The organism is Methanomassiliicoccus sp., assembly GCA_033485155.1.
Lineage (GTDB): Archaea > Thermoplasmatota > Thermoplasmata > Methanomassiliicoccales > Methanomassiliicoccaceae > UBA6.
This window is the reverse complement of record JAWQJJ010000001.1, coordinates 171,633-285,129: the sequence shown is the minus strand read 5'-3', so window position 1 is coordinate 285,129 and position 113,497 is coordinate 171,633. Positions and strand designations below refer to the sequence as shown.

The window sequence follows — 113,497 nt, the reverse complement described above, 5'->3', positions numbered from 1 at the left end:
AACGAAGGCTGTCACCGCTGCGTGAGTGGTGTGGGGCGAGTGACTTGATGACCTAGGCCTTGACCGCTTCTTTGAAATGGCAGTGCGGCTCCATCCCGGAAGGGGGGCGCTGATTCCGCATCGCCGCAGCCAGTTCATCGACCAGCTTCGCATACCCGCTTAGCTGTTCCCATCCCGTTGTGTCCTCCAGCCTCAGCTTCTTACCGCTTGGTCGTATCGCATGCATGACCCCATTCTCGCTGCGGAGCTCGGGCATGAAATCCCAGGTAAGGCCTGAGATTTGGCATAATGCGTGGCCTTGCGGAACATCGCCAAGCTCGGTTCTTCGCACCGCCCATCCCACTTCCTCCCATTGCTGCCATTCCCGTCCATCGTACTCAAACGCCCAGCTCTCACCTTCAGGCCTTTCGGGCTCGGTGCCATCGTCCGCCCGACCATTTATGTTGCTGGATCCTCAGATGCCTGGAAGGACGTCGAACCGTCCAAAGGAGAACATAGAAAGATCGAAGGGCAATGAGAGTGCATGTCTGGTTCGGTCTTAGAGGTCTGTCATCGGAGGTATGCACCTGCTTGCAGGCACATACAGTTCGGAGCACATGGTCCTGAGCTGACCGTCCACCATCCTGGCGAAACCGGTATCCTCTTCCCAGTACAATGAATGGTCCAGCCTGATGGCGTCTCCGTCGGGCCGCACGGCGTAGACGTGCTCGTACAGCTCGATGATCCTGAGGCGGTACTGGGGAGCGAGACCTTTGGAGTCCATGTACTGGTTCGCCTCGCGTATCATCGCCTCGTTTACAGACAGACGCTTCGTTCCAAGGTTCCCTCTGACCATGTCCTTCACGAACAACCTGCCAGCCTCGGCGTCCTCAAGCCAGTCGCTGTCTATCGGGTGATCTGGATCATAGAAGCGATCTTCGAACCATGCGTCACCATCCTCGATCCTACCCCTTATACGTTCCTTGACGCAGTCAGCTCCTGCCTCTACACTCAGATTCCTCCTCGTGCCAAGCGTCGCCATGATGCCACCACAACTTTCCTGCATGACCATGTCGCGGCGGGCCATAGCGTTGTCCTAATTACATCAATGGTAAGAAATAATAAAATGGGACATACTGACTAGAATGTAGAACAAGTACTCCGTTAATTTATTAGAGATGATCATGTGGCTGCCGATCTGGCAGCGCCTTTTCTCAAGATCTGAGCTACTAACGACCATCGGCGAAGGGACGAGCGAGATGAGGATGCCTTGATCCTTTCCAGCGGTAACCAAGCGCGCCACGCCTTTTTCTCCATCAGCTCCGCAAATACGGTGGCGAGGGATCCATGAGGCTGGGGTCGGTCATCCCCTTTCGGACCCGCTCGCCACCCGTACAAGGTCAGCCCGGACCGTGAACGATGCGTGGGGCCATGGAATCAGCAGGTCGAATGGAGGATGGCGACGAACCTGCGTCCCTCGGCGTTCAACACCTCTATGGCCTGGGGGGTCGACAGCACCCTGTGCTCGTATCTCGCCAGTATGTCCTTGGCCTTCGGCGTCAGCGGCAGCATTCCCTTGAATCCTGCCCCGATGATCACGACCTCCGGTCTCTCGTCCTGGAGGAAATCAAGCTCCCACTCCGTCAGGGGCGCGTGGAAGAAGTCCTTGAGATATACATTGGAAAGTTGGCTCCGGAGCTCCGGTGAGCACCCGCAGTTCCTTTCGGAGATCGCACCGTCGATGTGAATGACGATGTCATGCTCGTATCTGGTCCCATCGACCATCAGCCAGCCATGCTGACCCTCGATCCTTGGCCGATCACGTTGTGCCACGATGATAGCAAACGGAGGACGAAATAAAAGGATACGTCTACATCGACCGATGATTTGCGATGCTGAACTTCAAAAAGGAGCGATCGACCTTCGACCAGTCACTTCGCTTGCGCAAGTGCCTGGTCCAAGTCCTCGATGAGGTCATCGACCGCCTCGATACCAACGGAGAGGCGAATCAGTCCGTCCCGGAGCCCCGACCTCCGTCTCTCCTCCAGGGGGATGGAGGCATGGGACATGAGGCTGGGATACTCTATTAGCGATTCTACCCCGCCCAGGCTCTCGGCCAGCGAAAAGACCTTGGTCGCCTCCACGACTCTGCGGGGGTCCAGTCCCTCCTTCAACTCGAAGGATACCATGCCTGAGAAGCCGCTCATCTGTCTCCGGGCAAGCTCGTGCTGGGGATGGCTTTCCAGCCCCGGATAGTTGACCTTTTCCACGAGCTCGTGCTCTTCCAGGAACCTCGCCACGGCCATGGCGTTCTCCGCGTGGCTCCTCATCCTGAGGTGAAGGGTCTTAATCCCCCGGAGCGTGAGGAAGCATTCCTGGGGGCCGGGCACCGCGCCGATAGACTTTTGGTAGAACCTCAGCTTTTCCACCAGCTCGGGGTCCCGCCCCACCAGGCAGCCTCCGATGACGTCGGAGTGCCCTCCGATGTACTTGGTGGTGGAGTGGACCACCAGGTCTGCCCCCAGCTCCAGCGGTCGCTGGAAGTAGGGGCTGGCAAAGGTGTTGTCCACGACCACCAGGGATTCGGGGTTGGCCTCATGGGCCTTCCGAGCTAGCGCCCTTATGTCGTAGACCTTCAACAGGGGATTGGTCGGGCTCTCGATCCACAGCATCGATGTCCTCTCCTCGAGGGCCGAGTCCACCAGACCTGGATCGGAAAGATCGACGAAGTCGAAGCCCATGCCAAAGTTGGAAAAACACTGTCGGAACAGCCGGAAGGTACCCCCGTAGATGTCGTCGCATGCTACCGTGCGGTCCCCCGGCCGCAGCAGGAACATGATCATGGCCTCGGCCGCCAGACCCGAAGCGAAAGCCAGCGCCCCGGCCCCGTCCTCGATAGCAGCTAAACGGTTCTCGAGCGCGCTCCTAGTCGGATTAGCGGCGCGGGAATACTCGTATCCGTTGGGAGGGTCGCTCACCTTGTTGCGAGCGAAGGTGGAGCTCATGTGGATGGGGGCGACCACATCCCCGTTGGCATGTCTCTCGGGCTCCTCTCCGGCGTGCACTGCCCTGGTCTCGAACCTCATCTTATCTCCCTCCGTCCAAGAACCCGTTCGTCTTCATCCACTTGTCGTTGTAGATACCAGTCCTGCTACCAGTCCTGCACCTCCCTCAACCGTTGGGTAGGGCGGTAACGACATGGTCGGTCCTCGGTCTCCTGCGATCCGTCCAATCTCGTTACTCTCTATTCGTAACTCTCCTGATGCCGTTCCGCATCTAATATGGTACTGACCCGTATGAGAGGAGGCAACCACGCACATTCGATGACGGACGGAACGCCCAGCGAGCCGAAGGCGACCATGATTTCGGACACCTCTCCCCAAATGTTTTGATTACCTGAAGATTATACTAATTTCGAGGACTATGATCGAGGTCAAGGTGATGATGACGATGCCTCAAGCGGCCATCGCCATCCGGGAGAAGGTGAAGACAGATGAGATACCGCAGGCGTTCGGGAGGATGTTTCAGGAGCTAGCGCCGGTCCTGCAGAAAGAGGTGCGGTGCGTCGGACCGCCGTTCGCCTACTACCATTCGTGGTCGGAAGAGGGAACGGACATGGAGGTCGGGTTCCCCATAGCCGGGGAGGGCATTACCAAGGGGCGCATACAGCCGTTCCAGCTGCCGGCGGTCCAGGCGGCGACGGCCGTGCACATCGGCCCATATGATAAGCTGATGGAATCGTACAACGCGGTCCTGGAGTGGATGAAGGCCAACGGCAGGAAGCCAGCGAGCTACATGTGGGAGGAATATCTCAACAGCCCGGACGAGGTACCGCCGGAGAAGTTGATGACCAGGCTCGTCTGGCCGTTGGAGTAATGTCCGCTGGAGCCTTGCCCTCACAGGCCTAGGCTCTCCTCATTTTTTATCAGCTCTTTAATACCGGTTATTGACCTCTTTTCTTCATGCGCACAATTGCTGGAGAACTAAGGACGGTAAAGCTGGTCCGCCGAGCCAGGCCCACTGTGGAGGGCGCCGGCGTTAACTTGGTGAGGGCGTTCCACGCCCAGGAGCTACCTGGACTGGACCCCTTCCTCATGCTCGATGACTTCCATTCCAACGACCCAGCCGACTACCGGGCCGGTTTTCCGTCCCACCCCCACCGGGGGATGGAGACGGTCACCTACATGATAAGGGGATCGGCGGACCACCAGGACAGCTTGGGAAACCGAGGCACCATCGGCCCGGGGGAGGTGCAGTGGATGACTGCCGGGAGCGGCATCATCCATGGGGAGATGCCCCACGGTGATGGCGGAGCGATGCAAGGGTTCCAGCTATGGATCAACCTCCCGCGGTCGAAGAAGATGATGCGGCCTCGCTACCAGGACATACGCCGGGAGATGATCCCGATAGCCAAGCCCTCCGATGAGGTCGAGGTGAGGGTCATCGCCGGCTCGTTCAACGGAGTGGAGGGCCCGGTCCGGGAGCTGGTGGTGCCGGTCGAGTACCTGGATATCAAAATCGAACCGGGCGGTGGATTGGAGCATGCCATCCCCGAAGGCCGCTCGGCGTTCGCCTATGTGTTCCAGGGACGGGGGTCGTTCAGCGAGGGCGGAGGTATAGCCGGATCGGAGAACCTGGTGGTCTACGGCGACGGGGGGCAGGTCCGGATCACCGCCTCCGACCAGGGGGTCCGTTTCCTCCTGGTGTCGGGTGAGCCGATCAAGGAGCCCATCGCCTGGAGGGGGCCGGTGGTCATGAACAACGAGGATGAGCTGCGGCAGGCGTTCAACGAACTGGAGGCAGGTACCTTCGTCAAGGACTGAGCAATCGGGGCCTATTTTATGAGCCCGGCGGTCGGATAGCATTCCGATCACCATGTCGAAGAACCTTAAGGTCGGGACCGCCGCCCCGGTGTTCACCCTCCGGGACCAGAACGGAAAGGAAATCGACGTCGGAGCACTGATCGGCAGGAAGGCCCTGGTGGTGTACTTCTATCCCAAGGACTTCACCGCCGGCTGCACCATGGAAGCCCATGAGTTCCGAGAGATGCACGAGCAGTTCCTGAAGAACGGAGCGGAGGTCATCGGGATCTCCGCGGACCCGGTGGAGTCGCATAAGAAGTTCGCCGAGGAGCATGATCTGCCCTTCACCCTGCTCAGCGATCCCGAGGACAAAGTAAGGGATATGTATGGGGCGTGGGGGGCTGCTAGAACGCCCGGCCGGGTCACTTACCTGATCGACAAGCAGGGCATCATCCGGATGGTTTTTTCGTCCCAGATGCAGCCCCGGAAGCACATCTCCGAGGCCCTCAGGGTCCTTCGTGAGATCAACGAACAAACGGTCCTCGATCGCTAGTAGATGCGCAACATTCAATAGCTACTACGCAATATAATAGCTGAACAAGATGTGCGCCAAGGAGAAATGCATCCTCCCCCAGTACAGCCTGGAAGGGATAAGCACCGATTCCTTCCTGGGGCCTCTGGAGTCCAAGATACTGGACACCATTTGGTCATCGGGCAAGCGACCCCTCACTGTCAGAGAGGTACACCAATCAATGGGCAAGGACAGCAACCTTGCGTATACCACCATCATGACCACCATGAACCGCCTCTACGAGAAGGGACTGCTGGACCGTGAGGTGAAGAGCGGCAAGGGTGGACTACACTACGCCTACTGGCCGAAGCTGGAGAAGGAGGCCTTCGAACGGACCGCCATCCAAGGGGTCCTGGACAGCCTGATCGACAAGTTCGGGGAGAAGGTGACCGACTGCTTCGTGGAGAGGGTCTCGATGGATAAAGAGGGACTCAAGCGGTTGAAGAGAGAGTTGGGCAGGATCGAGGAAGAGCGATGAGGTGATTGCCTGGAGTTGGTGGACCAGATTGTTCTGCAGCTGATGCAACCGTCCTTCTACTACTCCACGGCCATGATGGCCATAGTCATGGTCATCTCGGTCCTACTGATAAGGATCAACGGAACGTGGGGAGCGGGGCGGAAGAGCGTTCTCCTGGTCGCGCCCATGGGCGCCGCCCTCCTGACCCTGCTTCTCTTTCCTCCTTCGATCACCGTACCGTCAGCGATGGAGTTCCTGCCCCATCAGCTGGTCGACGCACAGGCTCCGCCGGGCGTGGCGTTCGTCCCCGCCACCGGGACGGCGGTGCGTAGCGTCCTCTCGATCACCGGGACATTGGGGGTCGTGGGCCTGATCCTTGGGGCGCTCTCCGTGGCGGTCTCCCTCACTTTCTCCGCCCGTCTGACTCGAAGACTGCTTCAGGTCGTGGACCTGCAGCGGACGGATTTTCCCGAGCTCACCTCGGACGTGGAGGAGATCGCAGGACGGCTGGGTGTTCCCGTACCGCGGATCGGACTGGTAGAGGACCTCCGCCCTAATGCCTTCACCTTCGGCACCGGAAGGGGGGCCACTGTGGTATTCTCTCTGGGCGTGCTCACCGTGCTCGATCGGCTGGAGCTCCAAGCGGTAGCCGCCCACGAGCTAGCGCACATCAAGAACCGCGACCTGTGGTTCAAGGCGTCGACCAAAGCGCTGGCCTGGATGTTCTTCTTCCATCCCGCAGCCCACCTGGCGGCCAGGGCCGCTCATCGGGAACGGGAGCGTCTGGCGGACGAGACCGCGGGATCAGTCATGGGAGAGAGGGCATCGCTGATACGGGCAATCGAAAAGGTGACTACGATATGCGAGCGGGACACCTCCCGACCGTCGCTGGCTTCCCGGTTCGGCCTGAGCATGACCCTATCGCTCCTGGAGCGGGGATCCCTGATGTCCGACCATCCCTCCCTCGCCGACCGCACCAGGCAGTTCAGCGATGAGTGCATCCGCCGAAGGCTCGGTCCCACCGCCTGCCTACTCCTTTCCCTGGCGGTTGTCCTGGCAGGGATCGCCCTTGTTGTCAGCATGGGAGAGGTCAGGGCAGACATACTTGACAGCGTGCTATCTCCCCATGTCCCGACCGAGGTCCTGCCGGACCTGGGACCCCGGGAGTTGGCATACCATGCATCGTGGGACGAGGGAGGCCATCACCCCCTGATCCATGGCGATCGTCCACACTTCGACCAATGGGCCCGGCAAAATACCACTATTTGTCATAGTAGTTACTATCACTCGAAGTAATATTTTTATACGCCCGCACCCATCGATGAAACGGAGACCTTCGGCCTCTCCATTTGTTTCCCCCACCCAGTCCGAACAGCTTGGGGCGGAGGTCTCCTCTATATGCTACTATCTCTAATAGTAACATTATTATAGGCTCGTAGTAATTGGTGGAATGCATGGGCCGATGAGGCCCTTTGCGAGGTGCATCACTTTGGGAATAGCCAGCAGGGCCGTGAGGAACATCGCGCGCCGGAAGGTACGCGTCCTCCTCGCTGTTGTGGCCATCAGCGTCTCGATGGCCATCATGGTGTCCATACCGGCGGGCTTGAACGCGAGCCAGTCGGCGGTGGAGCAGTTGAACGATCAGATGGGAGTGGATTACGCCACGCAGGCCGCGGAGATAGAGAACACATCGTCCCTTATCGAGGTCGGCAACACCGGCAGCTCGACCAGTCAGCAGGGCGGGGAGATGTCGCGGTCCAGTTCCGGGAGCTCTTCGGAGATCAACGAGACGGTCATGGAGACCGTAGAAGCGCTGGACGGGGTGGAGTCGGTCATTCCCTACGTCAGCATGACCGAGGGCATGCCGTCCAGGGACGACTTCTTCGGAGGCGGTAACGGCACCATGCCGAGCGGAGGCGTTCCCCCATCAGGCATGAACGGCACCATGCCGGACATGACCAGCATGAGAAACATGCTGTCCGACGTGGTCAAGGTGCTGGGCGTGACCCTCACCGAGAACGCCATCAGTAACTACAGCGTGCTGCCCACCACCATCCTGGAGGGAAGGAACCTCTATGCCAACGAGACCGGGTCGGTCCTCCTGACCGAGAACCTGACCGCCTACTACGATACCGAGCTGGGCGGCACCGTTACTATCCAGAACCAGACCTTCACCGTGGTCGGCATCTACCAGAACACCTCCACCATGGGCAACCGCACCGTATTCATGAGCATCGCCGATGCCCAAGAGATCTACGCAATGGGCACATCGGTCTCCTACCTGTACGTGTATGCGGAGAACAGCGATGATGTGAGCACCATCGCCTCGGCCATCAAGCTGGCCTACAGCGATGTGACCGTCTCCACCATGGCCGATAGGCTGGCCCAGCTCACCGCGCTCCAAGAGATGAGCGAGAAGACCCTGAGCAACGCTGAGACGACATTGCAGCAGACCCAGAACACCGCGACCCAGCTGATGATCATCGCCGTGGTCGCCACCGGGCTCATCATCCTGTTCGTCATGCTGTACACTGTCAAGGAACGGACCAAGGAGATCGGGGTCCTCAAGACCTTGGGGTTCAGCAAGAGAGCGGTGATCGCCCAGTTCGTGCTCGAGGGGACAATCGTGGCGGCCATTGCCGGGGCGGTGGGAGCGGCAATTGGATGGATCAGCTCATCCACTCTCTCCTCCCTCCTCCTGCCCTCGTCCACGACCGAACAGGCGGGGCGCGGCGTGCAGCAGGCCTCCAGCCTGGCCATTCAACCGGATCTCACGTGGGTGGCCATCGCCTTCCTGCTGGTGGTGGCCATGGGAGCGGTGGGGAGCATGTATCCCGCCTGGAGGGCGTCCAGAACCAGACCTGTGGAGGCGCTTAAGAATGAGTGAGAACGTGCTGAAGGCCGATAGCCTGACCAGGGTGTTCGAGATGGGAGAGCGCAACGTCATCGGGATCAGGGGGGTGAACCTCGAGGTCGAGAGGGGCGAATCCATCGCCATCAAGGGCCCCTCCGGTTCCGGCAAGACTACGCTCCTTACCATCCTGGGATGCCTGGATCGACCGACCGAGGGCCGGCTGGCCATAGACGGCCTGGACGTCACCGACCTATCCGAGGGGCAGTTGTCGGAGATCCGGAGCAAGAAGATCGGCTTCGTGTTCCAGAGCTTCAACCTAATGCCATTCCTGAACGCCCAGGAGAACGTCGAGCTCCCCATGGAGCTGACCGGTCTGACCAAGCAGGAACGGCGGGATAAGGCCAAGGCGCTGCTGGCAACGGTAGGCCTGGCCGACCGCGGCGAGCACCGGCCGAACAAGCTCAGCGCCGGGGAACAGCAGCGGGTGGCCATCGCCCGGGCCCTGGCCAACGACCCGGCGATCCTCCTGGCGGACGAGCCAACCGGAAACCTGGACTCGAAGAACAAGATGGAAATCGTCCGCCTCCTGCGTAAACTGAATCAGGAGCACGGGATGACCACCATCATGGTCACCCACGACAATCGGGTGGCCTCGATGATGGGGCGGGTGGTGTTCATCAAGGATGGCACCGTGCGGTCGAACAAGAAGCAGTCTGTGCAGACCCTCCCCGGACCGGAGGACGAGGAGGATGAGGAGTAATCTAGCGATGACCTAGCAAAGCGAAACCGACACCCGTAAACCGCTTCCAAACCCTTTCCCCGGGGGCGACCCCGGGTCCCTCAGAGAAGTGTTCGGAGCTACAGATTGACCCTTTTTTTCAAGTCCTCCCATTGGTGGGCGGCAACCTGATCAGGGACGGTTTCCTACAATCATATGGGTCACATTTATCCTGGACTCGGGAGGGGAATATGTAGCAGAAGGTCAGTGATGCGGCTAGGGCCCCGAGGATCTCAGCGATTATGAAGAACACCGCGCTCTGCGGGGCGATCCCACAGATAGCATACGTGAACATGCGATTGAAGGTAACCATGGGGTTGGCGAACATAGTACTGGAAGTCGTTACCAGCAGTCCGCCGACCAGGAAAGCCACGGCCAGGGATGTCTTGCTGGAGCCACCACGGACACATCCGATAATGACTCCGACCAGCATGAAGGTTCCCACGAACTCTGAGAAGAAAGTGGCCGGGCTCTTTACGTTGTCCGACAGGACCAGGAGAGTACTCGTGGTATCGTAGAACATGAGGTGGGCGGTGAGAAGCCCGATAAAGCCTCCCGCGAACTGGGCCGCGATGTAACACGCGGCCACACGAGGCCGCACGTCCTTGGAGACGAGGAGAGCGATGGTGACAGCAGGGTTGAAATGTGCACCAGAGATGGAGGCAAAAGTCTCGATCAATGCGAATAAGACTAGTGCTACAGCGAAGGCATTGACGAATACTGATAGGGCCATGTCGCCGCCCAGGACGTTGAAGGGCAGGATTGTGGACGCAATGGCCACAACGACCAGGAACAGCGATCCGATGAACTCGGCTAGTAGGTTCTGCTTCAGCGTGGGCATTTGACCTTCACCTAGCCAGGACCCAATGTGTTTGAATTATTAATAATTGATTCAATACTCAAATAATTAGATCACCGACATCCTCAGCCTAGCCGCTCCAGCTCCGCCAGGTACTCCTTGGCCTGGTCGATTCCCTTCTGCCAGAACTCCTCCTGACCGATGTCGAACCCGAGCTCGGAGGCGAGCTGGAGGGGCGACTGGCTGGACCCGGCGGAGAGCAGGGCCTTGAACTTCGGCACGAATGCCGCCCCCTGCTCCCGATACAGCCGGAACAGGGCGAACACGAACAGCTGGGCGAAGACGTAGGGATATTCGTAGAATCGGATGTCGGCGAAGTAGTGATGGGGGAATCTGGCCCAGTCCCACCGCGTCTCCGGCAGGTACTCGATGTCACCGTACAGGGACCTTTGAGCCTTCATCCACAGGTCGGCTATGGCATCCCCGTCGAGGAACCTGCCCTCCGCGACCGCCTTGGCCATATCCATCTCGAAGAAGTACCGGAAGCCTTCCTGATACACGGTCTGGGCGAAGCTGTTCATCACCCTCACCAGTACAGAGCGCTTCTCCTCATCCGATGCCGCCTCGGCCAGCAGGCGCTCGGTCAGGAGCAGTTCCCCGAACATGCTGCCGCACTCGGCCACGCACAGGCTGACGCTGCAGTTGCTCGGGTTCTGCTCCCTGGTATAGAGATATGCGTGCACCGCGTGCCCCAGCTCGTGGGCGAGGGTGTACATGTCGTTCACCCGGCCGTTGTAGCTCGACAGAATGAATGCCGATTTGCCGCCCACCCAGGTGTCGCAGAACGCTCCGGTCCTCTTCCCTTTACGGACCTGACCGTCAAGACGGCGACGGTCGAACATATCCTCGACCCACTCTCCGAACTGGGGATCGAAGTGCGCATATACTGCGATCAACAGCTCCCGGGCCTCCTCCCAGGTCCTCTCGGCGTCCACCATGCCGGGGAGGGGGGCGCGCAGGTCCCAGTTGCCCAGTCGATCCAGGCCGAGCAGACCCGCCTTGATCGCGAAGTACCGCTGGCACACCGGGGCGTTCTTCCTCACTACCTCCATCAGGGTGGTGATGGTCCTCTCCTCGACATCGTTGGCAATGAGACTGGAGGTGAGGGGCGAAGGGTACGATCGCAGCTTCCCCATCTCGATGTGATCGGTCCAGATGGCGGCGAGGGCATCGGACCACAGCAGACGGTCCTCGCTCAAGGTGGTTCCCATGGCCAGATAGGCGGCCTTCCTGGTCTCGCGATCCGGGTCGTAGATGTAGGGCACCATCTCCCCCATGGACAGGACCTTCTCCTCCCCCTTGATCGTCATGCGGAATCGGCGGGAGCTGAGCCATTTGCTCTGCAGTTTCGACCATGCGGATACGCCCGTGCGGTCCTTGGCCGAGACCAGCTTCTCCTCCTGCTCCGACAGCAGGTGCGGCGCGATGCGGAGGTAGCGCTCGAGGTAGTGACGATGGTCTCGCAGGGAAGGTTCGTCGATCAGCTGGGGGCGGGCGGCCAGCAGGCGGCCCAGCTCCACCGACAGGAAAGCGGTGTGCTGGTCGGCCTCGGTCGCCGCCCGGGAGCTGGCATGATTGAGGGCGTTGGCCACCGGGTCGGACTGGTCGGCGGTGAAGGTCAGCATGCAATAGGTCATGACGCCCTCGTGCCTTAGGAAGAGTTCGTCCTTGGCCCTGAGCATCTCCGCCAGGCCCACAGGATTCAACTCCTCGATCCGGCCACGGTAACTATGGGCGAACCGCGCGTAGTCCGCGACCATCGCCGCGAGCAATTCCCTGATCCGCTCCGGCTGAGTGCTCTCGACCAGCACCGACAGGTCCCAATTCATCTCCGACATCTCGATCGAACGAGGGATGGTCGGGCCCGATAAAAAACCTGGGCATGGGCTGCCCTGACCTGGGCCGGCGGACGTCACCATAAGGACGTCGCTCACATCAGGAGGACAAACTATTATCGTTGATGATTCCAGTCTCCAAGAACTTATGAACTGATCGGCGCTGCTCGAATACATGAGCAACAACACCATCCCTCGATCAGGGGATGATGTACCATCGAACATACGGCCTTACGGGCCTAGCGTGACTGGAGGCCTTTGACATGGGCTTGTTCTCCGGCGTCAGCGAGAGCATCGTGTCAGGGATCCTCTGCAACTATCTGGAAAAATACTCTGGACCGCAATGCAACAACCTGCGCGAGGCCATCGCCAACAACATCGACCTGTACCACCTGTGGACGGAGAACGCCGCGAGCGAGGGGGTCCGCGGTCCCCGGGAGGTCCGCCAGTGGACCAGGATGTTTCCCAAGGTCCAGCGCATGATGACCCCCCAGAATGTCAAGCGATGGCTCCGTGAGCAGGGTCTCGACGACATCGCCGCCACGGTAGAGAGGACCGAGGGAGGCGAAGCTTGGCTGGCCTGGCAGGTCGAGCGCTTCCGCACCGGCCTCTGGGGCCAGTGAACTTTTTTTACTATTCAGAACCGTTGACGGGCTCACCGCTCGTCAATGGGCACCCACTCCCGCTCACACGGGCCGACATAGGTGCTCTCCGGGCGGTAGAGGGTGGGCTTCACCGGCCGGTGGGGGAACTTTTCCTCAAGGATGTGGGCGCACCATCCGGCCGAGCGAGACATGGCGAAGACCGCGGGGAAGAACTCGTGGTGGATGCCCATGGCGTGGTATACCGAAGCGCTGTATAGATCGACGTTGGGGTAGATCTCCTTGCCCTTCTTCTTCCTGAGGACGTCCTGAGTGGCCAGGGCCATCCGCTCGGTCATCTCGTACCACCGGTACTCGGGGTGGTCCTTGACCACTGACTGGGCCATGTTCTGGAGGATCCTGGCCCGGGGATCGATGGTCTTGTACACCGCGTGCCCCATACCCGAGACCCTCTTCCCTCGCTTGAACTGGTCCTCAACCCAGGCCTCCACGTTCTCTGGGTCCTTTGTATCCAGCAGGTTCCTCATGACCTGGGCGTTGGCCCCGCCGTGCAACGGGCCCGAGAGCGCCCCTATGCCCGCGGCCAGCGAGGCGTACATGTCCGCCCCGGTGGACGCGACCACCCTCGCGGTGAAGGTGGAGGCATTGAAAGTGTGCTCGGCGTGCAAGATCATGGACACGTCCATGAACCGGGCCATCTCCTCCGACGGCCTGCGGCCCTTGATCATGTGCAGGAAGTTAGTGGCATGGGGAAGAGACTCGTCTGGCTCCACCGAGCCCTGGTTGTTCTTCAGCCGCTTCCACGCGGCGATGATGGTGGGCATCAGTCCGATGACCCGCATGGCCTTCCGTTGGTTGGCCTCCATCGACTCATCGTAGATGTCCGGGTCATAGCCGGCGAGGAGCGATACCCCAGCCTGCAATATGGCCATCGGCGGGGTGTTCATCGGCAACATGTCCAGGGAGGCGATGAAGGCGCTGGGGAGCTTTCGGTGTGCGGCAAGGTCGCGAGAGAAATCCGCTAGCTGGTCGGCTGTAGGGAGGGTGCCGTGGATGAGGAGATAGGCCACCTCCTCGAACGTGGACTCCCGGGCCAGGTCCTCTATGCTGTAGCCTCGATAGGTCAACTTGCCTGCCGCACCATCCACGTTGCTGATGTGGGTGGTGGCGGCCACTATCCCCCTGAGGCCCTTGTTCTCGGTAGCGACCATCTGTGCACCTGCTCTCCAAACTACTCAACTTAATTGCGACGTGATATAGAAATTTAGTCCTGGAAACGTATAATCATATGCTGCTCGAGGGCATCATTTTCCAGGATCGTAGACAGTTGCTCTGCCTTCTCACGTAAGCCTAGACGGGGTGACCTCAGGAAACGATGGTCTCCAGGACAAGGGGTTCCGACACCGCCTGGCCGTTCTTGGTCAGGGTGAACATGAAGATGTAGTGGCCGGTCTGGTGGAAGGTTACGTCCCCGTCCCCATATGGCTCCCAGGTCCCGTCCGCCCACGCCGCCTGGGTACCCCCCTGGTACAGCTCCTTGGTGGTGGGAGTAGTCACCGCGCTGCCCTCCATCCTTGCGCCATGGGTGTGGTCCCATATCACATGCAAGGGGCTCCCTACGCCCCAGCTCCATGTCGAATCGACCGAGGTGTTTATCAGGTTAGCGGGGTCCAAAGTCGGATTGCCAGCATTGTACTCGGAGAGGTTATCGTAGGCGATCATGCCGTCGGGGTTTATCACCGTGACCGTCCAGTTGTACATCGCCGGATAGACCTCGGTGCTCTTCCACAGAGGAGTAGTGTTGGAAGCGACGGTGAAGGACATTGATGAGCCGTTGCTCATCCGAAGGCTCCACTCACTCATGTATCCGGGGGACACCGAGGGGCGGTCGAAAAGGTACGAGGCCGCGGCGCCCTGGACCACGATGCTCATGGTCACCGGAGGGGCCAGCGAGGTACCGTTGACCGCGTCGGTGGCGTTCACGCTGACGGTGTACGTTCCGGGAACGCCGATGGTGATCATCATCAGAGTGGTGACGTTGCCAACTATCGGGAAGTATATGCCCTCGGCGCGGGTGAGAGCTCCCTCCACCCCGTCGGTGGCGTTGACCGGCGACCACGAAGTCGTGGTGCTCCCGGCCTCGAAGGTCCGCACATCGACATCTCCCAGCACCCCGCCCGTCACCTTCACGACCTCGGTGGCGACGACGGAGCCGTTTCCTGGATCGATGGAGTCCCTGAGCTGCAGGAAGAACGGGCGATCGGAGACGATTACGCTGCCGCTCAGATCGGTGCGAAGCGTCATGACCTGGCGTATCGCACCAGCACTGGTCGCCTTGGTATCATTGTCGGCGAGGTGGTCGTCTCCCGATCCATCCTGGGCCGCGGACAGCCGGGGACCCCCCGACCCATAGGACGAAGCGACGATAACGGCGACTACGATGATAGCCGATACAATCCCGATGCCGATTAGACTTCCCTTTCTCAAGCCGACCCCCGGCTTGGCTAACCAGCTCCGTACTAGATAAGGTTGCTGTTCGATACTGGCCATTTTTATCGTCAGCTGACGAAGTTGATTTTCGCTCTCGAACCGAGGCTTATCGCAGAAGAACCTCGAGGTTGCGGGGGAAGAGCGCCGGATCCAATCCCATGCCTCTGAGCTTCTCGTCGAGCGCGAACGCGGACTCGCCCTCCCTCTTCCCGCTCAGCAGCAGAGCGGTCTCCTCCTCGGAGAGTTCACCGCGGGCCGCGACGAAGTCCAGGGCCGCCTTGTTGTATGGGCACAGCCGTTGACAGCGCATGCACCCCACCAGGGCGTTATGCGCCTGGGGATCGACCCAGGAGGGGAACGGAACGCTGGTGTCTTTCTCGTTCATGTAGGTCAGGCACCTCTCCGCGCGGACGAGGAAGCGGTCCTCGGGTATCGCACCGGTGGGGCATCCCCGCATGCAGGCATAGCATCCCTCGCAGCCCGGAAGCACCTCAGGGTCCTGCCACTGGTCCTCGGTGCACGGGAGGTCACTGTAGAACGCAGTCAGGCGGTGGAAGCTCCCGAACCTAGGGATGTAGGTGATGTTGTTCCGGCCATACTTGGCCAACCCGCTCCTGGCGGCCAGAGCCTTGAGGGGGAGCCGAGCCTTGATGAAGCGATAGGTCTGGGGGCTGAGCGCGGCGTTGAGCGCTTCCACCGCATCCTCGTCCGCCTTTGACGCATCGGCGTAGGTCGGCGGGATGGTGAGGGGCCACATCTGTCCGTCGTGCCTGAGGGTTACCATAAGCGAGGGTTGGGGCCTGGCCAGCACAATCAAGCTCTGGGCATCCGGCATGCTCCTCGGCAGCTCAAAATGGAAGGCGGGGATGTACTCCTCGTAGAACAAAGGGTCCATGCTCTCCCTTAATGTCTCGATGTCCTTGCGGAGGTCCTCAAGATGGTCCACCGAGACCGTGCGGGCCTGGAACCCCGACCTCTCCATCTGCTGCGTTAGCGTCAGGCGCATCATGCTCATCACTCACATCCCCTGCGGTCGCGGGGCATGCGTGTGGTCATCGACCGCATCGGTGATAATCCCTGCGGTGGAAGCCTCCGATGACCCGGCGGTTCTCCGTCTGGGACCTAATCCACAGGATTGAGGGCGGTCGATGGGGGTGGACCGATGATGCCACCAAAAACATCAATAGCGTTCCGCTCCAGTAGAATCCTCGGTGGAACCGATGGAGAACTACAATCTGCTTGTTACCTTCCACCCCAACCAATCGGGGTTGGCCGAAAGGGAGGTACGGGGACGGATCGAAGAGGTCGGCGGGAAGGTGGAGGATATCGAGCGCTCGAACGTCGATGGGGTGTTCTGCGTCAAAGTGAGCGGGAACGCCAAGGAGACGGTGGCGGACATCAGGAAAGAACTCCACGATTACCCCGAAATGCTGAGCCATACCTATCACTGGGTACCGGTGGACGTGTGGGTCGAGGCCGACGAGGACAAGATGATCGACGCGGTCAACGAAGCGGCTGAAAGCATAGGGGAGAACGAGAGCTGGATGATGCACGTGCACAAGCGTCACCACCCCAAGCACTCCGAGGAGCTCATGCTGACCCTCACCGATAGCATCCAGAAGGGAAGGGTCGATCTGAAGCATCCTCAGAAGGTCATTGCCGTCGAGGTACTGGGGAGCATGGCGGCGATCTCCGTGCTCAACAGGGATGAGATCATCGACGCCAACAAGATACGGCTGGAGGCAGGCCTAACCCAGATGGCCTGATCATCGTCTCGCCTACACCTCGATCGTCCCGTGCATCGGGTGATCCAGCCACGCTTAGAGCGGGCTTCACCTCTCAGGCCTGGCCTCCGGTGAGCATGGCCTTCAGGTCTTCCACACCGGGCACCACTCCCACGCACTTGACCTCTCCGTCGATGAACAGGACGGGCGCCCTCATCACGCCCCGCCGCTTGATCTCCTCGATATCCTCGAGCCTGACGATCTCATCCTCCCTGCCCAGCTCGCGCAGGGCCTGCTCGAGGTTGCGCTCAAGCCGTTTGCACTTGGCGCAGCCGATGACATAGACCTCGATCTTCATCTTGTACCCCGTCCTCTGCGAGGCTGGAACTCCGACCTCGTTTATTCTCCTAATGCAGGCCCCTGGCAAATACTATTTGCCATAATGATCGGGGGTCAGGTATGCCTCCAGCATCGCACTAATATCCTCCGGTCCCTATCGCCAGGAGCATGGACGACATTAACCCTGCCCCGATCAAACCGACCATCAAGATAGACGTGCTCGACATGATCGACATCCGGATCGGGACGATCGAGGAGGTGCGGGACGTGGAGGGATCGGACAAGCTTATCCGGATGAGGGTCAACTTCGGCGACCATACCCGGACCATCTTCTCGGGGATGAAGAAAGAGCGCCAGGACTGCCAGGAGCTGGTGGGCAAGCAGACGCTGTTCGTGGTGAACCTCGCGCCGAGAAAGATGATGGGCGAGGCGTCGGAGGGCATGGTCTTCGATATCGGCTACTCTGACGGCATCCTTCCCGCCCTGGCCATCCCCGAGCGTACGATGCCCAACGGGGCGCGACTGGGCTGAACCGCCGAGAGAGTTCCAGAAGGCAACCGTGAACGGGATATAGGCCCTGTCGCCCTCTCGGTACCATGGCCGCCGCAGACCTCGCTTCGTACCGCCTGTGCGCGCAGGGGGTCGTCTGTAACTACCTTGATCCCCACGAGACGGTCGCCGGCCTGACGGCGATCCAGGCCCAGGACCGGACCAGCGCGCTGTGGGCCATCGGGCTCCGTTCGGTGGGTTCGACGATCCAGGAGGTCGAGAGGACGGTGGAGGCGAAGCGCATAGTCCGCACCTGGCTGATGCGAGGCACACTGCACTTTACCGCGGCCGAGGACGTGCGGTGGATGCTGGCTCTGGTGGGTCCCAAGATCATTTCCGGCAGTAAAAGAAGGGACGCCGAACTCCATCTCGACGAGGAGGTCTACGGACGGAGCAGGGAGGTCCTTACCCGGACGCTCGAAGCCGGGCCGCTGGCTCGCAGCAAGGTGATGAGCACGCTGGAGAGCGCCGGCATATCGATCGCCGGGCAGCGCGGTTATCACATCCTGCGGCGCCTCGCCCTCGAGGGGCTCATCTGCTTCGGCCCCATGATAGGCAAGGAGGCTAGCATCGTCCTCCTCGACGAATGGGTCCCGCGGACCGAGGTTATGTCGCGCGAGGAGACGCTGACCGAGCTGGCGCGACGCTATTTCACGGGTCACGGGCCGGCCACCGTCCAGGACCTGGTATGGTGGGCGGGCATCACCGTCACCGAGGCAAGGAGGGCGCTGGAGAGCGCACGGCCCCAGCTTGACGAGGCGGTGGTCGGCGGGGTTAGCTACTGGTCCGCTCCCTATGGTCGAGGAGGACGGGAGGGGAGGGCTCACCTGCTGCCGGCCTTCGATGAATACATCATTGGCTACCGGGACCGCGGGGCGGTGCTGGACGGCAGGCACACCGCTAAGGTGCTGTCGAGCAATGGCATCTTCTATCCCTCCATCGTCATCGATGGACAGGCCCGCGGCACGTGGAAAGGTACAAGGAGCAGGGGTATGAGGGTCGAGGCCCGGCCGTTCTCCCCGGTGAGCGGCGAGGAATTGAAGTTAGTGAAAGAGGCCGCGGAGCGCTACGCGAGGTTCCTCGGACAGCGGGTCGAACTGTCGGTGCGATAGGGCCTTAACCTGCACCGAAGAACAGATGGTCTAAAAGAATGCGCAGGCCGATGAGGATCAGGATTGCGCCGCCGACGATCCGGACTCGCTTCCCGAACAATTCACCCAGGCGGGAGCCGAACTCGAAGCCGATTAGCGATAGGACGAAGGTCACGACCCCGATGATCACGACCGGGACCACGATGGAGGTCTCCAGGAAAGCGAACCCCAGACCGACCATGAGGGCGTCGATGCTCGTTGCCACTGCCAGCACGAGGGCCATGGCCAACGTTACCTCGTCTCCCTCGGCCCCCTCCTCGCTCTTCGCCGCATCATAGATCATCTTCCCACCGATGAACGCCAGCAGGCCGAAGGCGATCCAGTGGTCCACATCCCTGATGATGTCCTGGAACCCGACCCCAGCGAGGAAGCCGATCACCGGCATGAGGGCCTGGAATATGCCGAAAAGCGATGCCAGCATTATCGCCGTCCTCCGCCGATCATGATCGACGGAGATGCCCTTGGCTATCGACACGGCGAACGCGTCCATGGCCAGGCCGACGGCGATGAGGAGGGTCGTGATCAGGTCCATTATCTCACGCAGAGGAGTGCCCCAAGCCATCTGCCGTTAAAGAGATTATCCTAGGTCCACTATCCTCGCGAGAGATCGCTCCTGGACGGCCGTTCCTTTCTCAGCTCGGCATCGTACGATATATTGTCACGGGGGCAGGTTTAAATAAGAGGATAACGAACACGGTCCGAAATCGAATTCGTCTGCGATCGGCAGATCGTTTTTCTTTTCAGTATCGAGTGATCATCATGATAGCATTCACTGACCTACACATCTCCAAGGACATCATCAGGGCGATGAACGACATGGGGTGGAGCGAGCCCACGCCCGTTCAGATAGCGGCGATACCGGTCGGCCTGAAGGGTGCCGACATGTTCGCCCAGGCCCAGACCGGGACGGGGAAGACCGGCACCTACGGAACAATAATCCTGGAGAGGATCGGGCCGAGGGCGAAGGCCGCCTCCGCGCTGGTCCTCGTTCCCACGAGGGAGCTGGCCAACCAGGTCTCGGAGGAGCTGAACAAGCTTTCCAGGTTCACCGGCCATACTTGTGTTCCTATCTACGGGGGGGTGGGCATGGGGCCCCAGGTGGACAAGCTCAGGGCTGGCGCGGACATCGTGGTGGCGACGCCGGGTAGGGCCAAGGACCTCCTGGGCAGGAACGATCTCAACCTCTCGAAGATATCGATCGTGGTGCTGGACGAGGCGGACCGAATGCTGGACATGGGCTTCGCCAAGGACCTTAATTACATATTGTCGAAGGTGCCCAAGAAGCGGCAGTCGCTGCTCTTCTCCGCCACCATGTCCCAGGACATCAAGCAGCTGGCCATGCGTCAGATGGTCGACCCCCAGGAGATCCTGGTGTCCAAGGACGAACCGGTCCTGGACCTGACCAAGCAGCACTATGTCGTAGCTGAGAGGGAGGCCAAGCACGATGCCCTCTGTACCCTCCTCGACAAGTTCGACCGGAAGACCATCGTGTTCTGCCACACCAGGCACCGGGCCGACCGGCTGGCCAAGAGGCTGGCGAGGTACGATTATCATGCCGCGGCCATCCATGGCGATGTACCGCAGAACAAGAGGGAGAAGGTCATCGGCGGCTTCAAGGAGGGCTCCATCAAGATCCTGGTGGCCACGGACGTGGCGGCCAGGGGGCTGGATATCGATGGAGTGGACTGCGTGATCAACTTCGATCCTCCCAGCGACCCGGACACCTATGTCCACCGCATCGGAAGGACCGGACGGGCCGGCGAGAAGGGCACCGCGATCTCGCTGTTCATGCCCGAGGAGCGCAAATGGATCAGGGAGATAGAGTTCCGGACCGGCAAGCCCATAGAGCCGATGGACATCGAGATCGTGCCTCGGCCTCAGCCTGATGCCGAACGGGTCGCCGTTACCCACCATATGCCTCGGGATAGGGCGCCGACAAGGCCGCTGGTGAGAGCCAGCGGACCGGAAGACCACAAAGGGTCGATAGAGCTCAACTTCGGGAACGCTGACGGGATCAGCAAGGCCGAGGTCGCGCGGCTGATGAAGAACGGCACCGGGTTGTCCCCCCGAGATGTGGGAAAAATAACCTTGGGTGAGAAGCTCACCTACGTCGAGATCGTAGGTAAGGATGCTGGCAAGGTCACCAAGAACCTTTGCGGCCATACCTTTAGAGGCAAGGCCGTGAAGGCACGGGTGGTCTAGGCCAGACCTTGGCCGCCATGAACCTGCCCAACCACCGTCGATTCGTCAGGCAAGTTTTAAGAACAATAGCTATCGAGGCTGGAATGGCCTCTGGGACCAGTCTGCATGGTGGACGGCCTTGGCCGTTGTGCCGGACCGCCCATTGAACACCTGAAGTTCCGATAGGCCTGCGATGTACAGGTGGAGGGAAGATGGTAATGTACGGACCAATGCAATTCCTGGCCATTGGGTTTCCCGGGAACGAGTTCTCCGGGGAGATCATTCCGGCCTTGGAAGGCGCGCGGGACAAGGGCCTCATCCGTCTGATCGATTACGCGTTCGTAATGAAGGATGAGGACGGCAATATGATGTCGGTCGAAGGCTCCGACCTCGGACCGGCCCAGGTCGAACGGTTGGGAGCCGCCGTCGGCGCCCTGATCGGCCTCGGGGCTGGCGGAGAGAAGGGAGCTGAGAAAGGAGCCAGTATCGGTGCGGAGATCGCCAAAGAGGACGAGATGGAGGATCTGGAGAACGAGGTCACCTACGGCGTCTCGCAAGACGACATCGATGATGTCCTGGACTCGTTTCCCAGCAACAGCTCGGCCTTATTCGTCATCATCGAGCATCTCTGGGCCAAGGGCCTGAAGCAGGCGGTGCGGGATTCCGACGGCACGGTCCTAGCTCAAGGGCTTCTGACCCCAGAGCTGTTCGTCCAGATCGGTGAGGCGCTGTCCATGCCGACCATAAGGGGAAGCTAGACGAAGAAGCACCTCCGGCCCCACGCATGTCACTCACGGGCGGAGGAAAACCATTTCCTTTTTTCGCGAACGTTGTTCAATACATGGGACGAGCTGCGTTTTGAGTATTCGTCCTTGACGGAGTGTAACATCATGAGAATATCGCCCCGTCGACCGTTCGCCAGTAATCGCTGAACATTCTCGTCTCGGGATAGCTACCTAGATCGTCCCCCCCCCCCCCGAAACGATGTTCAAATAGTCTCTGGCCTCTCTGAACCCATGCCTGCTTCCCGAGGGTCCTTTGCCACCGCCCCATCAATCTCATTCGGATCGCAGCAGCCACATGCCGGCAGCTGTCGCACACTGTATCCAGAGATAGTGAAGACTGTGTTCATGCGATTTCGGATCGGGATCGGCTGACACAAATGCTTCATGGCTCGGTCGAGGCAATCGCTGCTCTCAATTCCGACCTGCCAGATACCGACATTCCTAATGGTCGAGACCAAGGCGCTGTCAATAAAGGACCTTCTGGGCCTGGGGCCCGGAAAAGTTCACATACACCTGGCCGTTCAGGTGTACTCCTCGCCATGCTTCTTACGCCACTCGGCGATAGGTACCGAGAACCTTTTCTCTATCTCGGTGCGGTAGGTCGGGCCACCGTTGTAGGCGCAGAAGGGGATAATGCGACCGTCTGGAGTGGAGTAATGGATGGCACAGCGCTTGACCCTCTCGATGTCATAGTTATAGTTATCCAGGAAATGCATACCGCCGATGAACATCATGCTCCAGGAGAATTTGGCCACACTCTCCTTCGAGGAATCATCGAACATCATGTCCATCATATGCAGGAACTTAGTGGTGGAAAGGCCATCCGGGACCTTATCCTTGATGATATGCTTCTTGAGGATATTGAGGGCTTTGACCTTGGACGGGAACTTGACCTTCGACCTCTCCGCCTTCACGCTCAGCTCGTACAGCTCCCTGAAGAGGGGTTCGACCTCGACGAACCGGGTGAGGGGTACCACGTTGTTTTCATCCTTGACAAACACATAGGTGGCCATGCCACAGTGAGGGTGCGCGGTTAAAGTGACCTTGCTTTGCTCCAGGAGGGTGGATATCAATGTGGAGATAGGTACTACCGCCGGGACAGGGTAGAAGTCGTCCCTGGTGATCTGGCCATCGGTTTGGCTCTCCAGGTCTTTTACTAGGTCGGGCAGGGTGTAGCGGTGCTTGCTTCGCTCCTCCTGGTCGATTCGGCCGGTGAAGGCCACGGGTTGGAAATTGATGCCCCGGACCACATCAACGTTCTTCAAAGCGTACTTGACTATCTCGCCCACCTGGTCATCGTTTATATTCTTGACCACGGTCGGAACGAGGACGATCGAGGGGGGCCTCTCATTTTTTCGAACGTTCTCCACGACCTTCAGTTTCGTTTCCAGGAGCGGCACCCCTCTCGACTCTTTATATATGTCATCGTGTAGACCATCGAACTGAAGGTAGATCGTGTTCATGCCTGCCTGCACCGCGGCTTTGAGGAACTCAGGGTCCTTGGCAAACTTGATGCCATTAGTAGCTGCCATGATCTGGGGGAACCCCATTTCCTTAGCTTTGGCTATTATATCAATGAAATTGGGGTAGATGGTCGGTTCCCCGCCTGAGAACTGGACCGCGGGGGATCGGACCGGCCTCTCGTCTCTCATCATCTGCAGCATCTTGACGACTTCATCGTAGGAGGGCTCGTAAACGTACCCCGCTGCGTTTGCATTCGCGAAGCATATGGGACACTTGAGGTTGCAGCGATTAGTTAAATCGAGCATGGTCAGGCAAGTATGTGTGAGGTGAAGTTGGCAGAGGCCGCATTCGTTGGGGCATACTGTGGCGTTGGGGATGGCCGGGTTATCGATTCCGGCACCATCATAAGCGAACCTCTCTGCCCTCAGATACATGTCCTTGTCCGACCAATAGACATCCACGATCTTACCATGGTCGGGGCAGTACTTCTCCATCATGACCTTGCCATCCTGCTCGAAAATAGTTGCCTGGATGATATTCAAACACTCGGGGCAGAGTGATTGGGTAGTCTTCGGGAGACCTGTCGGTAGAGAGCTTGGCTTGGCTAACATTTGGATATGCACCTGATGGATTCAAGTGGATGGCCAAATTTAATTATCTTTGTACTCGTGCTTGTTAGAATCGACCTCGATGAATCTTATCTACGATCTAGAGATTTCAGAACGCAGATGAGTGTGAACCAATGAATTTACTACTTATGAACAAATGTGCGGTGGGTGTATATTTGAACAATAATAGAACAAGTTGGACCCCCAACGTTCAATCCCGCTGATTGAGTAGAGAAATTGATTTACTGATGGGGAAATAATCACATTCCCCAGTGTGTGACCTCATCTGTAGCTAGAGAGGTCTCAATATTACCCATCACGGAGGGAGAAAAATTGGGCGCGGCGTCAGGCTCCCATGTCTTGCGCAGGGCTTCCAACGGGCAGATCGTTCAGCCCTGAACGGGACCGCTGGACGGGACCGTTGCGAGGTTCGCTGAACGGAGGACTCTGATCACCTTGTCGGCGAGCTCTTCCAAGGACAGATGGCTAGAATCAAGCCAGATCATGCTGTTCACCGACCGGGAGATCATCAGGTTGACTCCCTGATCCTCCAGCTGTCTCGGGTCGGTCCTTACCCCGATTATCGGCTTTTTCCTCGAGAACGCGTAACCGATCTCGAAGCTCGTCCCGGAATCTACGTCCGGCCCGTCCAGTATGGCCACGACCACGTCAGCTCTGTCGATAGAGCCCACGCAGAAGTCGAAGATGCGGGCACACGGGTCGCTTTCGGCCATCAACCTCTGGGTCTCGTCCTGAGGCAGGATGGCGCTGGCCCCCTCGAGGCCTTGGCACACGAGGCTCGATAGCCTCTGATTGAACTCCCTTTCCGCCAACGAGAACAACGGCCCGGCGAAGTAAATCTGCATTGCTAGGTCCTCCGAACGCTCATCGCTATAGATTCATGTTCTGATAACATCACCTTCGCCCCCGCTCTGTCAGATCCGCTTCTGCATCCACACGAGGTCGATATCCTGTCCGAACTTCCTGCCCACGCCGAGGAACCTGCCGCAGTCGATGAAGCCGTGTCTCTTGTGGAAGTTGATGCTCCCCTCGTTCCTTGAGGATATATTCGCCAGAAGGGTGTCGATGCCCATGCATTTGGCGTCCTCGGTCAAACGATCGAGGAGGAGACCTCCGATGCCCTGACCGGTCGAGCCGGGCTCCACGAAATACGAGACCTCGGCAGTCCGCTTGAACGTCGGGAACGGGTGGAACGGGCGGAGCATGCCGAAACCAAGGACCCGGTCGCCGTCGTGGACGGTGTAGGCGGGGTAGCCCTTCGAAGCGCCCAGGAGAAGGGGGATGAACCGGCCATCGACCTTGTTCTCAAGATAGGCGGCGTAGCTGTTCTCAATATAATGGTTGAATATGTCGACGATCTGTTTTCCGTCCTCTTCCTTGATGCTCTCTAGATGGACACTCATGGCTCTCCCGCCCTACCGAAGATTATTATCCATATTTCAAGATGACTGGTGGTCCGGGGTCGAGTTCGTTCCTTCTCCTTGGTGGATATTATGGGCACCCTGATCATGATGCCACTGATCGGCGAAAGATCGGGAGCACCGGCTTAGAGCCTCTCATCCTCCCAGGCCTATTATCGAGCGTAGTCTGAAAGCCCCTTTTTTCAATTGATGCCGCTCGGACCATTATTCACCCCATTTTCCATTCGCCGTTCATCCTTGAACTCAGCAGCTGATGAGAGAGAATCTTCCCTTTCCCTTAATTGATCCTGGCCGTACTTCTAACCCCGAGGTCGCTCAGGGCAATCGACTGTAGTCGGATAGGACGTACTCGTCCCAAAAAGTACGAAACTTACTTCCTGCCCCTCACACCGTTCTTTGGCCTTCACAGAACCTCTTGATATCATCGGCATAGCTGGCCATAGTGGACATGTCGGCACCAAGCTCTCTCCCCGTGTTCAGCAGATCGTAATAGAACGTACTTACCTCGCGAACGTTGTTCAATGCATGGGACGAGCTGCGTTTTGAGTATTCGTCATCGACAAAGCTGCTCATCATTGTGGATATCTCACCATCATCCATCACCATGTTTCCACCGAACATCTTGGTCTCGGGGTAGCCATCGAGATCGACCCCTCTCATCGAGACGACGTTCAAACATTCCTTGGCCCCTTTGAAAGCCTGCTTGCTTTCCGGGAGATCTTTCGTCACCGCTTCTATCGACCCCATTCTTACCACGGGCGGCCACATGCCCGCGGCCACCGCATACTGTATCCAGAGGTATTGAAGAATGTCCTCATGCGATTTTGGTTCCAGATCGGCTGAGGCGAATAGCTCTGTGGCCTTATCGAGGCAGTTGCTGCTTCCTTTGCCAACCCGCCCGATATCGACCGTCCTTATGGCTGTGACCAGCACATCGTTTATGAAGGACCCTCCGGCCTTGGCATCACCGAAAACGTACCGGTCCCTCGGAAGAATGTGGTCTATCTCCGACGTCCCATGCCAATTCTGAGTCAGCAATATGAAAAGGGACCCATTCAGGAAAGGAACGTATTGTTCCAGTGTCTCGATCAGGTCATAATGGTGCACGGGGACGATGACCATATCATAGTGGATCGATGAGTCCAGCTCATCGATCGCTCTAATCGCATAACGATCAATGATCCTCTTATCACGCCCTTGTCTTGTATCGAGCATGTCGATGGCGATCCCATTATCCAAACGACCTATCCGACCCTTTCGGACTATGTGCGTGATGTCATGGCCGGCCCTGTCCAACGCCCAGCCATATGTAATACCAATAATCCCTGCACCAACAATGAGGACCTTCATGAGATTGAATGATCTTATTATTAAATCATAATATTGTTTAAAAGGCAGATGTTGCCCATGAAGCCATGCTGCTGATTGTAGCTCATAGGCCTACCGATATAATCATCCTGGATCCAATTCAACGGATCATCTCTCACCAATGCAGTCCATGCATAGTACCTTATAATGTTGCCATTGAATAAGATCCATTGCAGCTCGCCTAGTGATCGAACCCTAATTTCGACCGTTCTTAGGAGGCTGTCCAGGTATCTCGGTATCAAGCCCATTTGACGATAAGCCGATATGGTGGCCGAAGAACGCTCACATTCCCCAGAACTTGTCGACCTTGCGCTTCACTTCCAACGTCTCCTCAAGCACCATGCGGTCATCTGGATTGAGGTCCATCTGGGCCATCTCCTTGACAACCATCTCCCGCAAATCCACGTACAGAATGTCCTCGACGTTGATCTGCCGTCCGACCGTCGGCCCCTCGATGGCCACCGCGACCTCCTGGCCCTGGATCGCCTCCCTCACCGCGTCCTCCCCGGTGCGGATGGAGCGTATCTTTCCCACGTCCACGCCCTCGGTGTTGAGCAGTGTCTGCCCCGGCCGGATGCGGCCGGCAAGCACGCGAACGCCTACAATGGCCGGCTTGGATGCCCGGAATACACAGTTGGGGAGCAACTTGATCTTCCCGGGGAAGGCGAACTCCGCCCGCTTCTCGATGTCCATCCGCCGCTTCTCCTCCTCCACCCATTTCTGATAGTCCTCGATGAGACGGTAGACCACATCGTTGGTGAAGACTTTCAGCGGGTAGTTGGGCAGCGCCTCTTTGGCCTCCGGCAGCAGGTCGACATTGAAGCCCAGGATCACGCGATGATATGTCTCGCCGTACGCCGCGGCGTCGATGATGTCCTTGCGCGAGATCATGCCGGTATCGTACTTGCGGATTGGGATGTCCGCGCCCTTGCACTCGAAGGCCAGCGCTTCCAGCGAGCCGATGGCGTCAGCCTTGATGTAGATCCCAGCCTCGATGGTCTCGATGTTGACCTTGGTCTCGTTGACGACCTCATCCATGGCCGCGTTGACGTTGCCGGTGGCGGCCCTCAGCGGTCCGCCGGCCACCACGCCGTCAATGTTCTGGCACATGAGCTTGACGCCGATGGCGGCCGAGACCTCCTTGACCGATTCGAAGCGGTCCTTGGGATCGCGGATCTCGTCCAGGGGCTTGGGCTTGAGGATGGCCTTGATCTTGGTGGTTATCGGCTTCCCCTTGGTTCCCAGGATGATGGTGTCGCCCTTGTGCAGGGTACCGGCGAAGATGATGACGTCGAGCGTGGAGCCCAAGCCCTTCTCCTCTTTGACCTCCAGGATGGTCCCCTGGGCCGGCCCCTCTTCGGTCTTGAGCTGCTGCTCCAGGAACCTCTGGGCCAGGCCGATAAGTATGAGCAGGAGGTCCGGCAAACCTTCTCCGTTGCGGGCCGAGATCGGCACGACCGCGATGGCCTTGGTGAAATCCTCGATGCGATCGTAGCGGTCGGCGGAGTAGCCGCGCTCGTATAGGTCGCCGATGATCTTGTACATCCTCTCGTCCAGTCGGGCCTTGACCTCTTCCGACTGGGCATTGTAGTTGAGGATGAAGGGCATGTTGGCCTTGGTCTCCCAGCCCTCGATGAGGTCGATCTTATTCATGGCGATGATGAACGGGGTCTTGAACCGCTTGAGGATCTGGATGGACTCGATGGTCTGCGGTTTAAGGCCCTCGTTGATGTCGATGACCAGGACTGCGAGGTCAGCCAGGGCGCCGCCCCTGGCCCGGAGCGAGGTGAAGGACTGATGCCCGGGGGTGTCGATGAACAGCAGACCGGGCACGTTGAACTTCTTGTTCCCGATCAGTGGCCGGCAGACCTTGTAGATGTGCTCGATGGGCACCTCGGTCGCGCCGATGTGCTGGGTGATGAGGCCGGCCTCCCGCTGAACAACGGCTGTTCCCCTTATGCGGTCGAGCAAGGAGGTCTTGCCATGGTCAACATGGCCTAGAACGCTGACAATCGGCTGCCTGGTGGCCATAGTGATGCGATAATGGACAGCCTATTAGAGCCTTTGCCAACTCACCTTCCAGCCGCCGGTCCGTCGCCTCTATGCCGTTTGCATGTCGGCGACGCTCCGGAGCGTGTAATTATTCTAATAACTAAGATTATCTAATAAGTAATATTGGGTCGGAGATAGGTCATGACCGTTCTAATAACTGGAGCGACCGGCTTCGTGGGGAGCCATCTTACCGAGGAGCTTCTGAAGAAGGGAGATAGCATCGATGCCCTGGTCCGTCGACCGGAGAGGGCAGAAGCTCTGAGCAAGCTTGGTATTGGGATAATCAAAGGGGATGTGACCGAGCCCGCTTCGTTCCGGGGGAAGCTCGGTAAGTACGACACCATCTACCATCTAGCTAACGTCTATGATTTCTGGCTGCCGGACAACTCCGTCCTTGATAAGGTCAACGTTCAGGGAACGAGGTCGCTGCTGGAAGAGGCCAAGGCAGCCGGCGTCGGTAAGATCATCTATACCAGCAGCACGGTGGCCATCGGAATAAAGAGCGGCGCCGTTGGAGATGAAGAGACCGAGCATTGTGGCTACTACCCGGCCGAATATAACCGCTCAAAATACCTTGGACTATGCGAGGTCGGGAAGATGGTGGCCGAAGGTGCTCCGGTGATCACGGTGTTGCCCAGCGCGATCATCGGACCAGGCGATACCAAGTCGACCGGGCAGTTCATCATCAACTATCTGAACGGAAAACTGCCAGGAATGATCTTTCCCGATTGCGTGATGGCCTATGCCTACGTGAAGGACGTGGCAAGAGGTCACGTTCTGGCGGCCGAGAAGGGAGAGATCGGACAGAGATACATACTGGCCAATGGCAACTACCAGCTACGGGACTTCTTCAATATGATCTCCGAGGTCTCGGGAGTGCCGCCCCTGAAAAAGACCGTTTCCCCGACGATGGTCGATATGCTTTCCAGCATGCAGATGATCAAGGCGTCCTGGACCAAGAGGCCGCCCCAGATCCCGAAGGACCTGGTCAGGGTGATGAGGGACGGCATGATGGTCGACAACTCCAAGGGGATAAGAGAGCTTGGAATGGCCTATACTCCCATCAAGGAGGCCCTGAGGGAAACGGTCGAGTGGTACAGGGCCAACGGCATGGCCCGGCCCCTCGGCCCATGATCGGCCAGTAGCGCCGAGGGATCCTTCCGACAAGTTGCGGGAAGGATACTAACGCTTAGGTGTGAGGGTGGCACAATCTTAATTAATGTGGAAAATATACCACATTTTGTGGTAAGAACATCACAAAAAGTGGATGCAACACCACATGAGGCTAAAGAATGAGCACAGCTGGATATCTCGATGCCAGGGTCTTGAACGAGCTGCCGGGGCGTTCCACCGGCCATTGTCCCGGGGTGATCCCATGAAGGCCATCGAGATCGATCACCTGCGCAAGGCCTTCGATGAGAGGGAGGTCCTTCACGACGTTTCCCTGCAGATCGAGAGGGGCGATCTGTTCGCCTTCCTCGGCCCCAACGGAGCCGGCAAGACCACCACCATGCGCATCGTCCTCGGCACGCTTGAGGCGAGCGGGGGAAGGGCCACGGTGATGGGAGAGGACCTCGCCACTTCCAGGGAGATGAGGTCTCGGGTGGGGGTGCTGTTCGAACGCCACGGCCTGTATGAGCGCCTCTCGGTCAGGGACAACCTGGACCACTACGCCCGGATGTTCTCACTGCGCGACCGGCGGGATCGCATCGACGATGTCCTGGAGGCCGTCGGACTGTCGGAGCGGGCCGATGATCGGGTGGCCGCCCTGTCCACCGGCCTGAAGAGGAGGGCCGGGCTGGCCCGGGCGCTGCTCAACGAGCCGGAGGTGCTGTTCCTGGACGAGCCGACCAGCAGCCTGGACCCTCAGGCCCAGAAGGACTTCCGGACCATCATCACCAGGCTTAGGGAGAGCAAGGGAATGACCGTATTCCTCAATACCCACAATCTCGACGAGGTCCAGAGGATCTGCACCAGGGTCGCCATCCTGGACCGGGGGAGGATCCTTCTGAGCGGCACCATGGATGAGGTCCGGGCGCCCGGCAGCGCCGAGGCCGAGGTCGTGCTGGCCTCCGATGCCGAAGCGGTGAAGGCCGAGGGGCTGTTCTCCGCCGACGGCCGGGTGAAGAGCGTCCAACGCCGGGGCTCTGTCCTGCAGGTCGTCCTGTCCGCTCCACTGAGCGTCCGGGAGGTGGTGGGTTGGGGCCTGGACGTTCATGAGTATCGCTCCAGCCGGAGGTCACTGGACGAGGTGTACTTCGACGTCCTGGGCAAGGGGGCGGCGGCATGAGCGTGGTTGCCAGCATGGCCAGGAAGGAGCTGCTGGAGCTGCGGTACAACAAAGGGGTGCTAATGTCGATCGCGGCGTTCACTATCGTGTTCTGCGTCATTTCGCCCTCCGGCAGTTCGGACCTCTCGATGATCCTCCTCTCCACCATGATGGGGATGTACGCGGCGTTCGGCATCTCCGGCCAGGCGTTCAACTCTGAGAAGCAGTCGGGCAGCCTGGAGACGACGTTCTGCGGGCCGGTGGAGCTCCGGGAGCTGTGGCTCGGCAAGATCATAGGCACGCTCGTCCCCGCCCTGGTGGTGGCATACGCGGCCGTGGGCATCGTCCTCGCGGAGGCGTTCGTTCGTTCCACTCCGATCGTCATCGGCCTGACGGTAGCCGTCTACTTAATCGCCATCCTGCCGGCCCTGGTGGCGGCGTTCATCGGCATCATGGGCTTCATCCAGCTGAACTTCGGCGCCCGACAGACCCGCCTGCTCAGCACAGCGGCCCTGGCCCTCATCATATCGCTGCTAACGGCCAGCCTTTCCCTGCCCCAGGAGGGCAACTTGATATCCTGGCAGGCGATTGCGATCATCGGTCTCGCCGCCGTCCTGCTGCTCACGTCGCCGGCCCTTCTGGTCAACCGTCTGAGCAAGGAGCGGATAGTGCTGACCAGCGAGGCGTGAACATGGATCGACTGACCAGAGCGACCTTGGGGGCAGGGATGGCCATCCTGATGCTGGCCATCGTCCTCATCGTCTCCGAGGCGACTGACGGCGAGGTGATCTCGATCGTGGTGGCGGTGGCATCGGGGCTGCTGTTCTTCTCCATCTTCCGGGCCTATCTGGTCCGGAAGGGTGAGATCTACAAGGACGAGCGGACGCAGAAGATTCACAACTCGGCGCTGGCGATATCCTGGTGGGCCGCCTACGTCGTGCTGGCAGCGGTGTACCTGCTCAGCCTGGGCAAGGTGTTCGAGATGGATCTCAGCGACTTCGTGCCCCTGATGTTCTTCCTCATGCTCGCCACATACTGGACGGCGAAGACCTACCTGTCACATAGAGGAGAGCCAAGATGAGGAACCGGATCAAGGAGTTCAGGGCCCGCTATGACATGACCCAGGAGCAGCTGGCCAAAAAGGTCGGCATCTGCCGGGAGACGGTGGTGTATCTCGAGAAGAACGCCTATAACCCGTCGCTCCAGCTGGCGCATGACATAGCGAAGGCCCTGGGCACCACGATCGAAGAGCTATTCCTGTTCGATGATTGATAAATAAAGGTAACGAGGGAGCGGAGCTCCCTAATGGGTTTACTCGAAGTACCAGGGGTCCGAGGTGCGTGCCCAGCTCAGGATCTCGTAGTCGTTGAAGAACAGCTCGATCTCCCGCTTGGCCGACTCGGGGCCGTCGGAGCCGTGGATGATGTTCCGGCCAGTCTGCTGCGCGAGGTCACCACGGATGGTGCCGACGGCGGCGTTCTGGGGGTTGGTGGCTCCCATCATCGCCCGCATCGAGGCGATGGCGTTCTCGCCCTCCCAGACCATCACGAGCACCGGACCGGAGGTCATGTACTCGATGAGGCCGGGGAAGAACGGCTTGCCCTTGTGCTCGGCATAGTGGCGCTCCGCCAGTTCCTTGGGTATGCGCATGAACTTCATGGCCACGGGCTTGTGGCCCTTGGCCTCGATGCGCCCCAGGATCTCGCCCATGAGGCCGCGCTGGACGGCATCGGGCTTGAGCATGACGAAGGTGCGCTCCATCATGCCGCTCACTCCGTCTTCTTGGGTGCCGGAGCCTTGCCCTTGCGGGCCTTGCTGGCGGTGACCTTCTTGATCTTCTCGTCGGCCGGGGTGGCGGCGACCTCTTCCTTGGGCGCAGCAGCGGCCTTGGCGATCTCCTTCTCACGCTTGGCCGCGCGGGTCCAGGTGGTCCTCCTCGGAATCCTACCCAGCTCGATCATGTTCTTGTAACACTTGTTGGTGTCGAACGTCAGCACGGTGCCGTCCTTCTTAACGAACAGCTTGCCGGTGCCCGGTTCCATCTCCGCTCCGCAGAAGGAGCAGACCCTTCTCTCGACCATTCAGATCACCGTATGGAAAGCTTGCGGGCCTCTCTAGAGGTCTCCCTAAGCATCAGTATGTCTCCCATGCGCACGGGGCCCATGATGTTGCGGGTGATGATGCGACCCTTGTCGCGGCCCTCGAGCACACGCACCTTGACCTGGGTGGCTTCGCCGGTCATACCAGTGCGACCGATGATCTCCACCACTTCCGAAGGTATGCTGCTCTCGTCCTCAGGCATGTCATTCCCTCCGCGCTCACTGCTTCAGCTTCTTCACCTGCTCGGCGAACCCGTCCAGCAGGGGCTTGGCCTTTCCAGCGTCCAGGATGGCGACCGAAGCGGTCGGCTTCTCCAGGCCCACGGCGTGTCCCAGTTCGGCCTTGGACGGTACGTAGGCGTAAATGACGTTGCGCTCCTCGCACAGGAGGGGCATGTGAGCGAGTATCTCTGGGGGCTGGACATCCTCGGCCATGACGACCATGACCGCGTCTCCCCGCTCGACCAGCTTGGTGACCTCGTTGGTCCCCTTGCGGATCTTTCCGGTGTCGCGGGCAGCCTCGACGATCTCGTAGGCCTTGTCCGATAGCTCCTTGGGCATCTCGAAACGAACGAACATTGCTTTAGCCATTGTTTCACCTCATTCGGATGTATACATCCTCATCATTCATCGGTTAAACGTGAATGCGAAAGGGACCAAAGTGATGGCCGTATATATCACTTGCGAGCAGGGAGGCATTCGGACCAGGCCCGGTGCGACGGCCCAGCGGTCTTGGTGGCGACGATGCTCACAACATGCCGCGCACGGCCTTCACTGACTCGCGGAGGGACGCCGCGGTCTTGACCTCCACCAGTACCCTGATCCCCCGCTTTCTGGCAAAGTCCAGCATCCCGGGGATATCGATCATGCCGGTGCCGGGGACCTGGTGATCGCTGCGACCGTTGTAATCGTGGAGGTGCATGTGGCGGATGCGGTCCTCGTGCCGGAGCAGCACTTCCCGCTCCCGGAACCCACTGCGGGCGTCATGGCCTACGTCCCAGGTCAGGTGGAACGAGTCCAGGTAGCACAGCTCATCGATGGCCTGAGCGATGAACGGCAGGTCGAAATTGTTGACGTTCTCGGTGCAGATGTCCACCCCTGATGCCGACGCCAAGGGGAGCATCTCCTTGTACGCCGTCCATAAGTTGGCGGTGAACTCGTCGAGGTACCGGTCGTATATCCACACCTTGCGGTCGGGGAGGGTGAAGTATATGCCCGGGCTGACGTGCATGTTGAGCACCTTGACCCCGGCCTGGGCGCACCACCCGAGGGCCTCCCGCATTCGGTCGAGATACCCCTGCCGCACCGTCGGGTGCAGCGAACCGAGGTCAAGCTCGTCCGGAGAGTGCAGGGTGAACTCGATGCCGGTACTCTTAGTGATGTCCCTTAGCTCCAGGGGGTCGAGCGCTTCCGGGCAGTTGTCCGGCATGTTCATGTTCAGCTCGATGAACGAAAGCTCCAGCTCCTGGCACAGGCCGACCAGGCGGGGCAGGTCGGGCATCTCGATGAGCGCAGGCATGCCGAATGCTAACTGGTCGTTCATTTGTCCATGAACCTCAGCATGGAGATTGTGTGCGAGTTAAAAAGGTTGGTTCTCTGGGCTCCGATCAGACAATCGACCTCAGGAGCGCTCAGCATAGGGCGGACCGACGAGGGTGCTAGGATTGGCCGATCATCTGTCGGTCGATTTGTGATGATCGCTCATAGTTCCCTGGACTTGACTTTTGGCCGTCCACCGCGCCCCTGATGGCCGCGTTGATGATCGATGGATACAATCTTGATCTTGGAGGTCACGAGTTCATAAGCCACGGTCTCGATCATTCCATTCACCTGGTTCCTTGCGTTTAGTTCCATGTTCGTTCCTCTCAATCCTCATGTCCGCCCGTCCATTCATAGCAACACTGTCCGTCCAGTGGTCGACATGACCGAGGCGGGGTTCCAGGACTGGAAGGGGTTACTCTCCTCCATCCCACCGGTCGGAACGACCTCCCTCGGTCTTCCCGAGCTCACGATCTTGCCCCTGTCCAACAGGCAGGCGGTGTCCCCCATCTCCACGGCATCCACCACATCATGGGTGACGATCATGCAAGGCGTGCCCGTGCCCCTTATCAGGTTCCTGATGTCCTTGCGCACCACATTCTGGGTCGCAGCGTCAAGAGCGCTCAAGGGCTCGTCGAGCAGGTAGATCCTCGGGCGCAGGATCAGGGTCCGCAACAACGCTACTCTCTGCCTCTGCCCCCCGGACAAGTTGGCCGCACGGACATCCCTCAGGTCCCACAGAGAGTATTCTTCCATCATCGGGCGGATGGTCTCCGTCGCTCCTCTCCTTTCCTTCCTGGTCACGTTCAGACCGAAGATTAGGTTCTCGAGGACGGTCATGTGCGGGAACACGGCATAGTTCTGGAACACGAACCCGGTCCTTCGTTCCTCGACCGGAAGGTCGATACCGGCCTCGGAGTCGAAGAAGACCTCGCCGTTGACCACGATCCGCCCGCTGTCGGGAGTCATAAGGCCAGCGATCATCCTGAGGATGGTGGTCTTACCTGAGCCGTTCCTTCCCACGAGCACATGGATTCCATCATCCCCTACGCTCATGTCGACATTCAGGACATAGTCTCGGAGCCTCCTGGTTATGCGAACCTCAACTGGCATTAGGCATCCTCCTTCCCAGAAATTTGACCGCTAGGATGACCCCGAAAGAAATTGCCACCAGGATTATGGATATCGACAGGGCGGGAGTTAAGTCCCCCTCGAGGGAGGTGTAGATCGCTAGAGGCATGGTCTGGGTCTTCCCGGGCATATTGCCGGCGAACATTATGGTGGCCCCGAACTCTCCCAGTGCCCTCGCCCAGGCCATTATGGCCCCGGACAACAGGCCGGCAGATGCCAATGGTAGGGAGATGCGGGAAAAGGTCCGCAACCTGGACGAGCCCATGGTGCGGGCGGCATCCTCGAACTGGGAGTCGACCGACTGGAAGCTTATGCGCGCCTGCCGAATGTAAAAGGGTGAGGCCACGAACACCTGAGCTAGCACCACAGCGGTGGTGGTGAATGCGATGTCGATCCCGAACAAGTGGAAGTATTGTCCTAGCACCCCTCGCCGGCCGAATGCCATCAGCAAAGCTAGACCCGCCACTGCCGGAGGGAGGACCGCTGGTATGTCGGTGATGGTGTCCACGATAGCCCGCCCCCAGTAGTTGTTATGGGCGTTAAGATATGCAATCGGCGTACCGAAAGCCAGGACTATGGCCGTGCTGGCCGTGGCGGTCAGAAGGCTCAGCCAAAGGGCGTCGATGACCGCCGGATCACTGAGTGAGGCTAGGAAGTCCTGGAGGTCGATCCTCAAAAATAAAGAGGCTATAGGAATGGAGATGAAGGCAATGGCCACGATGACCATGCCTCCTAGGGCGAAGCGCAGCGCATAGCGCTCCAGATCGTATCTCCACCCCTTGGCCTTGATCGTTCCCACGCGCTGATCGAACATTCTCCCGTTTCCTCCGACGGGATCAGATCACTGTTATGAAGCCATACTTGGACAGTATTGCTTGACCCTCAGTCGACAGCACGTACTCGATGAAGCTTATCGCCTCGGCAGAGTGGGTGGTAGACAGCAGCGCTCCGATGGGGTACACCGCAATCACGTTGTACTCGTCTGGTATGCTGATCAGGGACACGTTCGATCCGGCTCCAGCAGCGTCAGTGGTGTAAACAAATCCAGCATCAGCCTCCCCTAAGGCCACCTTGGTCACGACGTTGTTCACATTAGATTCCTGCGACACCACGTTGGCCATCACCTTGGCCTCGTAATCGGTGAACTCCGAGGAGCTGTTGTCAAGGTTCTTCAGGATGGTCCGGGTATAGTTTCCGATCGGCACGGTTGTATCGCCAATGACGATCTTTAACCCTGATTTGGTTAGGTCGGTTAGGCTGGTTATGCCAGCAGGATTGCCCGATGGAATGATGACTGTCACCTTGTTCTTAACGAACGTCTTGACCGTGGAATTGTCCATCAATCCGGCTATCTGGGTCAAGTTCATGTTCTTGTTATCTGCTGAGGCGAAAACGTCGGCGGTGGCTCCGTTGACGAGCTGCGTCTTCAGGTTCGCGGATCCGTCGAAGTTAAAGTTGATCTTTACACCACTGTGTTCCGCTTCGTACTGCTCACCGATTTCGGTGAATGCCTTGCTGAGCGATGCTGCGGCGAACACAGTTACTTCAGTGCTCGCCGCCGACGATTTACCGCCATTCATCGACACGGCCGCCACCGCCACCATGGCGACGACCAGCACGGCCGCGATGGCCACTATCATCTTCGTATTCTTCATTTTCTTCATTCTCCGTCTTTTATTCGGCCCGGCCTAACTCGGCCGATGCGTTGGTCCCTTTCTTCGTGGGAATTAGTTTTAGGTCTTGGTCAGCATCAGGTGGACCTCGCCCGGTCCGGTCTTCTTCGGATCCAAACGGAAACCGACCGTACGGGACTCCAGCTCGATCCACGGGGGGACATGATCACATACCACCTCCAGCGTGGCGAATTTACCCCTCCTGACGAAGGCCTGCAGTATCTGCTTGCTGCTGAATTCTGGTTGCTTGCTCTGGGCCTCTTTTATCGATATATAGTAATTACCAGGGGACCGTTCCAGGGGCACGGGCATAGTGGCGGGAGAAATAGTCTCATCGCAATCCTTCTCATCTTCTGACCATACTTGCTCAAGGAAATCGCTGGGGGTCCCTTTAATTTCGTAAACGTTCACGTGAGCCTTCTCCAGCTCGAAGAAGAGCACCCCGCTGGCATTCCGGGCCACGAAGATCTTGCATGATCCGAGGAATTTGATCAGCTCCGTGCACTTAGTCCTCATCTCCACCAGCCCCTTCCCTGAGTCGATCAGGAATGGCATCTCTCGGTCCTTCGTCCATTTCCCCCGAACCCTGCGATGCACCACGACTATGCCGGGCCAGTTCAACTGAACAGTGGAACCGTCACTCCCTGTTAGGGAGGCGACCTCTGGTATTGCTCTCTCGCACAAGGTGCCACCCGCTCACTTCAGGATGAGGCGTTCCACGACCTCGCCGCCCTCGATATGCTTTACCATGATTTCCTCCACATCATCGGCGGTCACCGAACCATACCATATGTTGTCAGGATACACCACTACGATGGGGCCCTTCTCGCAGATGCCGTAACAGCCAGTGTTGGAAACAAAGACCTCACCTCCGATCTCCCGGTCTGCGATCTCCTCGGTGAATTTAGCCAGGATTTCGACCCCGGCCTTGGTGTGACAGAAGCCTTTCTGCATTCCGTTCGGTCGCGAGCTTGTGCATACGAATATGTGTCGCTTGGGTTTCTGCATCAATCATCCTTCCATGCTGTAGAGCTCCTCTTTCTTCTTCTGGCGATAAGTGTTGTATTTTGATTCGAGTAGGGTGTTGGTATAGCGGTCCAAGAGGGCGAGAGAGCCGGTATACCCGACGGACATGACCCGCTGGCCGCCCATCCGGTCGTTGATGGGGTACCCGACCCGAATGACTGGGATTCCCCGTTTCTCAGTCAGGAACTTCCCGCCCGAATGCCCCAGGGCCACGTTGACCTTGGTTCTGGCGCAGGCGTTGTCTATGGCCGCGAAATCTGCATCACCTATCAGTACCGGCGTCTGTTCGGCGCTTTTCAACAGGGGCCCCACTAGTCCCCTCAGAACGTCCACCTGTGAGCCGGTGGCGATCACCAGCGGCGGTGACCCGTTCTCCGCACACATCGAAGTTAATGCCAGGACCAGTTCCGGCTCTCCATACACCGCCGGACGACCTTCGGCGTTGAACTTATGTGAGTCGGCCATGGCGTCGAGCAGCCAGCCTCTTTCCAGCTCCAGTTGCTCTGGAATATGTCCTCCGATCAGCTCCTGTATCGCCTGAATGAAGCGGTCGGTGTTAACCAGGCCGATCGGAAGCGGTAGATTGATCAGAGGCACACCATGCTCCTTCTCCAGAAAGTGACCTGGAGACAGCTCTTCGGGACAGGTAAGGCCGAACTGTATGGTGGCCCTGGCCCCGCCCATGAGGGCGAGGTTGGTTGTCGATGTCCCTCCCGGCGGGATTTTTTGATAACGGCCTCCGTAGGGGCGGTCCAGGGTTAGGGAGAAATCGGGTAGAAGAACATACCTGACGCCCATAAGGGCCAGGATGCGCTTTATCTCCCGCAGGTCGGCGGGGCTGATGTTAGGTACGATGATATTGATCCCATCGTGCTTATCGGCGGGGACGGCATAGTACTGCAGCAAGGCCCGGCAGGCCGCCCAGTATCCTTCGGCATGGCCCCCAGCGTAGGACGGTGTAGACACCGCAACCACGTCTACCTTCAGGCCCGGACGGTTGACCAGATACTTCTTTACCATCCCTCGGACATCATCGCCGATGGTTTCGGCCAAGCAGGTGGTGACCACTCCCAGCACATCGGGCCGATAGACACGTATGACGTTATCCATAGCTTTATGAAGGTTGGCCTCCCCGCCGTAGACCGTCTGCTTCTCGTTGAGCGACGAGGACGCGATGTCCACCGGCTCATTGAAGTGCTCGACATTGGCCAAGCGCATGTAGGTGCTGCAACCCTGGGAACCATGCACCAGCACCATCATTCCCTCGATGCCCTTGAGCGCGATCACGGCTCCCAGCGGCATGCACATATGACATTGGTTCTCGTTGACCTGCTTCGCCCTCGATGGCTCGCAATCGATCATACCAATTCCCTCGACGGCTTGGCCTCCCGGAGGTACATCCATACTGGGGAACATGTCGTGACATAGACCTCACGAGCGAACCGTAGAGCCCCCTCGTAACCGGCCAATGCATCCTTCCGGTCATGATTGTGATCAATGAAACCTATCCCCAGCTTATAGGCCAGCACCCGTTCTTTCACTCCCCCGGCCATGACATCGATCTTCTTCTCCAGGAGGAAGCGTTCGATCTCAGCTGGGTTGGTGTCATCCACGATGACCGTGCCTTCGTCGAGCAGGCCGCTGAGAGCCTCATATTCCTCCGGCCGTCCGGTCTGGGTGCCGGCAACGACGACCTCCACTCCCAACTCCTTCAACTGGCGGACTATGGCCATAGCCTTGAAAGCCCCCCCGACGTATATCGCTGCCCGCTTTCCCTGGAGCTTCTCCCGGTACCGTTCAATATGGGGCATGAGGCGGGCTGTCTCCCTCTCGATGAGAGCCTCGGCCTTCCGAGCTATCTCCGGATCGCCGTAGAAGGCGGCGATCCTGCGCAAGGAATCGGCGATGTTCTCGCTGCCGAAGAAGTTCACGTCTAGGAGCGGTGTGCCGAATTCCTTCTCCATCTGGGCGGCTAGCCAGTGCATTGAACCAGTGCACTGGACGAGGTTGAGCTTGGCTCCCGGAGCCCGCTTCAGGGCCTCCACCGATGAATCGCCGGTGAAGGCAACGTTGATCTCCACCCCAATCTCTCGGAGATACTTCTCTACGATCCATTTTTCCCCGCCCAGGTTGTACTCGCCCAGGAAGTTGACCTTGTTAGTCCTCTCTACCTCCTCTCCCTCCTTCGGACGGATGAGCCGAAGAAGGGCCTCGGCGGCGGCCCGGTAGCCGACGATCTTGTTGCCGGATATGAAGCCAGTGGATTCCACAGGAATGATGTCGATACCGTGCCTACTGGAGGCTTCCCGGCACACGGCGACGATATCATCACCTATGACTCCGACCACGCAGGTCGAGTAGACGAAGACCGCTGAGGGCCGATGTCTAGTCACGACCTCATCGATGCATTCGGCCAGTTTGGTCTCGCCGCCGAAGATTACATCCTTCTCCCTCATATCGGTAGAGAAGCTGTTACGATACATATCCGACCCGCTGGATAGGCTGCCCCGGATATCCCAGGTGTAGGTGGCACAGCCGATGGGGCCATGGACCAGGTGTACCGCATCGGTAACCGGGTTGAGCACTACCCGGGCCCCGCAGTACACGCAGGCCCGCTGCGATACAGCGCCAGCCAGACTGTCGTTGCCACAGCTCACCTTTGTTCTGCCCTTGCCCTTCACGACGATCGAGCCTTGGCGTTCCTCGATGGGGGCCGTTCGGTCCCCTGGCTCATAGTTGGTATACATATTCAGCTCGCCTTGTTCGTGACGATCACATCACTAGTTCGTAGTCCTCGTCCAGACTGTCCCGGTCCCGCCTATCTAGAAGGGCATTGCTGATCTGCTCGATCAACCGGAGACATCCGCGATAACCGACGATGGGCATGAGGGGATGCACGGCACGGTCCAGAATGGGAAAGCCCACTCGGACCAAGGGAATATCCTCCGCCCGGGCGATGTACTTGCCATAGGAGGTCCCGACCAGCAGATCCACCTTCGCTTCCTTTATCCACATTTGCAGATCGAACAGATCGCCCTCGGCCTTGATCTTCCGCTCGGTGATGTTGGCTTCGTCCAGCATCTTGCATGTCTGGTCCTCGAACGCTGCACCCGGAGTACCAGTCATAACGTACACTGGTTTCATCCCCATGGTTATCAGGAACTCGGTGAGCGGGACCACCGTGTCGGGGTCGCCGAACACCGCCACCTTCTTACCCTGATAGTGGAAGTGGGTGTCGATGAGGGTGTCGATGACCTGCCCCCTCTCTACGGTCAGAGTGCTCGGCACCTTGACCCCTGCGGTGTTCCGTAGGGCCATGATATACTCGTCGGTGGCCTTCAGCCCGATAGGTATATGCAGGGGGATACAGGCCACACCACACTTCTCCTGAAGAGCCACTCCAGCTGCATCGGACGACCACGCGCCGAGGGAGAGAGTGGCTTTGGAGTTGCCAGAGTCCTTGATTTGGGCCACTGTGGCGCCCCCCTTCGGGTACATCTCATACTTGCTGGTCAGAGGGGAGTCCAGCACATCGGTGGTATCCGGGTACATGATGAAGTCCACCCCCATCTCCTGGGCGATGCGCTTCATCTCCCTCATGTCACCGGGGTTGACGAACCCCGGCAGGATATTCACTCGTTCCTTGCGCATCCCCCCATCGTACTGGGCGAGGTACGTCACCATGGCCTTGCACATATTGCTGAACCCGGTCACGTGGGAGCCCTTATAGCTTGGAGTGTTGGCGTGGATAACGTACTTGCCCTCTGGCACCTCGGACTGCCTTATCATGGTCGGGACATCATCGCCGATGGTCTCCGACAAGCAGGTGGTGTGGACGGCCATGACCTCTGGCTGGTAAATCTCGAACACGTTCTTGATGGAGGTCTTGAGGTTGGCAGCCCCTCCAAAGACCGAAGCCCCCTCGGTGAACGAACTGGAGGTCGCCAGGACCGCGTCCCGGAAGTGCCGGGATAGGTGCATGCGGTGGTAGGCGCAGCACCCCTGCGAACCATGGCTGTGAGGAAGGCATCCATGGATGCCAAGCGACGCGTACATTGCCCCGATCGGCTGGCATGTCTTGGCCGGGTTGATCTTGCCGACGGTATGCTCCACTTGTTGTTTGGGCATGCATTCAAGCATCGGGGGCACCCCCCGAAGCGGCCGGAGCGTCCCACGGCGCATCGAGCATCTTCCAGGCGGGAGTGGTCATGGCATTGGTGACGTCGCGGGCGAAGACTAGTGCGCCGCTGAACCCAGCATAGGGGCCGCTGTAGTCATAAGAGTGCAGCTGCTTGGCCGGGACCCCCATTTTATGGGTGACGTATTTGTCACGCACACCCGAGAAGAAGATGTCGGGTTTGAGCATCTCTATGAGGGATTCTATCTCGTGGTGATTGAAATCATCCAGCATGATTTGGCCTTCCTTCATGCATTTGTACATGCCCCCGTAATAGGAGAGCGGGACCCGCTTCTTCAGCTCCTCGAACTTTTCCTGGGACATGCTGAGATGTATGTGACCTTCTTCGAACAGCTCCTTGTCCGGCTCGAGGTGAAGTTCTGGTATGTTCTTCTGATCGGCGTCGGCAACGATCGTCGGGATCACCTCCCTGCCCTCGTAGTCGTCCCGGTGAGCGAACTCGTACCCGGCCACCACCACCTCCATCCCCAGGTCCCTCAGGAGGTACTGATAATGGTGACTGCGGGAACCACCGACCAGCGTAAAGGCGGTTTTGCCGGTGCATATCTTGCGGTACTGCTCCAGGGAGGGAGTGATGCGGGCCACCTCCCTGGCGATGATCTCTTCAGTCCTCTGCACCAGCTCCTCATCATCGAAGCACTGGGCGACCTGTCGAAGCGACTCGATGGTTGCCTCTATCCCGATGAAGTTTACCTTAAGCCATGGCGTTCCGTACTTCGTCTCCATCATCTCGGCGATGTAGTTGATGGAACGGTGGCACTGAACCAGGTTGAGCTGGGCTGCGTGCAGGTTCTGGATGTCAAGGTAGCTCGAGTCTCCGGTTAGTACACAGTTTACGGTGTAGCCGATGTCCTTCAGAATCCTTTCTAGTTCCCAGCCGTCACCGCCGATGTTGTACTCACCGAGGATGTTAACGACGTGCTTTCCCACCTTGTCCCTGGTGCCTCGCCCGATAACGTGCTCCATTAGATTGTTATTCGCGATATGGTGCCCGCCCGATTGGCTGACGCCCTTGTAGCCTTCGCAGTTGAACGATAAAACCTGGATGCCGTGCTTGGCCTCGGCTGCCTTGGCCACGGCTCCGATATCGTCACCGATGAGGCCAATGGGGCAGGTGGCGCAGATGGTAATGGCCCGGGGGTGGAATATCTTTACCACCTCATCGATCATCGTCATCAGCTTCTTCTCCCCACCGAAGACGATATCGCTCTCCTGCATGTCCGTGGTGAACGCCATGGTACTGAACATCTTCTCGGGCGGGGTGTTCTCATCGGCCTTTGCCTTGTTCCTCCTGGTCCCCCAGGCATAGTAACTGCAACCGACCGGTCCGTGAACGATGTGGGCCATGTCCTTGATCGGACCGAGCACCACACCCTTGCACCCGGCGTAGCAACAACCACGTTGGGTTAGGATGCCTGGGATGGTACGAGTGTTAGCTTCGATCTTCTGGACCGCCTCGGGCCCCTCCTTTACAACGATGTGTTTCTTCCGGTTCTTCTTGACCTTGTCCGGATACCTCGAGTACATCTGTTCGAGCTCGATGTCGCTGATCGTCATTGATTGTTCCACTCCATTACCAGATGGCGGCCTCGCCCGATTCGCCGGTCCTTACCCGGATAGCGTCCACAACGGGGAGCACAAGCACCAGACCGTCGCCGATCCCACCCTCGGTCCTGTTGACTGTGGATATCGCCTCTATCACCCTTGGGACGTCCTCATCGTGCACCAGAACGGTGAAGAGCCTTCTGGGGAACGGCCTTGACCCGTTTAGGAAGGTGACCACCTGATGTTCGACGTCCTTGGGGTCGTTGATGTCGTCGTGGGCCATTTTCATCAGTTCGACCTTTTTCTCCTCCAGGATCGCAGGGTCGGTCACGAGTCTACCTCGACCCATGACCTTAACCGCGGTAAAACCGGCCACCCCGGCCTCGATGAGGGCTTTCTTGGTGACGCTGGTTTTATTCATCCGCACGATTGCCATGATCTCTTTCATCTAGCCCCCCCGTCACAGTCCCTTTCCGCCCCGGGATATTGTATAGGCCTCGTCGATCATGCTTACGAACACCTTGCCGTCCCCGAAGGTGCCGTTCTCCCCGGTCTTGGCGGAGTGCAAGATGGTGTCAATGATGGCTTTCTTCTGTTCATCGTGAATGACTACCATGATCATGGTCTTGGGGATCTCATCGTAGACGACGTTCCCGACCTTGATGCCCTTCTGCTTTCCACGCCCCACCACATCCACGAGCGTGGCGGCCGGGAATCCTTCAGCCCACAGGGCTGCCAGCACTTCGTCCTTCTTCTCCGGGCGCACTATGGCTCGTATCAATAACATGATGTTACCTCCACTAGCTATAGTAGCTCTCAGCAGGCCTCCAGGAACCCGTGCTGCATCATCAGATCCTCCAGACGGTCCTGTTTCATCGGCTTGGGGATCACGAACATCTTGTTCTCGTCGATTGCCTTGGCCAGTTTCCGATATTCGTTGGCCTGGTTGGACTCGGGATCGAAGTCGATGACCGTTTTTTTGTTGATCTCTGCCCTTTGCACCAGATTGTCCCTGGGAACGAAATGGATGAGCTGGGAGCCTAGCTCCTCGGCGAAGGCCTTCAGCAGGGCGTATTCGTTGTCGACCTTACGACTATTGCAAATGATCCCCCCGAGCCGGACCTTGCCGGTGGTAGCGTACTTCTGAATCCCCTTGGAGATATTGTTCGCCGCGTAAAGGGCCATCAGTTCACCCGAGGCGACAATGTATATCTCCTCTGCCTTTCCCTCCCGGATGGGCATGGCGAACCCACCGCAGACGACATCGCCTAGGACGTCGTAGAACACATAATCCAGGTCGGGAGTGTAAGCGCCCAGCTGCTCAAGCATGTTTATGGAGGTGATGATTCCCCTGCCTGCGCAACCAACTCCCGGTTCGGGACCTCCTGATTCGACACAACGGGTGTTGCTGAAGCCCGGCTTCAGTATGTCCTCGAGATCGATGTCGTCGCCCTCATCACGGAGAGTGTCGAGCACCGTCTTCTGACATAGTCCGTGCAGCAGTAACCTGGTGGAGTCTGCCTTGGGATCGCACCCTACGACCATCACCTTCTTGCCTGCCGTGGCCAAGGCTGCAACGGTGTTCTGGGTCGTGGTCGACTTGCCTATACCGCCTTTTCCGTAGATTGCTACTTGCCTCATTTTTTTCTCTCCGAACTCAGCTACCACTAGGTTGGACTGCGCAGGACTGAGGTGAAGCCAGATCCTACGCAGTCCGCGGCCACTATTTGCCGCTTGGTTTTTGTGCGAGCAACCTCGTCGTCGCCCATCGTCCAATAGACAAATACATAATAAAATCTTTTGATTAGAGATGAATGAGCATTATATACTGTAAATATCAAACATATGTATAGTATGAATCTATCTACATGTACATAAATGTACATTAAAAAATTTCTGCATTAAGCACTGGCTTTCCTGCTGGCACGTCGGCTTGAAAGGGTCAAAGGGCCTGTCGGGCCAAGTTACTATCAGAATGATAAGATAAAATTTTGAGGCGGCTAGATCCCGTAGAGGGGATCGCCGTCGTGGGCCAACACTTCCTCGTGCCCCGGCATCACGCAGGGGGGACTGGGAGCTTCCTCTCCGTAGTGGGCCCTCCACTTCGCACAGAGCCATGCCTGCAGCTGCCGCACATCGGCCTCGCTCATGTGCTTGAACCGCCCCTGTAGCTTCAGGTACTCAGTGACCGGGGTCATGGCCTTCGGCTTGTAGGTCACCTTGGGCACCCCATTCTCGACCTCGTACAGCGTCCACATGCCCGTATCCACCGCGAGGCGGTTGATGCTCACCCCCTTGGAAGGCTCGATCCTCCAACCCGGGATGCACGGCGTCAGGCAGTGAAGGAATCTGAAGCCTCGGACTTCTTTGGCCTTCTGCACCTTACGCACGAAGTCGGTGAAGTGTGCGACCGACAGTGTCGCAACGTACGGTACGTCGTGGTCGGCCACGATGCGGGCGATGTCCTTCTTGAATCGGCGGTTGCCCTTGACCTCGAGACCCACCGGGGTGGTGGTCGTCCACGCCCCGAAGGGGGTGGCGCTGCTCCTCTGTATGCCGGTGTTCATGAACGCCTCGTTGTCCAAGCAGACGTATATGACGTCCTCGTTCCGCTCCGCCGCTCCTGACAGCGCCTGCAGGCCGATATCAAAGGTACCCCCGTCGCCGGCCATCCCCACCACCGTGGCGTCGAGGTGCCTGCGCCGCAGCGCTGCCTTAATTCCCGTGGTCACTGCCCCAGTGTTCTCGAAGGCGGTGAACATGTACGGAGTCTTCCACGATGAGTAGGGGTAGAGTGCACCGAACACGACCAGACAGGAGGCGGGCACGTACACCACGGTGTTCGGACCGAGCATCTTGGCAATGTTCTTCGCCGTTGCCGCGTAGCCGCATCCCGGGCAGGCTCCATGGCCGTGGGTCAACATGTCCTCCCGAGGCACGTCCTTCATGCTCGTCATCCTCGTCATTCCATCTCACCTCTCAGCGCATGCCAGGTGCAGTCCCTGACCTTCTCCCCCCGGGCGCTCCGCTCCACCAGGCCATACATGTCCCTTACCATCTCCGCGGTGATGTCCCGCCCACCTATCCCAGCCAGGTGGTCGGTCACGGTTATCCCGCTGCCATACAGCGCGTTGCGGACCTCGGTGAACACCGGGCCGTAGCCGTTGAACGCCGCTGAGCGGTCGAAGGTGCCCAGCGCCTTGAGGTTTAGCGTCGCTTGCCGCAGCTCCTGCCCGGGGAAGGGGCGCATGTACCGGAGCTTGATCAGTCCGGCCTTCTTGCCCTCCGCCCTCAGCTGGTCGACGACCTCCCGGGCGATGCCGGCCCAGGTGCCTAGGCCGATAAGGGCGAACTCGGCATCCTCCAGGCGGTACGCTTCGAACAGCCCGCCGTACCGCCGGCCGGTGAGGGCGGCGAACTCTTCGTCTGCCTCCCCGATCACTGTCCTGGCGGCCTCCACTGCCCGGTCCTGCTGGTACCTAAGCTCGGTGGCGAACTCGGGCGGAGTCACCGGGTTCATCATGATTGGGTCCCTGGGATCCAGAACGTTCACCGGGGCGAACCGGGGAAGGAAGCGGTCCACCACTGCCTGCTCCGGGATGTCCACGCCCTCCACCACGTGGGAGAGAATAAAACCGTCCAAGCATACCATGATCGGCAGCATCACCCGACGGTCCTCGGCAATGCGGAAGGCCTGGATGATCATGTCCAGCGCCTCCTGGTTGTCCTCCACGTACACCTGCAGCCAACCGCTCTCCCGCACCGGCACCGAGTCGTTGTGCTCCGTCCAGATGCCCGACGCGGCCCCCAGGCTGCGGTTGGCCACGGCCATGACCACCGGCAGGCGCGTCGGTGCGGCGGCGAACAACATCTCGTACATGAGGGCCAGGCCCTGGGACGATGTGGCGGTGAAGGTCCGCACCCCCCCGGCGGACGCCCCGACCGCCACCGACATGACCGAGTGCTCGCTCTCCGCGGGGATGAAGTCGGCGTCCATCAGGCCGTCGTTGATGAACTCGGAAATTTGCTCGATTATGACCGTCTGGGGGGTGATGGGGAACCCAGGCACGACCTCGGCGCGGGCCAGCATCGCCCCGTACGCAACCGCCTGGTCGCCGGTGATCGTCTTCACTGCCATGTGCCGCGCGCCCCCTGCAGCATGTCGATCGCCTCTACCGGACAGATGTCCGCGCAGATGCCGCAGCCTTTGCAATACTCCAGGTCCCAACGCATGTAATCGTCGTCCTGCCGGACAATCGCGGCATCTGGACAGGACCACCAGCACCGCAGGCATCTGATGCACTTGTCCTTCTTGTACAGGGGCGTCGACCACTTCCACCGTCCGGTGTGGTGCTGGTAGGTGGTCGCCGGGCCGACCTCCTCCTCGACGTGGGCCGTCTTTCTGAGAGAAACGCCGATGGGTATCTCGTCCCACACTGGTAGCCAGCGCTTCGGCTGTACGTATTCCCGCTTACCCTGGGTGCGACCGACCACGGTGGCCTCGTAAGCCCTCCGGGCGGCCTCGGCATTGAGCATTCCCGCCCTCCGCCCCAGCTTGCCCCCGAACCGATCCTCTATCGCCTCCAGGATGGCGTCCAGAGGTACAACGTTCCACACCTTGGCCACGGCGCCCAGCATGGCGGTGTTGACCACCGGCATCTTGAGCGTCTCCAGGGCGATGGACGAGGCGTCAACGGTGCCACACTCGGCGTCCACCCCCGCCCCCAGGTCCAGCTCCTCCGGCCGCTGAGCAACGTTCATGACCACCTTGCCATCCGGCCTTAGGCCGGACGCAGGGCCCTCCAGCTCCAACAGAGAGGCGTCCATTATCACGACCAGGTGGGGCCGGTACACCTGGCTCTTGGTCCTGATCTTGGCGGTGTCGATCCGGGCGTACGCTTCCACCGGAGCCCCCCTGCGCTCCGCACCGAAGTAGGGGAACGCTTGCGCCTGGAAGCCTATGCGTACCGCCGCGTCGGCCAGGGTCTGAGCGGCCATAACCGCGCCCTGCCCGCCTCGCCCATGGAACCTGATCTCGTACATCTATAGGGGCTGAAGCGCTGTGAAAGGATAAGAAAGTGGCCCGGATGGGCCGAAAAGGATTAAAGGACCTCGCGGAACGAGGATCCTGGGGCGCCGCACACCGAGCATTCCTCTGGTGGTTCGCCCTCCTCGATGTTGCCGCACACTGGGCAGATGTACAGCTTCTTGGTCGGTAGATCCTTCTTGCTCTGCACCGAGGAGTAGGCGGCCTTGTAAAGGGCCTCATGGACCTTCTCCACCTCGTTGGCGAAGGTGAAGGAGCGCACTGCATCCTTGTTCCCCTCCTTCTTGGCCTGCTCGATGAACCCCGGGTACATGGTAGTGTGCTCGTAGTTTTCCCCGTTGATCGCTTCCTGAAGGTTCTCCTCCGTGGTCTTCACGCCCTTCAGCACCCTGAGGTGCGCGTGGGCGTGGATGGTCTCCGCCTCGGCGGCAGCCCGGAAGAGCCTGGCCACCTGCTCGTAGCCATCCTGGTGAGCCTTCTGGGCGAAGGCGAGGTACTTGCGGTTGGCCTGGGACTCCCCGGCGAACGCCTCCTTCAAGTTTTTCACCGTGTCTGACATGTCGAATTACCTGGCCTAAGCATGGTCAAAAAAAGTATAAGACGTTTGAGCCGCAAAGGTTCACTTCTTACGGCCACGGATGGTGGGATCGATGACATCCAGCCAGCCGGTGCGGGCCTCGATCTCTCCTCGGACCACTTTACTGTAGAGGTCCCTCAGCTCGGCCGTGACGGGTCCGGGGACCTCCTTGCCGATGGGGATCCCGTCGATCGAGCGCACCGGGTGCAGTTCGGCGGCGGTCCCGGTCATGAACACCTCGTCAGCGATGAGAATCTCCCCGCGGGTGATGCTCCTCTCCACGACCTCGTAGCCGAGCTCCCTGGCCAGTTCGATAACGGTGTCCCGGGTGATGCCTTCCAGTATGCCCTCCGACAGCCCGGGGGTGACGAGCTTGCCGTGGCGGACCATGAACACGTTCTCCGCCGAGGCCTCCGCCACCGAGCCGTTGTGGTTGAGCATCAGCGCTTCATCGGCCCCCTGGCGCATGGCCTCCTTCTTGGCGACGATGGAGTTGACATAGTTGCCACAGACCTTGGCCATCAGCGAGGTGGCTAGATTGGACGGCCGCTCCCACGAGGAGGTGATGAGCGACGCGCCCGGCGCTCCTCCCCTGATGTAGGCGCCCATGTGCACGGTCATGATGGCGACGTGAGTGGGCACGTTCACCGCGCTGAGCGCCAGCTCACCGTTCTCGCCATAGAAGGCGAGCGGGCGGATGTAGTCCGCTTGAGGTCCGTTGGCCCGGCAGACCTCCTTCACCGCCTCGCATAGCTCATCCAGGGAATATGGGACGTCCAGCTGCAAGAACCTGGCCGAATCGAGGAATCGGGCCATGTGGTCCCTCAGACGGAACACCGCCCTTCCCTTCGTCGTGTCGTAAGCTCTCAGGCCCTCGTAGACGCCCCATCCGTAGTGCAGGCCGTACGAGAGGGGGGACACCCGGACATCCTGGATCCCCGTCAGTCTACCGTCTAACCAAACCTTGTTTTCCCTTTCTGACTTCTTCATCCCTACACCCAAATACGACTTCGCTTAGCACTCCGTTTTATAAAAAGAAGAGGACGTGGCTATTGAGGAGGAGGCGGGTTCTGCTCCTCCTGGAGCACACGCTTAAGGAATTGCCTGGTTCGGTCATTGCTCGGTTTGGTGAAGATTACCGCAGGGTCGCCCTCTTCCGCTACAACGCCCTGATCCATGAAGATGACACGGTCGGCGACATCACGGGCGAAGGCCATCTCGTGCGTCACCACGACCATGGTCATGCCCATGTAAGCGAGCTTCTTCATGACCTCCAGCACCTCCCCGATGAGTTCCGGGTCGAGGGCCGACGTCGGCTCGTCGAACAGCAGGACCTTGGGATGCATGGCAAAGGCTCGGGCGATGGCGACACGCTGCTGCTGCCCACCGGACAGCTCACCTGGATAGGCGTCCGCCTTCTCCCGCAGGCCGACCTTATCTAAGGCCTCGAGAGCCAGTCGGTCCGCCTCCTCTTTCTTCATCTTCTTGACCTCTCTCAAGGGGAGTGCGATATTCTTCCTTGCCGTGAGGTGCATGAACAGGTTGAACCCCTGAAATACCATGGTCATCTGGGAGCGGACAAGGTCGATGTCTATGTCCTTCTCCATGATGGTATAGCCATCGAAAAGGATGTCACCGGAGTCGGGCTCATTCAGTCGGTTGATGCACCTCAGCAGGGTGCTTTTTCCACTGCCAGAGGGGCCGATGATCGCCACGACCTCGCCGGGCATCACCTTGAACGATATGCCCTTGAGGACGTGGTTCGTTCCGAAGCTCTTCTGGATGTTCTTCATTTCAATCAAAGGAGTGACCATTGATTAGGCCCCCATGTACCCAGGTATACGGAATTTTCTCTCCACCAGCCTCATGATGGTCGAGGTCGAAAAGGTCAGGGTGAAGTAGATCAGAGCCGCGAACAACAGGATAGTGAAAGTATCGAAGGTTTGCGGGATGATCCTTGACGACCAGTAAGTGATTTCCATTACTCCGATCGTGTAGGCCAGCGATGAATCCTTGATCACAGTGACGTATTCATTGGTCATGGGGGGAATAATCAACCGGAACCCCTGTGGTAAAATTACGTAGCGCATGGCCTGGAGATACGACAACCCGGAAGATCTAGCAGCTTCCATCTGGCCAGTGGGTATTGATTGAATTCCTCCTCGGATGATCTCAGCCTGATAGGCCCCACTATTAAGCCCCAGAGCTAAGGCACCGGCCACAAAGGGATTGAAGAGAATATGGAACGAAGCGACACCGTAGTAGAGAATGAATATCTGAATGAGTAGCGGCGTCCCTCTGAGAATTTCGATGTAGATTGTTGCTATCCCTCTAGCAATAAAATTTTTCGAGATGCGCCCCAGCCCCATGACTATGCCGATGCCGAGACCCATGGCGATCGAGACCAGGCTTATCTCAACGGTCACAATTGTTGCATTCAGATATTGATTCGCAAACTTCGCATTGGTCTGCGATTGAAGCATTATGGCGAATAGAAGAATGATGACAATTGCAACACCAATCTTGTTTACGATCTCTTTTCGCTGGTTAAGCGTGTCTCTGAACGTCATAATATGACCTGCTATTATATTAAATATAAATAAAAGAGGTTTTTAGGGGCCTCACAGGCCCCACTTGGCTCTTAGCGCTGCCATCTCCCCGTTCGCCATCATCTCGTCGATAACCCTATCGACTAATGCCTTGAGGTCGGTGGACTTATGGTTCATAGCTACTCCATAAGGCTCGTCAGGCAGAGGTATGAGGCCCGAGTTCTTCAGCTCTCCATTGGACTTGGAGACGACATCGTTCACGGTCGGATTGTCGATGATAAAGACATCCGAATATCCGCTCTTGACGTCCTGTACGCAATCGGAGATCTTGGGCAGGCTCTTGACCTTGTCACTGGAAACCTTACCGGTGTCGACCAGATTCTCGGTGACCCATGACTCCGAGGTCGTACCCGTGTTGACCACTATCTTCTTGCCATTGGCCAATATCTCATCGATGTTGGACATGCCAGAGGCAGTAGACTGGGTCAGGAGACCATAACCTGCTTCAGCCTTATAGTAAGGTTCGCTGAAAAGGACAGATTTGTTCCTTTCATCGGTTATAGTCATTCCGGATAGGCTCATGTCTATCTGGTTGTTATTGAGAGCCGTGGGAATGTTTGCAAAAACCCGATCCTCCACCTGGAGGGTTATGGTCATGTTGAGCTCTTTTGATACGTTTTCAGCGATCTTGTTGGCCAGATCGATGTCGAATCCATAGATCGAGCTATTGGTAGGATCGAATGATTCGAAGGGCGGGAATGATGCTTCCGTCCACATAACGATCTTGCCTTGTTCCTTGATCTTTTCGAGCCCGTACTTTTCAGTGCTGCCTTTGGTCAGGCCACCGAGGACCACCGCGGCGATCATGACCACCACGACGACCACGACGATTGCGGCTATTACCCATGTTTTTTTACCCTTTTTCTTCAAGGGCGATGGGGTCGTTCCTCCCACAGAATCCGACATGATTTCTGCGAATAGCTTACCACTAAATAAACATGTATTGACATCTGGGTCTGATTTCGGACAAAACAGGCCCTGTGTGTATTTCGTACGTTTCAATTTTCTTTCGAATAATAAAATGAAGTCATACGAGCCGAATAAAAATCTGGCTTTTTTTACGAAATACGATATGATTAAACCGCAAAAATTTTTGAAATTAAAGGACGGCGGGCTCTGGACAGGGTCGATGCCATCTCATAACTTTTTTTCCCTACGGTGTTTTAAGATTCGTTTCAGATTCAGCTTGGTATTAAATCCTCGCTCCATAATGAGGGGTCGATGATGGGAGAGAGGAAGCAGCTGATCAGGAGCAAGGCGCCCTTGCGCATCAGCTTCGCTGGCGGGGGTACGGACGTGCCCCCGTACTGCGAGGAACAGGGGGGCGCGGTCCTCAACTCGACGATCGACCGGTTCGCCTACTGCACCATTTCTCCCCGTAAGGATAAGGAGATCACCATTCGTTCTCTCGACTACGGCATCGTGGAGAAGTGGAGGGCCAGCGGAGATATGTTCGTCTATGATGGCAACCTCGACCTCATCAAGGCGGTGCTCAACCATTTCGAGGTGGACCGTGGCTTCGATATGTTCCTCCATTGCGAGGCCCCGCCCGGCTCCGGCCTGGGGTCGTCGTCCACGGTCATCGTCTCGATCATCGGGGCGATGGTGGAGTGGCTCAACGAGCCGCTGTCTCAGTACGACATCGCCCACCTGGCGTATTTCCTGGAGAGGAAGGAGCTCGGCCTGGAGGGCGGCAAGCAGGACCAGTTCGCGTCGGTGTTTGGTGGCTTCAACTTCATGGAGTTCAAAGGCCACGATACCATCGTGACGCCGCTGCGGGTGAAGACCGACATCCTCAACGAGCTCCACTACCAGCTGCTGCTGGGCAATACCGGCAAAACGAGAGACTCGGCGAACATCATCCATAGCCAGACCGCCGGATACCTGAAGAAGGACGAGCAGGTCGTGGAGGCCCTGGACCGCACCAAGCAGCTGGCGCGGGAGATGAAGGATGCCCTCCTGTGCGGCGAGATCCGCAGGATCGGGGAGCTCCTCAACGAATCCTGGGAGGCGAAGAAGAAGTTTACCTCCCAGATCTCCAATGATCGCATCGACCTCATCTATGAGACGGCATTGGCCAACGGTGCCGTAGGCGGCAAGATTTCCGGCGCAGGGGGTGGGGGCTTCATGTTCTTCGTATGCGAGTACGATCGCAAGCACAAGGTGGCCAACGAGCTGACCAAGTTGGGCGTGGACATCGTCACCTATAACTTCGACAAGTATGGACTGCAGACCTGGAGGTACTCTGATGGCCCTTCTCGTTGACGAAGAGCTGAGGGAGTCGTCAGCGGTGATCGCGTCCCTCGATTGCCACCAGATAGAGGCCATCGCCGAGGCCATGATCACCTCGCTGCGCCAGGGTGGCAGAATCATCTTCTTCGGCAACGGAGGGAGCGCCGCTGATGCCATGCACCTGGCGGCCGAGCTCTCCGGCCGTTACCTCATGGAGCGCCCGGCCATGGATGGCATAGCGCTGTCGTCGCTGTCGTCGATCACCGGCATCGGTAACGATTACGGCTACGAGAGGGTGTTCGTGAGGCAGTTGGAAGCGTGCGCCCGGGCCGGGGACGTGGCCGTCGGCCTGAGCACCAGCGGGACCTCCAAGAATGTCGTCCTCGCGCTGACGAGGGCGAAGGAGCTAGGCCTCGTCACCGCGTCCTTCACGGGTTCAGGAGGCACGATCAAAGAGCTGGTGGACCACCCTCTAATCATCCCGTCGACGAGGACGCCTCGGATCCAGGAGGCGTACCTGTGCGCCGGGCACATCATCTGCGGGCTCGTGGAAAGAGGCATGTTCGGTCGTCGGGCGGTGTTCATCGACCGGGACGACACCATCGTCCAGGATGTACCTTACTGCTCCCGTCCGGAGGACCTCAGGCTGTTCCCAGGGGTCGGGGAATCGATGCGCCTGCTCAATGAGGCCGGATACCTGACCGTGCTGGTGACCAATCAATCCGGGATAGGAAGGGGGTACTTTGACGAAGAAATGCTCGAGCGCATTCATGTGAAGCTCCGGAAGGATCTGGCGGCCGATGGAGCCAGGCTGGACGCGATCTACTACTGCCCCCACCGCCCGGACGAGGGCTGCGGCTGCCGCAAGCCGGCCACCGGGATGCTGGAAAGAGCAGTCAGAGACCTGGGGATAGATCTGCGGTCATCATGTGTCATCGGGGACACCGAGAACGACGTGGCGATGGGGCAGAAGGTGGGGTGCAGGTGCATCCGGGTGTCCAAGGACATGGATTTCAACCAGGCGGTGCGCACTATCCTGGGTTCGAAGTGAGACGGCTCAGGTGGACAGGTTCTTAGTCGAATCCACCGGGCTCCAAACCATCTTATCCCCCTTGTCCAGGGCGACGTACAGTCGGGCGTAGGCTCGGCAGTACGCTTCCATGAGCATTGCTGCTCCCATCAGGAAGGGCGAGGAACGGCTGTCGCGGATGAAGTCCAGGAACGAGGAGAACAGCAACCGGGGGTCCTGGGTGGGGATATCGTAGCTGAACTTCCGCTTCATGTACCCCTCTCCTATGTTGACCCGTGTTCGCTGCTTGATGAAGTCCCTTACCGTCGCCGGACCCTTGTTGCGGACGATGGCTTCCGGGGCGTACACCGAGCGGTAACCGCGCTTCTCCACCTCCATGCGAATGATGTCCTCGTCCGACTGGAGGTCGGTAGGCAGCTGCACATGGATGTTGCGGAAGGCGATCAGCTCCCCGATCTTGGGATAATGCAGTGATACGCGGTGATGCATTCCCCACAGCATGTGAACGGCGAAGCCCGTCACTGTGTCCTTGGGGTTCACGGGTACAGGATGGCCCCCGGCGATGCCCACCTGAGGGTCATTGAACTTCACCAGGAGGTTCTGCAGCGCTCCCTCAACTAGCACGTTGTCGGCATTGACCAGCACCAGGATGTCGCCCCGAGCCCAGGACATGAAGAGGTTGACCGCGGAGTTCTTACCCTCTCTTAGGGGTTGGGGGATTAGGCGGACCAGGCGGTTGTTTGCACCGAAGGTCCTCACCGCCTCGTCCGTTCCGTCGGTGCTGCCGCTGGACACGACGATGACCTCCGCCAGCTCAAACCCCTGCAGCGCCTGTGAGGTGATGGATTCCAGTGACCGCCTGATGTTCCTCTCCTCGTTGTAGGCGCAAACCCCGACCGATACTGTCGGTTTGGTGCCTCCCTTCCCATCCCTACATTCCATCGTCGCCCTCTTTTCTGGACTTGTACCTCTTCAACACAATTAATGCTGTCGTCGCCACGAGCACTACCGCCAGGAGACCTACGATGGCCAGATATGTAGCCTTACCCTGATACTCGACCGTCACAGTAGTGTTGCCGTTCTTCAGCAGATAACCGTTGACGATGGAATTGACAGGCACATGCAAGATCGAACCTCCATCTGCCTGACCCTTCCACCATGAATTGTAGTTCTCCGATATCTGGAGCAGGAGAGAGCCGGTCCCGTTTACCTTCACCGAATACGTTTCGCTGTTCAAGCGTTCGTAGCTGACGTTCGCAGTAGAGGCGGCACTTTTCTCCCAGTCCCCTGAGAATATGGCTACGCCGTAAGTGCCGTTGGTGGAAATCCCAATGCTCTCCCCGCCGCGAAGATGGCCGAGGTCGAAGACCGAGCCGTCAAGGCCCGAGGCCAAACGGAGTGCCGAATCGCCTTGGATGGTAACCGAAGCAGGGTCGCTTGCATTCGTATCGACCACTAGGGCCCTCTCCTGACCGGCAAGAAGATTCCCAACGGTGATGTTCAGGCCCTCCCCCGAGTTCGATACTCCGACCCCATCTTCACCCCGCACCTGCACACCGTCCCCGAAATAGCTGTCGGCGGGATAGATATAGACCAGCTTGTCGAGGTGGTCAGCCAGCATGGTATTTACTCTCTCGACCTGGGCGCCCATCTCTTCGTCCGTGGCCACTACGAGCCTCTCCAAGTTGCTCAAGCCATCCCCCTGGTTGGCTATGGTGACCTTGACGGGCCCCGTTACGGCAGGCATCTGGAACTTAACCCATGCCATCTGGTGGGTCGGATAGTTGGCATCATAGGTCTGGTCTGGAATGCCGGGGATGCTTATGGTGATTGTCCCGGCATCTGGACCCCTCATAAGTTTGAGATACATGTATGACCCCGCCCCCTCCGACTCTACATCGAAGGACACATCGCACTTACCCATCGTGTAAAGGGTCGGGCTCAGCGTGAGGCCGGCCTTGAGCGGCCATTTTCCCTGGATCCAATGACTCGTCTCGTCGGTTGTTTGGGAGGTGCCAAGATCATACAGCATTACTGACTGGTCAGTGGACCATCCGGCAAGGTCCATGTAAAGCTCGGTAAGGTCTCCGTTTTCGATGTAGATATGGTCGGTGATATTGAGCAACTGTTCCGCCTCAAAGGGGGTGAGTTGATCTAGAAACACTAGGCCCTCCGAGGCCGGCTCGAAAAGGCCCATCCCCGCCAGATCAGTAAGCATGCTCCTACCCCCAGTAGCTAAGGATATGTTGCTAAACGCCGTAGCCCTTGGCGACCAATTGTCATTCTCTAGTACCATGCCTCCGCCCTCAAACTCGGCGACGACGGTCAAGTTATGCATACTGAGGAAGGCATCCCTCTCCTCCGAGGAAGTGTGAGTCTGGACTACTATGTAGCGCATACTGCTGGACGCCCCAAGAATGCTGGGGATCTCCTTGTAACCGAAGATCTTGCCATCGATGGCTTGGTCGAAGAACGCCCAGTAGTCGTAGGTCGACGATCCATAGACCGTATCCTTGCCAGTATACATTAGGCTGTAGATGCCAGGGTCGATGGTTGTTGTATTCGGGTACCCATAGCTGGACGGCCCGTTGTGGTAGTCAGCCATGTAAGGAAGGTTGAGCACTCTGAAGTCGCCTTCCTCCTTGCCCACCCAGTCAAATGGGGCCTTATACTCTGCAGACAGATCGAATGTGCCCACTGCTCCTGCGGCTATAGCCCCTGACTGTACTATCAGACACCCGCCGATGATGATCACCATCGACGCGATGACCTCTTTCTTGTGCCTTTTTATCAACAACAGTAAACGCTGCGAGGGGGAAGCCAGGTCAGCTCTGGATTCAAGGCCGGCCATGAAGTAAGCCACTAGCAAACCGTAGGCGAAGCCGGTGAAGAGGGAGAACCTAGAGAACACCCGGATCGTATCGAGGAGAGGTAGATTGACGTAGGCCCACTCGAACACACCAGATAGGGGCTCGTAAGGCCCCTTGGCCGTGAAGATGAATATCACGGCAATTATTGCTAATGGCAGAACCTCACGACGGCGGTCCTTCCAGAGCAGTGCACTGAAGGCGAGGACAGGGACCAAGTATGCCGCCATGTTCGCCACTGGGATGAGGGCTGGTGATTGGACCCAGGCACTGGTCTCGTTACCATAGAAGAATGAGTTTTCACTGGCTTTTAGGGTCAGCGCATCCGTGAGCGACGAGCTGCTCCAGTGCATTGCCTCCTGTATCGGATAGCTCGTATTGTAGGTGGGAATATTGTTAGCCAGCAGGACACTGAGGCCAAGGAAAGCCACAATCAATACAATGGAAACCGTCACCTTGGACAGACGGACCAACGGAAATGGCTCCATGAGGTACAGAATTAATGCATACAGCCCCAGGAACAGCGCGGCAATGAGGACAATATTGGGTGGGGCCAGGGTCCCGTAAGCAACTAGGATCAAAGGGATAAGAATGTCGAATTTTGTCCTCCTCTCCTTGAGTATGCCATGAACGATGATGAAGATGAATGGGAAGAGAGCATAACCAAGGACAAAATAGTAATGACCGTCTATGACCTGAGATAGTATCACCTGATTGAAACTGAAAACCAAAGCTGCGACCACCGCCGCCGGGAGGTTACCGGTCATCCGTTTTGAACAGACGAACATAGACACTCCCGTTAACCAGAACGCCGAAATCATCAGCGCCTTGGCAATGTCCAACGGCGAAAGACCTAGCGCGGTGTCCAACTGATATAGTATCTGGTAGGCTGGAAGAGGGTAATCCGGAAAGCCCAGCCCAGAGTAGGATATCCATGTGGCAAAGAAATCATGGCTCAACTCGCTGTATGTTAGGATAAATGGCAAGCCCATTGAGTCCGTGCCCAATGGATTAGCGTGCTGGAAGAAATCCCGGAAGATGAATAGGGTGACGGCCAGAAAGAGGAGAGAGAATGTCAGCTCCCACCTGAACTGAAATGCCAGGGACCTTAGTCTATGGGCAATTGGTCGACCCGACACGGCTCCTTCTCCATTCGTTGCCTTTCTTGTCAATTCTTAGATCACCATCTTGTCACTGTCCGGTCGTAACGTCCCCTGTCCTCACCTTCGCCGGAAATAGATACACTGTTCGAACCCTGCCTTCAATTCGGTTCAGCTCCGAAGGCGATCGAACAGATCCCTCATCCGTGCGATTGAGCGATGGAAAGCCCCATCCTTTCTCGTAGGTCGCATGGTGGCACGTAGATAGTCAAAGGAAAGGAGCAACACCCCCGCCCCGAGTGAGTAGAATGCCACCATCGTCATGTCATTGGCGGTCGACTCGGCGCCGAGTCCGCTGGTAATAGCTGCCAGCACCATTATGGACACGGCTAGAACGATGATGGACCTGGACGCGAATTTGAACTTGAAGCGCAAAACCAGGAATGCCGCGATGAGGATGATTGCTATGATGTCATAGTATGCTATCGTCATTGTATCAGATCTCCATCCAGAACATGCTCACGCTGCATATCCTGAGCGGGGGCAATCCCTCCCATACTAGATTTGTCTGATACACCAAACAATTTCATTTCCTCCTGATCGATTTCCACATTGAGCGGACTCCCCTCCCCACAGCCCCGGAGCCGTACCAGAGCTCGATAACGGCGACCGCCCCAATCGCCAGCAGCGCCAGCGAGGAGATCGCCAGGCCTTCATCGAGCAGAGACTGTGGCCCATAGGTTATCTCCAGCGTGATGTTGCTTCCGACCTCATCGATCCAGAAACCATTAAGGCACCCGTACAGGGCCACGGGGCTTATTGTCCGCACTGCCACCCCGTCCTTGTAAATGGTCGCCTTCCACTGGGAATCATACGACTCTGCTAGGCAATACATGAACGGACTGTCGCTGCTGATCTCGATCCGGTAGTGGGTCGGGCTGAGCTTTTTTATCGATACATCGTTGGCTCCCTGTGCGTCCAGGAACTTATCTAGGGAGCTGCCGTCAGTGATCCGATAAGTCCAGAGCGATGTGAGGATGGAGCCAGTCGTTCCATTGATGGTAAGGTTGTATGTACCTGGATCCAGGTGGACCGTGGTGGAGACGCTTGCACTTCCCCCGTCCGTGATCAACTGCAGCGGGACGCCGTCGACCGTCAGCACGAAACTACCAGATCCATAAAGGGATAGTTTGTAATCCCCTTCCGAGGCGATCGACAAGGTGGTCCACGCGCTTCCGTTCTTACCGAAGACAAGGTTATTGCCTCCAGACTCGTTGGTTATGATGGTCGCATTAGTGCCCAAGAAACTGGATGCGGAGTTACTGATGAACATGTTTTTTCCCGCTAGGGCTCCCCCAACCTTCTGGGCTGCTTCAATGTAATTGGTCTCGTTGATAAGGGATATCGTTCTAACAGAGTTCGTCCCTTCCACGCTCTTGACCAGCGCGGTGTAGGTCCCCTCGTTAAGGTACAGCGCCTGTCCAAGCCAGATCCATTTTTGCTGCGAGTACTGAGTGGCTATGGTGGAGTTGATTCCCGCTAGGTCGATACCGACCTCGCCCCCGCTTGGGGACACCAGGACCTCGTATAGCAGATAGTATCGCCCGGTCTCCGGCACATCTATCGGAATCTGCATGTACGGCGAGGTCGTATAGTTCATCATACTGTAAAGCGATAACTGGTCGAACCAGGTGATCGCGTCTCCTTCATCTGGATGGAGCGGGGAGCTGGCATATATCCGAAGCTTCACCTTCTCGATGTGCTCTGGTATCAGTACCTTGAACGAATACTCCTCCCAGTCATGAGTCCCCGACATTCCTTTGAGTGTGTAATTCAGCGCCCTCCACTCACCCAGAGCAGAATCGTAGCCCATCACCGTGATATTGGAGCCTGCGGCGTTCTGAGTTTTCATCCAATTTACACTCCATAATATGTCGTTAGATGTGACGTTGACCTCCGGGCCCTCCATATAGCTCGTACCGGTGGTATCATTGGTCATCGTCATCATCAGGCCGCTGGTGCCAGGCCTGACCGAGCTGGAGAGGACGGCGGTGGCGAGGGATCCGGGGCCTGCCGTCCATTCTTGCAGATCGGACTGCTTATCGAAGGACCAGCTTGCCGATAGGTTTCCGTCCGAGTAGGTTTTCCCACTATCTACAATCTGAGAGCTGTTGGAGTACAACGCATCCATGGTCGCGTATTTCTCCCACCCATCGGATGACAATCTACCGAGCTCATAGGGACTGATGCTCAGCTTTTCACTCATAAGATTGATAAGGTACTCCATGGTGTCCGGGCTGTCGCTCACCAGTAGATCTGAGTATTCCTTGAACATCTCGGGATCGTAGCCCCATATCCCGGTAAGAGGGACGATAGGCTTCTCTACCGAGATCGTAGACACCTCCGAGTAAGAACCAAGGAGCAGAGCGGGCAATCCGCTAACCATGTTAGAGGACGTAACCTCTGGGAGCCTGTATAGGGCCACATTATCGTCCTCGTACAACTTATCAAGGTTCTTGTCCTTGATTAGCTCATCAACGAAATTAATTGCGTCCTCAGCCGGGACCGCAGTATATGGATTTATATTGTACTCAGTCGAATAATCCTTCTGAATTAAAATGGCCCTAACATTCAGATGGTACATGAAGGAGAAAAAGGCATTCGAATCGTTATTTTTGATGACTTCATAAATATATCCTAGCGCAAATCGGTCATAGGGCGATAGAGTAAACTGGAGCACGGATGCCTGGGGTAAGAAATCATATGCTAGCGATTTCGAGTTCGGTCGATTGAGCTCACCCGATATGTTGTATGAGTATTCCCCGGAAATCGAGAACGGGAAGACAATTACTCTGCCATTTTCCCCGAGTTCGGAACCTATTGCGTCCTCCAGATTCAAGTAATTCGTTTCAGATAGGTTGACCTTATCCAGAGGGTTTATTATCTCCCCAGTAAAGAACGGATAGCCGATCGCCGAGATCAGAAGGATCATCACCAGACTGAAGACGGCAAAGCGCTTTCTATCAGGTATGTGAATGGCCAAGTTGCGAAGCGCATATAGCATAAGGAATGCGTTCAAAATTATGAAGAGACTAACGAAACGATCATAGGGGTGGCGGAAAAATGTGCTGTGTAGCTCGAAGAGTAGGTTGCCAAGGTCATTGAACGGTGCAGAGACCCCCTTCATCGCCAATGGCAGTACCAGATAGGAAGCAGCGATGGTTATCATGATCTTCTTCCGGCCCTTATCCTTTTCACTGCCGATGAACCACATCGCGAGGCCGGCTAGGATTGGGAACACGTACAATGCCGCCCTGATGATACCGTTAGCAAGGTAGGCATCCGACCAGGAGTATGGAAACGAATCGACATTGTTGTAAAGTAAATAATTACCGACCATGGTCAGGATGTTGCTTAGGGTGGTATATTGAGAGGAATAGTCGAGGTAGTCCTGATCGCTATAGAAATTTGGTGCCGATGTGTAGGTGGATGTTGATGTTAGAGAGAGGAACTGGGGAATCAGAATCCAGGCTATCAAGGCAATAAAAAGGACACCAAAAAATGCGACCTGCCTTACCTGCCGCAATCCATTGCCCTGCCCTTTAAAATACCATAGGACAAACAGCAATGCATATGCCAAGAAGAGGTTCACGAACCCCACTTGAGGGAAGCCTGCCGCCAAGGGGGTGATGAACACGACACCTGAGGCAACCACATAACGGAGTTTACTCGTCTCCAGAAATTTCAGAAAGAGGTAACAGAGTATGGGAAAAGCTGCCCAAAAGAGGGCCCAAGTCATATACCTCCAGTAAACGGTGGAGATTGTATACGGGTTAATGACATAGAAAAGGGTGACAATGAGTATAAGGACTCTGTCCCTGGCATTGATATTACTATACCCAAGAATCTGCCGACAGAACTGTTTGAAAAAACAATTTGAGAACGTGAATGCCAGGAACACGGTCAGGTAGTACATGATGGCCTGGGAGGCCACCAGAGCCTCCCATTGCCCCAGCAATGGAGATATTGCTGTAACCAGAGCGGTCTGAAGAAGATAAAATGGGATGAGATTGAATTCCGCCATCGATATTCCGAGCGACTCTCCGGCCTTCCAGAAGTATAGAACATCCTCCAGCCGCCTCTCCGGGTTAAGGTAGAAGAGGGAATCGATCTGATGGATGAAGGACCAACCACCGAACCACAACAATACTACAAGGGATAAAGCTGCGAAAAGGATTAGTTCGATGTGCCGTTTCATGAACTGGAGCACTTCAGCCATTCTTCATCCCTTCGCACAGTTCGATATCTCTAATCAGACTGGCAGTCACTGACTCCCAGCGATAGTCGATTGCCTTGCTCTTATTTTCCACTTCCATCTTCGATCGATCCTTTGGTGAGAGGGTCATGGCCTTGGCGATAGCTGAGGAGATGGACGTGACATTTTCCTGATCAGCTAGGAAGCCGTTCATTCCGTCTAAAACAATGGATGGAAGGGGGCCTATATTCGAGGTGATGATCGGTATCCCACGAGCTAGAGATTCCTTAACCGTAATGGGGTCACATTCATAGAGGGATATAAGTGCGAGGGCGAGAGCGCCATCTATGAGCGCATACTTCTTTCCCTCGCTTACGTAGCCAACGAAATGGACCCTATCGGCCATGCCAGTTCGAGATGTAAGAGCATTAAGCTCATCATAATAAGACTGGTCCTGTATGGACCCACCGATGATCAGATGAACGTCCTGTTGATTTGAGATTGCCTCTATCATCCGGTCGATATTCTTCTCTCTTGATACCCGACATAGCATCAGGATATACTTCCTGCCTGATAACCAGGCTAGGCCATTATCCTCTAGCCGTTGTGGGGGTAAGTCAAAGGCGATGTCTTCCACTCCATTCGTCTTTATGGTTATGAGTTTCTCATCCACTCCTGCCTTAATCAGCTGGTCCTTCTCCCACACATTAAGTGCAGAAACACCACAGGTCAAGTTATTGATGAAGTACCTTCCAAGAGTAAGATGGTATATTCCCTTGACCGAACGCCGTGGTAGGGAGAACATACCCCAGTATGGCGTGAAACCGCCATGGGGTACAAGCCAAATCTTGGGTCTTTTTCCATGGAACCATGAGAGTAAAGCTCTGGTGTATAGTGAGAACGTGAGGGACATATCGAAGTTGTTCAGGTATATTGGCTCGTTAAAATCCAGGAGCTTGGTAAGAGCGCGATTGGAGGAGGAGCGGTGCACCTTGAATCCGTCTATAATTTCTTCGGGCGGTAGGCGATCTCCTTTATTAAAGCCGTCATCCCTAGTGAGGACCGTGGCTTCATGACCCATTTTACCTACCCTTTTAGCCACCTCATAACAATGGGTCTCCACACCGGCCTTAATAGGGAGGAAAAACCTCGTCACTATCTGAAGATGCATTCACCTCACCGCCGCTCATCCCGGTTCGATGCATCAATCGTCACTCCTGGCTGTTGCGCCTCCGTTTTATTGGATTGGTTGGATAGCTCGATAGAAGCGGATGTCGTTACAAACCTCATGCCATCGATTATGCCGCTCATGTAGCTCCTGGCGAGCTGTACCCTCTCCCTGCGATTCTTCGTCCTGGCCGTGAGCATTATCCTAAAATAGTAGCAGGTCAGCGGCCAGTTAAAAAGAGAGATGAAGAGAAGATATCTGACGGGGCTCGCGTACTTCTTCAAGAACAGAACCCGGTTCCTGCCAGAGTAATAGGCCCGGATATCGTTCTGGAGGTGATGTGTCCGGGTCTTATCGTCCCCCTTTTTCGGGACGGGGATGTCGTGCCATGTCTTTGCCCGAGGATTGCACATGACTCTGAAGCCCTTCCGCCTTGCCCGCTCACCGAGATCGGCTTCCTCATAATGGATGGGGAACAGAACCTCATCGAACACACCGACCTTCTCGATGACTTCCCGAGAGATCATGAAGGAGTTGGGGAAGTCCTCACTTTCCATCAGATCATGATACTGGCCCTCATTAATCTCCCCCCTTCCAATAAACCTTGTTAGACTAGTGACCATATTGCGTCGGACGCCCGCACACCAGATAAGCTCGGGCTTTTCGAGGTAACACATAATCGGACCGACCACACCAATGGACCCCGTGGGATCGCCTACGAAAGTGCCCACCAACTCACTTATGCAGTTGCGGTCGACCACGTTATCGTCGTCGACCAGGAACACATACTGCCCGGTGGACGTATGGATACCTATATTCCTGGACTTGGAAATGAAGCCCTCTTCGCTGTTGGTAATTAGCATGATGTTGGGGAAGGCGTCCCGGACGGCCTCGGCGGTCCCATCAGAGGAGCGGTCGTTCACGACGATTATGCTTGACTCATTCACCGGGAATGTGCTTTCGAGGAGGGATCTGATGAGACGCAGCAGCTTCTCCTTCCGGTTATGGGTCGGTATTACTATGGAAATGCTTATCTCACCGGGGCCTTCCATCCTTCGCTCACCCTTACCAAGCCGTATTAATGAACCCGCATGCGGTTCATCCATAAATTAACGCTTACTGCCGATTAAGTGCTCCACGAGTCCAGTCCTCGACCCATTGGCGAGGGTGGTGAGCCTCTAGATAAGACGATGGTGGACCAAAGCAAAGGATCGTTCTGAGGAAAAATGATATATTCTGCCAGTCATCTGGACTAGGGTGGCAAATTAAAAATCCTATTATTTAACTGGCGTGATATCAAGAACCCCCAGGCCGGAGGCGCGGAAGTCTACACTCACCAGATCATGAAACGTCTGGTCGAGAGGGGTCACGAGGTCACCATTTTCTCGAGCATGTTCGAAGGTGGCCTCAAGGAAGAGCGTATAGATGGCATAACCGTGGTTCGTTCCGGGAGTCGGTATTCGGTTTACCGCAGAGCAGGTCAGTTTTATAATTCATCAAAGGTCCGCTATGATGTGGTCATCGACGAGATCAACACCGTTCCGTTCATGACCCCACGATTCGTCACCAGGGGGGAGCGCATAGTCGCTCTGATCCACCAGCTTGCAAGGGAGTTCTGGTACTATGAAATGCCTTATCCCGTCGCGTGGATGGGTTACAATTATTTTGAACGGAAATGGCTAAGCAGGTATAGGGACATTCAGACCGTGACCGTTTCTGATTCGACTCGTAATGAGCTATTGGAGATGGGCTTCAAGAATGTAATTATAGTGCCCAACGGTCTTAACGTGACGAAGCTGGACAAGGTGCCGCCCAAGACGTCGCACCCCTCAATGATTTTTGTTGGCAGGATGAAAAAAGCAAAATGCCCTCACCATGTCGTCGAAGCCTACCGCATCCTAAAGCAACGATTTCCCGATCTTACGTTAGTGGCCGCTGGTGACGGATATCTTAGGTCCGAGCTACAGAAGGCTAATCCCGACATTGAGTTCCTCGGTTATGTTGACCGCGAGACCAGGGACAGTCGTGTCAGGGAATCGTGGGTTATAGCTGTACCAGGGGTCAGGGAGGGCTGGGGCCAGGTCGTTACCGATGCTAATGCTCTTGGAACCCCGGCGGTGGGCTACAATATACCGGGCCTGAGAGATTCCATCAAAGATGGATACAACGGGTTGCTTACCCCACCAACGCCTGTTGACCTGTCCAACGGGATCGCGCGCCTGCTGGGCGATGAGAGGCTGCGGATGGAGATGGGCAATAATGGGCTGGAGTGGGCAGGTAGATTCAGCTGGGATGTCAGCGCTGATGCGTTCGAGAAGTTGCTAAAAAGCTAGTGGTCGTAAGAAGGCACCGATAACGGCCAATGTTGCTGCATTCCTGGCCCGTCTTGAGGGGAAATACCGCTTCAATTACGCGGGGGGAGGCATCCGAAATATGCTGGCCAACCCTCGCTTTGTGAGTCGAGAGGCCAACTGGTAAGAATCGTCATTATCAGAATTAACACAAATTACTATCGTGAGGGATAAGCTTTAAATGTTTAGCTCCATCAAGGTGCTATTAAGTGCCTCAAGGGGAAAGATAGGTAAATATATACAAGGGCAGTAAGAAAAGGGGAAGGGAATGGCTATATCTTCGGAAGGAACGGCGATTCAATACGAAAATGACCTTCCAGGTCCTTTGTCGGATACGGACGCTTTGTTGATCGAGCGGCGCAGGATCGCCGAAAGCAATTCCGACTTTATCTCTTTTGTAATTCCAGCTTATAATGAGGGGGGGAAGATCTATAAAAACCTCCTTGAATGCCTTCGTGTTGTACGTCGCTACGGTGTGCCCTTTGAGCTTGTTGTAGTCAATGACGGTAGCTCGGATAACACAATCCATGAGATTATCAGAGCGGCCGCTCACAGCCCTGAAATCGTTCCTGTAAGCTATTCCAAGAACGTCGGCAAGGGGAACGCCTTGAAGGTCGGCGCTCGGCGGGCATCGGGCAACCTAGTGGTGTTCATGGACGCTGACCTGGAGATACACCCCAAGCACGCCATGAAGTTCATGTACATGCTGAAAGCCACCGAGGCGGACGTGGTGATTGGTTCTAAGCGCCATCCCGATTCCAAGGTCGACTACCCCACCAAGCGCAAGTTCCTGAGCTGGGGCTACCACCTGCTTATCAAGGCCATGTTCAACCTTGATGTCACAGACACCCAGCCGGGGTTCAAGCTGTTCCGCAAGGACGTTCTTGACAAAGAGATTAACAAGGTGGAGGCCCAGCGCTATGCTTTCGACCTTGACCTGCTGGTGAACGTCCAGGCCGATGGATATAAAATCGTTGAGGCGCCCATCGAACTCAACTTCAGCCGCAGTTGCGGCGGAAGAATCGGATTCAAGACAGTAAAGAGCATTTTCAAGGAGACCATGGGGGTCTTCTATCGTGCCAGGATGGCTAAATCCACCGATAACACGAACGTGGCCGCGACCAGCGGGCCCCAGGATTGAAAGCTTATTCTTTTAACGTCTGCGCGTAAACCGATGCTGTCGCTTCTGTCATCCGGTCCACCGAGAACGTCGCGGCATGGGCCAACCCGGCGGCGATGACCTTTCCGCGCGCTTCGCGGTCGTTCTGCAGCCGGTCCATCCACATGGCCATATCCTCGAGGCCCTTGCATTTCACCGTCGCCCTGATCACTTCCTCGGGGATCATTGCGCCCTCCACCGTAAGCACTGGGACCCCGCAGGCTTGGGCTTCGATTATGGGGAGGCCGAAACCTTCCTGATAACTGGTCATCGCCAGCATGGAAAACGAGTTATAGGTCTCCACGAGCTTGTCCTCGGGCACTGGCCCCCGCAGCTCGACCCGACCCGCCAACCCCAGCTCCCCGACCAGCGCTTCCAGTCGGTCCCTGTCAGTACCATCCCCGCATAGCACCAGCTCCAGTTCAGACTGGGGGCAGCTACGAACGTGCAGATCGAACGCCCGGACGAGATGCTCCAGATTCTTCCTCCGCTTGAATGCGCCGATGTAACCGATGGCGTTCTTCTTCCTCACCTCAGGTAGGGGGCGGAACTTATCGGCAATAGCGTGAGGGACGACGACTAGGCGCGAGGCGGGGACTCCGTAGCGCTCCATGACCTCCTTCTTGGTCTGCGAGGAAACGCAGATTATCGTATCGGCTTGGCGGAGCCCGATTCTGGTGCCGATGCCGAAGAAGGTCCGAAAGATAGTCTCGGGGATAGAATCGGGAGCGGTCTTATCCACGTGGTGCATGGTCAGGACCTTTTTTCCTCGGAGCCAGGGGAAGATTATAGCCTGAGCGTCTGTCACCGCATGGAACACATCAGCCTTCATCCGTCCGCGCAAAATCTCCCATATCGGATGGGCGATATCATAGAACAGCGGGCTGATGAACGAGCCGGAGGGCGGTATATTGCCCGGAGCATCCTGGTTCGGTAGCACGACCTCCACCCGGCCCCTGAGGCCGGTCACGAGGTCGTTGGAGTACCGCTCAAAACCATCAGTAGGCCGCCCGTTAAGCTTCCTGCATAACACCACGACCCTCATGCATAACACCTGATTGGCCACAAAAGGATGGGAGATACATAATCCTTCCCTGGGTGCCGCATCTGATTCCAATATAACCTCAAATGATTATCGTTCGAGATAGTATTATGTTCTCCAGGCGACAATGCAGCAAAATGAATCTGCCGATCTGAGAGATCAAACCATAGTAGGCACCCAGAAATTATGCAAAAGGATATATAACGACAATCAGTAAAGGTCTGGAAGGTGGTCCTGTTGGTAGTACGACCAGCCAAAAACTCCCTTTTCTCAATAATTATCCCTACCTATGACGAGGTTCGTAATATCGACAGGATGATTATCCGCCTTCTAGAGCTTTATCCAGGAGTAAAAGTCCTCGTGCTGGACGATAACTCCAAGGATGGGACCATAGAAGCAGTAACGGCCCTTGAGGCTAGCAAAAAAGATGTGTCGCTAGTGATCCGAGACCCTGGTGATCGCGGACTCACCGCAGCGGTAATGGATGGCATCGCAAGAACGACAACGCCATACTACATCGTCATGGATGCCGATTTTCAGCACCCTCCCGAAACCTTGGCAGAGATAATGGCCGCGCTGGAGGGCGGCGCGGACATGGTCATTGGCAAGAGAGAACACAAGGAAGCTTTGAACTGGAAACGAAGGACCTCTTCGGACGCGGCACAGTTCTTGGCTCATACATATCTAAGGATGCACCGTCAGCCTCATCCAGATGATATCATGAGCGGCCTGTTCGGGGCGCGTACCGATATGTCTCAGAAAATCGTAACCGAGAATGGCATTCTTTTCGAAAAGAAGGGTTTCAAGGTCCTATTCGACCTATTAAAGTTTGTACCCAGGGACATTACCGTGGCGGAGGTTCATTACCAGTTTGGGGACCGCGCGGACGGGGAGTCCAAGCTCTCCTCGACAATCATCACCTCGATCTTGCGGCAATGTGGTTTGCCGGGGAAGTGCGTGGCATACGTCGCGGACCGTGTGTTCCTGAAACGGTCTGGCCAAGTTGTGCTTCTGACCCTTGTGGCGCTCATGGGCGTCATCATGATCATCCTCTCGTGACCGTTGCCAGGGACCGTTTCATATATTTATCCACCGAACGCTTGGGGTGGTAAGGACGGTCTTAACGCTGTCGGACTCGAAGTTGGGCTATCGGTTTGCAGGGGTCGGAAAAGCACTGTTCCCCGACCGTCGCCTTCTGTGGGTTGTCCTCATCGGTTTCGGGGTCCGCCTGGCAGTGGCCCCATGGACCAGCTGGACGTATGACACCTATCCGTTCTACCAGGGCATAGTAGATACTCTGGCGGGCATCGGACCGTACGGCCACATGGCGTATTCCTACCCCCCCGGTTTCGCCTTTGTGACCGTACCCTTCGCTTGGGTATTGTCACTGTTCCTAGACCCATCACAGTGGGTGAGCTTCCAGCCCTCCCTGGTGGAGATTGGCCAGATCACCGGGATGGTCAACCCGATGGTGACCCATCCGGCGTTTAACTTGATGTTCAAGCTCCCCCTAATAATCGCCGACTACCTTACCGCCGTCCTTCTCTATCATTTCGTCAACTTGATCAAGGACCGGGAGGCCGCCCGTAGTGCGTTCATATTGTGGTTCCTCAACCCGCTGGTCATATTCATATCCAGCATCTACGGCAACTTCGATATCCTGGCGGTGTTCTTCTCTGTCCTGTCATTGTACCTGATGTATCGTATGATGTATCTCAGCGCTGGTCTGGCCATCGGCCTGGCCGTCGCGATCAAGCTGTTCCCCATATACCTTGCCCTGTTCTTCTTCGCATACCTCCTAGGGCTGGCCATCGCGGAGTGGCGTAACTCTACTGTGATTGTACCTAATCTCAGGAATCTAGGGAGCTACATCGTAGGGGGAATCCTAGGAGTATCTAGCATCCTGATTATGATCTTCACTGACCCGTCCATCATGGTCTTTCTGACCGGCAGGATGGGTACCAACGACATGGGCGGCATCAATGTATGGGGGCTAATGCGCAACATCAATGCGTTGATCAGCGGGGGAGGACTCCCCGGCTCCACCGTCTCTGCCGTGACCCACATATCCAATTACCTGCTGATCGCCATCCTGTTCATCATCCTGATCTATGTCTTCGCCATGCTCAAGGGGGCCAAGGAATCCAACGAGAAGCAGCTGCTGTTCGGCTCCATGACCGTGTTCATCATCCTCTTGCTCTTCCAGTCCGTCACCCACGCCCACTACCTGCTCTGGGCCCTGCCCTTCGTCCTCCTGTGCTCGGTGTATCAGGATCGTTTCGAGATGAAGCTCATGCTGATGTCTATCGCCGGAGTGGTGTTCTGGCTCAGCCTTCAGTCCTACCTCGCTTTCCTATACCCTCTTGCTACCTACACTGGCATCATCCCGGTTGGCACCGTCAACCAGACCGTTGTCGATTACTACCTCAGTGTCCACGGAGTAAGCTCGGAGGGATCGAGGATAATCCCGACGGCTATCGGAGTCATCGCCATGGCCACCGCTCTTCTTCCAGAACAGATAGACCCCCTGTACCGACTACAGCTAAGGTTCCGGAGGTGGTACAACGAGGCATAAGATGATCATCCTCCTGTCCCTGGTAGTGGTCTTCCTGGCGGCATCCAGCGTGGTTTTCGTCCCCCGCGCTAGCGGCAGCGACATGAGCATGATGGCAACAGTGAACGGCAACACACTGACCATGAACTACAGCGTCTCCGGAGGGCTGTACGACAGGAACGTAACGGCCGTCGCCCTGGAGGTGAGCCGAGTCCACCAGGGCCACATCTACGTGCTCATAAACGAGGGGTTGGAATTCAAGGTCAAGGTCAGCTTGCAACGTTTGGCCGATCACTTCAACAACGAATTCTCTCTCCTGGGGAGCGACCTTACCGCAACGGTCATCGGTACCGATGATCTGCCCACCGTCTTCTCTGACCGACAAGCCACCCTCATCGTCGGTCCGGGAGCCGACCTGCCCGATTATTACAGCTATCCAGCAAAGCGCTGGGTGGAGAAGGGCGGACTGTGGGTGGGCATCGGCGGGGACTCCGCACCGTTCATGTACTCCCTGAACAACACCGATTCCCCCAACGCCACCCTCCGTATCGATTTCGTGGGCATGGGGTATGAGGATGGTGAAGGAGCCCTCGCTACTCCAATGGCCAAAGCTCTGGATATGAGGTACGTGGCACCGGAGACCGCATTCCTGCTCAGCGATCTGAAGGCAGCGGGAGGGGCATCGGTGGGCTATGAGTATAAGCGGGGAGATAACGTACTGGCAACGGCGGGCATCGTGCCGATCGGAGACGGGGCGCTATTGATAATGGCGGGCGACATGAACCCTCCTCCGCTGGCTACGGGCGAAGAGGTCCTGGCCTGGGACCTCATGAAGATAGTCCTGCTGGACGTGCCGTGGTGGTCGGGCAACATGCAATACCAGACCACTCTGTTCCGGAGCGGGCTGGAGGGCACTCTTACCATGCCCCTATCGGGAAGCGATTACGTTTGTTGCGCCCTGCTCTCCAACAGCGATACTTTCAGCGGGTTCCTGGTCCAGAGGATCTCCGTTCGCGGTACCTAGCGCCTGCGGTCTCGGTCGACGAAGTTCGTATGTTATCGCTAGAAAGCTTAGCCGTCCGTGCTAGGCCATGACATAGTTTATTAGAGCGCGCCGATGATTAATGCGGTGATGACGCAAGAATTCGAGGTCTATGTCCAGAACAAGCCTGGAGATATCGCGTGGATCGCCGAGGTCTTTTCCCGGAACTCGGTCAACATCCGCGGAATATCGACCGACCTTGGATCGTCCAGGCCGATGGTCCGGGTGGTCACCGACGACGAAGCCAGCGCTCGAAGCGCCCTCAAGGCGGCGAAACTGGAATTCTCCGAGCGGGAGATCGAGGTCGTATCCTTGTCCGACCGGCCAGGAGAGCTGGCCAAGGTGACTAAGCATCTGTCCAAGGCGGGCATAAACATCGAATCGCTGTATATCCTGGGAAACCGTGGATCGAGCATTGAGGAGATCGCCCTGACCGTCAACGAACCCCAGCGGGCCAAGGAGGTCCTGGATAGGTTCAAGCCTTAGGCGTGGCCTTGTGGCTGTTGCCGCTCTTCCCGTTGGCGAAGGAGATCACAAGAATCGACATCAGGATGAGAGCTCCGCCCATAGCGGTCACCGTCGTGGGCATCTCTCCCAGTAATAATATGGCGAATACCATGCCTGATACGACCTCGATCAGAAGGATTACCGAGGATACGCTGGCTTTGACCCCCTTGAGCCCGGCGTTATACAGTAGGTTGGCGGCGAAGGTACATACCAGGCCGATGTACACTACCGCGATCCAACCAGTACCTGGGATGGAGTAACTGGTGGTGAATAGTAGGGTCAGGGGAATAAGGAACAGCATGGTGTCACCCATGATGGCAGCAGTCACCATCAGCACATCCGCCTTGGGGTCGAGGATCTTCTTCTGGAGCACGATGTAGAAGGCCCATACCCACCCTGCGGCCAGCACCAGAAGGTTGCCCCAGAAGGTGCCGCTGTAGATAGCCGAGAGGTCGCCCCCGGTGGAAATGAAAAGCACGCCGAGCATCCCGAGGAATATCCCGACAATGATTCGCGGAGTGATCGCCTCAGCCAGGAAGATCGCCGCCAGAATGGCCACCACGCCCACGTTGGTGTTGACCAGAAGAACGGAATTGGTGGCCGATGTAGATACCATCCCGGCGTTCTGCAGCGCGAAGCTCAGAGCGTTGAGAAAGGAATTGACGAGGATCGGCAGGGAGATAAACATCTTGAGGTCCAACCGCTTCATCCAGTACACCGCCGGTACGATGGCCGCGGTGCCCACCACGAACCTCAGGAGAGCGAGCAGGACCGGGTCCATGTCGCCGTTGAGAGCGATCTTGACGGTGGAGAACGAAGTCCCCCACAGCACCCCGGATGAGACGAGCAACAGTTCGTACTTGCCCAGGGGTGCCTTCATGGGCCGCAATCCGGCTCAATATATTTCAATTTGGCCGCGTCATTCCAGGGTCCGCCCCTCCACCGTGATCGGCCCGTCCAGTACGATGCCGTCACCCAGCACGGAGTTGATGATGGAGACCCCCTGCCCGATGCGGCACCCTTGGCCCATCAGACTTCCCTGGACAGTGCAATCCGGCCCCAGGGTGCAGCCGCCCATGAGGAAGGAGTCAGAGATCGCTGTGCCCTCGCCCACCGCCGCCTGGCCCCCCACCGCGCACCTGGTCAGCGAGGCCCGAGGTCCGATGACCGTCCCCTCACCGATGTATGCTGGGCCGTTGATCTCGCAGCCCTGGGCTTCGAAGCGGGTGGCCACGATCCTGCCGCTGCAGGATGCCCCGGGCACCTGGATGGTGGTTCCCTTCCGCTCGGCCATCCGTATGTTGGCGTCCAGTAGGTCGTGTGGCCTTCCGATGTCCTTCCACAGGCCGGAGATGGGCATGCCGTACAGCGGCTCCGAACGCTCCAGGAGCTTGGGGAACAGCTGTTTGGAGAAATCGAACTTCTCCCCCTCGGGGATGTCCTGCAGGGCCCGCTCCTCCAATACATAGATGCCGGCGTTGATGAGGTTGGAGAACACCTCCTCGGTACGAGGCTTCTCCTTGAACCTGACGATGCGGCCGTCGTCGTCCAGGCCGACGATACCGAACTCCTCTGGGCGGTCCACGGTGGTCAAGGCCATGGTGGCCAGGGCGCCTGTCCTCCGGTGCATCGCCACCAGAGAGCGGATGTCCACGTCCGCCAGCACGTCCCCGCTGACCACGACGATAGTTCCCTTGAGCTCCTTCTCCAGAAGCTTGACCGCGCCCGCCGTGCCCGCGGGATGGTCCTCGAACGCGAAGCGCATCTCCAGGCCGAACTGTCGACCGTTGCCCAGCTGGTCGACCATGTCCTGGGAGCGGTATCCGCAGGTCAGGAAGGCCCGGCCGACCTCGGCGTCTACCAGAGAACGGATGACGTATTCCACGCATGGCCTACCTAGGATGGGGAGCAGGGGCTTGGGGCGGGTGCTGGTCAGAGGGCGTAGCCTCGTCCCCTCCCCGCCGGCGAGGATGACTGCAGTGATGTCTTCGCTCACATTCTCACCGCCGATCGAACGATGGGTGCTATCCTCATGCTGCTGCTCTCACTCGCCACCGGCGCAATCATACTGGTGTCACATGAGGGGGTCCTAATAAAAAGTGTCGTCCCACCTCTCAGGGGCGAATAGTGAGTTCTACCCTCGCTTGAGCGCCTGCCCCTCGTACAGGCGCACAACGTTATCCCCCTCTTTGGCCCCCACCGCATCGGCGACCGGCTTGCACTTGGCCTTCATCAGGAAGGCGATCGGCCGGTAGGGTGCGTCGGAGAGCGATTCGAAGTTGGCCATGCCCTTACAGATTATGAGATCGGCCGCCTCCATCTCCCGCCGAAGACGGTCGCCCAAGCGGTGGACGTCCACTCCCACAGCGAACATACCAGTGGTCATGATGTCGTCGAACTCGTCGATGATGCCCGATCTCCGTCCGTCCTCTAGGGTGACGTCGGTCAGGATGGCCTTGCCCTTCAACACCCCGGTCACCTGGGGGCCGAGAGCTCTTATCTCCCGCACCAACAGAGTATCCAGTACGTCCTCGCCGCAGTTGTCCAGGAAGTACATCACCCTGCGGGAGGAGGCGATGATCTCCCGGACCCGCTCCAGGTCGTCCACGTCGAGGCCCTGGCGCACGATGGCATCGAACTGCCGGGGGAGCTCGTTAGGATCGGTGAGGCCGGCGATCCCGAAGTCCATGACGTTACCGGCAATGGCTGCCAGGGCCGCCGCCTTAAGACGGTCAGGGGAGGATTCGATGAGGCATTGGGCCCTCGGAAGCAGGTCGACGGCAACCTCCTGGCTCCTCTTCTTGAGGTCGAGGTAGGGGTCCTCGCATCCCAGGACGCTGTAGGCACGCTCGTGGACCCTGGTGGCGACCTCGGCAGAGTTTGCTCCCGCTACAAAGCCTTCCTTGAGTATCTTCAGTGAATCTCGCATGGCGGGGGCGCTTTTACTCGGATCGCACAGTTCCACCTCGAACAGGACGCGCCCCAGTAGGCAGGGGACACATCGCGGGGCCATATCCATGAACGACCAAAAGAGCGGAAGATAGCAAATGCCTTTCGATGCTTCCTTCAGTGAATCAGGTAGTAGTCTTCTTATTGCCCTTACGCGTTGGCCGCGAGGGGTAGCATGGCGGATTCCGTGATCCTCAAGGTCGAGAGCGCTCAGCATCAGTCCGAGGTCGGCCTCGGCAGAGCGAGGATCGACACCCAGACCAGGAAGGACCTGAACGTCGATATGGGGGACTTCATCGAGATCGTAGGCAAGAGAAAGACCGCGGCCAAGGTGTTCCGGGCATCCAACGAGGACGAGGGCCGGGGGATCATCTCCATCGACGGGATGATCCGCTCCAACGCGGGGGTCAGCATTGGGGAGAAGGTCACGGTGGTCCGGGCCGATACTCAGCCCGCGGCCAAGGTGGTCGTGGCGCCCAAGATCCCGCCGGGCAAGAGGGTGCGCTTCGGCCCGGGGGTGGAGGAGCTGTTCAAAAAGGGGCTAACCAACCGCCCGCTGGTCAAGGGGGACGCCATGATCATTCCCAACATCGCCCTCATGGGCGGATTCCTGCCGTTCATGGTCATAAGTACCCAGCCGGGAGGAGTGGTCGTTGTCGGCGGCCACACCGAGCTGGTAGTGAAGACCGAGCCCATGGAGGCCACGGAGGCGACCACCACCGCTGTGACCTATGATGACGTCGGGGGGCTGGAGGACGAGCTAAAGCGGGTCCGGGAGATCATCGAGCTTCCCCTCAAGCATCCCGAACTCTTCGACCGGCTGGGCATCGACGCTCCCAAGGGAGTGCTGCTCTACGGACCGCCGGGCACCGGCAAGACGCTGATCGCCAAAGCGGTGGCCAGTGAGTCGGGGGCTAACTTCTACAGCATACAAGGCCCGGAGATCATGTCCAAGTACTACGGGCAGAGCGAAGAGAAGCTGCGCGAGAAGTTCGAGGAGGCGGAGAAGACCGCGCCGTCCATCGTGTTCATCGACGAGATCGACTCCATCGCCCCCAAGCGGGAGGAGGTCAGCGGGGAGACCGAACGGAGGGTCGTGGCCCAGATGCTGACCCTCATGGACGGGCTGGGCGGGCGGGGACAGGTCATCGTCATCGGTGCCACCAACCGCGAGGATGCCATCGACCCGGCGCTCCGCCGTCCCGGGCGATTCGACCGGGAGATTGAGATCGGGGTCCCCACCCTGAGCGGACGCAAGGAGATCATGCAGATCCACACTCGGGGCATGCCCCTGGCCGAGGATGTCGACCTGGACATGCTGGCCAACGTGACCCACGGTTACGTCGGCGCGGACCTGGCCTCTTTGGCCAGGGAAGCGGCGATGAAGTGCCTTCGCCGCTATGTCCCGGACTTCGACCTGGACAAGCCGGTGCCCCCCGGGGTGCTGGAGAGGATGAGGGTGACCCAGGAAGACTTCAAGGACGCCCTCAGAGAGGTGGAGCCATCGGCCATGCGAGAGGTGGCCATCGAAATACCCAACGTGGCGTGGGGCGATGTCGGTGGCCTGGAAGATATCAAGCGGCTGCTTAAGGAGATGATTGAGCTTCCCCTGCAAGATCCTTCCAGCTTCACCCGCCTGGGCATCAGGCCGGGGCGGGGCGTGCTGCTCTATGGACCGCCGGGCACCGGCAAGACGCTGCTGGCCCGGGCAGTGGCCAACGAATGCCACGTCAACTTCATCAACATCAAGGGCCCCGAGGTCATGTCCAAGTGGGTTGGCGAGTCGGAGAAGGCCATTCGTCAGATCTTCAAGAAGGCCAAGCAGGTGGCCCCGGCCATCGTGTTCCTGGACGAGATCGACGCCATCGCCCCCCGCCGGGGGATGGGCAACGACTCTAACGTCACCGAGAGGGTGGTCAACCAGCTGCTCACTTCGATGGACGGCTTTGAGTCCCTGGGCAACGTGACGGTCATGGCCGCCACCAACCGCCCGGACATCGTGGACCCCGCCCTGCTGAGGCCGGGACGCTTCGACCGCATGGCCCTCGTGCCGGCACCCGACCCGGCAGCCAGAAGGAGCATCATCGCCATCAACACCAAGAGCATGCCCCTGGAGGGAGTGGACGTTGAGGCCATCGTCTCCCGGACCGAGGGTTTCGTAGGCGCCGACCTGGAGGCCCTGTGCCGGGAGGCGGGCATGATGGCCATGCGCGAGTCTAGGAGCGCAGATAAGGTACACATGCGACACTTCGAGGCTGCCCTCAAGGTCATCAAGCCATCCTGCGGCAAGGACGTGATGAAGTGGTACGAGGAGTTCTCCCGCTCCCGGGACCACATCGCCCCCCGGTGGCAGGACCCCGGCGTGTACCGGTAGGGTCACCACCATCCGGTCCCCGACCACATCCTCCCGCCCTCGCGGTACATGGGGCCTTCCGGTCCCTCCTTGCCCAGCAAGCCTCCCAGGGACCCCGCCGGGGCCCCCCAGGCACCCTGGTATCGAAGCCAGGACGGTTCGTTCTCTCCCGTCCCGAGGCCGATGGGCATCAGTGAATAGTTGTCCGGAGACCACTCTTCGCCCCCTTCGTCGGCATGGTCGCCGAGATCGAGCCTGTCCTCTCCCGGCACATAATTGGCATGACTGCCCAGGGAGATCATGATGACTGGATGGGTCTCGTCCCGCACGGCGGTCAGCTCGTCCCATCGAATAAAGTCGCCGGAATGATGTTGGCTGAGAGCTATGCTCTCCGCCCTGGCTCCGTCCGGTGACAGCGTTACCTGGATCATTTCCCAGTCCCCTTCATGCACATTGAGCCTCCCCTCATTGAAGACGTAGAAGAGCCAGTATTGCAGGACAATATGGTCGTTGACCTCCATCACGCGCCCGTACACGGTATTCGCGATGCCCGGCCGGTCGCGCTCGTAGGTGTCGATGACATCGGCGGGGCCGAAGTCGAGGTACAGGCCAGACCCCGTCTCCTCCAATCCTTCCGGCCGCTCCGCCACGATCGCGCCGGCCAGGTCCACCAAGGAGGCCCGTTCCAGGAAGTACCCGACCGGGGCAGGGAAGGTCCTCTCCCCGCTGGAGAAGCTCAGCACCGGAGCGTAGGTCTCCACCATTTCCCAGGTGCCGGGGACCGCGGTCACGACTTCACTCCTCTGGGCCGGTTGCCATGGCAACAGGACGAATGCCACCGCTACGGCTGCGATGATGGCGAACGCCAACGGTCGGCGCCGGAGGGCCGGCCGGGATGGGGGATCGGACCGGACGGTCGGCATGGGACGACGTACCGTATTACGTCCCGGGAAGAATATCCCATCGCCCGCTCCCGGTGGCCGACGCTCTCCTACGCCTCGCCGGCCAGGTATCTGACGATGCGGTCGTAGATTTCGGGACTCTGGGCGTCCTCACCGCCGGCATCGATGTTGGGGTTGTCGTTCACCTCGATGACCACGTACTCGCCGTCGATCTCTTTGATGTCAACACCGTAGAGGCCCTTGCCGATGGCGTTGGCTGCCCTCAAACCGATCTCCAGCAGACGGGGATCCACGGTGGCGGGGTCCACCGCCTCGATCTTCGCCCAGATTATATGCCCGTTATCGTTGCGCTGGATCTTCCAGGAGTTACCGGGCATGACATATCTGCACACGAAGAGGATCTCACCGTTGAGCGTCGTCACCCGCCAATCGAACCGGGAGGGTACGAACCGTTGCACTACGATCTCATCCGCCCGGCGGAAGTACTTCCTGGCCACCTCCTCGAAGGCGGGTACCGAGTCCACCTTGTCGACATGCATGGAGAACGAGGTGTGAGGCGCCTTGAGCACCAGGGGAGCGCCGAGATCCTCGAACAGCTGAGCCATGGTGACCTTATCCAGCTCGCTCTTCCCGATGAACCTGGTGTCAGGAATAGGGACCCTGGCACGCATCAGGTGCATGTACATGTTGATCTTGTCACAGCAGATGATAATGGAGTCGGGGTCGTCGATGACCTTCATACCGTGCAGTTCCGCCGTCCGGGCGGCGACGTACGCGGCGTTGAGGGGGTCGGTCAGAGAGCGTATGAACAGCGCGTCGTAATCCGGGATCTTGGCCAGGTCCTTGCGGAACACGTATTCCAGCTGGTGGCCCAGATTGTGAGCGGCCAATTTGAAATTCACCAGCGCAGTGAGTTCCTCGGCCCGGGAGACGGTGTAGCGCTCCACGAAACAGGCTATATTTGCCATTCGTTCGCCTTCCTCAGAAGCTTCAGCTCCCTAGAGCCCAGGTCCTGGAGCGGGCAGGGCTCGATCGCGCTTAGCATGATCTTGCCGTTCTCGATGACCCGGAGGTTGCAGATGGGCAGGTGGAAGAGGTCCCATGCCTTACTGGCAATGTCCTGGACCTCGTCGCAGGTGGTGTTGCCCATAACACACTTGTACTCCCGGATCGCAACATCCTCGGCAATTTTCTGGACGCAGATGGCGTACTTGAAATTCCTCGTCATCGACTTGGCGATGCGCTTCACATGGCCAGACTTGTAAACCACGCTATGCCGCTTCATGAAAGGATTGATGGGGTATACGATGCAAGGAGGCTCGAAGAAGTCGTTCGATATGTAATACTCAGGAACGGAGATTCCAGCCTCTGCGGCACGCTCCATGCACAGCGGTACGATGTAGGCGTCCAATGACTCCTTTATGGTTGGATAGACCTTGACCCCGGCGTTCTCGGCCTCCACGCTTCCGTAGTGGCCCTCGCTCATGAACCGGTAGTCACCTAGGATGTTTACAAACGCGCTCCCATTCTCTTGTGCGGACCACTTCTCACGGCCTAGCAAACTTGACCAACCCGCTGAGCCGATGGAGGACTAGAGGAAGTTAAAAAACTTGCTTTCTGCTTCGTGCTTTCGGTAACGTGCTGGCCCATCTTGTGGGGCCCCCTAGCGTCCTTTTCCGGGGCCGGATTATGCGCAGAGTAGGACGACTGCCCGAGGACAGAGCCCATGATCTGAAGGCGGGAATTATAATAGACCACGATAATTTGAAATATGCTCAACCTATTGCATCCACCAGTCAGTATCAATGTTCATAAGAGGGAGCTGGGATGAGAAAATTCATTACTGAGCTGAAGGGGAAGACCGTCATGACCAACGACGGGCAGATCCTCGGTATGATCGAGAACTTCTTGGTGAACACCTCCTCGGGCGACATCCAGAACGTCCTGGTCGTACCAGCCGAGGAGGTAGAGAGCCGGCTGTACAAGACCGACGCCCAGGGGCGGCTGGTGCTTCCGTTCAGCGAGATGCGTGCTGTCCGCGACGTTGTCGTGATGTCGGTCTCCAACGCGTGAACATTTTCCGGGGCCTTGCCCCGACCGATTTCCTAACACCTTTTTTTACCTTCAGCGGCAAGAGAGAGCATCATGCTGTGGCACCCCGCACCGTCGGGCAGCTTCTCGGGATCTCATCGCGCCGGGGTCGGGACATGGAAAGGAAGTTGCATTGCAACCTGCTGCGTCTGCGGCCAGAAGATAGCTGCGCATCGGGCATGCGAGATACACCGGCAGGGATCGGCGCATGGATCGGCTGATGATCCCTGGTGAGAGCAAGAGAGTAAGCAACTGCATGGGAATGAAGGATACCGCATGCAAGCCTACGGCCGGCCGAGGGTCTTTTTCATGTACATCCCGTCGCGTGAGTATCTCAGAGACCGGTAATATTCGCGGACCCCCACGCCGCTGGTTACCCTGATGGCCTCGCACCCCTTGTCCCGGGCCACCTCCTCCGCCCGGGCCACCAGCTCCTTGCCGTACCCGCGGTGCTGCCACCCTCCGCCCTGCTTCTTTATCGGCACCATGCGACCGAAGACCTTCAGCTCACGCAGCCCGGCCACCGGTCCGTCGCCCGTCCTCAGGCGGGCGTACCCCACCAGGGCATCCTGTTCCGGCAACTCGAAAGCGATGAAGGTTTCATCTCCGCCCGAGGCCTGGTACGCCGTCTCGGTCATCACCACGTCCTCCGGCCGGTAGTCCTTCACTCCCTTGAGACCGACCTCGCGGCAGCGGATGCATCGGCATTCGTGGCCCTTGGAGCGCATGCGCTCCTTGATCAGCTCTCTCAGGTGGCCTTTGTCCACCCCGGCCTCGATCAGCGGTACCGGGATGTCCCGCTGGATCCTCTGGATGCGAACCCATGGCGGCACCAGACGCTTCATCTCCGCCATCAGCTCCACCGCCTCATCGGTCGTGTACGGCGCGTACTCGCCCTGCTGCCACATCTCGAAAAGCTTTGTCCCCTTCACCACCAGGGTGGGATACAGCTTCAGCATGTCCGGCCGGAAGGCGGGATCCTCGAACACGCGGCGGAAGGAATCGAGGTCCTTGGCCGGCGACGAGCCGGGGAGCCCAGGCATCAAGTGGTAGCACACCTTGAGGCCGGCCCGCTTGGCCACCGCGGTGGCGTCGACCACAGCCTGCAGTCCGTGGCCGCGGTTGACCGCCCTGAGGATCCCGTCGTCGAGAATCTGCACCCCCATCTCCACTCTGGTCATCCCGAGACGCATGGACACCGCCACCTGCTCCTCGGTCAGGGCATCCGGCCGCGTCTCCACCGTCAGGCCGACGCAGCGGTGGGGTGCGTTCTCGTTCATCACCTGGGCATCCTCCAGATCTGCGGATGGTGAGAGGTTCATGGCGTCGAAGCAGCGCTTGACGAACTCCACCTGGTACTCGACCGGGCGGGAGGTGAAAGTGCCTCCCATGACTATCAGGTCGATCTTGTCCGTCCCGTGGCCGATCTCCTCCAGTTGCTCCATGCGTCCTCTGACCTGCGCGTAGGGATCGAACTCGTAGGATGCGCCCCGGCGAGCCGCCGGCTCCTTGCCAGTGTAGGACTGCGGCGATCCGCTCTCCACTCCCCCGGGGCAGAAGATGCACTTGCCGTGAGGGCAGGGGGCCGGGGAGGTCATCACCGCCACCACCGCCACACCCGACAGGGTTCTCACTGGCTTGCGGCGCAGGATCTCGTTAACCGTGGCTAGGTGCTGAGCCTCGACCAGGGAGAGGGTCTCCGAGTTCGGCGGTACCCTATTAAGGCCGTAACGGCGGCACAGCTCAATCTTGGCCCGCTGGAGGGCCTCCTTGTCCTTGACCTCGCCCTCCAGCATCAGGCGGATGAGGTCCTCGTGATATCCCAAGTACGCACCGTTTCCCTACCTATAGTAGACTCTGTTGTCGTCCTTCTGCTCCTCCACTTTTCTTGGGGCGAGTTCCAGCACGTCGATGGCCACGATGGCGTGGTAAGGTAGGAAGCGTATCTGCCCTTCCTCCTGGCCGTCGGAGCTGTCGAGCTTCAGCACCAGGGCGGTCTCGTTGGAGAACGCCGCATATCCGCGGAACTCCCCGACCGATATGAGCGGCCTCTCCTCGCTGTACGTGCTCACGATCTTGTATTTGGAGCCGATGGTGATCAGCTCTTCGATCTCCTTCATTGCCATTTCGATTCCTCCTCTACGAGCTTTTGGAAGTGCTCCACCGTCAGGCGGTAGTTCTGCATGGCCATCTCCACGTTGGCCTCGGTGAAGCTCCACGCCTTCCTCAGGTCACCGTACCGGATGCGGTAGCCTTTCTTGACCGAACCGTCCCTCTCAGTCTCGATCTCCTCGAGGATGTCTATGGCCTTGAGCTTGTTCAGGTGGCGGTAGATGGTTGGCTTGGTCGTGCTTAGGTGGGCGGCCAGCTCGTCCACGAGCCACGCCCGCTTCATGTTCCGCATGAAGCATTCCATGAACAGCCGGTACGGCACGCTGTCCTGCGTATCGATTACGTTGGTCTTGGGATTATATCCCTTGGGGAGGTACCCGATGTGGGTGAGGAATTGCAGGGCGATGTCGTCAACGTCCTTCAACGGAGTCAAGGGGGTGTTGCTCTCGACATTGAGCTCGAACATTAGTATCGCGCGCGCATATATGAGAAAGCTATTAGCTTTTATTGTTTAGTTATGAGGGCGAATATTATTGTAGAGATTGATCGTTGAAATATATTCGCACTCATGACAATAAATGTCCATGATAGCGACCCAGTTGTAGAATCAGCGCTCAATCCTTATACAATCGTGCCATAATTTACCTTAGAATACATAATTCATTTATATTCTCATCGCGGTAACGCGCTTAGGTGCTCTGATGAAGAGAAGTTACATTATTGCTGCTGTACTAGTGGTCGCGGTAGTCGTCATCGCCGCGGTGGCGTGGGCGACAATACCGTCTACTTCGGAAAAGACGATCAAGTACACGACCGTTGCTCCCAAGTTGCAGGCTGATGCTATAGCTCAGGGCAGCATCGCGGGAGGCATATCATGGGAACCATACTCCTCACAGGCCGTGATGTCCGGTAACGCTCACGTGCTCTACTGGTCTAGTGAGATCTGGCCCGACCATCCGTGCTGTGTTGTGGTCGCCAGCAATGCGTTCGCCCAAGCCCACCCCGATGTGGTAAAGGCGTTCCTGAAGGCTAACGACCTAGCGAATGCCTGGATCGCTGATGCCATCGCTCACCCTGACAGCGCCAACTACACCCTGCTCCTGCAGATGGGTGCGGAGTTCAGCAACACCAACAACAGCGTGGTCGCGGACTCTCTGGACCACACCAAGTTCACCGACCAATTGTCGTCCTCGTTCATCGACGGACTGAAGAACTTCACCAACGACTTCATCCAGCTGAACCAGACCAGTGAGGCCAAGCTGACCTCTGCCGGCTACTCTTCGGTCGATGACTTCATCGGCAAGTATGTGGACGCATCATACCTGAACTCGATCGGTGATGTCCAGCCTACCACGACAATGACCGAGGTCAAGGTAGGATACCTTGCCGGTGACCTGCACCAGTTCGCTCGCCTGGTGGCCATGAACGCCACCGTGGGCGGCGGGACCTCCCTGTTCCATCAGTATGGCATAAATGCCGTCGCTGCCAGTCCCGGTGGATTTGCCGCCGGCCCGGCCGAGATGGACGCTTTCGCCGCCAACAGCGTGGATATTGGCTATCTTGGTGCCCCGCCCGCCATCCTGAAGCACCTGAACAACGGCGTCCAGGTGAAGATTATCGCCGGTGCCAACACCGAGGGTTCCGCCCTGGTGGTGTCCAATGACATCAAGACCTTCGCGGACCTGAACGGCAAGGTCATCGGCGACCCCGGGCTGGGTTCCATCCAGCACTTGCTTCTGCAGGCCATAGCGGAGAAGAACGGCTATAATGTCGTGGCGGCTTAATAGCCACCAAACCTTTTTCTTCTTTTAACAGGTATGAGGGGACCGAAATGACAAACACTCAGGAGCCAGGCCGCTCTTTCCGGTCTTTTATCGGCTTGAAGCGTGATCAGGCATCTGACTACATACTCTATGCCATTTCCATCATTGGATTCATAGCCATATGGTGGATCGGTTCGATAATTCTGAATAAACCATATCTGCCCGCACCACCGCTGGTGCTGGATGCTTTCATCAAGTCCTTCAACAAGGACCCTGCCACCGGCCTGCCGATGATGCAGCAGGTTTTTGCAAGCCTGGGTAGGTTCGTCGTCGGGTTCTTGCTAGCCCTGCTCGTGGCGGTGCCGTTGGGGCTGGCCATGGGTTACTCTCGCATAGCCGACGGCTTGGGCAAGCCGATAGCCGAGATGCTAAGGCCCATCCCCCCCATTGCCTGGGTGCCCCTGTTCTTCATCGCCCTGGGGCTGTACTGGGGACCGGTGGCGGTCATATTCCTGGGAGCATTCTTCCCTATACTGTCCAACGTCATCTTCGGGGTCAAGAGCGTGGAGACGACTCTCATGGACGCGGCCAAGACACTGGGAGCGAACCGAAGGACGATCTTCACCAAGGTTGTCTTCCCGTACACCATCCCATATCTGATGACCGGCGTGACTGTAGGTCTCGGCATCGCTTGGATGTGCATAGTGGCAGCCGAGATGATCGGCGCCAGGGGCGGCGGGATCGGTGCGATCATCAATATCAACGGTTCGATCGGCCTCTATGAATATATGTTCGCTGGAATGCTCATGATCGCCATCCTAGGTATTGCGACCACGGGCGCCTCCAAGCTCATCGAGAAGAGGGTCTCAATATGGATGGGAATGCGGTAAGTCTAACGATCCAGCACATGACCAAGGTCTTCCCCAAGGGTCAGGACCAGCTCGTCGCACTCCAGGACATCGACCTAGAGGTCAAGGACGGCGAGTTCGTGTGCATACTGGGACCCTCGGGGTGCGGCAAGACCACACTTCTGAGGATCATTGCCGGGCTTGAGAGCAAGACATCGGGGACCATGACCCTCAAGGGCAAGAACATCATCGGACCGGGCTCGGACCGCGGGATGGTGTTCCAGGAATTCGCTCTCTTCCCTTGGAGAACAGTCCGCCGCAACGTCGAGTTCGGGTTGGAAGTGAAGGGCGTATCCTCTGAGAAAAGAAAGGAGATCTCCCAGAAGTATATCGACCTGGTCGGGCTGAAGGGTTTCGAAGATTCCCACCCCAACCAGCTTTCCGGAGGCATGAAGCAGCGTGTGGGGATCGCCCGGGCATTGGCCAACGAGCCTGCGATCCTGCTCATGGACGAACCTTTCGGAGCTTTGGACGCTCAGACCAGGAACCAGATGCAGAAGGAACTGCTCCGCATCTGGTCGGAGACGAAGAAGACCATCATATTCATCACCCACTCGGTGGATGAGGCGGTATTCCTATCTGATAGAGTCGTCGTCCTCACCTCCCGTCCGGGGAGAGTGAGGGTCATCCACAAGATAGAGCTTCCCCGACCACGGGACCGGGCCAACCAAGATTTCATCAACCTAAGGAAGACCATCCTCGATGAGCTGGAGCAGCAGCGCCAGGGCGTTTAAGGTCTTTCTGCATGCAGATCTGCTGGCAATGATGCAAACCTCTGAGCACCATGGGGGACTTTCAGTCACCTCCCAATTCATCTTTTTTATAAAATTGGATGGGTAATTTATTGACAACGGCCATCTGGCCGGGAGCTAGCCGACGCCTCCGTAGCTCGTTCGCCAGAAGACGGCATACAGAGGCCTCCGCCTGTAAGGGCGTAAGCGGTTCACAGGGTCTTCTGGGCGGCTACCTCGATGGCCCGCGCGATGCTATCCCGGGGAATGACAATGGAGACCGGGATGGTCAAGATCTTCTGGATAGTAGGCGCAACGATGGGCGCACACACAATCGCCAGCGCCCCGTCCTTCTCCGCCATCACCGCGGCGACGATCGCGTCCTCCATGCTGTTGGCCGGGTATTCCTTGACCCTTACGTCACGCTCTCCGACCTTAACCGTCCGCTCCTCGATCCGGCTGAGCACCGGGCGGGCGGCGATGACGGCTATGAAGTTACCGTGCGGCTTGGTCTCCATGCGGCGGACGGCCCGGATGATGTCTCTCACCGTGCGAAGGTTGGGCTCCCTCTGGTCCTGCATTATTTTGTAGATCGTCGACGGCGACAGCCCGGTCTGGGAGCAGAATTCGTGAATGCTCATCTTGAGATCCTCTTCTAGAACCTTCCTCAGCGAATCTCGGAACCCGCCCTCTTCCCGCAATATTCCTGCCACCAATTCGTTCTCCAGGGACATCGGCTCACTTCCCTGCCCGGACCGCTTTTGCGGCGTTGTCGCCGGCCACGCAACCCTGACCGACGGCGCGGGCCAGCTGCCAGGGCAGGCCGGTCACGTCTCCGCAGGCGTACACCATCTCCATCTCGGTGCGGCAGTTGCCGTCCACCGGGATCTGGCCGCTGGGGTCGGGCATGATGCCCAGCTCCAGGGCCAGCTCGATCGACCCCTTGGCCCCCAGAGCGATGAACACACCGTTCACGTCCAGCTTCCTTCCACCTTCCAGCTCCAGGCCGGTGACGGTCTGCTCGCCCACAATGCGCAGCGGCTTGGCCTGGACCATTTCGACGTTAGCCTTGCGGGCCTTCTCCACCATCTGCTCTGAAGCCTTCAACTGCCGATGGACCCAGTACACCTTTGACGCGTACTCCGTCATCAATGAGGCCGATTCTGCGGCCTCGCTCTCCTCGCCGATTATCACGACCGGACGCCCTTTGAAGAACCCAGCATCGCAGGAGGCGCAGTAGCTCACCCCCTTCCCCAGGAACTCCTTCTCTCCTGGAACATTAAGCTTGGCCCGGGAGATGCCAACCGCGAGGACCACCGCCCGGGAGCGTATCTCCCTCTCATGGTCGGTGACCACGACGAAGGCGTCTCCCTCTTTGATGAGTTTGACGACCTCCTCCTCCAGCAGCTCCGCGCCGAACCTCTTGGCCTGTTCCCTTCCCTTGCTCAGGATCTCCGTTCCGTCCGTCTTGTCGAGGCCCAGGTAGTTCTCCACCTCGGCCTTGTTGAGAGATGACACTTCGCTCTTCCCCACGGCGACGACCTTGACCTTTTTCCTCGCCGCGTGGATTGCAGCCTGCAGTCCGGCTGGACCGAGCCCTATGATGGTGATGTCCGTCTCCATATTGCTCCCTCTGCCTTTAGGGCCTGGCGGGTTTTTATACCTTTATGGTTAGTAAGACCGAAAAGTAGAAAGTGAAGGCGTTTGCTCAGAGGTGAGCGCGCAGCCGCCTGGCGAGGTCTTCCTTGGGCTTGGCGCCGACCAGCCGCTCCACCAGCTCCCCGTCCTTAAGGACCAGCAGGGTGGGGATGGCCTCGATCTGGAAGCGCATAGCGACCTTGGGGTTCATATCGGTGTTCAGCTTCCCGAAGGCGATCTTACCCTGCATCTCCTTGGCCAGCGCATCGATCACCGGAGACATCATCCGGCATGGTCCACACCACGGCGCCCAGCAGTCGACCACCACTACCGAGTACTTCTTGATGAAATCGTTGAACGTACCGTCATTGACCTCAGCAGGCTCGGCCGGCCAGTCAGCCCCCTGGGGCCCGCCCTTCAGCATCTCCTGCCTCTTCTTCTCCCTGATCTGTTCGATCTCGTCCATGTCATGGTCTCCATCGGTTGTGCATCTCTAATGCAAAACCGTATTGCGCTTTCATCGATAAATAAATTTCCGGTGGTATGTTCGGGGCCCCCCTCTCCCGAAGGGGAGGTGAGCGGTCCAGTAAATGAATAGGGGCACAACCTATTAAAAGAAGGAACGGGATACCGCGACTGGGATGACTCATGCTAGAGGAAGCGTCTGAGCTAATGGGATTGCAGGTCTACACGTCGAACGGTATCTTCCTGGGAAACGTCAACAACCTGGTGATCGATCTTGACAACAAGCGCGTGGATGGCCTGTTCGTCAGCGAGACGAATCCCCTCCTGGTAGAGGAGTCGAAGGCTGTGAACGTGCCGTTCCGGTGGATTCAGTCGGTGGGAGACATCATCATCCTGAAGTACTTCCCCAAGAGGGTCACCACCAAGAAGCCTGCGGCGAAGCTGTAAACTTCTCCGTTTTTCCAGCGGCGTCACTGCCGCCAAACCTCACCCATGCTCTAGCTGGTCAAACGTCCCCGACGGAGGGAGGATCGGTTCCAGAACCGCCGGCGGGGTCAGTCGGTCCACTTGTTGATCCTCATCTCAAGGTACTTCGAGCAGGGACTCTTATCCAATGGCTCGAGGTTTGCGGCGATTGTATCAACGTCCGTTCCACACACCGCCGACAGCTCACGATGCATGGCCAGCATGCGCTCACCCGATTCACGCAGCCCTTTCCTCACGAAGTCTTCGAAGGCAGCGCGCGAAGTCATATAATCTGCATCCCCCACCAGGTTGTCGGCGTGGCAAACGATCTTCTCTTCCAATGTAGATGGGATGTAGTCCAGCTCGGGCAGGCCCAGGACCCTGGCCTCCTCAGGAATTATTCCCGCACCAATGTGCTTCCTGATGATCAGCACCAGCGGCTCGGGCAGGGCCAGGGAACGGGCGATGGCTTCCCCCTCCACCCCGTGACGAATTCCGTGGGTCCTCGACCTTCCGACATCATGCAGCAGTCCCCCGGCCCGCACTAGATCGATGTCCGCCCCGCACCGGCGGGCGATGGCCACCGCCAGACGGGTGACGGTGCAGACATGCTTGATTACCCGGTCCGGGGTGCCCTGGGACCGCAGTATCTCGATGCATTCCTGTTCATTCGGGACCGTTGACAACCTTCTTCCCCCGCTCGCACGGGACCACGGTCATGCGACCATGGAAATCGGTGCGCAGTCCGGCGCCCTCCTTGAGGCGGTCCAGGAAGACCGCCAGGGCCGCCACCTCAGAGTGCGGCTGGTTGCCGACCCCGATGTTGAACGTCGCTGCCTGGTACACCTCGGGGGGTACCTTCTCCGCCCCGACCACGATGAGCATCTTCTCCGTCATCGCAGTCCGCACCTTGGGCAGCGCATCATCGATGTGCGCACCATACATGGTCAGGTGCACCTTGGTTCCTTCGAAGTTGCGTAATAACTCCTTCCACTTGACGCCGGTGGTGATGGTGAAATCGCCGCCGAAGCGCTTCACGACCGACCTGACGCTCCTCTCGAGCTCCTCGTCCAAGGTGGACACGTAGATCCCCTTGGCCCCGAAGGCCCGGGCGGTGAGGGCCACGTGGGTCGTCACCCGCTTGTCCCTTTCCGGTCGATGGCCGAGCCTGAGGATGAATATCTCGGTCATTCCCGGCCTCACTCCTTGAGGCGCTCTATGCGATGGCCCCGGTAATCAAGACGGACCGAGCGCTTGACCAGGCTGCGCAGCATGGTAGAAGTGATGCCGAGCTTCTCGGCGATGTCCCCGGCGAAGCGGCCCTCCGGCCCGACTTCCTTGAATATCTGCTTCTCCAGGACCTCGAACTCTTCCTCCGGCATCATCGCCGCGGCGAGGACGTCGGATATCTCATACACCGGCCATGAAGCGTTGATGTGAAAAGAGGTGTAATAGGTGTGATATGCCTTCTCGGGGAACGACCCGCTGGTCGACTGCCACCTGGTCTCCACGAGCTTCATCTTCTCGAAAAACTTGAGGGCGTCGGCACCCTCCGGCCCGAACTTGGCCTCCACCTCTTTGGTGGTTCGCCATTCAAGCGTCACCTCCTTTAAAACCTCTCTTTTTACCTTGGTATCAACGGCCCGCAACATCGGTACAAGTTCCGATGGTTCGTTGATAACCTTGATTCTATTCATAGCCCACCTAATTGGTTTGTATGGATATAAAGGACTACCGCCCCTTTCTATTAGTATAGGTAGGGAAGGCTGACCTCGCTGACCTCAAAGGTTATTAACGACGAGACAATTACTCGTGCCCATGGCCGACCAGCCACAGAAAGTATATTGGCAGTGCGTTTTCACTGGCAAGGTCTACAACACCGAGGAGGAAGCCATCAACGCATGCGAGGGACCTGTCCAGCCGTTCATCAAACATTACGATCGGTATCCAAAGAAGGGATTCTTCGGCACCGTTACCTGGCGCAAGGGCGACTAGACGCCAGTTAAGATGAACAAGGCTAGGAGTGGCACGACGATCATTAGGATATCGTCGTCCACGTAGCTCGTTTTTATTCCCTCAGCGGCAATAGCTACCGCTGAGGTCACCGCCGCGGCGACCCCCCACTGGAGGTCCAATGGGACGAGGAGGGCGAGCACCGCCATCATGATCGTCAGATGAAGAGCGTAGGGCAACCAGGGATACCACTTCGACCGGCGCACTACGCCGATGACCGGGTCCACCCAGGCCATGCCAAAGATGACCGGGGCAGTCAGCTCGAGGGGGAAGAACAGGAAGGAGAAGGTGAGGGCGATCCCCGCCCAGGCGGCTGCGGAGATCTGGTCCGCCTCGTATGGTCGCATGCCCGGAACCCTGATACCCAGCGCCAGCCGGGCCGCTTCAAATATCAGCGTAGCGGCCAGGGCCAGCAGCAATACTGCCTCCTTCTGAGGCCCCCCTGGCCAAAGAGGGGAGGGGAGGATATAATACACTAAGAACACCGGGGTGCTGAGGTGGACGATCCTCCGGAGGATGGCGGTGGGCTCCATGTTCCTTGCTCATCATCCAGGAGGGCGATTAAAAACCTGTGCCCGACCACCGGCGGTCCAGCCTCCGGTACAGAACCAAGGTCATTACCAGCAGGACGCCGAGGACGGCGACGATGGCCACTCCGGCGATGAACGGTGAACGGTCCACGGAGAACGACAGGATGGTCAGACCGGTCTCCGGCAGCATAGAGACCAGGGCGAACCGGAGCAGCACCTGGGGATTGAACAGGTAAGAGTTAGGGTGCAACCCCGTCAGATACGACATCGACACCACCATGTACACCATGGTCACGTAGAGCACCGGAAGCGCCAGCCACAGCAGGCGGGTCTCGTTATTGATCACCGACAGCGTCAGAACGAAGGCAGTTGAGATCGCCGTGGTAAGAAGGATGAACATCATCAGCTTCGAGCGGATGATCCGAGTCGGGCTGACCGGGAGCGTCTCGTAGTAGTCGACGGTGTCCATATTGGTGAGCCAGGAATAGAGCATGACGCCGAAGAAACCGACCATCGAAGCGTAGAAGACCAGGTTGAATCCGACCGGGACGTTGAGACCGGTGTTGATGTACCAGGTGGCGAAGCTCAGGAAGGTCAGGGGGGCTATGAAAGTGAACGAAATCTTGCCGATCGTGCCACTCCTCAGCAGGTCCACCGACTCCTTGGCCAGGTAGGGGCGGTAGGACCGGGCGAAGGCGAACCGGCGCAGGTAGGACGGCAGGATGTTCGCCCGGGGGCCCTTCTTCTTGACCTCCCCGTCGTAGGTCTCGGCAACGCACAATATGGCCAGAACGCTGAGGCCTGCGAAGGCGGAGACGGAGAGGGCAAGGCAGGACGCCGCCCTGGAGATGTCGTCCCCGAACGGAGGGAGAGCCATCTGGAATCCGACGGAGGGCAGGAAGGCGTCCATGCTGTAGAGGTGGAGCACCCCGAACCCGATGAGCACGGCCATGATGGCTCCTACCATGACGAGGAGAGCGATCCGGTTCCTCGAGCCGATCACCGACACGGCGAAGCTGAGGGAGATGCCCAGGAGGAAGGAGAGGACCAGGGTAGCGGAGATGGATAGAACCGCCCCCCATGAATAACCCACCACCGCTCCGGCCACGACCAGGCCGGATATCGCCGGGCCCAGCATTAGGGCGATGTAGAAGGCGATGTCCCTTATGTACATCCCGAGGAACGTCGAGCGGTAGGACAGGGGGAGCAGGGCTGGCATGGCCACGATGTAATTGTACTTACCCTGCCTCCGTTCGACGTAGGTCCGGCCCAGGAAGCCCAGCGCGCCCACGCTTATCCCGTAGAGGCACACCCCAGCGTTGAGGCTGGTGACCATGTCCCGCAGGTCGATGTTACCTGCTAAGTTCCTCATGGTCAGGGAGGTCACCAGGGCGATGACGAAGACGAAGACGGGCATGGCCAGGAACATCCTGGACGAGGAATATGATACATGGAGGCGGTACTCCTCCCGGAGCATCAGCTTAAGCAGGTGCATCGTCGGTCACCATGCGCAGGAAGAGGGACTCTAGGTCCTCCTTCTGGGTCAGCTCGGCCACGCTCCCGGCGGCGATCACCTTGCCGTGGTTGATGATCACCATCTCCTGGCAAAGTTTCTGGGCGATGTCCAGGATGTGCGAGCACAGGAAGATGGTTCTGCCCTCCTCGCGGAGCTCGATGAGGTACTCTCTGAGCTTGTGCTGGTAGATAGGATCGAGATTCACGAAGGGCTCGTCCAAGAACAGTAGTCGAGGCTCATGCATGAACGCCGCCGAGAGCATCACCTTCTGGCGCATACCCTTGGAGAGGTCCTTGCACAGAGTACCTTTGGTCGATTCGAGGTCGAAGAAGCTCAGCCATCGATCGATGCGGTCCTCGATGTTACCTATCTTCCTGACCTCGGCCACGAAGTACAGGAACTCATACGCGGTCAGATAGCTGGGGGGAGACTCCACCTCCGGGACGATACCCACCTCCTCGCGTATCTTGATCCCGTTCCCCCGGACATCTAGATCCAGGACGCGGGCCTCCCCGGAGGTCGGACAGATCTGGCCGGTGAGCACCTTCAGCAGGGTGCTCTTTCCCGCACCGTTGGGACCAAAGCAGCCAAAGAAGGTCCCCTCCGGCACCGAGAACGTCACCCCGTCCAGGGCATTAACGGCGGAATACTCCTTGCGCAGATTGCGGACCTCGATGGCTGCCACGGGCTCGCCATCCCCGGCCATCTTATTTAATCGCTCGGGCCATATTATCACTGAACTGGTTAGTAAATAAATTATTTTATTTATCTAACTAAATGTAACTCGATGCGGCCTACGGCCGATCCCGTTTCGCGGCTCCATGGGTGGCCACAGCGCCTGGGATGAGATTGTAATGCCGTTCAACTCGGTAGGACCGGTCGAGAGATGGGGGGCATGCGAGAGAGCCCTGTTTTCCTTCTTCAATACTTAATTAAATCCTGCTATGCATTATCTTCGTTCATGACCACTTACGAGCCGCCACCTTACCAACCTACGCCTCAGGCCCCGTACTACCCTGCCGTACCGAGGCACCGGCCGTTCGGCGTGACCCTCCTCGCGATCCTGGAGATACTGTATGGCATCCTTCTCCTGATCGCCTCCTTCGCCCTGTTCGGGGCGGCCTACCTGATCGGAAGCCAGGAGTTCATAGACATGCTCGGTCCCAATGCCCCTCAGTGGCTGATCGATGCTGGCCCCGTCATCTTCGGGGCAATCGGCGTTGTGATCCTTATAATGGCCATCATCGCCTTCCTGCTGGCCTGGGGTTTCCTCAAAGGCAAGCGCTGGGCGTGGATCCTGGGCATAATCTTCACCATCCTCAGCATCCTGGGATCGATATTCTCGGCGGCAACGAGCTTATCCCTGTCCGGGATAGCTACGCTGGGCCTCTCCATCCTCATCCCGGTGATCGTGCTGATCTACTTGCTGCTGCCCAGCACAAAAGCGTGGTTCACCCGCTAGGCAAACTCATTCCCGTTTCCATTTATTCACGGGTCAAGATTGATTAGCTGATGCTCCGTGCCTCGAGCTATGGCCATATCCAAGAAGCTCATCGTCGGCATCGCGGCGCTGGTGGTGGTGGCCGCCCTGCTGCTGACGGTCGTGCTGCCTTATAACTCCCTCGTTTCCAAGCAACAGAACGTGAAGAACAAGTGGAGCGCCATCGAGGTGCAGGTCCAGCGGCAGGTTGACCTGATTCCCCAGGTCCTGGCGCAGGAGAACGTATCCATGCAGTTCGAGGAGGGCTTGCTTACCAACCTCACCGCGCTCCGTACTCAGTGGCTCAACACTCTGGCCAATGGCACAGTGGATGCCCAGGTCAACTTCACCAGCCAGTTCTCCACCCAAGTAGGGTCGTTCCTGTCAGTGGCGGAATCCAATCCCTACATCCAGTCGATCGATGTCGTCAAGGACGTCATCACCGAGCTGGAGGGCACCCAGAACCGCATCGCTGCCGCGCGCATCTTCTATAATGACGCCGTAGCCGAGTACAACACTGCGGTCCTCAGTTTCCCCTCCAACCTCATCGCCGGGAGCTTCGGTTTCCAGGAGGCCTCCTACTTCGAGTCGGGGCAGTGAGGGCGCTTGCGCTCCTCCGCTCGGACGGTAGCCGGACTGGTGGTCCTGGCGATAGTGGTCGGAGGAGTGGTCGCGGGAGGATACCTGCTGACGAGGCCGTCGGAGAGCGGGGCGGACATCTCCATGCCCCGGCTCGAGTACTATGCTACCGACCTTACCGGCGTGGTTTCCGAGGATGACCTGTACTACATCGGCGAGCTGTGCTACGAGGTGGACCTTAACTCAAGTTGCGAGATGGTCGTGCTCGTCGTCAATACTACCTACCCGCACGATATCGACTACTTCGCTCTGAGGACCTTCCAATACAATGAGATCGGCAAGTCCGGGCAGGACAACGGCGTCCTAGTGGTGGTGGCCACCGACGACCGTACGTGGCGGGTGGAGGTCGGCTACGGCCTCGAAGGCATCCTGACCGACGTCCGGGTCAGCCACCTGGCCGAGGAGTATCTGGTGCCCAACATGACCGCTGGCTCCTACGGCGACGGACTGTTCGAGCTCACCTATGCGCTCGGTAGCATCCTCATCACCGAGTACGACGGAGACCGGTCCGCGGGACCGGCCTTCCCGATCGGCGGGGTCCCCCTGACTTGGGGGGAGTGGGCCATCATCGCCGTTGTCTTTGTGATCGTGGTGATTGTGACCAGGGGGGCAGCGCTGCGACCTCTATTGCTGCTTCTGACCGCGATCGGCGGGGGCAGGGGAGGCTTCGGGGGCGGGCGATCGGGAGGGGGAGGGGCCTCGGGGAAAGGATGATCTTCGATGCCTGGACCCTGAGCCACCCGAGGAAAAATAAGGAAGGGATTTCACCGGAATATCAATCGCACCCGCACTTGTGGGGCGCGGTCCGGCCCGCGCAACGGGAGCACACCCAGTTGTTCTTCTCCGAAACGTTCCAATCAGTGCAGTCGCCGCACACCCACTGGTGACATTTAGAGCATTCGTACCCTACATTGGGCGCCCCGGGGTCCGTCGAACGCTCCTTGGTTATCTTCCTTCCGCAGGCTTGACACTTGCCTATGTCCAAATCCGCCATGGTCGCACCTGCACGATGATTCTTGCAGGTGATATTTCAGACGAGAGGATAGTTGCTTCAAGCATTGCGAGGGATGGCCTCGAACCGGTCAGACGAACGACCTGGCAATGCTCATATATGCACCATTGTTATCACGGCACAATCGTCGGAGGGGCTGAATGAAGGGCAACAGTGTTCTGACCAACAAGATCGAGAGCGAGATCGAACTTCTCCAGAGACATGTCCAGATGCTCAAGGCCATCATGGACAACGAGCCCATTGGCATCATTCGCCTCTCTGAGCTCCTGGTCTATCCACAGCACAAGGTCCGGTACTCACTGCGCATCCTGGAGCAGGAGGGCTTGATCAAGCCCTCCCCCGAGGGCGCCGTGACCACTGACAAGCTCAAGGTCTTCATGGACCAGCTGAAGGTCATCCTGGACGACATGGAAAAGACGGTCAAGGAGTTGAAGTCCCAGCTAGGATGAAGCGAAATTGATTAATACCAGTGGGTAATTCACATGCCTACAAGCCGTCGTAGCTCAGCTGGTAGAGCGTGTGACTGTTAATCCCCGACCAGGGGAACGGTCATCACAAGGTCAACGGTTCGAGCCCGTTCGACGGCGCTCACTTTTCTTCTATCATCATTGACCGCAAGGGCGTTCCGCCACACCGGCTGTTCACCCGGTGCGCCGCTCAGTCTACGAGCACCAGGCCGTTCCACACTGGTCGGTCACGAGGAGGCATCTCGAAGGGCAGGCCGGCGTTCTGGGCCGTGAGCAGGACGTCAATGCTCATGGCCTCCATGGAGGGGCGGGACCGGAAGGGATGGCGACACTTCTCCCCGGATCTCTGGCCCACGCATTCATGGCACAAATGGCAGGCCCCCCCGGAGAGCGCGGTGGCGAACCTATGGCCCATGGCCAAGGCCTCCTTCTCCACCTCGCCGAGGAGTTCGGTGAACTCGACCTCGCTCCTGTTCAACCTCTCCGCGTAGTCTCCCTTCTCCATGATGTGCTCCAGCCTTCTGCCTTCCTGTGCCTTGATCAGCTCCCGGTCCAGAGGGATGGGATACTGGATGAGAAGGGCATGGTCGTATTGCCTGAGAACTTCGATGAACTGGTCGATGGGCATGACATTGGGCGGGCACATCAGGTTCCAACCATAGTTGTTGCAGGTCGGCACCATGCACTTGAGTCTCACCCGTGGGTCAATAATCACTCCGCGTGCGCTCATGGGCTTGGCGGCGCTGGCCCCCTTAGATACGGCCAGCTGGCACAGCTTTTGCAGATCTGCGTTGGTCGACATGCTTTGCACCGTCGGTCACCGCCGGCCAGGCGGCCTTTAGGACATGGAGGTCCGCGGCCATAACCTTTCTTCCGCATAATCGTGCCTCCCCCATCCAGCTTTCGGGTAGGGGGGTCAGGCCATCTCCCGCCACTCGCAGGAGTCGGTGACCCCTACCGAGAGTATTCCGGGGGGAAAGGGCTCGAAGAACGCCTGGGCAGCGAGATACTCGACGTCAAAGCGAATGATGTAGGATCGCATGAGGCTGAGACACACGCTGAGGGGGACCCTGGCCTCGCGATACATGTCCAAGTTCTGGAGGAACAGGTCCCTCTCATCCTTCCTCAGCCGCTCGGAGACATATCCGAAGGCGTGGCTGAGGACATTGATCGGGCTGGTGCACCCTGGCGGCCTCGTCAAGGCCTTCCGCAGATGATCTCGGTATTCGTCCAGAAGGGAGCCCATCTCGTTGCCGGAGCGGTTGGCCACCACCCTGCCGAGACGGCGAAGCTCGGTCTGGTTGTACATCATCAGGAGGAGCTTGTGGCGGGAGTGAAAATCGATGAGATCGGACATTTCGCTCTCGTCGTTCAGTTCTCGGAAGGAGCGAAGGGTGAATGCCCGAGTCAGGAAGTGCTCGCCGAGCTTGATGTTACGCAGCCGGGCCTCGTCCTCCACCGCGAGGCCGTCCAGGCGGCGGAGGACCTCCTGCCCGAACATGCCTGCACCGCGGTCCTGGGGCACCGCCCCCTGGCGATCCGGGTAGGCCCGCACGTCCCGCGCCCCGCAGGACGGAGAGCGGCTCTTAAGGATGAAACCGTCCACTACTCCCAGACGGTCCAGGAACTCCGTGGTGAAGGAGGCCATGGGCGAGGTGAGATCCCGTCCAGTGGATGGCTGGACAAGATGCCTCTCCCCGCCCCGGAGGACGATGCGGATGGGATCCCGGGGCACCCCCAGCTCTATGGCCACCTCCGGGCAGACCGGTACGAGGTCGGCGTGATCCATGAGGCGGCGGACGAACTCCGAGGAGATCATATCGCCGTTGTAGCGGCAGTGATCGAACTCGATGCACCGGCTGATCCCCAGGCGGGGCCGGGGGAACGATCTGGGCGAGGCCATCATACCACCCCGCTGATGTCCTCGTCGAAGATCTCCGCACCGATCTCGTTGCGACGCATGAATCCGGGAGCAAAGGGGCTGTTGTAGCGCATGAGGAACGGGGGGCCCTTGACCCTGATGGCACGCCTGTTCAGCCAATCTAGGAGCTCGCGCTCTTTCTCCATTATCTCTCGCAGGTGGGCCCGTCCGCTGAACCGTAGGACAGCGACATGACGGGGCGGGACCGATACCAGTTCGATCCGGGCATCGGCCGGACGGGGAGCTGTCCTCAGGTCGAACCGCAATGGAAGGACGAAGGAGAAGGTGGACTCGTCGCTTATCACCGGAGCGGTCATGCCCATCCTTGTGCCCGACCTTGTGGATACCACCGGAGCGGTCATGGACATGTTCTCCCCCGACCGGTTGTTACCGGAAATATAGTCGAAGAGGATAGAGAACGCCGAGTCGTCAGACTGACCCCTAACGGTGGCCAGGAGGATCGACGGATACCTTCGGATCTCCACCTGGTCAAAGGTCCGTACCACCTCATAGTCGATGACTTCGGTCATTTGCCCTCTTATTCGAACAGGAGATTTACCAAGGCACCATGGCCCGCGAGAGGGGCTGGTTCAGATGTGACAGGAAGCCGCCCCATGCTTCTGCAGGTACTTCTGGTGATACTCCTCGGCCCGCCAGAAGGTGGTCGCTGGCACGATTTGGGTAACGATTGGGCGCCTGAACCTTCCTGCCTCCTCCTGCCCGGCTTTGGAGCGCTCGGCCGCAGCCTGCTGCTCCGGCGAGTGGTAGAAGATGGCCGAACGGTACTGGTCGCCGACATCAGGTCCCTGGCGGTTCAGAGTGGTTGGATCATGGATGTTCCAGAACACATCCAGTAGATGATCATAGGATACTTTGGAGGGATCGAAGGTCACCTCCACGACCTCGGCATGACCGGTCCGGTGACCGCACACGTCACGGTAGCTTGGATTTTCCTTGGTTCCGCCCATGAAACCGACCTGGGTGGAGAGCACCCCCTCCACCTTGTCGAACTCCGCCTGCACCCCCCAGAAACATCCTGCCCCGAAAGTAGCCTTCTCTTCTGCCATTGGAACACCGGTGCTATCTAGGTCTAGCGAGTATATAGGCCTGAGGATTTTTCAAAGGACCTGGGATACTGTTCCAAGTTGGCAAAGTATTTATTCGGGGGGTCGTTTAACCTCGATTGCACGGGCCCGTAGCTTAGTCCGGTGGAGCGTCAGGCTCATAGGTGTTCCCCTGTGGGACCTGAGATACCCGATGGTCGTCGGTTCAAATCCGACCGGGCCCACTTCTATGCATATCCAGATGGTGGATATTTTTTGTCAATAACGGGGGTCTCGTGATACGTTGCCACCGGGCGCTCCTTCCAAACGCCCTCTAGCTGCCGTCCGGCGACGAAGCGCTCGATCCCTCGATCTTAGAGAACACCGGCTTGGCGAAGACGAAGTTACACACCTCCGGCACATCGATGCCGGTGTCCAGCATGTCCATGGAGATGGAGATACGGGGCATCGATTCGTGCTCGTAAGCATGCAGGAGGTCGGTCGCCCGGGAGTCCTCGGACACGATCATGCGGGCCAGTTCCCCACGGTACTGCAGGTACAAGTGTTCGAACGCTTCCCAATGACTCTTGATATGGCCCTTGGCCATAGTGAAGATGATGGTCTTCGCCGGCAATGTGCCGGTAGCGTTCATCAGACGGTGGTCCATGAACTCCCGGACGATGCCTCTGAGTGCCCTTGACCGCCACTTTGCGCTCCAGATCGGTGCCCTCAAACTTGAGTTCGTCAGGCTGGAAGCCTTCTTTCACCGCCTCCTCGTACTCATACATGGCCGTAAGAACGCCGTTATCGCATCCGAAGAAGCGGAAGGTGTCCCGGTCAGACGGAATGCAGGCGGAGGATTGTGACATGAACTAAAATATTAATGCCATTGGATTGAATTATGAGGCCGATGGTGCCTTGAACTGCCCAGCTTGGTTTTGACCAGCTAAGTGTAGGTGATTTCACACAATATGTCTCGGGAGGGGGCAGTCGCATCGTATACTATGTCGTGGGTAGGCTTTCCATCCTCGAATATCCTTAACACCCAAAGAAACCGTGGCATCGGCATAACCAGATGGTTCTTCTTTCCCTGGACCTTTTAATCTTTTAGATAGTTCTTGTAGCTATTGACGCTATAGAAGAGGATATCGATATTATTACCCAGTTCTTGATAGAAATCCTCCTTAAGGCCTTATACCTCTCTGAAAGAGGGTCGAATCTTGTGGCATGAGGGAGAGAACCGATAGGCATTAAGTCCGATGTAAATCCCTTAACTGATAGTAGGCGCTGGCTACAAGATGGCCGAGCGAAGGCGATTGTTACTGGGCGAAACATAGCGGCTTAATAAATTGGTGATGTTGGTAGTATTTAGAAAAAAGAAATTTGAAGAGGTTTGTCCGGCAGGCATCAATGCACGATTCCTCGTTATTGAAATTATTATCTATCTGGCTCGGTATCGAATCAAATCCGACCGGTCCCCCGTTAAATCAGATAAACAATCCAATCATTTCCGCCTTATCATTACCAATAAGATGACCAGCAACGCTACAGCCAGCGGTGCTACAATCACCACTGTAGTGGTTGTGGCTGGCATTGTGATGTCTGATTTGGTGCCCCCTCCAATCAATAATTCAAACGCTTGAGTGGTATTGCCATTGCCCGATGGGTTATGAGCAGCTACTGAGAACGAGTACATCCTTCCGGTTGTAAGGTTAGTGATGGTGGCTGATGTACCTCTCACGTGTTTTACATCCACGCCATCTTGGTAGATGATATAGTACTCGATAGTGCAACTAGTCTTACTACTAGGCGCTTCCCAAGATAATTTAGCATCTGTACCTTCACAGGCAACTGAAAGATTTGATGGGGATTCTTGGGTCGGTACAGGATATGCGGGTACGGTGCCCCACATCGGAGTACTGAATCCCGTTGCATTCTCACCATAATAGATCGTCAAATCATCACTGCATCCTTCAACCCAGCTATTCCCCCATGACCAGCAGTCCGGTGCATTACCATCAAAAATGATTGAGGTGAGAGACGAACAGCCACCAAATGCTGAATATGCGATGTTCTTAACGCTGCCTGGTATTATGATTGATGTGAGAGATGTGCACTCTGCGAAAGTAATGGCCTGAATCATGTCAAGATGCTCAGGGAGGAGGATGAATTCGAGATTGCTACAGTCCGCGAAAGCGCCTCTTCCAATGCTGGTGACGCTGTTTGGGATTTCTATTAATGTTAGTGCTGAGCAGCCCCAGAACGATTGAACCCCTATGCTGGTGGCATTGGCCGGTAAGGTCAATTGGGTGAGGGCGGAACAATCACAAAATGTCATGTCGCTAATGCTGGTGACTCCATCGGGAATGGTTATCGACGTCAAAGATCTACAATGATTGAATGCCCATCCTCCGATGTGAGTAATGCTGGAAGGGATGACAATCGAAGTTAGAGATGTACAATCAGAAAATTCGAAGTCATTTATGGCAGTTAAAGAAGAGGGGATGGTCACAGAGGTCAAGCCCGTGCTACCGCGTAACGCTTGATCGACAATAAATGTGACATTGCTGGGAATTACAAAGTCGCCCTTCTTACCTGATGGGTATTGGATTAGTTTTGTTAATGTTTTATCATAAAGAACACCATCCACACTAGCGTAGTATTGATTATCTGGATCGACTGATATTGAATCAAGCGCGCTACATCCTGAGAGAGCACCTGGTCCAATATTGGTAACGTTGGCGGGGATGGTGATTGATTTTAGAGAGCTACACCACGAAAAGGCACCCTCACCAAGGCTGGTGACGCTCTCCGGGATTGTTATCGAAGCTAGGGAGGTGCAAAATTGGAAATCACACAGGCCGATGTGTATCTTGCTGTTCATCATGCTCATGGAAACCAGGGACTCACAATCGACGAAGGTCCAGTCTCCGAGATTGACTTCGCTTTTCTGTATGCTGACCGATATAAGGGAGGAACACGAAGAGAATGTAAAATTCCCAAAGGTCACAGCGCTATTCTGAATAGTGACATATTGCAATGAGTTGCTATCAGAGAAAGTGCAGTTTCCTACAGTTATGTTGCAATCGTAAATCACGAGCGAGATTAGCGAGCTACCAGAGAAAGCCTTCTCACCTATACTCCTAACAGGTTTACCATCGATCGCAGAGGGTATGACCACCGCTCCGCCAGGTCCTAGATAACCTGTTATCTCCACCGCGTCCCCATTGTCGATGAGCGCATACCGAAAATCTCCACCACTTTCGGCCGATACGGTTTCAATGAATGAAGCATAGGTGATTGATATGCACAGTAAGGTGAGCAGTATGGATAACAACTTGCAGTACATGACTTACTTCCCCCACGTAAAGTTGTTAGATTGTATAATGTATAATTTATATATAGATTACTAAATAGTATCCAACGAGTAAACCTTCTTGTTCGTCCTATTTTGAAACCTGAACCATAGAGAAAAATAATGAAAAAGAAAGAGTTTGAAGCTCCGGTGCATTTTTCCGCAAATTAAGATTGAAATCGAGGATACTGGATCAGGAACCCGCACTTTCTGGAAAATTTCAGGGAACGGGCCATTAAGACTAGATTGTTATTGGTATCAAGGCAATTTGCTGCTTGTGTCTCTGCTATTTTCATCAGGCTCTCCATACTCAGGTTTAGGCCACCAGTCGGATGGAATATCATCCAGGCTATGGCATTGCCCTTTTAGACCATTGGGATACTTTCTGACAAACCAGATGCGATATCGCCAAGCGTCCTGATGGCTGCCCTGTCACCATAGGGAATTGCATCTAGTGCGGATGCGTTCCTGACATTCTTGCTCAGCCAGTCATACTGTTTTTCCACACGTCCTTGAGTTGTATGCCGGCAGAACCCTGCTTGATTATGAAGCATAGCATCCACAGTCTTAGCGTCAACCGTTCGATAAGGGTTGCTTTGTCTCTCCAGAATCTGGTTAACACCTTCTTGTCATCGTGAACCTTTTCCTCAGGCCATCACCATTTTTATTTATTCATTAGCGTTATCGGATTCAAGAAAATATTGATTTGAAGAGCCAAAGTGTTGTCTTGTCATACCAACCTATGATTTCTGAAGTAGAAGTCAAACGTAGGCTTGAGTGGCAGGACAAGGTGTGTCTTGAACACTCAACGGAGAGAAAACCTACCTCGACGATCATTCGAGGTATGAAGTTCGTGATGCCGTCCAGCGTTTTCGCCCCTGTTCCCTACGAGTACAACCTACTCGCCAAAGCGGCGATAAATGATGTGAAGGTAGGGGACCGAGTACTGGACGTGGGCACGGGGTGCGGCGTTCAGGCTGTGATGGCAGCTACCAAATCAATAAACGTCTTCGCTGTAGACGTGAACCCATTTGCGGTAAAGTGTGCCCAGCAAAATGTCCTATCGAACCATCTGTCTTCACGGGTTAAGGTGATTAAAAGCAACTTGTTCGAAAACGTCAAGGGACGGTTCGATCTGATCACTTTCGACCCTCCGTTCCGATGGACTGAACCTCGGGATTATTGGGAGATGTGCAGCGCGGACCCATGTTATGGCACTATGATCCATTTTTTCGAAAATGTGAAAGAGTACCTGAGAGACGACGGAAGAGTTTTGGTGCATTTCGGGACTTCTGGAGATATAGTATTCTTTAGGCATCTGATTAGTAAGAACGGGTTCAGACGAAGGCAAGTGATGAAACAGAGCAGAAAAGGGTGGGTATATTTCGTCTATAAATTGACGACATAGCTAATTCATCGTTCAATTGACTGATCGGAACCCTATTACTTGATTGGTATCCATTACCACGTTTAAGTCATGGATTTAACACGGCACCATTTTATGTGGATTTTACAAATTAAAGGACATCCTAAGCGAATAACGAACCCAATCGGCAACTAACCTGTGGCGTTGCCTGGTAATCGAAGTCCATTCTCCTTCATCTTGCTCATGAGTGTTTGATCTCGGCTTAACCCATCAAATTAAGAAAAAGAGGGTTCCGCCTATTAGATCGCTCACTGTATGATGTGCCGTTATTGACCCCCGAACAAGACCACCTGGATAGGCATTGACAGAATTTGACCGGGCCCACCTTTAAACATTTCCAGATTGTGTGGATTTTCATTGAGCGGAACCTAGTAATTGATCTTCAATGGGAGCTCCTGCCGAAAACTTGGTTTCATTTGATTCTACTGTGAACGGCGGTAATTGCAACGGACTGAACGTAACGTACCAAATCCCCCCACCTTATATTCAGGAGCGGACATGTCTCACTATGGTCCAAAGGCGGACGATCGCGATCATGATTGCGGCGATTTTGATCTCTACGGTGGTGCTCGCCATGCTTCTGTCACAAAAGCAGGTGGAAGAGAAGGATGTGCGCTTAGACTTTAATGATGGATCTCACCCGTTGACCACCAGGATCGGCGATAAGGAGTTTGACCTCATCCTCGAACAGGGCGATGAATATTATTATGGCCTGACCATAGTGGTGGGCGGGCAGGAGTACTTCTCCGTCATCATATGGAACGAGACCTTGACCGTGAGCGGGGTCGACTTCACGGTCACCCATATGGACTCTGAGGGGATAGTCCTCCACCTGAGCGCGGACAGAGGACTGTTATGAGACCTTGGACCTCAACCGGCCATCGTCTACCAAGGATCATGCGAAGCACCGGCTGGCATCGTTGCTCGTAGACGGTCAAAGGCATCGATACCGATCCTTCGCTCACAGTCCACCGAGGCCCTGTTCAAGGCAGAGGTGTCAGGCATATATCTTCGCCATCTCCGCGATACCGACGGTCTGGTTGGCGACCTGGGGCGGTCCGACCAAAATATCCGTGAGCTCGCCGCTGATCTTCTGGAAAAGGCCGTCCTGATTGGCTCCCATGGCCTCCGAGGAGTTCCAGAAGCTGATGACCGTTACCCTATCTGGACTCTTCACCGATAGCAGGGAAATAACCCCCGTGAAACCGTTCTGGGCTTTCAGCTCATCGAGGTGGGTGTTCATTCTCTTTACCCCTTCGTTCCTCATTCCCGGCTTGAACTTCCAGCAGGCGATTCTTGCACTGACCATATTGACCACGTGCCGCGATAGCGGCCATCACCGTCCTTCAACTTTGCACCATCAGACAGCGGGAGTCATGGTGTACTTACGGCGATCCGGCGAGACTGTGGACTGTCCAATGAGCTAGTCATTGAGCGGAGGTCCGGAGGCCTATTGATAACAAGGACGTCGAGCCATGAGGATAAGTTCAAAAGGGGAGAGGGGCCTGCCACCCAGTGGTGAGAGAATGACCCTATGGAAGAGTTTACCCGTTGGCCGTGACCCCCCTAATATCATCAACGTCATCATCGAGACCCCCAAGGGCAGCAAGAACAAGTGCGAGGTCTCCAAGCAGTTCGACGCTGTCGTCCTTGATAGGGTGCTCCACTCGAGCGTCATCTTTCCCCTGGAGTACGGCATGATTCCCCGGACCTATTACGAGGATGGCGACGCCCTCGACGCCATGGTCGTCCTGTCCGAACCTACCTTCCCCCGGTGCGTCATAGAGGCCAGGCCGATAGGCCTCCTTCGATTGCGAGACGAGCACGGGCCCGATGACAAGGTTCTGTGCGCCGCGACCAGGGATCCCCGCAATCGAGAGTACTACGATCTTCACGACCTTCCCAAGCACTACCTGGAGGAGATCGCGGAGTTCTTCCGGACCTACAAGCGCCTCGAAGAGGAGAAGAACACCGAGGTCCTGGGCTGGGACGGAAAGGAGGCCGGGCTGAAATGTGTCCAGGAGGGCATGGAGCTCTTCAACAGGAATTTTGGAGACGGTGCCAAGGAATGACCTCGTGACCCTCATCGGCGTCTCGTCGTTTCCTCCAGAACCCCGCAGCCGGCAGCAGGGCCTTGAACCTTTCATCTCGCCAAGGGGTACCCGCGTCGTCGTCCTGAAGGAAACGGTCAATCGTTACATATCCTAGCGAGGGAATGGTTGTGCAGCTCTGGGCATGCTCAGTCGTTCTTGTGCGACTGCTTGCCGCCCTTGCGGCCGGCCTCTGATAGCTTTTCGTGGGTGGACCCACTCTCCCTTCCCTCGGAACCCGAACTCCGTCCTCCACCATGGGAGTGCTCCCCGCCCTTTACTTTAGCCTCGCGCGGCTCGGCCTCTGCACCTTTGGAGCCAATCTCCTTGTAGAACTCAGGGCCTCGCTCCTCAGATACTGTCTCTCCCCCCTTCCTGCCGATCTCCTGGTAAAATTCTTTGCCGTGGGTCTCGGCGGTCTTCTCGCCGCCCTTCTGACCAATCTCCCGGTAGAACTCTGAGCCCCGCTCCTCGGCAACCTTCTCGCCGCCCTTCTGACCAATCTCCTGGTAAAATTCCTTTCCGTGGGTTTGGGATGTCCTCTCGCCGCCCTTGCGGCCGGCCTCGGCCGTGGTCATCTCTCCCCTCTTGGAACGCTTCTTCTCAGCCATGTTTTCACCTCGTTACCCAATTCAGGGCTAACTGGGCCTTTTTATTGCACAATATTAAACCGTTTACCGTTGCTACAACGGGGGAAAGGGAAGGATGGTGCAGAGCTGTCATATGCCTCCTTCCCGCTGGTCGCCCACCGCCCATAGGCTGCCTGGCCGCTCCTCCTGCAGCGTACGCATTCGCCGATGATGACCGTGGGCCGTCTCAACTCCGAGGAAGGGTGAAGAAGAATGTCGACCCTTTTCCCGGCTCTGACTCCACCCCCATTCGTCCGCCGTGCCGCTCCACAATCTTCCGGGCTATGGCCAAGCCGATCCCGGTGCCGGGATACTCCTCCCGAGTGTGCAGACGATGGAACATCTTGAACACGTACTCATGGTACCTCGGATCGATGCCGATGCCGTTATCCTTGACCTCGAAGGTCCATTCGCCCCCCTGGGGTCGGGCGGAGAGCGTTATCCTCGGCGGCTCGGAGCTGCGGAACTTGATGGCGTTAGAGATCATGTTTGAGATCAACTGGCTCATCTGCGTCCTGTCGGCCATGACCGTAGGCAGAGGGTCGACCTGAACCTTGGCTTCGGCCTCAATAATCGACAGTTTCAGCTCGCTCAATACCAACTGAGCTACTTTGTTCATGTCAACGGGGGAGAACTCCTTTCCTCTGGTCTCCACCCGGGAGTAGGTCAGCAGGTCCTCGATGAGCTGCTTCATCCTCTGTGCACCATCGACCGCTAGGTCCACGTACGATCTGGCCTGGGGGTCGAGCCTTTCGCCGTACCTCTGGTCCAGCAGCGAGAGGAAAGAGGTGATCATTCTCAGAGGTTCCTGAAGGTCGTGCGATGCGATGTACGCGAACTCCTGCAGCTCGTTGTTGGATCGCCTCAGCTCCTGCTCCACCATCTTTCGATCAGTGACATCGATCATCACCCCGTAGGATCGGGACAGCCGCCCCGGCTCATCCCGCTCGGTCCGGCCCCGGGCCTCGATCCATCTTAGAGTACCGCTGGGCCAGAGGGCGCGAAACTCCAAATTATAATCGTTTTGATCCTCGGCCGCTGATCGTACCGCCGCCTCCACATCGGCTCGATCCTCTGGATGTACTCGGTCCAAAAAAGCCTGGAGACCGGGTTTGACCTCTTCGGCATCGTAGCCCATCAGACGGTAGAGCTCATCGTTCCATACCACCTCTCTGCTGGTGAACCGCCAGTCCCAAGTCGCCAGCTTCCCTGCTGATAGAGCCAGGCCCAGCCGCCGTTCGCTATCCTTGAGCGCCTCCTCCGCCATGCGGCGATTGGTGACGTCCTGGATCGTGCCGTCCATCTTCACCGGTTTTCCCTTATCATCGAAGGTTACCGCCCCCTGGCTGTGAGCATAGCCTTCTTTCCCGGCCCTCGTCAGATATCGGTACTCCACGTCATAGATTGAGTGGTCCAGGGCGCTGGTGATCGCCGACTCGACTCGTGCCCGTTCCGAAGGGTGGACGAAGTCCAGGAAGTCCTTGTACTTCGGCTTGATCTCCCGGGGCTGCATCCCCATTATCCTGTACACCTCGTCCGACCAGAACTGCCGATCGAGGGGAATGTCCCATTCCCAGCTGCCGAGATGGGCCATCTGCTGAGCCCGTGCAAGATGGAATTCGCTCATACTCAGCTCATCCTCCACCTTCTTCCGCTCGGTGATGTCCGAGAATGTCGCCAGAGCACCGTCGTCGTTACCGTACGAGTCAAACAGCGGTTGCATCGACGCCGAGACCCACACCATGCGGCCATTCTTATGCTGCATCGGGAGCTCTACACCTCTCACGACGCCCGCGCCCGGTCGACCGTCCACCATATTCCACACTGCTCTGAGCTCGAGAGGCGCGAAGTCGGTGGGCGGACGGCCGAGCATCTCCTCCGGGGAGTAACCGAGGATGGCCGCTCCCCGCTCGTTAATGTAGTCGGTCCGGCCGGCTGCATCCAATGTCCAGATGCCCTCGTTGGCCATCTCGACGATCCGCTCAAACCTGCCCGGCGGAACCTGCGGTCTAGACGTCCTCTCCTCCATCGACCCACCGAGGTCCAAATTGTCACCCATCATACATAATGCTCATCCAGGGGCGTTGGGATTGCGCACAAGAACATTCCTCCCTACTTGTGGACGACGGTGATCTCCGGAAACATGTCAATTCCTGTGGCATCCGACCCGATCTTGATCCGCTCCGACAGACGGATCTCCGCCAGCATGAGCTGGAGCATTTTGCTGCGAACCTCCCGGCGGTCGTGGACCCGGGTCACGTACCGAACGAAGATGTCAACCCAATCGTCATTGAACGACATATAGGCCGAGGGCCTGACCTCCCTCTGGGTGAGATAATACTTCTCCATGACAACCTCGGTCAAAGCCTCCTCGGCGGCCCTAGCCTGTTCATCGGTGACCTCATAGGCAATGGCCTTGAACCGCTCCATCGCGTAGGGGATGTCGCTGTCCTGGGAGATGGGAAACTTGACCTCATCCCACAGGAAAGGGAAATCTTTGGTGTAATTGCTCACGATGCCCGACGTGGCCATGCTGTTGGGGATGGTCACCAGACGGCCGGTGGTCTGGTCCCCGCCGATCCATGCCCGCATCTCCAGCAAGGTGGTGTAAAGCAAACCGATGTCCACCACATCGCCCAACCACTCCTCGACCTCAATCCGGTCACCGACGCTGTAGATATCGTTAGCCAGGATGGCCAGGCCGCCGACGAAGTTACGGACGAAGTCCTGAAGCACGAAAGCCGCGGCGGCCCCGATGAGACCGATGGAGACGGCGAGGGTCTCCGGCTGCTCGATCCAGAGCACGGCCACCGTGCCCACGAAGATGAATACGTACAGGACGGTCAGCGCCTTGCTCAGGCTGTAGCGGGTCTTGCGATCCTTGACCCGCCGGGAAATAATCCCCTGAAAGATTATGGAGAACAGAAAGTAGACGAGGGCCAGAGCGAAGAACGAGTAGGAGAGCACGAGCCGTCCGGTCGGATTGATGATCCAGAAGGCAACACCGATCGCGATCAGACCGGCCAGGACGATGAGCTTCCTGATCACCTGTCAAAATAGCCATCCTGCCTCGTTAATATCTATCCCCAACATGATCCTGGAAGTAATGGGTTAACCGTCACCGCTCCGGGCGAATACCGTTTTCCAGATCACCGACGATCTCACCGATGACGTTCGGGGTCAGCCGTGAGCCCTCACCAAGCCCCTCGATAATGCCCCCGATCAGATTTTAAGGCTCCCAGGCTGGTTCCATAGGCTAGCCACCATCCAATTATGCATTCCCTGCTCCCTAGGTCGACCATTTTGCGGTCAATGGATTAATACTACCAGCTTGAACGTCAGAATAATACCCAGCCATCGACTGGTGAGGAGAGATAAAAATGACAGAGAAGACCACACATGAGAAGAGGTCAGAGGCTGGCCGCAAGGGTGGCGAGGAACGCCGTGGGATGTCCCGGCAGGAGGCCGGCCGACTCGGAGGAGAGAAGGTCGCCGAGGAGCGGGGGCCCGAGTTCTTTAGGGCGATCGGAAAGAAGGGCGGAGAGACTGTAGCCGAGGAGAGGGGGCGGGAGTTCTATAGTGAGATCGGCAAGCTAGGCGCCAAAGCCGAGCCACATGAGGCCAAGGTCAGGGGCGGCGAGCACTCCCACATGGGACCTGAGCGTAGCTCGGGATCGATGGGTGAGCTCACCAGGGAGAAGCGTACGGCAGCCGGCCACAAAGGGGCAGAAGCCCAGCCGGTCGAGGCCAAGAGGAAAGGCGGCGAGCACTCCCATGGGAGCAAGAGGGAGGACTGAACCGCCGCCGTCACCTGAACAGAGCATCAGCGGTGGATCGGGCTGACGTCTTCGGGCCGGCCCATGAATCACCTCGAGAGGGGCGCACCGCCGTCCCAGCGCTGAGCCTGGTTCGTCAGCTGGAGCGAGATTTGCCCCTGCATCACTGCCAGGAAGCGATCAGGCGGTCCAGGGCAAGCAGCTTCCTGACCACCGTCCGACCCTTATCGGTGAGGGAAAGGATGTAACGCTTCCGGGGCCGGGTCTCCATCCGGATCTCGATGAGGTTCTTGTTCTCCAGCTGTCGAACAATGAGCATCATCCGTCCATAGTTCGGCATCACCTCCCTCAGTTCGCTTGCCAGGACGTCCTCTCCCTTCCTGGAATCCAGATACTTCAGGATTGAGAACACGTGATCGATGTCCAAGACGTTTACATCTACATCTTCAGTCATCTTGCACTACGATATCTGTTAGATATCTTAAGTCTTATCAATCGTTTCTAGCATGCTTTCCATGCATCGATCGGCGAACGCCATCGGGCGTACCATTCTCATTACCGCTAGCGGTATTCGGAAAATAAAAGCGGGCCGTCGTACGGACGAGAACCTCACCCTACGGACTCCCTCGGCTCCAGCACTTGGCGACCGAGGCCATCAGCAGCATTACGGGACGTGCCGAGGGACTAAGTACATCGACCCTGGAATAATAGCTCCGGCCCCCGAGATCCTTGGTCAAGGGTTGCACAGGGATATGCCCTCTCCCTTGAACCGCTCCCTGATCGCCTCGAAGAACCCCGAGATTATCTCGTCCCGCCTGTTCACTTCCCTGATCCAGATGCGGATGTTTACCTTGACCTTACCTTCCCTGAGGTCCAGGATGTTGACCCTGGGGTTGAGGGTGCTGAGGTTGGGGGACGACCCAAAGAGATTGCGGATAGCAGGCCGCTCGAAGACCTTCAGCACGACCCGACGTTCCTCCTCATCCACGTTCGGCAGTATGTGGGGATCCCTATCCGCCTCCTCCAGCACGATTCTCCTTACCGCCTCGATTGAGCTGGTGGAATAGAACCACAGATCGATGGAGGCGGCCACAAAGCCTGCCTGAGTGTAGTTGATGATCTTGCCGTTGACGATCTCGGAGTTGGGGACGATGATGATCCTGCCGTCGACGTCCCTAAGTACGGTGGTCATGAGGTTAATGTCCTTAACCCGGCAAACCCCCGTGGTAGGGGCCAGCCCGACCTCCACCCAGTCCTCCAGCTCGATGGGGCGGATGATCGAGATCATCAGACCGGAGAGCATGTTGGATATT

121 protein-coding genes and 2 tRNA genes (1 of these 123 running past the window's edge) are annotated in these 113,497 nt (G+C 57.6%); 43 read left to right on the top strand and 80 right to left on the bottom strand.

The window, feature by feature from the left end:
- Positions 1–52: 52 nt before the first annotated feature.
- The 4 genes from SA339_01445 to SA339_01430 all read right to left on the bottom strand — a co-directional run bounded on the left by SA339_01445 (position 53) and on the right by SA339_01430 (position 3,065).
- Positions 53–256, bottom strand: coding sequence for a hypothetical protein (locus SA339_01445; protein ID MDW5561863.1), 204 nt, complete (start codon positions 254–256; stop codon positions 53–55).
- Positions 257–538: 282 nt separating this feature from the next.
- Complete coding sequence (locus tag SA339_01440) at positions 539–1,045, bottom strand: hypothetical protein (protein MDW5561862.1); 507 nt, start codon at positions 1,043–1,045, stop codon at positions 539–541.
- Positions 1,046–1,416: 371 nt separating this feature from the next.
- Positions 1,417–1,812, bottom strand: a complete 396-nt coding sequence (locus tag SA339_01435; protein MDW5561861.1) for an MTH938/NDUFAF3 family protein — start codon at positions 1,810–1,812, stop codon at positions 1,417–1,419.
- Positions 1,813–1,910: 98 nt separating this feature from the next.
- A complete protein-coding gene (locus tag SA339_01430) occupies positions 1,911–3,065 on the bottom strand; it encodes a PLP-dependent aspartate aminotransferase family protein (GenBank protein MDW5561860.1) in 1,155 nt (384 codons plus the stop codon).
- A gap of 337 nt (positions 3,066–3,402) precedes the next feature.
- Here SA339_01430 and SA339_01425 point away from each other — a divergent pair, with 337 nt between their 5' ends.
- From SA339_01425 to SA339_01395, 7 genes are all read left to right on the top strand, one after another.
- Positions 3,403–3,855 (top strand): GyrI-like domain-containing protein, encoded by a 453-nt coding sequence (locus SA339_01425; protein ID MDW5561859.1) that lies wholly within the window; start codon positions 3,403–3,405, stop codon positions 3,853–3,855.
- Between the two features lie 86 nt (positions 3,856–3,941).
- Positions 3,942–4,802: a pirin family protein gene (locus SA339_01420; protein ID MDW5561858.1), complete on the top strand. Its 861-nt coding sequence runs from the start codon at positions 3,942–3,944 to the stop codon at positions 4,800–4,802.
- Positions 4,803–4,854: 52 nt separating this feature from the next.
- Positions 4,855–5,334 carry a peroxiredoxin gene (locus SA339_01415; GenBank protein ID MDW5561857.1) on the top strand — a complete coding sequence of 160 codons (480 nt, stop codon included), beginning with the start codon at positions 4,855–4,857 and terminating at the stop codon, positions 5,332–5,334.
- Between the two features lie 49 nt (positions 5,335–5,383).
- Positions 5,384–5,830: a BlaI/MecI/CopY family transcriptional regulator gene (locus SA339_01410; protein ID MDW5561856.1), complete on the top strand. Its 447-nt coding sequence runs from the start codon at positions 5,384–5,386 to the stop codon at positions 5,828–5,830.
- Between the two features lie 18 nt (positions 5,831–5,848).
- Entirely contained in the window at positions 5,849–7,105 is a 1,257-nt protein-coding gene (locus tag SA339_01405) for a M48 family metalloprotease (GenBank protein MDW5561855.1), read from the top strand.
- A gap of 166 nt (positions 7,106–7,271) precedes the next feature.
- Positions 7,272–8,696, top strand: coding sequence for an FtsX-like permease family protein (locus SA339_01400; protein MDW5561854.1), 1,425 nt, complete (start codon positions 7,272–7,274; stop codon positions 8,694–8,696).
- Positions 8,689–9,423, top strand: coding sequence for an ABC transporter ATP-binding protein (locus tag SA339_01395; GenBank protein MDW5561853.1), 735 nt, complete (start codon positions 8,689–8,691; stop codon positions 9,421–9,423). Before SA339_01400 ends, SA339_01395 begins: the two co-directional genes overlap by 8 nt.
- A 118-nt stretch (positions 9,424–9,541) precedes the next feature.
- Here the strand turns inward: SA339_01395 and SA339_01390 are convergent, their stop codons facing one another.
- On the bottom strand, positions 9,542–10,282 hold the full coding sequence (locus SA339_01390) for an MIP/aquaporin family protein (GenBank protein MDW5561852.1): 741 nt from the start codon (positions 10,280–10,282) through the stop codon (positions 9,542–9,544).
- Positions 10,283–10,365: 83 nt separating this feature from the next.
- Positions 10,366–12,138 (bottom strand): M3 family oligoendopeptidase, encoded by a 1,773-nt coding sequence (locus SA339_01385; GenBank protein ID MDW5561851.1) that lies wholly within the window; start codon positions 12,136–12,138, stop codon positions 10,366–10,368.
- A gap of 260 nt (positions 12,139–12,398) precedes the next feature.
- Here SA339_01385 and SA339_01380 point away from each other — a divergent pair, with 260 nt between their 5' ends.
- Positions 12,399–12,758, top strand: coding sequence for a hypothetical protein (locus tag SA339_01380; protein MDW5561850.1), 360 nt, complete (start codon positions 12,399–12,401; stop codon positions 12,756–12,758).
- Between the two features lie 32 nt (positions 12,759–12,790).
- Here the strand turns inward: SA339_01380 and SA339_01375 are convergent, their stop codons facing one another.
- From SA339_01375 to SA339_01365, 3 genes are all read right to left on the bottom strand, one after another.
- Positions 12,791–13,948, bottom strand: coding sequence for a citrate/2-methylcitrate synthase (locus SA339_01375; protein MDW5561849.1), 1,158 nt, complete (start codon positions 13,946–13,948; stop codon positions 12,791–12,793).
- A 154-nt stretch (positions 13,949–14,102) separates the two neighbouring features.
- Positions 14,103–15,224, bottom strand: coding sequence for a hypothetical protein (locus SA339_01370; protein MDW5561848.1), 1,122 nt, complete (start codon positions 15,222–15,224; stop codon positions 14,103–14,105).
- Positions 15,225–15,333: 109 nt separating this feature from the next.
- Positions 15,334–16,242, bottom strand: coding sequence for a 4Fe-4S double cluster binding domain-containing protein (locus tag SA339_01365; GenBank protein MDW5561847.1), 909 nt, complete (start codon positions 16,240–16,242; stop codon positions 15,334–15,336).
- Between the two features lie 205 nt (positions 16,243–16,447).
- Between SA339_01365 and SA339_01360 the strand changes: the two genes are divergently transcribed.
- Complete coding sequence (locus SA339_01360; protein ID MDW5561846.1) at positions 16,448–16,993, top strand: THUMP domain-containing protein; 546 nt, start codon at positions 16,448–16,450, stop codon at positions 16,991–16,993.
- 73 nt (positions 16,994–17,066) lie between these two features.
- On the opposite strand, the gene SA339_01355 is transcribed toward SA339_01360, so the two are convergent.
- The gene (locus tag SA339_01355; GenBank protein ID MDW5561845.1) at positions 17,067–17,309 is read right to left on the bottom strand and encodes a thioredoxin family protein; all 243 of its coding nucleotides are present in this window, start codon (positions 17,307–17,309) and stop codon (positions 17,067–17,069) included.
- A 149-nt stretch (positions 17,310–17,458) separates the two neighbouring features.
- Here SA339_01355 and SA339_01350 point away from each other — a divergent pair, with 149 nt between their 5' ends.
- Positions 17,459–17,821, top strand: coding sequence for a hypothetical protein (locus SA339_01350; protein ID MDW5561844.1), 363 nt, complete (start codon positions 17,459–17,461; stop codon positions 17,819–17,821).
- A gap of 65 nt (positions 17,822–17,886) precedes the next feature.
- A complete protein-coding gene (locus SA339_01345; GenBank protein MDW5561843.1) occupies positions 17,887–18,951 on the top strand; it encodes a winged helix DNA-binding domain-containing protein in 1,065 nt (354 codons plus the stop codon).
- 4 nt (positions 18,952–18,955) lie between these two features.
- Here the strand turns inward: SA339_01345 and SA339_01340 are convergent, their stop codons facing one another.
- Positions 18,956–19,522 carry a manganese efflux pump MntP family protein gene (locus SA339_01340; GenBank protein ID MDW5561842.1) on the bottom strand — a complete coding sequence of 189 codons (567 nt, stop codon included), beginning with the start codon at positions 19,520–19,522 and terminating at the stop codon, positions 18,956–18,958.
- 227 nt (positions 19,523–19,749) lie between these two features.
- On the opposite strand from SA339_01340, the gene SA339_01335 reads away from it, so the two are divergent.
- Entirely contained in the window at positions 19,750–21,192 is a 1,443-nt protein-coding gene (locus SA339_01335; protein ID MDW5561841.1) for a DEAD/DEAH box helicase, read from the top strand.
- A 197-nt stretch (positions 21,193–21,389) separates the two neighbouring features.
- Positions 21,390–21,929, top strand: coding sequence for a DUF6325 family protein (locus tag SA339_01330; protein MDW5561840.1), 540 nt, complete (start codon positions 21,390–21,392; stop codon positions 21,927–21,929).
- A 548-nt stretch (positions 21,930–22,477) separates the two neighbouring features.
- Here SA339_01330 and SA339_01325 read toward each other — a convergent pair.
- The 5 genes from SA339_01325 to infB all read right to left on the bottom strand — a co-directional run bounded on the left by SA339_01325 (position 22,478) and on the right by infB (position 28,869).
- Positions 22,478–23,917, bottom strand: coding sequence for a radical SAM protein (locus tag SA339_01325; GenBank protein MDW5561839.1), 1,440 nt, complete (start codon positions 23,915–23,917; stop codon positions 22,478–22,480).
- A gap of 500 nt (positions 23,918–24,417) precedes the next feature.
- Positions 24,418–24,894, bottom strand: a complete 477-nt coding sequence (locus SA339_01320) for a nucleoside 2-deoxyribosyltransferase (protein MDW5561838.1) — start codon at positions 24,892–24,894, stop codon at positions 24,418–24,420.
- Positions 24,895–24,963: 69 nt separating this feature from the next.
- The gene (locus tag SA339_01315) at positions 24,964–25,452 is read right to left on the bottom strand and encodes an N-acetyltransferase family protein (protein MDW5561837.1); all 489 of its coding nucleotides are present in this window, start codon (positions 25,450–25,452) and stop codon (positions 24,964–24,966) included.
- Positions 25,453–25,854: 402 nt separating this feature from the next.
- Complete coding sequence (locus tag SA339_01310) at positions 25,855–26,820, bottom strand: 2-dehydropantoate 2-reductase N-terminal domain-containing protein (protein ID MDW5561836.1); 966 nt, start codon at positions 26,818–26,820, stop codon at positions 25,855–25,857.
- Positions 26,821–27,120: 300 nt separating this feature from the next.
- The gene (gene infB, locus SA339_01305; protein MDW5561835.1) at positions 27,121–28,869 is read right to left on the bottom strand and encodes a translation initiation factor IF-2; all 1,749 of its coding nucleotides are present in this window, start codon (positions 28,867–28,869) and stop codon (positions 27,121–27,123) included.
- A gap of 162 nt (positions 28,870–29,031) precedes the next feature.
- Between infB and SA339_01300 the strand changes: the two genes are divergently transcribed.
- From SA339_01300 to SA339_01280, 5 genes are all read left to right on the top strand, one after another.
- The gene (locus SA339_01300; protein MDW5561834.1) at positions 29,032–30,024 is read left to right on the top strand and encodes an NAD-dependent epimerase/dehydratase family protein; all 993 of its coding nucleotides are present in this window, start codon (positions 29,032–29,034) and stop codon (positions 30,022–30,024) included.
- A 241-nt stretch (positions 30,025–30,265) separates the two neighbouring features.
- A complete protein-coding gene (locus tag SA339_01295) occupies positions 30,266–31,180 on the top strand; it encodes an ABC transporter ATP-binding protein (protein ID MDW5561833.1) in 915 nt (304 codons plus the stop codon).
- A complete protein-coding gene (locus tag SA339_01290; GenBank protein ID MDW5561832.1) occupies positions 31,177–31,848 on the top strand; it encodes a hypothetical protein in 672 nt (223 codons plus the stop codon). Before SA339_01295 ends, SA339_01290 begins: the two co-directional genes overlap by 4 nt.
- A gap of 2 nt (positions 31,849–31,850) precedes the next feature.
- A complete protein-coding gene (locus SA339_01285; GenBank protein MDW5561831.1) occupies positions 31,851–32,240 on the top strand; it encodes a hypothetical protein in 390 nt (129 codons plus the stop codon).
- Positions 32,237–32,431 (top strand): helix-turn-helix transcriptional regulator, encoded by a 195-nt coding sequence (locus SA339_01280; GenBank protein ID MDW5561830.1) that lies wholly within the window; start codon positions 32,237–32,239, stop codon positions 32,429–32,431. Before SA339_01285 ends, SA339_01280 begins: the two co-directional genes overlap by 4 nt.
- Positions 32,432–32,470: 39 nt before the next feature.
- Here the strand turns inward: SA339_01280 and ndk are convergent, their stop codons facing one another.
- From ndk to SA339_01150, 26 genes are all read right to left on the bottom strand, one after another.
- Positions 32,471–32,923: a nucleoside-diphosphate kinase gene (gene ndk, locus SA339_01275; protein MDW5561829.1), complete on the bottom strand. Its 453-nt coding sequence runs from the start codon at positions 32,921–32,923 to the stop codon at positions 32,471–32,473.
- A gap of 5 nt (positions 32,924–32,928) precedes the next feature.
- Complete coding sequence (locus SA339_01270; protein ID MDW5561828.1) at positions 32,929–33,240, bottom strand: 50S ribosomal protein L24e; 312 nt, start codon at positions 33,238–33,240, stop codon at positions 32,929–32,931.
- 5 nt (positions 33,241–33,245) lie between these two features.
- Positions 33,246–33,461 (bottom strand): 30S ribosomal protein S28e, encoded by a 216-nt coding sequence (locus SA339_01265; protein ID MDW5561827.1) that lies wholly within the window; start codon positions 33,459–33,461, stop codon positions 33,246–33,248.
- A 16-nt stretch (positions 33,462–33,477) separates the two neighbouring features.
- On the bottom strand, positions 33,478–33,849 hold the full coding sequence (gene rpl7ae, locus SA339_01260; GenBank protein ID MDW5561826.1) for a 50S ribosomal protein L7Ae: 372 nt from the start codon (positions 33,847–33,849) through the stop codon (positions 33,478–33,480).
- Between the two features lie 157 nt (positions 33,850–34,006).
- Positions 34,007–34,801, bottom strand: coding sequence for a sugar phosphate isomerase/epimerase family protein (locus SA339_01255; protein MDW5561825.1), 795 nt, complete (start codon positions 34,799–34,801; stop codon positions 34,007–34,009).
- A gap of 158 nt (positions 34,802–34,959) precedes the next feature.
- Positions 34,960–35,112 carry a hypothetical protein gene (locus SA339_01250; protein ID MDW5561824.1) on the bottom strand — a complete coding sequence of 51 codons (153 nt, stop codon included), beginning with the start codon at positions 35,110–35,112 and terminating at the stop codon, positions 34,960–34,962.
- Positions 35,113–35,148: 36 nt separating this feature from the next.
- The gene (locus SA339_01245; protein ID MDW5561823.1) at positions 35,149–35,910 is read right to left on the bottom strand and encodes an ATP-binding cassette domain-containing protein; all 762 of its coding nucleotides are present in this window, start codon (positions 35,908–35,910) and stop codon (positions 35,149–35,151) included.
- Positions 35,900–36,742, bottom strand: coding sequence for an ABC transporter permease (locus SA339_01240; protein ID MDW5561822.1), 843 nt, complete (start codon positions 36,740–36,742; stop codon positions 35,900–35,902). The genes SA339_01245 and SA339_01240 overlap by 11 nt, the downstream gene beginning before the upstream one ends.
- A gap of 22 nt (positions 36,743–36,764) precedes the next feature.
- A complete protein-coding gene (gene modA / locus SA339_01235) occupies positions 36,765–37,583 on the bottom strand; it encodes a molybdate ABC transporter substrate-binding protein (GenBank protein ID MDW5561821.1) in 819 nt (272 codons plus the stop codon).
- Between the two features lie 78 nt (positions 37,584–37,661).
- Entirely contained in the window at positions 37,662–38,285 is a 624-nt protein-coding gene (locus tag SA339_01230) for a Fe-only nitrogenase accessory AnfO family protein (GenBank protein MDW5561820.1), read from the bottom strand.
- Positions 38,286–38,297: 12 nt separating this feature from the next.
- On the bottom strand, positions 38,298–38,609 hold the full coding sequence (locus tag SA339_01225; GenBank protein ID MDW5561819.1) for a 2Fe-2S ferredoxin: 312 nt from the start codon (positions 38,607–38,609) through the stop codon (positions 38,298–38,300).
- 3 nt (positions 38,610–38,612) lie between these two features.
- Positions 38,613–39,989, bottom strand: coding sequence for a nitrogenase component 1 (locus tag SA339_01220; protein ID MDW5561818.1), 1,377 nt, complete (start codon positions 39,987–39,989; stop codon positions 38,613–38,615).
- On the bottom strand, positions 39,986–41,374 hold the full coding sequence (nifE, locus tag SA339_01215) for a nitrogenase iron-molybdenum cofactor biosynthesis protein NifE (GenBank protein MDW5561817.1): 1,389 nt from the start codon (positions 41,372–41,374) through the stop codon (positions 39,986–39,988). The genes SA339_01220 and nifE overlap by 4 nt, the downstream gene beginning before the upstream one ends.
- 25 nt (positions 41,375–41,399) lie before the next feature.
- Positions 41,400–42,767, bottom strand: a complete 1,368-nt coding sequence (locus SA339_01210; GenBank protein MDW5561816.1) for a nitrogenase component 1 — start codon at positions 42,765–42,767, stop codon at positions 41,400–41,402.
- The gene (gene nifD / locus SA339_01205) at positions 42,760–44,382 is read right to left on the bottom strand and encodes a nitrogenase molybdenum-iron protein alpha chain (GenBank protein MDW5561815.1); all 1,623 of its coding nucleotides are present in this window, start codon (positions 44,380–44,382) and stop codon (positions 42,760–42,762) included. The genes SA339_01210 and nifD overlap by 8 nt, the downstream gene beginning before the upstream one ends.
- A gap of 16 nt (positions 44,383–44,398) precedes the next feature.
- Positions 44,399–44,818 (bottom strand): P-II family nitrogen regulator, encoded by a 420-nt coding sequence (locus tag SA339_01200; GenBank protein MDW5561814.1) that lies wholly within the window; start codon positions 44,816–44,818, stop codon positions 44,399–44,401.
- Positions 44,819–44,830: 12 nt separating this feature from the next.
- Positions 44,831–45,157 carry a P-II family nitrogen regulator gene (locus SA339_01195; protein ID MDW5561813.1) on the bottom strand — a complete coding sequence of 109 codons (327 nt, stop codon included), beginning with the start codon at positions 45,155–45,157 and terminating at the stop codon, positions 44,831–44,833.
- Positions 45,158–45,186: 29 nt separating this feature from the next.
- Entirely contained in the window at positions 45,187–46,011 is an 825-nt protein-coding gene (nifH, locus tag SA339_01190) for a nitrogenase iron protein (GenBank protein MDW5561812.1), read from the bottom strand.
- A 359-nt stretch (positions 46,012–46,370) separates the two neighbouring features.
- Positions 46,371–47,336, bottom strand: coding sequence for a thiamine pyrophosphate-dependent enzyme (locus SA339_01185; GenBank protein MDW5561811.1), 966 nt, complete (start codon positions 47,334–47,336; stop codon positions 46,371–46,373).
- Positions 47,333–48,508 (bottom strand): pyruvate ferredoxin oxidoreductase, encoded by a 1,176-nt coding sequence (gene porA / locus SA339_01180; protein MDW5561810.1) that lies wholly within the window; start codon positions 48,506–48,508, stop codon positions 47,333–47,335. Before porA ends, SA339_01185 begins: the two co-directional genes overlap by 4 nt.
- Entirely contained in the window at positions 48,499–49,413 is a 915-nt protein-coding gene (locus tag SA339_01175) for a 2-oxoacid:acceptor oxidoreductase family protein (protein MDW5561809.1), read from the bottom strand. The genes porA and SA339_01175 overlap by 10 nt, the downstream gene beginning before the upstream one ends.
- 59 nt (positions 49,414–49,472) lie before the next feature.
- Complete coding sequence (locus tag SA339_01170; protein MDW5561808.1) at positions 49,473–49,976, bottom strand: rubrerythrin family protein; 504 nt, start codon at positions 49,974–49,976, stop codon at positions 49,473–49,475.
- A gap of 60 nt (positions 49,977–50,036) precedes the next feature.
- Positions 50,037–50,984, bottom strand: a complete 948-nt coding sequence (locus tag SA339_01165; protein ID MDW5561807.1) for a branched-chain amino acid transaminase — start codon at positions 50,982–50,984, stop codon at positions 50,037–50,039.
- Positions 50,985–51,043: 59 nt separating this feature from the next.
- Positions 51,044–51,808 (bottom strand): amino acid ABC transporter ATP-binding protein, encoded by a 765-nt coding sequence (locus tag SA339_01160; GenBank protein ID MDW5561806.1) that lies wholly within the window; start codon positions 51,806–51,808, stop codon positions 51,044–51,046.
- 3 nt (positions 51,809–51,811) lie between these two features.
- On the bottom strand, positions 51,812–52,564 hold the full coding sequence (locus SA339_01155) for an amino acid ABC transporter permease (GenBank protein MDW5561805.1): 753 nt from the start codon (positions 52,562–52,564) through the stop codon (positions 51,812–51,814).
- 51 nt (positions 52,565–52,615) lie between these two features.
- The gene (locus SA339_01150; GenBank protein MDW5561804.1) at positions 52,616–53,509 is read right to left on the bottom strand and encodes an ABC transporter substrate-binding protein; all 894 of its coding nucleotides are present in this window, start codon (positions 53,507–53,509) and stop codon (positions 52,616–52,618) included.
- Positions 53,510–53,827: 318 nt separating this feature from the next.
- Between SA339_01150 and SA339_01145 the strand changes: the two genes are divergently transcribed.
- Together SA339_01145 and SA339_01140 are read left to right on the top strand one after the other, a co-directional pair.
- On the top strand, positions 53,828–54,868 hold the full coding sequence (locus tag SA339_01145; protein ID MDW5561803.1) for a kinase: 1,041 nt from the start codon (positions 53,828–53,830) through the stop codon (positions 54,866–54,868).
- Entirely contained in the window at positions 54,852–55,886 is a 1,035-nt protein-coding gene (locus SA339_01140; GenBank protein ID MDW5561802.1) for an HAD-IIIA family hydrolase, read from the top strand. Before SA339_01145 ends, SA339_01140 begins: the two co-directional genes overlap by 17 nt.
- Before the next feature lie 6 nt (positions 55,887–55,892).
- On the opposite strand, the gene SA339_01135 is transcribed toward SA339_01140, so the two are convergent.
- The 6 genes from SA339_01135 to SA339_01110 all read right to left on the bottom strand — a co-directional run bounded on the left by SA339_01135 (position 55,893) and on the right by SA339_01110 (position 66,307).
- A complete protein-coding gene (locus tag SA339_01135) occupies positions 55,893–56,807 on the bottom strand; it encodes a glycosyltransferase (GenBank protein MDW5561801.1) in 915 nt (304 codons plus the stop codon).
- Entirely contained in the window at positions 56,797–59,904 is a 3,108-nt protein-coding gene (locus SA339_01130; GenBank protein MDW5561800.1) for a hypothetical protein, read from the bottom strand. The genes SA339_01135 and SA339_01130 overlap by 11 nt, the downstream gene beginning before the upstream one ends.
- Positions 59,905–60,003: 99 nt before the next feature.
- Positions 60,004–60,324 (bottom strand): hypothetical protein, encoded by a 321-nt coding sequence (locus SA339_01125; protein ID MDW5561799.1) that lies wholly within the window; start codon positions 60,322–60,324, stop codon positions 60,004–60,006.
- A gap of 94 nt (positions 60,325–60,418) precedes the next feature.
- The gene (locus SA339_01120) at positions 60,419–64,111 is read right to left on the bottom strand and encodes a hypothetical protein (GenBank protein ID MDW5561798.1); all 3,693 of its coding nucleotides are present in this window, start codon (positions 64,109–64,111) and stop codon (positions 60,419–60,421) included.
- Positions 64,104–65,258, bottom strand: a complete 1,155-nt coding sequence (locus tag SA339_01115; GenBank protein MDW5561797.1) for a glycosyltransferase family 4 protein — start codon at positions 65,256–65,258, stop codon at positions 64,104–64,106. The genes SA339_01120 and SA339_01115 overlap by 8 nt, the downstream gene beginning before the upstream one ends.
- A gap of 5 nt (positions 65,259–65,263) precedes the next feature.
- Positions 65,264–66,307 carry a glycosyltransferase family 2 protein gene (locus SA339_01110; protein MDW5561796.1) on the bottom strand — a complete coding sequence of 348 codons (1,044 nt, stop codon included), beginning with the start codon at positions 66,305–66,307 and terminating at the stop codon, positions 65,264–65,266.
- A 219-nt stretch (positions 66,308–66,526) separates the two neighbouring features.
- Here SA339_01110 and SA339_01105 point away from each other — a divergent pair, with 219 nt between their 5' ends.
- Both SA339_01105 and SA339_01100 read left to right on the top strand, forming a co-directional pair.
- Positions 66,527–67,588 (top strand): glycosyltransferase family 4 protein, encoded by a 1,062-nt coding sequence (locus SA339_01105; GenBank protein MDW5561795.1) that lies wholly within the window; start codon positions 66,527–66,529, stop codon positions 67,586–67,588.
- A 286-nt stretch (positions 67,589–67,874) separates the two neighbouring features.
- Positions 67,875–68,747 (top strand): glycosyltransferase, encoded by an 873-nt coding sequence (locus tag SA339_01100; protein ID MDW5561794.1) that lies wholly within the window; start codon positions 67,875–67,877, stop codon positions 68,745–68,747.
- A 4-nt stretch (positions 68,748–68,751) separates the two neighbouring features.
- On the opposite strand, the gene SA339_01095 is transcribed toward SA339_01100, so the two are convergent.
- Complete coding sequence (locus SA339_01095) at positions 68,752–69,810, bottom strand: glycosyltransferase family 1 protein (protein MDW5561793.1); 1,059 nt, start codon at positions 69,808–69,810, stop codon at positions 68,752–68,754.
- A 225-nt stretch (positions 69,811–70,035) separates the two neighbouring features.
- Here SA339_01095 and SA339_01090 point away from each other — a divergent pair, with 225 nt between their 5' ends.
- The 4 genes from SA339_01090 (at position 70,036) to SA339_01075 (ending at position 73,889) form a co-directional block, all read left to right on the top strand.
- Entirely contained in the window at positions 70,036–70,866 is an 831-nt protein-coding gene (locus SA339_01090; GenBank protein MDW5561792.1) for a glycosyltransferase, read from the top strand.
- A 46-nt stretch (positions 70,867–70,912) separates the two neighbouring features.
- Positions 70,913–72,382 (top strand): hypothetical protein, encoded by a 1,470-nt coding sequence (locus tag SA339_01085; GenBank protein ID MDW5561791.1) that lies wholly within the window; start codon positions 70,913–70,915, stop codon positions 72,380–72,382.
- Position 72,383: 1 nt separating this feature from the next.
- Entirely contained in the window at positions 72,384–73,385 is a 1,002-nt protein-coding gene (locus SA339_01080) for a hypothetical protein (protein ID MDW5561790.1), read from the top strand.
- A gap of 108 nt (positions 73,386–73,493) precedes the next feature.
- A complete protein-coding gene (locus tag SA339_01075; protein ID MDW5561789.1) occupies positions 73,494–73,889 on the top strand; it encodes a hypothetical protein in 396 nt (131 codons plus the stop codon).
- On the opposite strand, the gene SA339_01070 is transcribed toward SA339_01075, so the two are convergent.
- The 3 genes from SA339_01070 to SA339_01060 all read right to left on the bottom strand — a co-directional run bounded on the left by SA339_01070 (position 73,879) and on the right by SA339_01060 (position 76,923).
- Positions 73,879–74,790 carry a DMT family transporter gene (locus SA339_01070; GenBank protein MDW5561788.1) on the bottom strand — a complete coding sequence of 304 codons (912 nt, stop codon included), beginning with the start codon at positions 74,788–74,790 and terminating at the stop codon, positions 73,879–73,881. The genes SA339_01075 and SA339_01070 overlap by 11 nt on opposite strands.
- Positions 74,791–74,829: 39 nt before the next feature.
- Positions 74,830–75,906, bottom strand: a complete 1,077-nt coding sequence (locus SA339_01065) for an NDP-sugar synthase (protein MDW5561787.1) — start codon at positions 75,904–75,906, stop codon at positions 74,830–74,832.
- 138 nt (positions 75,907–76,044) lie between these two features.
- A complete protein-coding gene (locus tag SA339_01060; GenBank protein MDW5561786.1) occupies positions 76,045–76,923 on the bottom strand; it encodes an ARMT1-like domain-containing protein in 879 nt (292 codons plus the stop codon).
- A 111-nt stretch (positions 76,924–77,034) separates the two neighbouring features.
- Between SA339_01060 and SA339_01055 the strand changes: the two genes are divergently transcribed.
- A complete protein-coding gene (locus SA339_01055) occupies positions 77,035–79,233 on the top strand; it encodes a CDC48 family AAA ATPase (protein ID MDW5561785.1) in 2,199 nt (732 codons plus the stop codon).
- Positions 79,234–79,235: 2 nt separating this feature from the next.
- Here SA339_01055 and SA339_01050 read toward each other — a convergent pair whose 3' ends face one another.
- The 3 genes from SA339_01050 to SA339_01040 form a co-directional block, all read right to left on the bottom strand.
- The gene (locus tag SA339_01050; GenBank protein MDW5561784.1) at positions 79,236–80,135 is read right to left on the bottom strand and encodes a Vps62-related protein; all 900 of its coding nucleotides are present in this window, start codon (positions 80,133–80,135) and stop codon (positions 79,236–79,238) included.
- Between the two features lie 68 nt (positions 80,136–80,203).
- A complete protein-coding gene (locus SA339_01045) occupies positions 80,204–81,082 on the bottom strand; it encodes a RimK family alpha-L-glutamate ligase (protein ID MDW5561783.1) in 879 nt (292 codons plus the stop codon).
- Positions 81,070–81,675 (bottom strand): RimK-like ATPgrasp N-terminal domain-containing protein, encoded by a 606-nt coding sequence (locus SA339_01040; protein ID MDW5561782.1) that lies wholly within the window; start codon positions 81,673–81,675, stop codon positions 81,070–81,072. The genes SA339_01045 and SA339_01040 overlap by 13 nt, the downstream gene beginning before the upstream one ends.
- Before the next feature lie 266 nt (positions 81,676–81,941).
- Here SA339_01040 and SA339_01035 point away from each other — a divergent pair, with 266 nt between their 5' ends.
- Positions 81,942–82,187 (top strand): PRC-barrel domain-containing protein, encoded by a 246-nt coding sequence (locus tag SA339_01035; GenBank protein ID MDW5561781.1) that lies wholly within the window; start codon positions 81,942–81,944, stop codon positions 82,185–82,187.
- Positions 82,188–82,489: 302 nt separating this feature from the next.
- On the opposite strand, the gene SA339_01030 is transcribed toward SA339_01035, so the two are convergent.
- The 3 genes from SA339_01030 to SA339_01020 are packed head-to-tail and all read right to left on the bottom strand — an operon-like array spanning position 82,490 to position 84,783.
- Positions 82,490–84,031 (bottom strand): tRNA uridine(34) 5-carboxymethylaminomethyl modification radical SAM/GNAT enzyme Elp3, encoded by a 1,542-nt coding sequence (locus SA339_01030; protein ID MDW5561780.1) that lies wholly within the window; start codon positions 84,029–84,031, stop codon positions 82,490–82,492.
- A gap of 15 nt (positions 84,032–84,046) precedes the next feature.
- Positions 84,047–84,331, bottom strand: coding sequence for a hypothetical protein (locus tag SA339_01025; GenBank protein MDW5561779.1), 285 nt, complete (start codon positions 84,329–84,331; stop codon positions 84,047–84,049).
- Complete coding sequence (locus SA339_01020) at positions 84,322–84,783, bottom strand: helix-turn-helix domain-containing protein (protein MDW5561778.1); 462 nt, start codon at positions 84,781–84,783, stop codon at positions 84,322–84,324. Before SA339_01020 ends, SA339_01025 begins: the two co-directional genes overlap by 10 nt.
- 235 nt (positions 84,784–85,018) lie before the next feature.
- Here SA339_01020 and SA339_01015 point away from each other — a divergent pair, with 235 nt between their 5' ends.
- The 3 genes from SA339_01015 to SA339_01005 are packed head-to-tail and all read left to right on the top strand — an operon-like array spanning position 85,019 to position 87,722.
- On the top strand, positions 85,019–86,101 hold the full coding sequence (locus SA339_01015) for an ABC transporter substrate-binding protein (protein MDW5561777.1): 1,083 nt from the start codon (positions 85,019–85,021) through the stop codon (positions 86,099–86,101).
- A gap of 47 nt (positions 86,102–86,148) precedes the next feature.
- Positions 86,149–86,970 carry an ABC transporter permease gene (locus SA339_01010; protein ID MDW5561776.1) on the top strand — a complete coding sequence of 274 codons (822 nt, stop codon included), beginning with the start codon at positions 86,149–86,151 and terminating at the stop codon, positions 86,968–86,970.
- On the top strand, positions 86,952–87,722 hold the full coding sequence (locus SA339_01005) for an ABC transporter ATP-binding protein (protein ID MDW5561775.1): 771 nt from the start codon (positions 86,952–86,954) through the stop codon (positions 87,720–87,722). Before SA339_01010 ends, SA339_01005 begins: the two co-directional genes overlap by 19 nt.
- A 209-nt stretch (positions 87,723–87,931) precedes the next feature.
- On the opposite strand, the gene SA339_01000 is transcribed toward SA339_01005, so the two are convergent.
- The 3 genes from SA339_01000 to trxA form a co-directional block, all read right to left on the bottom strand.
- Positions 87,932–88,453: a helix-turn-helix domain-containing protein gene (locus tag SA339_01000; GenBank protein ID MDW5561774.1), complete on the bottom strand. Its 522-nt coding sequence runs from the start codon at positions 88,451–88,453 to the stop codon at positions 87,932–87,934.
- Between the two features lie 4 nt (positions 88,454–88,457).
- A complete protein-coding gene (locus SA339_00995; GenBank protein MDW5561773.1) occupies positions 88,458–89,342 on the bottom strand; it encodes an FAD-dependent oxidoreductase in 885 nt (294 codons plus the stop codon).
- An 85-nt stretch (positions 89,343–89,427) separates the two neighbouring features.
- Positions 89,428–89,823 (bottom strand): thioredoxin, encoded by a 396-nt coding sequence (trxA, locus tag SA339_00990; protein ID MDW5561772.1) that lies wholly within the window; start codon positions 89,821–89,823, stop codon positions 89,428–89,430.
- Between the two features lie 182 nt (positions 89,824–90,005).
- On the opposite strand from trxA, the gene SA339_00985 reads away from it, so the two are divergent.
- Positions 90,006–90,269, top strand: coding sequence for a PRC-barrel domain-containing protein (locus SA339_00985; GenBank protein ID MDW5561771.1), 264 nt, complete (start codon positions 90,006–90,008; stop codon positions 90,267–90,269).
- A gap of 107 nt (positions 90,270–90,376) precedes the next feature.
- Here the strand turns inward: SA339_00985 and SA339_00980 are convergent, their stop codons facing one another.
- The 3 genes from SA339_00980 to SA339_00970 are packed head-to-tail and all read right to left on the bottom strand — an operon-like array spanning position 90,377 to position 91,984.
- Positions 90,377–90,973 carry an HDIG domain-containing protein gene (locus SA339_00980; GenBank protein MDW5561770.1) on the bottom strand — a complete coding sequence of 199 codons (597 nt, stop codon included), beginning with the start codon at positions 90,971–90,973 and terminating at the stop codon, positions 90,377–90,379.
- Positions 90,954–91,478 carry a tRNA (cytidine(56)-2'-O)-methyltransferase gene (locus SA339_00975; protein ID MDW5561769.1) on the bottom strand — a complete coding sequence of 175 codons (525 nt, stop codon included), beginning with the start codon at positions 91,476–91,478 and terminating at the stop codon, positions 90,954–90,956. The genes SA339_00980 and SA339_00975 overlap by 20 nt, the downstream gene beginning before the upstream one ends.
- Before the next feature lie 8 nt (positions 91,479–91,486).
- A complete protein-coding gene (locus tag SA339_00970; protein ID MDW5561768.1) occupies positions 91,487–91,984 on the bottom strand; it encodes an ArsR family transcriptional regulator in 498 nt (165 codons plus the stop codon).
- 121 nt (positions 91,985–92,105) lie between these two features.
- Between SA339_00970 and SA339_00965 the strand changes: the two genes are divergently transcribed.
- Positions 92,106–92,282 (top strand): hypothetical protein, encoded by a 177-nt coding sequence (locus tag SA339_00965; GenBank protein MDW5561767.1) that lies wholly within the window; start codon positions 92,106–92,108, stop codon positions 92,280–92,282.
- On the opposite strand, the gene SA339_00960 is transcribed toward SA339_00965, so the two are convergent.
- Genes SA339_00960 through SA339_00950 form a run of 3 tightly spaced genes read right to left on the bottom strand, consistent with a single transcriptional unit; the run spans position 92,279 to position 95,031 of the window.
- Positions 92,279–92,833: a hypothetical protein gene (locus SA339_00960; GenBank protein ID MDW5561766.1), complete on the bottom strand. Its 555-nt coding sequence runs from the start codon at positions 92,831–92,833 to the stop codon at positions 92,279–92,281. The genes SA339_00965 and SA339_00960 overlap by 4 nt on opposite strands.
- Positions 92,834–92,861: 28 nt before the next feature.
- On the bottom strand, positions 92,862–94,325 hold the full coding sequence (locus tag SA339_00955) for a hypothetical protein (protein ID MDW5561765.1): 1,464 nt from the start codon (positions 94,323–94,325) through the stop codon (positions 92,862–92,864).
- The gene (locus tag SA339_00950) at positions 94,312–95,031 is read right to left on the bottom strand and encodes an ABC transporter ATP-binding protein (GenBank protein ID MDW5561764.1); all 720 of its coding nucleotides are present in this window, start codon (positions 95,029–95,031) and stop codon (positions 94,312–94,314) included. The genes SA339_00955 and SA339_00950 overlap by 14 nt, the downstream gene beginning before the upstream one ends.
- A 276-nt stretch (positions 95,032–95,307) precedes the next feature.
- Here SA339_00950 and SA339_00945 point away from each other — a divergent pair, with 276 nt between their 5' ends.
- The 3 genes from SA339_00945 (at position 95,308) to SA339_00935 (ending at position 97,179) form a co-directional block, all read left to right on the top strand.
- Positions 95,308–95,808, top strand: coding sequence for a hypothetical protein (locus SA339_00945; GenBank protein MDW5561763.1), 501 nt, complete (start codon positions 95,308–95,310; stop codon positions 95,806–95,808).
- Positions 95,809–95,877: 69 nt separating this feature from the next.
- Positions 95,878–96,426 carry a LemA family protein gene (locus SA339_00940; protein MDW5561762.1) on the top strand — a complete coding sequence of 183 codons (549 nt, stop codon included), beginning with the start codon at positions 95,878–95,880 and terminating at the stop codon, positions 96,424–96,426.
- A gap of 6 nt (positions 96,427–96,432) precedes the next feature.
- Positions 96,433–97,179 (top strand): TPM domain-containing protein, encoded by a 747-nt coding sequence (locus SA339_00935; GenBank protein MDW5561761.1) that lies wholly within the window; start codon positions 96,433–96,435, stop codon positions 97,177–97,179.
- 61 nt (positions 97,180–97,240) lie between these two features.
- Here the strand turns inward: SA339_00935 and SA339_00930 are convergent, their stop codons facing one another.
- Positions 97,241–97,459: a hypothetical protein gene (locus SA339_00930; GenBank protein ID MDW5561760.1), complete on the bottom strand. Its 219-nt coding sequence runs from the start codon at positions 97,457–97,459 to the stop codon at positions 97,241–97,243.
- A 158-nt stretch (positions 97,460–97,617) separates the two neighbouring features.
- Between SA339_00930 and SA339_00925 the strand changes: the two genes are divergently transcribed.
- Together SA339_00925 and SA339_00920 are read left to right on the top strand one after the other, a co-directional pair.
- Positions 97,618–97,926 carry a hypothetical protein gene (locus tag SA339_00925; protein ID MDW5561759.1) on the top strand — a complete coding sequence of 103 codons (309 nt, stop codon included), beginning with the start codon at positions 97,618–97,620 and terminating at the stop codon, positions 97,924–97,926.
- 43 nt (positions 97,927–97,969) lie between these two features.
- Positions 97,970–98,064 (top strand) — tRNA-Asn (locus tag SA339_00920).
- Positions 98,065–98,134: 70 nt separating this feature from the next.
- Here SA339_00920 and SA339_00915 read toward each other — a convergent pair.
- From SA339_00915 to msrA, 4 genes are all read right to left on the bottom strand, one after another.
- The gene (locus tag SA339_00915; protein MDW5561758.1) at positions 98,135–98,746 is read right to left on the bottom strand and encodes a DUF2284 domain-containing protein; all 612 of its coding nucleotides are present in this window, start codon (positions 98,744–98,746) and stop codon (positions 98,135–98,137) included.
- Between the two features lie 114 nt (positions 98,747–98,860).
- Positions 98,861–99,847 (bottom strand): DUF523 and DUF1722 domain-containing protein, encoded by a 987-nt coding sequence (locus SA339_00910; protein MDW5561757.1) that lies wholly within the window; start codon positions 99,845–99,847, stop codon positions 98,861–98,863.
- Positions 99,847–100,395 (bottom strand): heme-binding protein, encoded by a 549-nt coding sequence (locus SA339_00905; protein MDW5561756.1) that lies wholly within the window; start codon positions 100,393–100,395, stop codon positions 99,847–99,849. Before SA339_00905 ends, SA339_00910 begins: the two co-directional genes overlap by 1 nt.
- A gap of 60 nt (positions 100,396–100,455) precedes the next feature.
- The gene (gene msrA, locus SA339_00900) at positions 100,456–100,932 is read right to left on the bottom strand and encodes a peptide-methionine (S)-S-oxide reductase MsrA (protein MDW5561755.1); all 477 of its coding nucleotides are present in this window, start codon (positions 100,930–100,932) and stop codon (positions 100,456–100,458) included.
- Positions 100,933–101,054: 122 nt separating this feature from the next.
- Between msrA and SA339_00895 the strand changes: the two genes are divergently transcribed.
- Positions 101,055–101,153 (top strand) — tRNA-Ile (locus SA339_00895).
- An 89-nt stretch (positions 101,154–101,242) separates the two neighbouring features.
- Here SA339_00895 and SA339_00890 read toward each other — a convergent pair.
- The gene (locus SA339_00890) at positions 101,243–101,641 is read right to left on the bottom strand and encodes a hypothetical protein (protein MDW5561754.1); all 399 of its coding nucleotides are present in this window, start codon (positions 101,639–101,641) and stop codon (positions 101,243–101,245) included.
- A gap of 771 nt (positions 101,642–102,412) precedes the next feature.
- Positions 102,413–104,257 carry a fibronectin type III domain-containing protein gene (locus SA339_00885; GenBank protein ID MDW5561753.1) on the bottom strand — a complete coding sequence of 615 codons (1,845 nt, stop codon included), beginning with the start codon at positions 104,255–104,257 and terminating at the stop codon, positions 102,413–102,415.
- 850 nt (positions 104,258–105,107) lie between these two features.
- Here SA339_00885 and SA339_00880 point away from each other — a divergent pair.
- Together SA339_00880 and SA339_00875 are read left to right on the top strand one after the other, a co-directional pair.
- Complete coding sequence (locus tag SA339_00880) at positions 105,108–105,671, top strand: methyltransferase (protein MDW5561752.1); 564 nt, start codon at positions 105,108–105,110, stop codon at positions 105,669–105,671.
- 553 nt (positions 105,672–106,224) lie between these two features.
- Positions 106,225–106,548: a hypothetical protein gene (locus SA339_00875; GenBank protein ID MDW5561751.1), complete on the top strand. Its 324-nt coding sequence runs from the start codon at positions 106,225–106,227 to the stop codon at positions 106,546–106,548.
- 138 nt (positions 106,549–106,686) lie between these two features.
- Here the strand turns inward: SA339_00875 and SA339_00870 are convergent, their stop codons facing one another.
- Positions 106,687–106,998 (bottom strand): antibiotic biosynthesis monooxygenase, encoded by a 312-nt coding sequence (locus SA339_00870; protein MDW5561750.1) that lies wholly within the window; start codon positions 106,996–106,998, stop codon positions 106,687–106,689.
- A gap of 166 nt (positions 106,999–107,164) precedes the next feature.
- Between SA339_00870 and SA339_00865 the strand changes: the two genes are divergently transcribed.
- A complete protein-coding gene (locus SA339_00865; protein ID MDW5561749.1) occupies positions 107,165–107,761 on the top strand; it encodes an inorganic diphosphatase in 597 nt (198 codons plus the stop codon).
- A 167-nt stretch (positions 107,762–107,928) separates the two neighbouring features.
- Here SA339_00865 and SA339_00860 read toward each other — a convergent pair whose 3' ends face one another.
- The 3 genes from SA339_00860 to SA339_00850 form a co-directional block, all read right to left on the bottom strand.
- The gene (locus SA339_00860; GenBank protein ID MDW5561748.1) at positions 107,929–108,390 is read right to left on the bottom strand and encodes a general stress protein; all 462 of its coding nucleotides are present in this window, start codon (positions 108,388–108,390) and stop codon (positions 107,929–107,931) included.
- A gap of 205 nt (positions 108,391–108,595) precedes the next feature.
- Positions 108,596–110,470 (bottom strand): PAS domain-containing protein, encoded by a 1,875-nt coding sequence (locus tag SA339_00855; protein ID MDW5561747.1) that lies wholly within the window; start codon positions 110,468–110,470, stop codon positions 108,596–108,598.
- 50 nt (positions 110,471–110,520) lie between these two features.
- The gene (locus tag SA339_00850) at positions 110,521–111,456 is read right to left on the bottom strand and encodes a mechanosensitive ion channel family protein (protein MDW5561746.1); all 936 of its coding nucleotides are present in this window, start codon (positions 111,454–111,456) and stop codon (positions 110,521–110,523) included.
- A 332-nt stretch (positions 111,457–111,788) separates the two neighbouring features.
- On the opposite strand from SA339_00850, the gene SA339_00845 reads away from it, so the two are divergent.
- The gene (locus SA339_00845; protein MDW5561745.1) at positions 111,789–112,205 is read left to right on the top strand and encodes a hypothetical protein; all 417 of its coding nucleotides are present in this window, start codon (positions 111,789–111,791) and stop codon (positions 112,203–112,205) included.
- Between the two features lie 142 nt (positions 112,206–112,347).
- On the opposite strand, the gene SA339_00840 is transcribed toward SA339_00845, so the two are convergent.
- Together SA339_00840 and SA339_00835 are read right to left on the bottom strand one after the other, a co-directional pair.
- Positions 112,348–112,638, bottom strand: coding sequence for a winged helix-turn-helix transcriptional regulator (locus SA339_00840; protein MDW5561744.1), 291 nt, complete (start codon positions 112,636–112,638; stop codon positions 112,348–112,350).
- A gap of 279 nt (positions 112,639–112,917) precedes the next feature.
- Positions 112,918–113,497, bottom strand: partial view of a mechanosensitive ion channel gene (locus SA339_00835; protein ID MDW5561743.1) — the 3' portion only. The gene runs 299 nt beyond the window's last position; the window shows 580 of its 879 coding nt (coding positions 300–879); the start codon falls outside the window, past its right edge; the stop codon is at positions 112,918–112,920.

Coding starts and splice junctions, on each gene's coding strand:
- SA339_01445 (MDW5561863.1), bottom strand. CDS start 256: ATGCCCGAGCTCCGCAGCGAGAATGGGGTCATGCATGCGATACGACCA.
- SA339_01440 (MDW5561862.1), bottom strand. CDS start 1,045: ATGCAGGAAAGTTGTGGTGGCATCATGGCGACGCTTGGCACGAGGAGG.
- SA339_01430 (MDW5561860.1), bottom strand. CDS start 3,065: ATGAGGTTCGAGACCAGGGCAGTGCACGCCGGAGAGGAGCCCGAGAGA.
- SA339_01425 (MDW5561859.1), top strand. CDS start 3,403: ATGATCGAGGTCAAGGTGATGATGACGATGCCTCAAGCGGCCATCGCC.
- SA339_01420 (MDW5561858.1), top strand. CDS start 3,942: ATGCGCACAATTGCTGGAGAACTAAGGACGGTAAAGCTGGTCCGCCGA.
- SA339_01415 (MDW5561857.1), top strand. CDS start 4,855: ATGTCGAAGAACCTTAAGGTCGGGACCGCCGCCCCGGTGTTCACCCTC.
- SA339_01410 (MDW5561856.1), top strand. CDS start 5,384: ATGTGCGCCAAGGAGAAATGCATCCTCCCCCAGTACAGCCTGGAAGGG.
- SA339_01400 (MDW5561854.1), top strand. CDS start 7,272: ATGAGGCCCTTTGCGAGGTGCATCACTTTGGGAATAGCCAGCAGGGCC.
- SA339_01395 (MDW5561853.1), top strand. CDS start 8,689: ATGAGTGAGAACGTGCTGAAGGCCGATAGCCTGACCAGGGTGTTCGAG.
- SA339_01390 (MDW5561852.1), bottom strand. CDS start 10,282: ATGCCCACGCTGAAGCAGAACCTACTAGCCGAGTTCATCGGATCGCTG.
- SA339_01385 (MDW5561851.1), bottom strand. CDS start 12,138: ATGTCGGAGATGAATTGGGACCTGTCGGTGCTGGTCGAGAGCACTCAG.
- SA339_01380 (MDW5561850.1), top strand. CDS start 12,399: ATGGGCTTGTTCTCCGGCGTCAGCGAGAGCATCGTGTCAGGGATCCTC.
- SA339_01375 (MDW5561849.1), bottom strand. CDS start 13,948: ATGGTCGCTACCGAGAACAAGGGCCTCAGGGGGATAGTGGCCGCCACC.
- SA339_01365 (MDW5561847.1), bottom strand. CDS start 16,242: ATGAGCATGATGCGCCTGACGCTAACGCAGCAGATGGAGAGGTCGGGG.
- SA339_01360 (MDW5561846.1), top strand. CDS start 16,448: ATGGAGAACTACAATCTGCTTGTTACCTTCCACCCCAACCAATCGGGG.
- SA339_01355 (MDW5561845.1), bottom strand. CDS start 17,309: ATGAAGATCGAGGTCTATGTCATCGGCTGCGCCAAGTGCAAACGGCTT.
- SA339_01350 (MDW5561844.1), top strand. CDS start 17,459: ATGGACGACATTAACCCTGCCCCGATCAAACCGACCATCAAGATAGAC.
- SA339_01345 (MDW5561843.1), top strand. CDS start 17,887: ATGGCCGCCGCAGACCTCGCTTCGTACCGCCTGTGCGCGCAGGGGGTC.
- SA339_01340 (MDW5561842.1), bottom strand. CDS start 19,522: ATGGACCTGATCACGACCCTCCTCATCGCCGTCGGCCTGGCCATGGAC.
- SA339_01335 (MDW5561841.1), top strand. CDS start 19,750: ATGATAGCATTCACTGACCTACACATCTCCAAGGACATCATCAGGGCG.
- SA339_01330 (MDW5561840.1), top strand. CDS start 21,390: ATGTACGGACCAATGCAATTCCTGGCCATTGGGTTTCCCGGGAACGAG.
- SA339_01325 (MDW5561839.1), bottom strand. CDS start 23,917: ATGATGGAGAAGTACTGCCCCGACCATGGTAAGATCGTGGATGTCTAT.
- SA339_01320 (MDW5561838.1), bottom strand. CDS start 24,894: ATGCAGATTTACTTCGCCGGGCCGTTGTTCTCGTTGGCGGAAAGGGAG.
- SA339_01315 (MDW5561837.1), bottom strand. CDS start 25,452: ATGAGTGTCCATCTAGAGAGCATCAAGGAAGAGGACGGAAAACAGATC.
- SA339_01310 (MDW5561836.1), bottom strand. CDS start 26,820: ATGAAGGTCCTCATTGTTGGTGCAGGGATTATTGGTATTACATATGGC.
- infB (MDW5561835.1), bottom strand. CDS start 28,869: ATGGCCACCAGGCAGCCGATTGTCAGCGTTCTAGGCCATGTTGACCAT.
- SA339_01300 (MDW5561834.1), top strand. CDS start 29,032: ATGACCGTTCTAATAACTGGAGCGACCGGCTTCGTGGGGAGCCATCTT.
- SA339_01295 (MDW5561833.1), top strand. CDS start 30,266: ATGAAGGCCATCGAGATCGATCACCTGCGCAAGGCCTTCGATGAGAGG.
- SA339_01290 (MDW5561832.1), top strand. CDS start 31,177: ATGAGCGTGGTTGCCAGCATGGCCAGGAAGGAGCTGCTGGAGCTGCGG.
- SA339_01285 (MDW5561831.1), top strand. CDS start 31,851: ATGGATCGACTGACCAGAGCGACCTTGGGGGCAGGGATGGCCATCCTG.
- SA339_01280 (MDW5561830.1), top strand. CDS start 32,237: ATGAGGAACCGGATCAAGGAGTTCAGGGCCCGCTATGACATGACCCAG.
- ndk (MDW5561829.1), bottom strand. CDS start 32,923: ATGATGGAGCGCACCTTCGTCATGCTCAAGCCCGATGCCGTCCAGCGC.
- SA339_01270 (MDW5561828.1), bottom strand. CDS start 33,240: ATGGTCGAGAGAAGGGTCTGCTCCTTCTGCGGAGCGGAGATGGAACCG.
- SA339_01265 (MDW5561827.1), bottom strand. CDS start 33,461: ATGCCTGAGGACGAGAGCAGCATACCTTCGGAAGTGGTGGAGATCATC.
- rpl7ae (MDW5561826.1), bottom strand. CDS start 33,849: ATGGCTAAAGCAATGTTCGTTCGTTTCGAGATGCCCAAGGAGCTATCG.
- SA339_01255 (MDW5561825.1), bottom strand. CDS start 34,801: ATGAACGACCAGTTAGCATTCGGCATGCCTGCGCTCATCGAGATGCCC.
- SA339_01250 (MDW5561824.1), bottom strand. CDS start 35,112: ATGGAACTAAACGCAAGGAACCAGGTGAATGGAATGATCGAGACCGTG.
- SA339_01245 (MDW5561823.1), bottom strand. CDS start 35,910: ATGCCAGTTGAGGTTCGCATAACCAGGAGGCTCCGAGACTATGTCCTG.
- SA339_01240 (MDW5561822.1), bottom strand. CDS start 36,742: ATGTTCGATCAGCGCGTGGGAACGATCAAGGCCAAGGGGTGGAGATAC.
- modA (MDW5561821.1), bottom strand. CDS start 37,583: ATGAAGAATACGAAGATGATAGTGGCCATCGCGGCCGTGCTGGTCGTC.
- SA339_01225 (MDW5561819.1), bottom strand. CDS start 38,609: ATGCAGAAACCCAAGCGACACATATTCGTATGCACAAGCTCGCGACCG.
- SA339_01220 (MDW5561818.1), bottom strand. CDS start 39,989: ATGATCGATTGCGAGCCATCGAGGGCGAAGCAGGTCAACGAGAACCAA.
- nifE (MDW5561817.1), bottom strand. CDS start 41,374: ATGTATACCAACTATGAGCCAGGGGACCGAACGGCCCCCATCGAGGAA.
- SA339_01210 (MDW5561816.1), bottom strand. CDS start 42,767: ATGCTTGAATGCATGCCCAAACAACAAGTGGAGCATACCGTCGGCAAG.
- nifD (MDW5561815.1), bottom strand. CDS start 44,382: ATGACGATCAGCGACATCGAGCTCGAACAGATGTACTCGAGGTATCCG.
- SA339_01200 (MDW5561814.1), bottom strand. CDS start 44,818: ATGAAAGAGATCATGGCAATCGTGCGGATGAATAAAACCAGCGTCACC.
- SA339_01195 (MDW5561813.1), bottom strand. CDS start 45,157: ATGTTATTGATACGAGCCATAGTGCGCCCGGAGAAGAAGGACGAAGTG.
- nifH (MDW5561812.1), bottom strand. CDS start 46,011: ATGAGGCAAGTAGCAATCTACGGAAAAGGCGGTATAGGCAAGTCGACC.
- SA339_01185 (MDW5561811.1), bottom strand. CDS start 47,336: ATGACGAGGATGACGAGCATGAAGGACGTGCCTCGGGAGGACATGTTG.
- porA (MDW5561810.1), bottom strand. CDS start 48,508: ATGGCAGTGAAGACGATCACCGGCGACCAGGCGGTTGCGTACGGGGCG.
- SA339_01175 (MDW5561809.1), bottom strand. CDS start 49,413: ATGTACGAGATCAGGTTCCATGGGCGAGGCGGGCAGGGCGCGGTTATG.
- SA339_01170 (MDW5561808.1), bottom strand. CDS start 49,976: ATGTCAGACACGGTGAAAAACTTGAAGGAGGCGTTCGCCGGGGAGTCC.
- SA339_01165 (MDW5561807.1), bottom strand. CDS start 50,984: ATGAAGAAGTCAGAAAGGGAAAACAAGGTTTGGTTAGACGGTAGACTG.
- SA339_01160 (MDW5561806.1), bottom strand. CDS start 51,808: ATGGTCACTCCTTTGATTGAAATGAAGAACATCCAGAAGAGCTTCGGA.
- SA339_01155 (MDW5561805.1), bottom strand. CDS start 52,564: ATGACGTTCAGAGACACGCTTAACCAGCGAAAAGAGATCGTAAACAAG.
- SA339_01150 (MDW5561804.1), bottom strand. CDS start 53,509: ATGTCGGATTCTGTGGGAGGAACGACCCCATCGCCCTTGAAGAAAAAG.
- SA339_01145 (MDW5561803.1), top strand. CDS start 53,828: ATGGGAGAGAGGAAGCAGCTGATCAGGAGCAAGGCGCCCTTGCGCATC.
- SA339_01140 (MDW5561802.1), top strand. CDS start 54,852: ATGGCCCTTCTCGTTGACGAAGAGCTGAGGGAGTCGTCAGCGGTGATC.
- SA339_01135 (MDW5561801.1), bottom strand. CDS start 56,807: ATGGAATGTAGGGATGGGAAGGGAGGCACCAAACCGACAGTATCGGTC.
- SA339_01125 (MDW5561799.1), bottom strand. CDS start 60,324: ATGACGATAGCATACTATGACATCATAGCAATCATCCTCATCGCGGCA.
- SA339_01120 (MDW5561798.1), bottom strand. CDS start 64,111: ATGGCTGAAGTGCTCCAGTTCATGAAACGGCACATCGAACTAATCCTT.
- SA339_01115 (MDW5561797.1), bottom strand. CDS start 65,258: ATGCATCTTCAGATAGTGACGAGGTTTTTCCTCCCTATTAAGGCCGGT.
- SA339_01110 (MDW5561796.1), bottom strand. CDS start 66,307: ATGGAAGGCCCCGGTGAGATAAGCATTTCCATAGTAATACCGACCCAT.
- SA339_01100 (MDW5561794.1), top strand. CDS start 67,875: ATGGCTATATCTTCGGAAGGAACGGCGATTCAATACGAAAATGACCTT.
- SA339_01095 (MDW5561793.1), bottom strand. CDS start 69,810: ATGAGGGTCGTGGTGTTATGCAGGAAGCTTAACGGGCGGCCTACTGAT.
- SA339_01080 (MDW5561790.1), top strand. CDS start 72,384: ATGATCATCCTCCTGTCCCTGGTAGTGGTCTTCCTGGCGGCATCCAGC.
- SA339_01075 (MDW5561789.1), top strand. CDS start 73,494: ATGACGCAAGAATTCGAGGTCTATGTCCAGAACAAGCCTGGAGATATC.
- SA339_01070 (MDW5561788.1), bottom strand. CDS start 74,790: ATGAAGGCACCCCTGGGCAAGTACGAACTGTTGCTCGTCTCATCCGGG.
- SA339_01060 (MDW5561786.1), bottom strand. CDS start 76,923: ATGGCCCCGCGATGTGTCCCCTGCCTACTGGGGCGCGTCCTGTTCGAG.
- SA339_01055 (MDW5561785.1), top strand. CDS start 77,035: ATGGCGGATTCCGTGATCCTCAAGGTCGAGAGCGCTCAGCATCAGTCC.
- SA339_01050 (MDW5561784.1), bottom strand. CDS start 80,135: ATGCCGACCGTCCGGTCCGATCCCCCATCCCGGCCGGCCCTCCGGCGC.
- SA339_01045 (MDW5561783.1), bottom strand. CDS start 81,082: ATGGCAAATATAGCCTGTTTCGTGGAGCGCTACACCGTCTCCCGGGCC.
- SA339_01035 (MDW5561781.1), top strand. CDS start 81,942: ATGAGAAAATTCATTACTGAGCTGAAGGGGAAGACCGTCATGACCAAC.
- SA339_01025 (MDW5561779.1), bottom strand. CDS start 84,331: ATGGCAATGAAGGAGATCGAAGAGCTGATCACCATCGGCTCCAAATAC.
- SA339_01020 (MDW5561778.1), bottom strand. CDS start 84,783: ATGTTCGAGCTCAATGTCGAGAGCAACACCCCCTTGACTCCGTTGAAG.
- SA339_01015 (MDW5561777.1), top strand. CDS start 85,019: ATGAAGAGAAGTTACATTATTGCTGCTGTACTAGTGGTCGCGGTAGTC.
- SA339_01010 (MDW5561776.1), top strand. CDS start 86,149: ATGACAAACACTCAGGAGCCAGGCCGCTCTTTCCGGTCTTTTATCGGC.
- SA339_01005 (MDW5561775.1), top strand. CDS start 86,952: ATGGATGGGAATGCGGTAAGTCTAACGATCCAGCACATGACCAAGGTC.
- SA339_01000 (MDW5561774.1), bottom strand. CDS start 88,453: ATGTCCCTGGAGAACGAATTGGTGGCAGGAATATTGCGGGAAGAGGGC.
- SA339_00995 (MDW5561773.1), bottom strand. CDS start 89,342: ATGGAGACGGACATCACCATCATAGGGCTCGGTCCAGCCGGACTGCAG.
- trxA (MDW5561772.1), bottom strand. CDS start 89,823: ATGGACGAGATCGAACAGATCAGGGAGAAGAAGAGGCAGGAGATGCTG.
- SA339_00985 (MDW5561771.1), top strand. CDS start 90,006: ATGCTAGAGGAAGCGTCTGAGCTAATGGGATTGCAGGTCTACACGTCG.
- SA339_00975 (MDW5561769.1), bottom strand. CDS start 91,478: ATGACCGAGATATTCATCCTCAGGCTCGGCCATCGACCGGAAAGGGAC.
- SA339_00970 (MDW5561768.1), bottom strand. CDS start 91,984: ATGAATAGAATCAAGGTTATCAACGAACCATCGGAACTTGTACCGATG.
- SA339_00965 (MDW5561767.1), top strand. CDS start 92,106: ATGGCCGACCAGCCACAGAAAGTATATTGGCAGTGCGTTTTCACTGGC.
- SA339_00960 (MDW5561766.1), bottom strand. CDS start 92,833: ATGGAGCCCACCGCCATCCTCCGGAGGATCGTCCACCTCAGCACCCCG.
- SA339_00955 (MDW5561765.1), bottom strand. CDS start 94,325: ATGCACCTGCTTAAGCTGATGCTCCGGGAGGAGTACCGCCTCCATGTA.
- SA339_00945 (MDW5561763.1), top strand. CDS start 95,308: ATGACCACTTACGAGCCGCCACCTTACCAACCTACGCCTCAGGCCCCG.
- SA339_00940 (MDW5561762.1), top strand. CDS start 95,878: ATGGCCATATCCAAGAAGCTCATCGTCGGCATCGCGGCGCTGGTGGTG.
- SA339_00930 (MDW5561760.1), bottom strand. CDS start 97,459: ATGGCGGATTTGGACATAGGCAAGTGTCAAGCCTGCGGAAGGAAGATA.
- SA339_00925 (MDW5561759.1), top strand. CDS start 97,618: ATGAAGGGCAACAGTGTTCTGACCAACAAGATCGAGAGCGAGATCGAA.
- SA339_00915 (MDW5561758.1), bottom strand. CDS start 98,746: ATGTCGACCAACGCAGATCTGCAAAAGCTGTGCCAGCTGGCCGTATCT.
- SA339_00910 (MDW5561757.1), bottom strand. CDS start 99,847: ATGGCCTCGCCCAGATCGTTCCCCCGGCCCCGCCTGGGGATCAGCCGG.
- SA339_00905 (MDW5561756.1), bottom strand. CDS start 100,395: ATGACCGAAGTCATCGACTATGAGGTGGTACGGACCTTTGACCAGGTG.
- msrA (MDW5561755.1), bottom strand. CDS start 100,932: ATGGCAGAAGAGAAGGCTACTTTCGGGGCAGGATGTTTCTGGGGGGTG.
- SA339_00885 (MDW5561753.1), bottom strand. CDS start 104,257: ATGTACTGCAAGTTGTTATCCATACTGCTCACCTTACTGTGCATATCA.
- SA339_00880 (MDW5561752.1), top strand. CDS start 105,108: ATGAAGTTCGTGATGCCGTCCAGCGTTTTCGCCCCTGTTCCCTACGAG.
- SA339_00875 (MDW5561751.1), top strand. CDS start 106,225: ATGATTGCGGCGATTTTGATCTCTACGGTGGTGCTCGCCATGCTTCTG.
- SA339_00870 (MDW5561750.1), bottom strand. CDS start 106,998: ATGGTCAGTGCAAGAATCGCCTGCTGGAAGTTCAAGCCGGGAATGAGG.
- SA339_00865 (MDW5561749.1), top strand. CDS start 107,165: ATGAGGATAAGTTCAAAAGGGGAGAGGGGCCTGCCACCCAGTGGTGAG.
- SA339_00860 (MDW5561748.1), bottom strand. CDS start 108,390: ATGGCTGAGAAGAAGCGTTCCAAGAGGGGAGAGATGACCACGGCCGAG.
- SA339_00855 (MDW5561747.1), bottom strand. CDS start 110,470: ATGATGGGTGACAATTTGGACCTCGGTGGGTCGATGGAGGAGAGGACG.
- SA339_00845 (MDW5561745.1), top strand. CDS start 111,789: ATGACAGAGAAGACCACACATGAGAAGAGGTCAGAGGCTGGCCGCAAG.
- SA339_00840 (MDW5561744.1), bottom strand. CDS start 112,638: ATGACTGAAGATGTAGATGTAAACGTCTTGGACATCGATCACGTGTTC.